The organism is Mesorhizobium sp. ZC-5 (assembly GCF_025753855.1).
GTDB lineage: Bacteria > Pseudomonadota > Alphaproteobacteria > Rhizobiales > Rhizobiaceae > Neomesorhizobium.
Genome location: NZ_JAOWPT010000002.1, coordinates 445673 through 559034, shown reverse-complemented (window position 1 = coordinate 559034; position 113362 = coordinate 445673). Strand labels below are relative to the sequence as shown.

Here is a 113362-nt window from a genome sequence, read left to right as displayed (position 1 = left end):
ACGCAACGCCCGACGGCAAGCTCGCCGGCTTCGACATCGACATCGGCAACGCGCTGTGCGCCGAAATGAAGACCGAATGCGAATTTATCGTGCAGGATTTCGACGGCTCGATCCCGGCGCTGCAGGCCGGCAAGTTCGACGCCATCATCAACATCACCATCACGCCGGAGCGGGCGGAGAAGGTCGACTTCACCCATAAATATTACCAGACGCCGCCGGCCGTCGCGGTGCCGAAGGATTCGACGCTTGCCGGCGCTTCGCCGGAAGACCTGAAAGGCAAGACGCTGGGTGTCCAGACCAGCACTATCCATGCCAACTACGCCGAGGACAAATACAGCAGCTCGGAGGTCAAATCCTATCCGACCGGCGACGACGCCCGCACCGACATGGCCAATGGCCGCCTCGATGCGATGATGGACGGCTCGGTGATCCTGACCGAATGGCTGAAGACCGACGCCGGCGCCTGCTGCAAGCTGCTCGGCACGCTGAAGGCCGATCCGGCCGTTCATGGTCCGGGCGTCGGCATCGCGCTGCAGAAAGGCGACACCGAACTGGCAGCCAAGCTCGACGCGGCAATCGACGCGCTGCGCGCCAACGGCAAGTACAAGAAAATCAACGACAAATATTTCTCATTCGACGTCTACGGCGAATAGCCAAGCCAACGCCGATCCTATCCGGTCCGCTCTCGCCGAGCGGACCTTCACCCGCTTGAAATCCGAGAGGCCAAAAAATGCCGGAACGCAGATCGCCCTTCTATGCCAGCATCGTCGCCACGGGCGCAACGATGGGGCGGGTCGGCGGCGATTTCGTGTCGGCGAAGTTCTACACGGGCGTCGAGGAGGAGCATCTTAACACCCGCAGCCATGTCGGCATGCAGGACCTGAGCACCATGGGCAAGATGGACATCAAGGGTCCGGACGCCGAAGCGCTGGTCAACCATGTCATCGTCAACGACGCCGCGGCGATGCGCACCGGGCAGGTGCGCTATTCGACGGTCTGCCGCGAGGACGGCGGCATCATGGACGACCTCACCGTGTTCCGGCTCGGCGACGAACACTTCCTGATGGTGACCGGCTCGGTCAACCGGCTGAAGATGCGGCCCTGGCTGATGAAGCATGCCGAAGGGCGCAAGGCCTATGTGACGGACATCACCGCGGCGATCGCGTTCCCCACCATCCAGGGACCGCGCTCGCGCCAACTATTGCAATCGATCGTGACCGAGGCAGACCTCGCCGCGCTGAAGCGCTGGTCCTTCACGCATGGCATGATCGGCGAGACGCGGGTGATGATCTCGCGCACCGGCGTGACCGGCGAACTCGGCTTTGAGCTGTTCGTGCCGGCAGACGAGGCGGCGTCCGTGTGGCAGACGATCATGCGGGCCGGCGGCGATTTCGGGCTCAAACCTTATGGCGTGCTGGCGATGTTCACGCTCGGCCTGGAAAAGGCCTATCCGGCGCATGGCGTCGACATGGATGAAAGCCGCACGCCGTTCCATGTCGGGCTCGACCGCTGGATCCGTTTCGACAAGGGCGACTTCATCGGCCGCGAGGCGCTGCTGCGCATCCGCGACGCCGGTATCGACGAGTGCTGGACCGGGCTGGTGGTTGAAGGCGAGACGCCAGCCGCGACCGACGCGCGGGTGATGGCGGATGGCGAGGATGCCGGTTTCGTCACCTACAGCGACCATGGCTATTCGCTCGGCAAGGTGCTGGCGACCGCCCATCTGAAGCTGCCTTACACCGAACTCGGCACCGAGCTGACGATCGACATCGACGGCCAGCCGACTCGCGCGGTGGTGTCGCCGATGCCTTTCCTCGACCCGGAAGGCACGAGGTTGCGCGCCTGAACCGGCTCGTGGCAGGTTTCAGGACAGTTTCGCCAAAAGCTTGAGCATGGTCGCCGCCTCCTTCGAGGACAGCGGCGCCAGCGTTTCGTCGGTGATCGCCCGCGCCTTCGGGATCAGCGAGAGCACCGTATCGCGGCCCTGCGGGGTCAGGCTCACCATCAGGCGGCGCTTGTCGCCTTCATGTTTGGAGAGCGTGACGAGGCCGCGCGCCTTCAGCCGGTCGATGACCCCTTTCACCGTCGCCGCGTCCATGGCGATCGACTGGCCGAGCTGGTTCTGCGAGGTCTCGCCGATGTCGTGCAGCTTGGCGAGCGCGGCGAATTGCGGTGGCGTCAGATCGCCGATATGCGAGGCGAAGATGGACACGTGGCGCTGATGCGCCTTGCGCAACACGAAGCCGACCTGTTCCTGCAGATGATAGTCGCCGGCCTCCGGTGCGTCCTCGGCATCGACCAGCTTCAGCAGGTTTTCCTCGCCGCTCACCGGAGGCCGTCCCACGCCGTGATGCCGTCCGCCGTCAGTCCGCCCATGCGGTCATGGACCCGGCCGCCCACCGCCATGGCGAGCGCAAAGACGATCTCGTCGGGGCGTGGGCCGTCAACGGCGCAGACTGTCATGGCATCGAAATGACTGCGCACATAGGCGGCGTTGGTGTGGCCGAGCGGCACGTCGAGCGACGCGCCGAAGCCGCCGACCTTCATCGCCGACGGCACGATCGCCTTGGCGCCGCCCAGCCGCTCGCGCATCGCATAACCGCCCGGCACATGCCACAGCGCGGCATGCTCGATCTCGCCCGCGATGCCGACGATGGCGCCCTTGCCGTAAGAGTCGATTGCCTTGGGGTCCGCGCCCAATGCCTCGATCAGCCGGTCGGTCAGCAGGAGACCGAGCGGCTTCAGATCCTCCATCGCCGCCTGCAATTCCTCCACATAGTGGCCGGCGAACGGGTTCCTGACGACCGCCACCGCCGCCGCGCGCCGGCGAGGCTGCTTGGCGACAGGCCCGCCCTCGTGGAAAATCTCTTCGGTCAGCAACGCGATCTTGCGGATCGGAAAATCAGGCATGGGCGAGTATCCTCGTCGGTTGTTCTTCAGTTGCTGACGGCGCCAGCGGACCAATGGCGCGGCTTTCCCCTGCCAGGAAAATCGCGGCAGCAGCAATTTTGCCTTCGCGGCGCAGTGCCTCGGCAACGGTGACGCCGCTCTCCAGCGCCCTGGCGATTTCATCAGCCGTCAAGATCCCGACATTGGTCGTCACCAGCCGCTCGCCTAGATCGCTGTCCGGCGCCAGGCTGGAAGCGGACACCCGCGTGATCGCCGGGTGGCCAGGCAGGTCGACGGCGTTGGCGATGATCGTCGCGGCGGCATCCGCCTCGGCAGCAGTCCGCGCCAACACCGTCACCGCATCGGCGATGCCGAGTGAAAAGGAGCGGCCGCGCCAGCCGCTGGTGGCGATGCCGCGCACCGGGTCGGCGGTGCGGATCGTCAGCCGGTCGGCAAAACCATGTCCGGTGCCGGCAACGGCCGCGCTCATGGACTGGCCGTCAGCGAGATGCAGAGCGATGTCGCCACCATTGTTGACATAGGCCTTGTCCAGCACGTGCCCGTCGAGCAGCGCCGAAAGGATTTCGTCGGCGACCGAACCCGCCACCGCTGCCATGGGCGTGATGAAAGCCGGCACATGGAGGGAGACGGCCTTTTCCATGCGGTTGGCGGTCGGGCCGGCGAAGCTGCGCGGCATGCGCGTCGCCGCGCTGCGCAGTTCGGGAAGCTCCGCCACCAGTTCGCTCAGGATGGTCTGGAACCTCTCCACCGCCTGTGCGTAAGCCAGGCGCTTCTCCTCCGCCGCACCGAATGCTTCGACGATCAGATCGATCGGCCCGTGGTTGAGATGCAGCCGGCGGCCATCCGGCAGCCATGAAGCTTGCGGGCCGATCATTGCGATCCGCCTCGCCGCAGCTGCGCCAAAGGCGGCCACGGGTTGCGCGATGCCGCGGTGCTTTCGCGGCGTGCGTTCAGATATTCGCCGCCGCGCGCCAGCACATCCTCGACCGTGCGTATCTCGGCGGCGTGGCCGCCCAGCCGCTCGTAATCGTCACGCCTCAGCGTGAACTCGATCGGCGCGACCAGCGCCGGCGTCGGCACATAACCGAAGGCGTTTTCGGGGACACGCATAACGTCGACCATCAGCGTGATGCCGCCGCCCGGCCAGACATAAACCGGCGCCCCGCCCACCGTCACATAAGTCCTCAAGCCCTGCACCGACCGCGTCAGGTTGACCGGGTTCTCGACCACCCCGGCGCGCAGCGAGCCGCCGGCGCCGCCCATGAACAGCACCGTGCAGAGGGCCGGCTCGCAATTGTCCTCTATCAGCCCGACCGACTTGACGAGCCGTTCGGGGAACGGCTTTTCGACCGGCTTCAGATCGTCATCGAGTTCGTAATAGGCAAACTGCTCGCCGGTGGTGGAGACCATCAGCAGCGACAGGCCGGGGCGTGCGCCCTTCTTGGCATTCCAGTCGCCGAGGATCGACAATGGATCGCTGATCGTGGTGCCGCCCCAGCCGAGGCCTGGTTCGGACACCTTGAAATAGCGGCCTGGCGTCGAGCGGCGGCCGATGATCTTTATGCCTGTGTCTTCCCAGCCCAGCACCTTGCCGGCCTGGTGTTCCGAAACGACGCCGGTGATGTGGTCGTCGACCACCACCACCTCGTCGACCAACCCGCGCCATTGCGTGGCGAACATGCCGATGGTGGCCGAGCCGCAGCCGACCCGCATACGCTCTTCCTGCTTGCCGTCGATGACCGGGGCCTTGCCGGCCTCCACGATCACCGTCGCGCCGCCGTCGATGGAGAGTTCCACCGGCTTGCGGTTGCAAAGCTCGAGCATGGTGTCGCAGGTGACGCGGCCTTCGGATTTCGAACCGCCAGTCAGATGATGGACGCCGCCGAGCGACAGCATCTGCGAGCCGTATTCGGCGGTGGTGACGTGGCCGACCGCTTCGCCCTGCGCCCGCACGGTCGCGGTCTCCGGCCCAAGATGCCGGTCGGTGTCGATCTTCACCTTGACGCCGCAATAGGAGAAGATGCCCTCGGTGACAACGGTGACCAGATCGACGCCCTCGACCTCCTGGCTGACGATGAACGGCGCCGGCTTGTAGTCGGGATAGGTGGTGCCGGCGCCGATGGCTGTGACGAAGCGGCGGCCGGTGTTGACGAGTTCGCCGCTCCATTCCTCGCCGGCGTCGAAGGGCACCACCGCGCCGCCGGCTTCTTCCGCCTGGTGCAGGATGGTCAGCGGGTCCATACGCACAATGCGGCCGTCGACATTGCCGTAGCGGTCGCAGGCGCCGGTGCGGCCATCGGCGATGTAGCACATGACCGGGCAGGCATCGCAGCGGATTTTCTCACCGACCTGCCTGGCGCCAGCCTCATGCGTCTCGAAGCGTTCGGCGATCTCGCTCATGGCATTTTCTCCGCCGCCCTGATCGCCGCCAGCACGCGCGACGGGGTCGCCGGAATTTTCCGCACCAGCACGCCGGTGGCGTGGCGGATGGCGTTGAGGATCGCCGGCGCGGTCGGGATCAACACATGTTCGCCAAGCCCCTTGGCACCGAACGGCCCTTCCGGGTCGGCAACCTCGATCAGGATGGTTTCGATCGGCGGCACGTCGCCGATCGTCGGGATCAGGTAGTCGTGCAGATTCTCGGTGCGGCCCGGCACATATTCTTCCATCAGCGCCATGCCGATGCCTTGCGCGATGCCGCCCTCGATCTGGCCCTCCACCAGCATCGGGTTGATCGCCTTGCCGACGTCGTGGGCGGCGGTGATCTTGACCAGCTTCACGGTGCCCAGCTTCATGTCGACTTCGAGTTCGGCGATCTGCGCGCCATAACCATAGACCGCATAAGGCTTGCCCTGGCCCTTGGCGTCGAGCGGCGTGGTCGGTGGATCGTAGGTTTCCTGCGCGGCAAAGACAAAGCCGTCGCTGTCAGCAGCCATCGCCGCCAGGTCGACACGGCGCACCGCGTCGCCCTCGCGGATCGTCAAGGCGCCGGCTTCCAGTGAAAGCGTCGCCCTATCCGAGACGTTGGCAAAACGAAGAATCTGTTCGCGCAGTGCATGTCCTGCCTTTTCCGCGGCCTTGCCGGAAACGAAGGTCTGCCGCGACGCAGAGGTCTTGCCGGCGTCTGGCGTGATGCCGGTGTCGGCGCCACGCAGCCTGAAGCTTGCCAGCGGCAGGCCGAGCGCCTCGGAAGCGATCTGGCTGATCACGGTGTTCGAGCCCTGGCCGATGTCGACGGCGCCCTGGTGCAGGATCACCGTGGCGTCGGCTGCGATGCCAATCTTGATGGTCGATGGATTGGGCAGCGAGGTGTTGCCACAGCCATACCAGCAGGAGGCAACGCCGATGCCGCGTCGCCGATCTTCATTCGTGGAATTGAAGGCCACTGCGTCGGCCAGTGCCCGATCCCAATGCGGCTTCAGTGCGTCAAGGCAGTCGGCAATGCCGACGCCGCTTTCCAGAAGGTGGCCGGTCACCGTTTCGGAGCCGTTCCGAAGTGAATTCTCCATGCGAAACTCAAGGCGGTCGATGCCGAGGCTTTCGGCCAGTTCGTCATACAGCGTTTCCTGCATGATGGTCGCCTGCGGCACGCCGAAGCCGCGGAAGGCGCCGGAAATCGGCCCGTTGGTGTGGATCGCCCGCCCGGTCGCGCGATAGTTGGGCGTGACATACGGCCCGGAGGCATGCACCGGAACGCGGTTGGCGACGGTCGGTCCCCAACTCGCATAGGCGCCTGTGTTGAAGTCTCCCTCGAACACCATACCGGTGACGCGGCCGTTTGCGTCGGCGCCGATCGTCGCCGTCATCACCGCCGGATGGCGCTTGGTCGTCGACATCATCGATTCACCGCGCGTATAGGCGAGTGCGGCGGGACGGCCGGTCTTCAGCGCGACAAGCCCGATATAGGGCTGCAGCGAGATGTCGAGCTTGGACCCAAACCCCCCGCCGGTCGCGGTCGGCACGATGCGCACCTTTTCCGGCGTCAATCCGAGCAGCACCGCTACGTCGTCGCGATCCATGTATGGCGCCTGGGTGCAGGCGCGGATGACAAGCGTGTCGCCGTCCATCTCCGCCCAGCCTGCCTCCGGCTCAATATAAGCGTGCTCGACATAGACCGTTTCGATCGTACCGGATACGGAATGAGCGGCATGACGCAAGGCCTCTTCCGGATCGCCGCACTCGACGAAACCCTGGGTGAGGATGTTGCCGGGACGGCTGGCGTGGATGAGGTGGGCCGTCTTGGCACGCGCCTCGGCGGCCAACAACGCGTGTGGCAGTTCGGTCCAGGCGATCGGAAAATCCGAAAGGTCGAAGCCGGCGACCACGTCGCGCTCGCCGGCGATCACCGCCACCGCCTCGCCGCGGAAGCGGGCGACGCCTTCCGCCAGTGCCGGCTGGTCGGCGAAAGGCGGGATGACGCCGAAGCAGTTGCGGCCCGGAATGTCCTTGGCGGTGTAGACCGCGACGAGGCCCGGATGCGCGGCGACAAAACCATCTAGGTCGCCGAAGGTGAACGCGGCGTGCCAGTGGGGAGACCGCACCACCAGCACGGCCAAGGCATCGGCAGGAAACGTGTCGGCGCCGAACATGTCGGTGCCGGTAACTTTCGGCACCCCGTCGAGCCGGATAATGCGGGCGCCGACGGTGGGGATGGGGAGCGTGTCCCCCTCCCCCTTGTGGGGAGGGGTTAGGGGTGGGGGTACTAAGGGGCTGTTACCCCCACCCGCGCCTTCGGCGCGACCTCCCCACAAGGGGGAGGTGGAGGCAAATGCATGCGCGCCCATCACCGCCTGTACGATCTTGCGATACCCGGTGCAGCGGCAAAGCACACCGCCCAGCGCATCCTGCACCGCCGCTTCGTCGGGTTGTGGGTCGCGTTCGAGCAGCGCCGTCGCCGCAACCAGCAGGCCGGGGGTGCAGATGCCGCATTGCGCGGCACCATGTTCGAGGAAAGAGGCCTGCAACGCGGACAGGCTGCCATTGGCGAGGCCTTCCACCGTCCGGATCTTCTTGCCGGCGGCCGAGCCCGCCGGAACCAGGCAACCGCACACCGCCTCGCCGTCGATCAGCACCGTGCAGGCGCCGCAGTCGCCGGCGTCGCAGCCGACCTTGGTTCCGGTCAGCCGGAGTTCGTCGCGCAGCACCGAACTCAGCCGCGCCACCGGCGGAACCGAGACCGACACCGGGTTGCCGTTGACCTCGAAGCTGATCGTGGCGGTCGTCATGCCGCCACCGTTGCCGGTTGGCCGGCCGGAACGGCCTTCTCCAGCGCGGCCTCTATCACCCGGACCACGATCTCCCGCGCCGCAGCGCGGCGGTATTCGGTGCTGCCGCGGACATCGTCGATCGGCTGCAACCCACCCAGATGCCGGTCTTCGACGATATCAGGCGCACTTTGCGCCGATCTGCCGCGCAGTGCCGATTCCAGTGCATCGAGGCGTTGCGCCACCTCAGAACATGCACCGACTGAAATCGCGGCATCCTCGATCACGCCGTCGCGCACGACGATCCGCGCCGCGGCCATGGCGATGGAAATGACCAGATACCGGCGCGCACCAAGCTTGAAGAAGGACGACGACCCGGCGGTCGAAACTTTCGGCACGCGGATCGCCGTGACCATCTCGGCTGGCCGCAGCGCAGTGCGACGGTTGCCGAGAATGAATTGCCGCAGCGGCAGATGACGCACGCTGTCATGCGAGCTGACTTCGACCTCGGCGTCGAGGATCATCAGCGCCGGTACGCCGTCGGCAGCCGGCGAGGCGTTGCACAGATTGCCGACGACGGTGCCGGTGTTCTGGATCTGGATGGAACCGACCTCGCGCGCCGCCTCTTTCAACGCATCGAAGGCCGGCGGCAGTTCCCGCGCGACGATGTCGCTCCAGGTGGTGCGGGCGCCGACAATGATGTGAGCCGCGGTTTCCGAAACGTCGCGCAATTCGTCGAGGCCGTTGATGTCGAGCACGTTTTCCCGCAGCGGCCGGTTGCCGAGCGCCGGATAGAAGTCGGTGCCGCCGGCGAGCAAGCGCCACTGCCCCTCGCCGAGAAGGGCGAGCGCTTCGTTCACCGTCGTGGGTTTCGCGTAACGGATCACGCAATGCCTCCGGCAACGACATCCTGCCGAAATCGTTCGTATGCAAATGATATCAGCGCCGCCCGGCTTGTCAAAGCCGTCTTTTCGATTTCCGTGGAACGGAGCTTGCCGAGCGAAAGCTGTTGACGGCACGAGGCTTTTTCGGTGTGCTTTTCCCGGGCGCGACGTGCGCTGGCACCAACGAGGAAGAACCATGTCCGCCAAGGCACTGATCGTCATCGACGTGCAGAACGATTTCTGTCCGGGCGGCGCGCTGGCTGTTACCGGCGGCGACGAGGTGGTGCCGGTCATCAACGCGCTCGAGCAGGATTTCGAGCACGTCGTCCTGACCCAGGACTGGCACCCGCAGCACCATTCCAGCTTCGCATCCAGCCATCCGGGCAAGCAGGCTTTCGAGACGGTGACCATGCCTTACGGCGAGCAGACGCTGTGGCCCGACCATTGCATCCAGGGCTCCGGTGGGGCCGCGTTTCACCCGCATCTCAGCCGCACGAAATGCGAGTTGATCATCCGCAAGGGCTTCCGTCCCGCGATCGACAGCTACTCGGCATTTTTCGAGAATGACCACACGACGCCCACCGGACTTTCCGGCTATCTCGGCGAGCGGGGGATCAAGGAGATCACGCTGGCCGGGCTGGCGACCGATTATTGTGTCGCCTATTCGGCGCTCGATGCAGCGCGGCTCGGCTTCAAGACGACGGTGCGGCTCGATGCCTGCCGCGCCATCGACCTCGGCGGTTCGCTGGAAACGATGCTCGGCAGAATGAAAGAAGCAGGCGTGCGGCTGGTGTGACTATCCCACCCCGACATAGCGCTTCACCAGCCCCGGATCGGCGCGGAGTTTCTCGATATCCACGGTCTCGCGATTGCGGCCGTTCTCGATGAAGGTGACGCGGTCGGCAACCGAAAGCACCGCGTCGACACGCTGCTCGACCAGGATGGTGGAGACGCCGCGCTCGCGCAGTTGGCCGACAGTCTCGCGGATCTTCGCGATCATCGACGGCATCAGGCCTTCGGTGGGTTCGTCGAGAAGCAGTACTTCCGGCTCGAGACAAAGCGCCCGTGCCATGGCGAGCATCTGCTGCTCGCCGCCGGACAGCGTGCCCGACCGCTGCTTCAGCCGTTCGCGCAGAACCGGGAAAAGGTCGAGCACGCTATCGCGGGTCTGCGCGCCCTTGTTGCGCGTCATCAGCCCGATCTCGATGTTCTCGGCGACCGTGAGTTCGGCGAAAAGCCGCCGGCCCTGCGGCACATAGGCGACGCCTGCCTTCGGCACCTCGTGCGCGGGCAGCCTGGTGAGATCGCGATCGCCGAGCATGATCGAGCCCGCGCGCGCCGGGACCAGACCCATGATCGCTTTCAGGAGCGTCGTCTTGCCGGCGCCGTTGCGGCCGAGCAGGCACAGGACCTCGCCGTCGCGAAGCTCAAGCCCGATGCCATGCAGCACCGGAACTTCGCCGTAGGAACAGTCGAGGCCGGCGATGGTGAGCGCGTTACGCATCGGCCGGCGTCCCCAGATAGGCGTGTTGCACGTCGGCATTGGCGCGGATCTCTTCGGGTCCCCCTTCCGCCAGGATGCGGCCGGCATTGAAGACCGTGATGCGGTCGGCAACCGCCATGACCACCTGCATGTTGTGTTCGATCAGCAATATCGTCGTCTCGTCGGCGATGCCGCGCACCAGCGCCACGAAACCGTCGATCTCGCCGTCCGAAAGCCCTTGCGTCGGTTCGTCGAGGATCAGCAGGCGCGGCTTCAGCGCCAGCCCCATGGCAACCTCGAGAAGCCGCTGGTGTCCGTAGGACAGATTACCTGCCAGCACGTTCCGCCGGTCGGCGAGCCCGGTGCGTTCGAGCGCCTCCAGCACGCCGCGATGCAGGGCGGTGGCGCGTTTTTGCGGAGCGCGGTCCTGATGCCGGTCGATCAGCGCGCGCTGGACCGACAGCGCAACATTCTCGTAGGCGGTCAGGTTGGCGAAGATGCTGGTGATCTGGAACGTGTAAGCGATGCCGCGGCGAACGCGCTGAAACGCCGGCAGACCGGTGATGTCGTCGCCGTCGAAGACGATCGCTCCGCCCGATGGCTCGATACGACCGCAGACCAGGCTGACGAAGGTCGTCTTGCCGGCACCGTTGGGGCCGATGATGGCGCGTATTTCGCCAGGCACGACCTGGAAATCGACGTCCCGCACGGCATGCAGGCCGCCGAAACTGCGGCTGAGTTTCGTCGTCGTCAGCAACGGCGTCATGGCAGCCATCCGAGCCAGCGGTCGCGGATCGTGCCCAGCACGCCCTTCGGAAAGAACAGTACCAGCAGGATGAGCGCGAGTCCGACGATGAACAGATAGGCCGAAGTGAACGCGCTGGTGATGTCGACGATATAATACATAAACAGCGTGCCAAGGATAGGCCCGAGCGTGGTGGCGCCGCCGCCAAGCAGCACCCAGAGCAGCGGCAGGATGGAATACTGCACCGAGGCGAAGGTGGAGCCGACATAGCCGAACAAGATGGCGTAGGCAGCTCCCGCGGCGGCGCAGATGATTGCCGAGACGACGACGGCGACGAGCTTGTTGGCGAAGGCGTCGTAGCCGAGCATGCGCGTGCGCTCCTCGTTCTCGCGAATGGCGATCAGCACCCGGCCATGCGCGGAGCGCACGATCAGCAAGGTGACGATCAGCACGATCGAAAACAGCAACCATGCGGCCGTGTAGCGCGTCGCCGGCTGGGTCAGGTCGAAATACAGATTGCCGATGCTGACCTGCCGGAGCGGCTGGGCGATCACAAAACCCTCGTCGCCATGCGTCCAGTCGGCGAAATAGAGCGTGACGAGATAAAACACCTGGGCAAACATCATGGTGACGATCATGAAGGCGACGCCGGTCGTGCGCAGCGCCAAAAGCCCGATGACGAGGCCGAGCAGCGCGCCCACGGCGAGGCCGGCGCCGAAGGCCGGCAGCATGCTCCAGCCGAGATGCTCTATCGCAAGCCCGGCGCCGTATAGCCCGGCGGAAAAGAACATCGCGTGGCCGAGCGACAAAAGCCCGGTGTAGCCGAACAGCAGATTGTAGCCCATGGCGAAGACGGCGAGCACCATGACCCGCGCCAGCACGCCATGATGATATTCCGGCAGCACGAACTGCAGCAGGAATAGCCCGAGGATGACCGCGGCGTGCAGCGCATAGGTCGGCAAGGTGGCGCGGTCCCGGCTCATCGCGCCACTGTTCCGAACAGGCCCTGCGGCCGGAACACCAGCACCAGGGCGACAAGCAGGGTGGCGATCATCTTGGCTAGCGTCGGCGAGAAGAAGACGGAAATGATGCCGTCCGACAAACCGATCAGCACCGCCGCGACCACGGTGCCGCGCAACGACCCCAATCCGCCGATGATGACGACGATGAAGGACAAAAGCAGCGGGTCGAGGCCCATCAGGTAGTGCGCTTGCTGGATCGGCACGACGAGCACGGCGGCGACCGCAGCCAGCATCGCGCCCAGCGCGAACACGCCGGCATAGACGCGGTCGACCGGAATGCCGAAGGCCTGCGCGGTCTCGCGGTCGTATTGCGTGGCGCGCATGACCAGGCCGATCCTGGTCTTAGTCAGCACGAACCAGGCGGCGATCATCAGCAGGATCGAGGCACCTACGATCGACAGCTTGTAGCCGGAATAGCCGAACCACGGCAAAAGGATGCGATAGTTGAACGGCGGCTCCACAGGCCGCGCTTCCGGCCCGTAGAAGGTGAGCGCCGCCTGCTGGAGGATGTACAGCATGCCGATGGTGGCGACGATGGTGGCCTCGGGATTGTAATTGAGCCGGCGCAGCACCAGCCGCTCGGCGACCAGCGCGATGCCGCCGACGATCAGCGGGCTGACCACCAGCGCCAACAGGAAGCCGATTGCGGGATGGCCGCCGAGGGCCGTCGTGACGGCCCAGGCAAGCACAGCGCCAAGCATGAAGAACTCGCCATGCGCGACGTTGACAACGCGCATGACGCCGAACACCAGCGACAAGCCAAGCGCCGTCAGCGCCAGCACCGCCGCAGTGACGAGGCCTTCAAGCGTGGCCAGCAGGAGGTGGGGTCCGAAAGACATTCAGGAGCCGCTCTCGTCGTCGACGGGAGGCCACTGGCGGGAGGTGTGGACGAGCGCGACAATCGAAATTTTCTCGCCTCTAATCTCGTATACCATTCGATAGCTTGGATGGACGGTAAACTCGCGAAAGCCCGCGATCACGCTGGACCTGCCAGAGTAGGGAGATTGCGTCAGCAGCCTCGCCACGGCTCGAAAACGAAGGTCCATCTGGCGTGCAGCTTTGGGATTGTCCAATCCGATGTAACTGACAATGATTTTGCGATCTCGTTTTGCATCATCGGTCCAATCGAGCCTCACTCAGCAGCCTCGCGGCCCTTGGCTTCCAGTTCCGCGAGGAGCTGATCCATCTCGGCCTCGACCTGTTCGTTGGAGGAGACCTGCCCAGCCTCGATTTGCGCACGGGATTTCTCCACCTTCCTGCGCAGCCACTCAACATATTCGCGGTCCTGCTGAACGTAGTCCCGCATGAATTCACGGACGATCTGCGAGGCCGGGCGATCTTCTGCTTTGGCCGCCGCCATGAAGGCATCACGCAACTCAGGCTCGAGTTTCATCGTGAAGACAGCTTCCTTGGACATGGCATCACCCTTGTTGGTAATGACGTGGTATATATCACGTCATTACCTTTCTACCAAGCGACATGCCCTCACAGCGCCATCGTCGTGTAGTCGCCCTCGGGCTCGTAGAGACCGTCTTCGATCTTGGTCTTGTGCACCACCTTCAGCTTGCCGCCTTCCACCTTCGATATGTTCTGGATGCCGAAGCACTGGTGGATTTTGCCATTGAAGGTCTTGGCGCCCTGGGGGTGTTCTGGGCCTTCGGCGAATTCGGTCAGCGCTTCCGTCGCCTCGACCAGCTTGGCGCGGTCCTCCGGCCCCTTATAGCCGGCATCCTCCATCGCCTTCTTGACGACGTAGAGCGTTTCCCAGCAGCCGAACATATGGGCGGCGGTGGAGACGTCCTTCGGGTCGCCGACTGCCGCACCATTCTCGTCAATGCCGACGGCGGCGCGGTAGGCTTTCTGGGCCTCGCTGTCGTCAGCCTGGGCGTAGCGCGGCGAACCTTCCCAGAAATGGCTGCCGTCGAGGAATTCGAGGCCCGGGCTGTTGATGTCGACAGCCTCCAGCGAATCGATGAAGCCAAAAAGCTGCGGCCGGCTGGAGCCGTAGAATTCACCCAGTTCCTTGACGAAGGTCAGCACGGCCGGCCCCACCATCACATGATAGATGACCTCGGTTTCCGCCGGGATCTGCGGAAAATATTTGGTGAACGAGCTTTCCGTCGGCGGAATGGCGATCTGCGCGATCACCTCGGCGCCCTGCGCCTTCAATGCCGGCGGCAGGTAATCGCGATGGTCGTGGCCGAAGGCAAAATCGGGGAAGATCATGGTGACCTTCTTGCCGACATTGCCGGCGACCCACGGCGCCATCGCCTGGATCTGGCTCTTCACGTCGGTGATGCCGGGCTGGAAGACATAACGGTTGAGCTTGGTGGAGGCGACGTGGTGGCCTTCGCTGACGACGTAGTACGGGATTTTCAGCTCGCCGGCTGTCGGCGCCGAGCCGATCACCACATGCGAGAACAGCGTGCCGAAGACAATGTCGGTCTTGTGCTGGGTGGCGAACTTGCCGACCACCTCGGCGCCGCGCTTCGGGTCGGTGCCATCATCCTCGACGACGATCTCGATCGGCCGGCCGGCGATGCCGCCGGCATCGTTGATCGCCTTCACCGCCGCGTTGGTTGTCTTCTCGTACCAGCGGCCATAGGCGGCACCGATGCCGGTGCGGTGCGCCTGGAAGCCGATCTTGATCGGCGCGGAAGACTGCGCCTGCGCGTAACGCACGTAGCCCGGTGCGAGCGCCAGGCCGGTGGCGGCGCCAAGACCCTTGATGGCCGTCCGGCGTGAAATCTTTCCGTTGAGAAAGCCTTTGCTGTCGCGATTTCCAGTCATGCCGGTTCCCCTCTTTTAGCGATCTGACCGAATTTTCTGCGTATGGCGCCTGCTTGGCAGGCGGTCGAAAAATTGCATGTGTACAAACTAAATCATCAATCAAAACCTGTGGCAACAGAAACTCCCGCAACGTCATCCGGCGGTTGGCGTGGACAGCAGCCAGAGGCCGAAAACCGTGTAGATGACCATCAGCAGCGTCAGCGGCGCCTGGCTCAGCGCCGCTTGCCTGGACGACGGATGCAACCGTGCCGCGAGCAGATGCGCGATCAGCACGGCAAGCACGTGTCCGGCGATGATCGCGCCGGCCTGCAGGTTCCACAGCACCCGAGCCGAGCCCGCGCCCGCGACAACGCCGGGCGCCACCGGCATGTAGGCGGTGCCGAACAGGTTCCAGCCGAGGGAGAAAGGATCGGAGAGCGCGACGAGTGCGTATTGCCCGTTGACGACCAGCGCCGTCAGGTAGTGCGAGAAGTGATAGGCGAGTGCGATGGGCACGATCGACCAGACCAGCAGGCCGGCTGACGCCAAAAACTTGCCTCTACCACTCGCCAGCCGCTCGCCCACATAAACCGACAGCAGGAACGCCGCCGACAAGACGACGAAGGTCGAGAGCAACCCCGTCGTGTTGATCCCGATCAGTGCCGACCGGCCGGGAAACTCGAGCGGGTTGATTCCGTTCGTCCCGAGCCAGAAAAACGTCTTCGACAGGCCGTCGAAGGAAACCGAGGCAAGCGCCAGCAGCAGAAACAGCACGCCGCTCAGCGGGAGCGGCGCGGCCTTCTGCAGTTTCGCACCCGGCCAGCAAAGGCTGAGCCGCCGGGATGAGCCTGCGGCCGGTGCCAGTTCGACGATACCGAGACGCGCGATCATGCCGAAAAACACCGACAGGCATTCGCCGCGCCGGCTCCAACTTTCGTAACCGAACACCAGCATGCAAAGGAAGTTGAACAGCCAGTACAGGGCAACCGCCCATGCGAGGCGCGCCGGATCGTCAGGCGCGGGATAGATCAGTTCGAACCAGGCAAAGCCGAAGAACAGAACCCCCGCCGGCCAGTAACCGATGGCTGCCGGCAGTTCTCTGTTTTGTGCTCCAGCAGCTCTCTCGATCAACCACATCGGTCCATGCCACGGGTTGATCCAGGCCCAGAGATTGCCGAACAGGCCCTGCATCAATGTCAGCCCGACCCATAGCAGCGTCCACACCGTCAGCGGCAGCGGGTTGGAAAGCGGGTCGCGGCTGCCTAGAAATCCGGCCGCGACGAGCACGGCGAGAAACAGGAACGACGCCAGACTGACCGCTGCGCGCGCGCCGGTACCAATGCGAAACAGCGGGATGCGTTGCGCCGCCAGGCGGCCGAGCAGGTTGTCCGGTAACACCGCCAGCACCAGGAAACTTACGGCCACCGCGATGGCGCCGCCGGTCAGATAATAGCCCGTCGGCAGCAAAAGCACGTGGCCGCGGTCGGACGCATGGGCCAGCGCCTCGCCGGCCGACACCGCCAACAAGGCGAAGGCGAGGGGCAGCGCCGGGAACTTCATCTGCCGGCTACTTCCTGGCGCGTTCAGACAAGGACGGGCTGCTCGACGCGCGCATCCGCTTCGCCGAAAAGCTTCAGATAGCGCTCGATCTCGCGTTTGTCGCCCGTCGCCTTGGCCGGATTGTCCGAGAGCTTCACGGCCGGACGGCCATTCGCCTCGGTCACCTTGCAGACCAGCGAGATGGCGTTCAGGTCGTCGGTCTCGACCGGCGCGCAATCCTCGAAATCATTGGTCAGGTTGGTGCCCCAGCCGAAGGCCATGCGCACCTTGCCGCGGAAGTGGCGGTAGGTTTCCTCGATGGTGTCAACGTCGAGCCCGTCCGAGAAGATCAGCAGCTTGTCCTTGGGGTTCTTGCCCTTGTCGCGCCACCATTTGATGATGCGTTCGCCACCCTCGATCGGCGGTGCGCTATCCGGCCTGAAGCCGGTCCAGTCGGCCACCCAGTCCGGCGCGTCGCGCAGGAAGGACGCAGTGCCGAAGGCATCGGGCAGCACGATCAGGAGGTTGCCGCCATAATAGCGCTGCCAGTCCTGCAACACCTTGTAGGGCGAGCGCAGCAATTCGTCGTCGGTCTTCGACAACGCGGCCAGCACCATCGGCAGCTCATGCGCGTTGGTGCCAAGCGCTTCGAGGTCGGTGTCCATTGCGAGTTTCACGTTCGAGGTACCCGTGAACGCGTCGCCGATGCCTTCCTTCAGCGCCTCGACGCACCAGCGCTGCCAGAGGAAGGAATGCCGCCGCCTTGTACCGAAATCGGAAATGCGGATATCGGGCAGGGCGCGCAACCTTTCGGTTTTCGCCCACATCTTGGCTTTGGCGCGCGCATAAAGAACGTCGAGGCCGAACGGGCCGAAACTTTTCATCGCGGCGCGCGAGCGCAACTCGTTGATGATTGCCAGCGCCGGGATTTCCCACATGGACGTGTACATCCAAGGGCCGGGAAACTCGAGCTCGTACTGGCCATTGCGCTTGTGCAGCTCGTATTCCGGCAGCCGGAAGTCGGCCAGCCAGGCAAGGAATTCCGGCTCGAAAATCTGCTTGCGGCCGTAGAAGGTGTTGCCGCCCAGCCAGATCATCTCTTTCTTGGAAAAGCGCAGCGTGCGAGCATGATCGAGCTGGTCACGCAGCTCCTGTTCATCGATCTCGTCGGCGAGCCGCACGGAGGTGGCGCGATTAATGAGGGAAAACGTGGCGTCGACCTTGGGGTACATGCCCCAGATCATCTGCAGCATCAAAAGCTTGTAGAAATCCGTGTCGAGCAGGGAGCGCACGATCGGATCGAGCTTCCAGGTGTGGTTGTAGACGCGCCGCGCGATGTCGGTCTTTGCCATGTCGACTTTCCGTCTCCCGAAACCACGTTTGCGGCAGGCGTCACGCCGCCTCCCATTCGGCGTATAGCATCGAAATCGGGATGGCGCTCCCGTTTGCGACGCCTGGCATGACCGATTTTCGACCAGATGACTCACCCCACCGGATCGCGTTCCCGGCAGGACGGTTCACCAGGCCGTTCAATCGATGTCGAACGAGACGCCCTGCGCCAGAGGCAATGCCTTGGAATAGTTCACGGTGTTGGTGGCGCGGCGCATATAGGCCTTCCAGGCGTCCGAACCGCTCTCGCGGCCGCCGCCGGTCTCCTTCTCGCCGCCGAAGGCACCGCCGATCTCAGCCCCGGAGGTGCCTATGTTGACGTTGGCGATACCGCAGTCGGAGCCATCGACCGACAGGAAACGCTCGGCCTCCTGCAGATCGAGCGTGAAGATCGACGACGACAGCCCGGCGCCGACCGCGTTGTGGTCGGCGATGGCCGCATCCAAATCCCTGTATTTCATGACGTAGAGGATCGGCGCGAAGGTCTCCTCACTCACCGGTCCGGCCTGCTTCGGCATCTCGACCAGCGCCGGTTTGACGTAGTAGGCGGCGGGATGGCCGTTTTCCACGCGCTTGCCGCCGGTGACCTTGCCGCCATGCTTCTCGGCTTCGCCGAGTGCCTTCTGCATGCCGTCGAACGCCGCCTTGTCGATCAGCGGGCCGACCAGCGCGGAAGTCTCCAGCGGGCTGCCGACCGAGACGCTCTCGTAAGCCTTCTTCAGGCGTGGCACGATGGTGTCGTAGACGCTCTCATGCACAAACAGCCGGCGCAAGGTCGTGCAGCGCTGGCCGGCGGTGCCCATGGCGCCGAAGGCGATCGCCCGCACAGCCATGTCGAGATCGGCCGATGGCGTGACGATGCCGGCATTGTTGCCGCCGAGTTCGAGGATAGCGCGGGCAAAACGCTTGGCGAGCCGCGGGCCGACATCGCGGCCCATGCGGGTCGAACCGGTGGCCGAAACCAGCGGCACCTTCGGGTGATCGACCAGCACCTCGCCGACGGCGCGGTCGCCGATCAGCACCTTCACCAGCCCGTCCGGCGCGTCGGCTCCAAACCGCTTGGCAGCCTTCTTGAAGATCGCATCGCAGGCAAGCGCGGTCAGCGTGGTCTTCTCCGACGGCTTCCACACAACCGAATTGCCGCAGACCAGCGCCAGCGCCGCATTCCACGACCACACGGCGACCGGGAAGTTGAAGGCCGAGATGACGCCGATGACTCCGAGCGGATGCCAGGTTTCCATCATGCGATGGCCGGGGCGCTCGGTGGCAATGGTCAGGCCGTACAATTGACGCGAAAGGCCGACCGCGAAATCACAGATGTCGATCATCTCCTGCACTTCGCCAAGCCCCTCGGAGGGGATCTTACCGGCCTCGATCGACACCAGGCGGCCGAGATCCGCCTTGTGGGCGCGCAATTCCTCGCCGAGCAGCCGCACCAGTTCGCCGCGCTTCGGCGCCGGCACCAGCCGCCAGGCGCGGAACACCTCGTCGGCTTCCTCGATGGCCTTCGCCGCCCCGGTCGCCGATGTCTCAGCCACCTCGGCGATCTTCTCGCCCGTCACCGGGCTGAAGGCCGCCATGCCGCCCGCCTTGAAAACATTCTCCGCGACCCCGAGCTTGGACAACAGGGAGCGGGTTTCCTTCACAACGTCCACCGGCTTTGCTGCAATGTTCATCGCGTCCATCCTTGCGTTCAGAAATTCAAATGGCCGTTCCAGGGGAGGATTCTTGGCCTCCCGACGGCGAAGAGAGTGCATTTAACCCAAAAGGCGGGCGTTGCAATCTCCATCTGGCCGCAGATTAGCATGCCAGATGGCGTCCATGGCGTGGATTCACCAGGCCGCGCGATAGATGGCGAGCGCATCGGCCTCGGAAACGGTACGCGGATTGTTGACCAGAAGCCGCGTCTGCTTCATCGCGTCGGCCGCCATCTTCGGCAGATGCTCCTCGCCGATTTTCACGTCGCGCAACCGCGTCTGCAGGCCGAGTTTCTTCGACAGGTCGGCAAGTTCCTCGATAAAGGCCGCGCAGCGGCCTTGCGTGCCTTCCTCGCGCGCCAGGGCCGGAAACGCGTCGGCGGCGATTTCGGCATAAAGATGTGCCGCCTCCGGCATGTTGAAGCGCAGCACGTGCTGCAGCACCAGCGCGTTGGAAAGCCCGTGCGGCACATGGAACGTGCCGCCGATCGGATAGGCCAGCGCATGGACGGCGGCGACCGGCGAGTTGGCGAACGCCTGGCCGGCCAGCATCGAGCCGAGCAGCATGGCGCCCCGCGCCTCGATGTTCCTGCCGTCGAAAACGGCGGTCTCGATGTTGGCGCCGAGCAGGCTGAGCGCCTGCTTTGCCAGCATCTTCGATAGCGGATTGTTGTTGGCGCTTTTCGAGGCGTAGGCCTCGATAGCATGCACCATCGCGTCCACGCCGGTCGCCGCGGTGATCGCCGGCGGCAGGCCGAGCGTCAACTCCGGGTCCAGCAGGGCGACGTCCGGCAGGATCACCGCCGAGGAGACGCCGCGCTTTTCCTCCTCGCCGACTGTGATGATCGACACCGGGGTGACCTCGGAGCCGGTACCGGCGGTCGTCGGCACCAGCACCAGCGGCAGGCGCGGCCCCTTCGCATTGGCGACGCCCCATGCGCCTTCGAGATCCTCGCCGGAGCCGAGTAGCAGCGCCGCCAGCTTCGCCACATCGAGCGACGAGCCGCCCCCGAAACCCACCACGCCGGTGGCCCCGGCTGAACGGCCCGTCTCGACGGCTTTCATCAGGGTGGCGAGAGAGGGGTCGGCTTCCACTGTATCGAAGACGGCAACGTCGTGGCCCGCTTCTCCCAGCGAGGCCAGCACGGGATCGCAGAGGCCAAGGCGGCGCAAGCCCGGATCGGTGACGAACAGCACATTCTTGCCGATCTTCCTGCCGGCGATCTCTCCGAGACGGCGCGATGAACCGGGCTCCAACACGATCGAAGCGGTGGTGTTGAAGGTGAAAGGGTTCATCATGGCTCCTGCAATTCCCTGCCTGATCGATCGGCGCGCGGTGGCTGGTCGCCTATGCAAGCCCAGGCACGGTAGCGCGCTTGCGTTTTCGGATACTTTTCTGGCCCGGCAATGGCAAGTCGCTCAGGCCGGCGGTTTCTTCCTTCTCCGCATAGATCCAGTCGATGAAGACCTTGACGATCGGCGCCGACTTCAGGTCGTTGCGGCATGCGACATAGAAGGCATCGACCGCCGGCACCGACAGGTTGAAGGGCGAAACAAGCTGGCCCTTCGCCAGCAAGCCGCTGGCTGTGACCGTATCGCCGAGCGCCACGCCATGGCCGTGAACCGCGGCTTCGACCGACAGCCGGGCGTCGCTCATCAGGTGCTGCGGCCCGCGCGCCAGGTCGAGCGCATCGGCGGCGGTCAGCCATGTATGCCATTCGCGGCCGTCGTCGGCATGCAGCATGACATGATCGGCAAGGTCGCGGACGGTCCGGATCGCCTTGTTGTTGATCAAGGTCGGGCTCGCCACGGGAAACAGTTCCAGCCGCGACCAGAGCTTCAGCCAGCAGTCGCTCCAGTTGCCGTCGCCATAAAGAAGACAGACGTCGACGTCGGCCGAATGGATGTTGCCGGGGTTGTTGGACGCATTGAGCGTCAGCCGGATGCCGGGATATTGCGCGGTGAAGCTGCCCAGCCGCGGTATCAGCCAGAACGACAGCAGCGCCGGCACGCAACTGACGGTCAGCGCACCCGAACTGGTCGGGCGGGTCATGCGTGCCGTCGCAGCCGCGATGCCTTCGAAGGCATTGGAGACGGCCGGCAGCAGCTCCGCGCCTTGCGAGGTGAGTTTCAGCCGCTGCCCGGCGCGCTCGAAAAGCCGCACCTTGAGCGAAGCTTCCAGCGCCTTGATCTGGTGGCTGATGGCGCCGTGGGTCACGTGCAGTTCGGCCGCCGCCTTGGTCAACGAGCCATGGCGGGCCGTCGCCTCAAAGGCGCGCAGCGGGTTCAGCGGTGGAAGGCGCCTCGGCATGGCAGGCTCATGTGAAAAAATCTCACGCCAAACCCTATAACAATATCAATTGTCTTTTCAACGCTGCGCCGCGACAATCAGGAGCAGCGCATCATCAAGGCTTGGCGGAATGTCGGCGGCGTTCGCGAGGAATAATCTCGCGGGTGGATAGCGCGACAATCCGGAAACAGCGGGACCAAAGGTTTCCAGCGCTTCAGGAGGAATTTCGGCATGGCATGGGATCGCAGCAAGCTCGACGCGTTGCAGAAGAAGTACGGCGAGAGCCACGGCGGCGAGCTGTTCAATCCTCAATTCCGGCGCGTCGCCGACAAGATATTCTCCGAAAGCGGTACCCGGCTGGCGCCCTATTCCGGCATTCCGACCTTCCTCACCGCGCCGTACCTCCCCGTCGACAACGACACGCCGGATTTCGGGGACCTGCAGGTGGCGATGGTCGGCGTACCAATGGATCTCGGCGTCACCAACCGGCCGGGCTCGCGTTTCGGCCCGCGCGCATTGCGCACCATCGAGCGCATCGGCCCCTACAACCACGTGCTGGACTGCGCGCCGGTGCAGGACCTGCGGGTCGCCGATATCGGCGACGTATCGTTCCAGAGCCGCTACCGGCTGGAACTCAGCCATGACGACATCGAGCGCCGCATCAACCAGATCGTCGATGCCGGCGTGGTGCCGCTCTCGGTCGGCGGCGACCATTCGATCACCCATCCCATCCTCAAGGCGGTCGGCAAGAACGGCCCGGTCGGCTTGATCCACATCGATGCGCATTGCGACACCGGCGGCGCCTTCGACCAGACCAAGTTCCATCACGGCGGGCCGTTCCGCAACGCTGTGCTCGACGGCGTGCTCGACCCGACGCGCACCATCCAGATCGGCATCCGCGGCTCGGCCGAATATCTGTGGGAGTTCACCTACGAATCCGGCATGACAGTCATCCACGCCGAGGAGGTTCCGGGGCTTGGCATCCCGGCCGTCATCGAGCGGGCGAAGAAGATCGTCGGCGACGGGCCGACCTACCTGTCCTTCGACGTCGACAGCCTCGACCCGGCCTTCGCACCCGGTACCGGCACGCCGGAAGTCGGCGGCCTGACCACGCGGGAAGTGCTCGAAATCATCAGAGGCCTGAAGGGCGTCAACCTGGTCGGCGGCGATGTCGTCGAAGTGGCGCCGCAATACGATTCCACCACCAACACCGCGCATGCCGGCGCACAGGTGCTGTTCGAGATTCTGAGCCTGATGGTTTTCAGCCCCTTCGTCACTGGCCGGAAGGGCTGAGCGGGAATAAAGTCGACAACAAGACGGGAACATGCCGGGAATCCGGCTTCACAAGAGGAGTACTGAGATGAGCAAGTTTCTGGATCGCAATCTGACACGCCGCGCGGTGCTCGGCACCGGTCTCGCTGCCGCCGGCGTGCTGGCAATGCCTGCCGTGCTTCGCGCGCAGGACAAGTCGCTGAAGGTCGGCGTCTATGGCGGCTACTTCAAGGACAGTTTCGACAAGAACATCTTCCCGGAATTCACCAAGGCGAGCGGCATCGCCGTCGAATCCGTCGCCGAGCCGACCGGCGAAGCCTGGCTGGTGCAGCTCGAGCAGGCGGCAAAGGCCGGCCAGGCGCCGGCGGATGTCTCGATGATGTCGCAGACCTCGACGCTGAAGGGCCAATCGACCGAATTGTGGACGCCGATCGATCCGGCCAAGATCAAGAACTACGACAGCCTGCTGCCGCACTTCATCAACAAATACCAGGACGGCCGCGTCGCCGGTATTGGCGCGGTGGCCTGGTACATCACGCTGGTCAGCAACACCGACGTGTTCAAGGAAGCGCCGACCTCGTGGGCGGCGCTCTGGGAACCGGCCAATGCCGACAAGCTTGGGCTGCTGGCGCTCGCCTCGAACTCCTTCCTGCTTGAAGTGACGGCCAAAACCTTCATGGGCGGCACCAATGCGCTCGACACAGACGAGGGGCTGGAGAAGGCGTTTACCAAGCTTGCCGAGGTCAAGCCGAACGTGCGGCTGTGGTACCGCGACGAGGCGCAGTTCGAACAGGCGCTGAAATCCGGTGAAATCCCGATGGGCCAGTATTACCACGACGTCACCGGCCTTGCCGCCGCAGACGGCCATCCGGTTCGCTCGACCTTCCCGAAGGAAGGCGGCATCCAGGATTCGGGCAACTGGGTGCTGTCGCGCGCCTCGAAAAAGGTCGACGAAGCGCATGTGTTCATCGACTACATGAGCCAGCCGGCGATCCAGGGCTTGATGTCGCGCAAGGTCGGCACCGCGCCGACGCTGAAGAAGGACGTGCTCGACCTGACGCCGGAAGAGTTCGCGGCGGTGGCGTCGGAGATCGAGCCGATCATCCCGCGCTACGATCTCTATACGACCAAGGCCGACTGGATCAACCAGAAGTGGACCGAGCTGATCGTCAGCTGATGCTTTTCTTACCTTCTCCCCGGTCGCGGGGAGAAGGTGGCCCGAAGGGCCGGATGAGGGGGAATGTTAACCCCAGGGATTTCGCTGCCCCTCGTCTGCCTCCTGAGCCGGTCGAAGGGCGGCATCTTCTCCCTTTGCTAAGAAAAGACCGAGATGGCAATCGCTTCGCCTTCCCATTACCGTGTTGGATAATCGCAGAGTAGGGCAACACGCATGTCTGGCCTCTCCCTGAACGACATCACCAAGCAGTTCGGCGACTTCACCGCCGTCGACGATGTGCGCCTCGACGTGCCGCATGGCACTTTTGTCTGCCTGCTTGGTCCGTCCGGCTGCGGCAAGACCACGCTGCTCCGGATGATCGCCGGGCTGGAGGAACCGACCGCCGGCGCCGTCGTGCTCGACGGGAAGGACATCACGGCGGTCCCTACCCACAAGCGCGATCTCGGCATGGTGTTCCAGTCGTTGGCGCTGTTCCCGCATCTTTCTGTCGGCGACAACATTTCCTATCCGCTGCGCATTCGCGGCGCTTCGCGCAACGAACAGAACAAGCGCACCGAGGAACTGCTCACCCTCATCCACCTCTCCGGTTATGCCGACCGGCCGGTGGCAAAACTGTCCGGCGGCCAGCGGCAGCGTGTGGCGATTGCCCGCGCTCTCGCCATCTCGCCGAAACTCTTCCTGCTTGACGAGCCGCTGTCGGCGCTCGATGCCAAGCTGCGCGAGGCGATGCAGGTCGAACTCAGGCAACTGCAGCAGAAACTCGGCATCACCACCATCGTCGTCACCCACGACCAGCGCGAGGCAATGACCATGGCCGACCTCGTCGTCGTCATGGGCAATGGCAAGATCCGCCAGGCCGCTCCGCCGATCGAGATCTACCGCAGGCCGGCCGATGCCTTCGTCGCCGATTTCATCGGCTCGACCAACCTGCTCGAGGTCACGGCCGACAGTGCCGGCCGCGCCATCGTGCTCGGACAGGCCATCGCCGGCCTCAAGCTGCCGGGCGGCGTCGGCAAGGCCTCGCTGTCGATCCGCCCCGAGGACGTGCATCTCGACAAACCGGGCAAGGACGCCATCGACGGCACCGTCATCTTCGTGCGCGATCTCGGCGGCACCATCGAAACCTTCGTCGAAGCCGGCGGCGCCAACATTGTCTCGGTGGCGACGCCGCGCGAACGGCCCAACGTCAAGCAGGGCCAGAAAGTCGGCGTCGTGCTGCCGCCCGAAAGCTGCGTGGTGCTTGCCCTATGAGACGGGAGCCGCCGCGGTCGCTCGCCGATTACACGCCGCTGGTATTTCCGGCGCTGATGCTGACCGTGTTCTTCGTCATCCCGTTCTCGACGATGATCATGGTCTCGTTCTTCAGGCGCGATCCGGCCGGCTTCTTCAAGCCGGACTTCGTCGTCGACAATTATGCGCGCTTCCTCTCGCTGTTCTTCGGCAACGTGCTCGGCTTTTCGCTGATGCTCGCCATCATCGTCGCGCTTTGCTGCGTCGCCATCGCCTTTCCGTTCACCTATCTCCTGACCAAGCAGTCGCGGAAGGTGCAGACCGTCTGGCTGGTCTGCCTCCTGTCCGTGCTGTCGTTGTCGGAAGTCATCATCGGCTTCGCCTGGTCGACGCTGTTCTCGCGCACCGCCGGCATCACCAACCTCTTTGTCTGGCTTGGCCTGATGACCGAGCCCCAGGCGCTGCTGCCCGGTTTCGGCGCCGTGCTCACCGGCATGGTCTACCAGGCGCTGCCCTATACCATCCTGGTGCTCTACCCGGCGCTCGTGCGCCTCGATCCGACCTTGCTCGAAGCGGCGCGCACGCTCGGCGCCTCGCCCATCCGCGCCTTCCTCAATGTCGTCGTGCCGGCGCTGCGCAACACCATTGTGGCGACGCTGATCATGGTGTTCGTCTTCGCGCTGGGTTCCTACCTCCTGCCGCAGATCCTCGGGCGACCGCAGCACTGGACGCTATCGGTGCTGATCACCGACCAGGCTATCTACCAGTCGAACATCCCGTTCGCGGCGGCGATGGCGGTGTTCCTGGTGCTGATGTCGCTGGCGCTGGTCGGCCTGACGCTGCTGGTCGGACGCAGGGAGAACGCGGGATGACCGAACGATTGCTGCGCCGTTTCTATTTCTTCCTTGTCGGACTGTTCCTCGCCGCGCCGCTGATCGTGGTGGCCGGCGTCTCGGTCAACGAGAAGCAGGACCTCGCCTTCCCGCCGAAAGGCTTTTCGCTCGACTGGTACGCCGAGATCTTCGTCAATCCGGAATGGCGCAAGGCGCTAGTCGCCTCGATCCTGCTTGCCTTGAGCGCCGCCGCCATCGCCGTGGCGATCGCGCTGCCGCTGGCCTGGTTCCTGTGGCGGCGCATCGCTCCATGGGCCAACATCTTCCAGCTGCTCGGCGTCGCGCCGTTCATCCTGCCGCCGGTCATCACCGCGCTCGGCTTCCTCACCTTCTGGGCCAATGCCGGTTTCTACGGCCAGCCGTGGACGGCGGCGATCAGCCACGCCATCTTCTTCGTCACGCTGCCACTGGTGACGCTGTCGCTCGGCTTCGCTTCCATCGACCGCTCGCTGGTCGAGGCGGCTTCGACCATGGGTGCCGACGACCGCACGGTGCTCAAGACCGTGGTGCTGCCCCTCATCCTGCCCTATCTCGTCTCGGGATATGCCTTCGCCTTCGTTCTGTCGCTCAACGAATATATCGTCGCTTACATGACCGTCGGGTTCACCATGGAAACGCTGCCGATCAAGATATTCAATGCGCTGCGCTACGGCTACACGCCCACCATGGCGTCGGTGTCCGTGTTCTTTGTCGCCATCGCGGCACTGGTGTTCGGACTGATCGCGCGGTTCGGCGACATCAGGCGGCTGCTCGGCGCCATGTCCTCGGATTCCAACTGATGAAGCTCGCTGTTCTCCAGATGCAGGCGATGCCGGGCGATACCGCCGCCAACCTCGCCCGCATCGAGCAGGCCATGCGCGAAGCCGGCAAACAAGATGCCGACCTCTTGGTGACGCCGGAACTGGCGGTCACCGGTTATGGGGCCGGCGACGTCATCAAAGAGCTTGCCGAGAAACCCGACGGCGAGATCGCGACGCGGCTGCACGGCGTTTCGCTGGAAACCGGCGTCGCGGTCATCGCGGGTTTCGCCGAGCGCGATGGCGACACCGTCTACAACAGCGCCATGCTGGTCGACCGGCGCGGCGTGCTGGAAGTCTACCGCAAATCGCATCTCTACGGCCCCTACGAGCGCGACCTCTTCACGCCGGAAAAACCTTCCGCCGGCATCGTCGAATTCCGCGGCATCAAGCTCGGCATGCTGATCTGCTACGATGTCGAGTTCCCGGAAAATGTCCGCCGCCTCGCCCTTGCTGGCGCGCAAGCCGTACTGGTGCCGACAGCGCTGCCGGCGAGTGACCACGCAGCGCTGATCGCCCGCAAGCTCATCGCGGTGCGCGCCTTCGAGAACCAGATCTTCGTCGCCTATGTGAACCACTGCGGCGCCGACAGGCGCTTTGCCTATGCCGGCCTCACCGGCATAGCCGCCCCCGATGGTTCTATGCTTGCAGAAGCCAGCGAAACCGGCGAGGAACTGCTGTTCGCCGACCTCAAGCCGGACGATTTCGCTGCATCGGCGGCGGAGAACACCTACCTGGCCGATTTGCGGGTTTAGTGGGGATTGCGGTGCGTCCTTCGAGGCTCGCCCCTCGAACTTTCGCGCCAAGTTTTCTCACGCCAAGAGGGCTCGCACCTCAGAATGAGGACCGTGGTGCTGGCCGCCAGTTCTGAGACGTCGATGCTTAATCTCCGAGACGCCTACGATTGGCGATACGACGCCAGATGAAGCGCGCCTTCATCTGCGGTTGGCGGTGTTGCGCCAACAGTCCTCATCCTGAGGTGCGAGCCCTCTTCGACAGCCGAAATTGAGGAGCAAAACTTTGTTGGGCGAGCCTCGAAGGACGCGCTGAAACACCCCTACTCAAACCTTCCTGGCGCAAACATCGCCGCGGTCAGCCCCTGCTCGCCGAAATCCGCTGCAAGTGTATTGCCGAGCACCAGATCGGCCGCGAGCCGTCCCATTGCCGGCGCGGTCTGGATGCCGAAGCCACCCTGTCCGGCGAGCCAGAAGAAGCCTTCTTTCTCGCCGGAATAGCCGACCACCGGCACCCGGTCGCTGGCGAAGGTGCGCAGTCCAGCCCAGCGGTGCGCGACATGGCTGACGGCGACCGTCGTCGCCTGTTCGAGGTACCAGGCGGCGTAAGCGATATCGAGTTCTTCCGGCTGCGCGTCGCAGGGCTCGCTCTCGGTAGCGTCGGCGGGTGACACCAGCAGCCGGCCGGCCTCCGGCTTCATGTAAAACACCTCGTCGATCTCGCAGATTTCCGGCAGCGCGCCGACATCGATGCCGGCCGGCAAATCGACGGTGATCGCGGTGCGCCGGTAGGGCACGATGCCAAGCGGCTTCAGGCCAAACAGCGTGGCGGTCCTGTCGGCCCAGGCGCCGGCGGCGTTGACCACCGTTTTCGCCCTGACCTCGCCGGCCGTCGTTTCGAGTATCCAGACGTCCACCTCGCGACGCGCCGCCAGCACTTCCGCCTTGTTGACGATCGTCGCCTCGTTGCCGCGCGCCCCTTTTGCGCAGCCTTGCAACAGGTTCTCCGCCTCGATGTCCCAGCAATCCGGATCGTAGAAGGCGTCGACGACATACGCAGGATTTAGGATTGGTGCCCGTTCGATCGCCTGGTCGACCGTCAGCCGTTCGAGCCCGGGCCCGGCAGCACCTTCCTCGGCGAACACCTGCGCCAACCGTTCCGCCTTTTCGGCATCGGCGATCAACAGATTGCCGCGGCGTTTCAAAAGCTCGGTTTCGGTGAACCCCGCCGGCGGATTGGTGAGAAACGGATAGCTGACCTTCGCCAGTCTGCCGACAATCGCCGAGTGGAAGCGGAATGCAAACTCCGCCGCCGAGCGCCCGCTCGAATGGTAGCCGAGCGCAGTCTCGCGCTCGAGCACGGTGACGGAACGATGCGGGGAGAGGAAATAGGCCAGCGAGATGCCGGCGATGCCACCACCGATGACAGCAACGTCGACCGCTTCAGCCACGCGTACTCCCCCACTTTCCAGGCCGCGAGACTAGCCTTTCGGCGTCCCGGTTTCAAACTCCGCTACGCCAGAATCCGCTTGCCCAGCGCGCTGAGCAGATAGCCATAGGCGGATTCCAGCGCGGCCGGGTCCGGCTCGGCGCCGAGCCCCGCCAGAACGATGGCGCGCAGTTCCTCGCTGGCGGCCACTCGCTCCATCACCGTCGAGCATTCGCGGTAGCTCAATCCAGCCTCGCGCGGATCGGCATCCATGCCGCGAGCCACCGACGCATGCAGCACCAGCGCGAAACCGTCGGTCGTCTCGGTGACGCGCTTGATGGCGCGTCGCGTCGCTTCGCGGATGCCGACCAGATCGACATCCTCCATGGTGAAAGCCACGATGTCGCGCTCGCCGATGATCGCCGCCTGCTCCCTGGTGGCGGTGCGGATGCCAAGCAGAGCGGCAGCCTCCGGCGTGACCACGGCACCGATGTCGCCGGGATCGGAGTCCATCCAGAGCAGCCCGGACTCGACCGCTTCGACATCGGCGGTGGCAATCAATTCGTGGATGCCGTTGCGTCCCGGAATGATCCACAGCGGCAGGTCGGCAGGTTCCGGCGCGCCGTCGCGCTTGATCTCGAAGCCGAGCGCGGTCGCGCCGAGCAGGAACTGGCGCGTCTCCTCCAGGTCATGCACCGAAGCATCGGCGATCAGCCGGATCGCACTCGGCCGCGGCGCGATGTTCTCGCGGCCGGCGAGGTGCTTTTCGATATAGGGCGACAGCATCGCCTGCACCAGCGCGCCGTAATCCATCTCGAAGCGGATCGGGTCGCCGACCGCGAATTTCTTCGCCTCGGTGATGTCGACGATCAGATGGTCGCTGGAGGCGGTGACGATCTCGATGTTGCGATGCCGTGCTTTCAGCCCTTCCGGCCGGATATCGACACGGCCGAGATTGACGATGCCGCGCAATCGGGCGCCGCGGTCCTTGAAGGTCAGTCGATTGCCGAAGGCGTCGGGGCCGGTTTCGCCGTCCGGCAGGGACTGCTTGGTCTTCATCTCGACCAGTTCGGCCTCCAGCGTGAAGGCGCCGTCGTCATAGCCGGGCAACGTGCCTCCGGTGAAGCTGTTCTCGCCGCGCAGGATAGTCGAGCCGATGCGCAGATTGTTGATGCGCGCCGGCATCTTCACGCCTTCGGTTTCCATCAACGCAAGGTTGGCCGAATTGCCGCCGGAGACATAGTCGAGCCTGGTACCGAAACGCTGCTCGACATCGTCGGCGAGCCGCGCCAGCCGCTCGAGCTTCTCTACCGTCGGCAGGACGCCGCTGGCACACATGAAGTTGGCGCCGATGCCGGCAAGGCGCAGCGACGGCTCGGCCATCGCCGTCTGAGCGAGCGGGATCAAATCTTCCGGCGAGACGCCTTCGCGGCGGTCGCCCATTTCGAGCATCAGGATGACGTCGTGGACGACACCCTGCTCCTGCGCGGCCTCCGCCAAGGCGTCGAGCACCGCGGCTTCGGAATTCAGGCTGAGATCGCAGTGCCGCACCACGTCCGGCGCCTCGGTGACGGACGGGATGCGCAGCATCATGATCGGCGCCGAGATGCCCGCATGGCGCAGGCGCCGGACATTGTCGAGCCGCGAATCCGCCAGGCCGAAGACGCCGCCGCGCAGCATGGCGCGCGCCACCAGCGGCGAGCCGCAGGCCGCCTTGGTGACGCCGAACATGCCGATACCCTGCGGCTTCAGCGTGTCGGCCACGCGCCGCGTGTTTTCGGCGATGATATCCAGGTCGATGATGACGGAAGGCGCCGGCATTTTTCAGCTCTTCGCCGGCAGGACGGAGGCCTGCGCGCACAGATGTTCGAGGATCACCGAGGCGCCGAGCAGCGCAGTGATCTCGGTCGGGTCGTAGGGCGGCGACACCTCGACGACATCCATGCCGACGATGTTCGGTTTCGTCAGCGCGCGGATCGTGTCTATCGCCTCGTGCGGCAACAGCCCGTCGACCACCGGTGTGCCGGTGCCCGGTGCAAAGGCAGGATCGATGCTGTCGATGTCGAAGGTGAGGTAGCACGGCATGCCGTCGGTTACCCGCTCGATCTCGGCGACCAGCGCCTTGACGCCGTTGTCGCGAACCCAGGGCCGGTGCAGCACGGTGATCGGGTCGTCGAGGTCGTAATGCGTGCGGATGCCGATCTGGATCGATTTCGCCGGATCGATCAGCCGTTCATTCATAGCGAAGCGGACAAAGGAGCCATGGTCGAGGAAACCCGATTTCGCGGTGTCGCGATGCGCGTCGAACTGGATCAGCGCCAGCGGCCCTTGCACCTCAGCATGCGCCTTCAGAAGCGGGTAGGTCGTCAGGTGGTCGCCGCCGAGTCCGATCAGCCGGCTTCCGGATTTCAGCACATGCAGCGCCTGGTGATAGGCGTTCTCCAGCATCTCCTGCGGCTGGCCGCGCTGGTAGAAGACATCGCCATAATCCACCACCGCCAGCCGGTCGAACGGGTCGAACCCCCAGGGCCAGACTTCGCCCCACGACAGTTGCGTGGTCGCCCGCCGCAGCGCCTCCGGACCCAGGCGCGTGCCGGGGCGCCCCGAGGTCGAGAGATCGTAGGGGATGCCCATGACGGCATAGTCGACACCGGCGAGATCACGCGTCAGCCGCCGCCGCATGAAGCTGCGGGTGCCCGAAAACGGCATCTCCGTCTCGGTTCCCATCAGCGAGTCGTAGTCGAACGCCTGATCGCCCGGATGCACACGCGTCATGTTCCGCCCCTACGGATTTTGTTCGTTCTGCTTCGCACGAAAAGCGTTTGCCGGGAACACCGCGGGGTGCTCCCGGGACACAAATTGCGGCGCTAGAGCCTATCGGTGGTCAATCCGAGCTGGTCGCGGCGCAACCAGCGCACCAGCAGCAGCACCGCCACCACCGCGAGACCGGAGGAAAGGCCAATCCAGATGCCGTTGCCTTCGAAGCCGAAATGGAAGGCGAGCAGCACGCCGAGCGGCAGGCCGACGCCCCAGTAGCCGATCGCAGCCAGGATCATCGGCACCTTGGTGTCGTGCAGCCCGCGCAGCATACCGGCGGCCACCGCCTGCGCGCCGTCGAATATCTGGAACAGCGCGGCGAAGGACAGGAAGGTGACAGCCAGCCCGATCACCACCGTGTTGGCCGGATCGTCGAGGTTGATGAAGGCGCCGATCAGCACGCGCGGCCACAAAAGCATCACCAGCGCCATCAGCGCCATGAAGCCGACCCCGATCGCGTAGGCGGTCCAGCCGGCGCGGCTGATGCCGTCCGGATTCCTCGCGCCGTAGGCCAGGCCGACCCGCACGGTGACCGCCTGGTTGATGCCGAGCGGCACCATGAAGGTGACCGACGCGATCTGGATGGCGATGGCGTGCGCCGCCAGCGACGCCGAATTGATCAGTCCCATCAGGAATGCCGCCGCGTTGAAGATGGTCACCTCAAAGGCCAGAATGCCAGCGATCGGCAGGCCGAGCCTCAGCATTACTGCAAAGCGCGGCCAATCGGAGCGCCAGAAACGCCCGAACAGATGGTAGCGGCGGAACTGCCGCTCGAACGAGACGACCATGGCAAGGCCGCCGAACATGAAGGCGCTGGAGAGGCTTGTCGCCAGACCCGAGCCGGCGATGCCCATCTTGGGAAAGCCCAAATTGCCGAAGATGAGCAGCCAGTTGCCGAGCGCATTGAAGGCGACCGCAATGAACATGATGACCAGCGCCCAGCCCGGCCGCTCCAGTGCCGAGATGAACGAGCGCAGGACGATGTAGCCGTAGAAAGGCAGGATCGCCCATTGCAGCCAGCGCAGGTAGATGCCGGCCTGTTCCGCCAGCGCCGGCTCCTGCCCCATCGCCAGCAGAATGGCTTCGCCATTCCACAGGATGATCCAGATCGGAATGGCGCCGAGGATCGCCAGCCACAGACCCTGCCGGACCGTGCGCCTGATGTCGCGCACCGAATGGCGCCTGCGGCCAAGTTCGGTCGCCATCATCGGCGAGGCGGCATAGACCAGGCCGAGCCCGAGGATCAACGGTGCGAAATAGAGGTTAGAGCCGAGTGCGCCGGCCGCAAGCATGTCGGCGCCCAGCCGCCCGATCATCATGACGTCGGTCGCGGTCATCGCCACCTGGGCGAGATTGGTCAGAACCATAGGCCAGGAGAGCGCAAGCATCGCGCGAATCTCGCCGCGCCAGAGGCTTTCCGGCGCCCTCACGCCGGCTTCTATCGAGGACATTTTCAGGTCTTTCCGGTGGCGGCAGGGCCAATTCGCCAGTTACCGCTGATTCTTTCGCCGAAATCCGCTAATCTCGGCAATACATGGCGAATTTCTGAACGAAACGGCGCGTCATGGCAAGCCGCGGCGGGCGTTTTCGATTGGTGCAGCCTGCGGTGGAAGCCGCGGTTCAGGCGAACGGGTTCTCGACACGCGGCCAGATCGGCCGGTCGAGCTTGGTGTAGTTCGTGGTGCGCGGGTCGCTCGGATAAGAACTAGGCGCATTCACATAGATGATCTCCGCCGCGATCGGCTGGAAGCCGGCGTAGAAATGATTGGTCGACTTGACCAGCAGGATATCTTTCGACAGCGGGTCGATGCCGAGATTGGAGAAGATGTCCGGCTCGAAGGTCTGCGTCCGGTTGGTGTTGAGGATGACGTCGATCTCGGTGCCCTCGATATGGATCAGCGCCGTCGCGCCGAGTGTCACCCGGCTCGGCCCAAAACTCTGCCAGCCTTCCGCGACGGCCTTCAGCACCCGCACTTTCGCATCGACCGGCTCGCCGGCCTGCGGTCCGGCCTTGCCGCCGAAACGCAATTGGATCGTGGCGCCTTCGCCTGCCGCATGACAGAAGGTCACGGCGATCGGGTCCCAGATGGTGGCAACGCCAATTCTGCCGTGGCCGCGTTCGATCAGCTTCTTCAGGACGAAGGTGCCGTCGCCTGGAACGCCGCCGCCCGGATTGTCCCAGACATCGGCGATGACCGCCGGTTTTGCCGGATCGGCCTTGCGCACCGCGAAAGCCCGGTCGATGCCGTCGTCGGCGTTGACCATCGTCATCACGGTCTTTTCGCGCATGGCAAAAAGCTCCATACCGAGCCTTTCGGCCAGCGCATCGCCCTTGGCCCGATCGTTGTCGGTGACGACGATGATCCTCGTACCCATCTCCGGCACGTCGGCCGCCATGAAACCGTGTATGACCGAAACCGAGAGCACGCCGTCCTTGCCTTGCAATGCCTTCAGCCGGTCGACGAACGACCGCATCGGCTCGCGGCTGGTCGGCAGCACGGCGATCATCCGGCAGTCGAAGGTCGAGATCACCGGCCTTATGTCGCCGCGCGCCGCGGCGAGTCCGAGTTCGACCACATGCTCGCCGCGCTCGTAGAAATCGGTATGCGGGAATTCGAGGAACGCGGCCAGGATGTCCGCCGCCGCGACCCGCTTCGCCGTCAAATGGCTGTGCGGGTCGAGTTCCGAGGCGACGACGACATCAGGCCCGACGACTTCCCGGACGCGCGACAGGAGATCGCCTTCGCAATCGTCATAGCCTTGCGCCACCATGGCGCCGTGCAGGCCGAGGATCACCGCGTCGACCGGCAGCGCGGCGGAAAGCTGGCCGAGAATTTCGTCGCGCAGGTCTTCGTAGGCCTTGCGCTGGACGAGGCCACCGGGCTCGGCCCAGGTGGCCGTGCCCTCGATCACCGTCAATCCTTCCGCCGCGCGCCGGCGCAGGGCGACCATTGGCGACGAGCACAGCGTCGGCGTTTCCGGGTGCTTGCCCGGAGTGGCATAGAAGGCCATCTCGAACGAGGCGCGGTCGGTGGGCACCGGCGAGAACGTATTGGTTTCCGTCGCCAGCGAGGCTGTGAAGATGCGCATGATGCGGCGTGGCCTTGGCTTATTTCTGCGGTGCGTAGGCAACCGCCTCGATCTCGACCTTGATGTCGATCATCAGCCGGGATTCCACCGTGGTGCGCGCGGGCGGCTCCTTCGGGAAGTAGGTCGCATAGACCTTGTTCATGCCGCCGAAATCGCGCGCATCCTCGATCCACACCGTGGTCTTGACCACATCCTCCATGGTCGCGCCCGCCAATGCCAGTGCCGCCTTCACATTGTCGAGCACCTGCCTAGTCTGCGGCTCGATCCCGCCGTCCACCACGGAACCATCGCGCACCGGCACCTGGCCGGAAACGTAGACGAAGTCGCCAGCCCGCACCGCCGGCGACAGCGGCACATGGGAGGCTCCGAAGGTTTGCTTGCGCGACATTTACCGATGCTCCGTTGAAATTGGGGTGGTTCCCCCGCGCCGGCTTGAGCGCCCGCACAGGCGATTGTTGCGGCGGCGCATCCGGGAGGAAGATTTGGATGCGCCGCCGGCACGTCATCCGGATCTTTCCGGGGCAAGGACGATCCTCGCTTCTCCAGAGGCCCTTCCGGATGCCGTGATCACTTGATACATCCGCCACAACGTGACTTTCCTACATTATATGCAAAACTGGCCCATACAAGCACCTATTCTGTTGTTTATTTACATTTTTCGGCGTAGCACCGTGGTCAAGGATTTGGCTGTTTGGAGCGGACGGTTGACGCTTGAGGGCGAGTTCAGCGGGAAATCGGTTCTCGTCACCGGCGCCGGCGGCGGGCTCGGCCGGGCGCTGGTGGACATCTTCAGCACGCGTGGTGCGCGTGTCATCGCCTGCGACCAGTCCAGGGACGCGATGGTTGGCCTGCCGGCCGCCTCGACCCACGTCTTCGATCTGCTCGACCGCGCTGTCATGCCGGACGCAGTGAAGGCGATCGTCGAACAGGACGGCCTGCCGGACGTCGTCGTCAACAATGCCGGCTGGACCCGCGCCGAGACCATGGCTGCGCTGTCGCTCGACAGCATCGAGCGCGAGGTCGATCTCAACCTCACCGGCGTCATGGCCTTCACCAATGCGATGCTGGAAGCGATGGGTGCGGACGCCAAGGGCGCCTTCGTGTTCATCTCCTCGGTGAACGCGATTTCGCATTTCGGCAACCCGGCCTACGCCGCCGCCAAGTCAGGCATCAACGCCTACGCAAGGGCCATCGCCGTGGAATATGGCAGGCGCGGCATCAGGGCCAACGTCGTCTGTCCCGGCTCGATCCGCACGCCCGCCTGGGATCACCGCATCGCCAAGGACGCCAGCATTCCCGGCAAGCTGCAGCGGCTCTATCCGCTCGGGCGCATCGTCAACGCGACCGAGGTGGCCGAGGCCGTAGCTTTTCTCGCCTCCAACCGCGCATCGGGCATCACCGGCGCCGTGCTGCCGGTCGATGCCGGGCTCACCGCCGGCTGCCTGCCCTTCATCGACGACATATTGGGCGGCTGAGCCATGCAGCATGTCGCCGACATCATCACGCGCCTGCAGGCGATGACCCGGAAAGGGTCGAAATCCGACCGTCGGCTCGCCGCACTCGTCCTGTCGGACCTCGACTTCGCCTCCAAGGCGGCGATCTCCGACATCGCCGCCCGCGCCTCGGTCAGCGAGCCGACCGTGACCCGCTTCTGCCGCAGCCTCGGCTGCGAAGGCGTGCGCGATTTCAAGTTCTGGCTGGCGCAGGCGCTCGCCGTCGGCGGCGTCTACCTGAATCCTGAACCGCTCAACCGCGACGTCCGCGAACAGCGGGTCGTGTCGGCGGTGACCGAAGCGGCCATCGCGGCCATACAGCGCGCCAGCGCCGGTCTCGATATGAGCACGCTGCTTGAGGTCGGCGAACGGCTTGCTGCCTCGGCGCAGATCCTCTGCATCGGCTCCGGCGGTACCTCCTCCATGCTGGCGACCGAATTGCAGAACCGGCTGTTCCGCCTCGGCCTGTCGGTGACCTCGCAGGTCGACGGCGAGTTGCAGCGCATGTATGCCGCCGTGGCCAGCCCGGAAACCACAGTGATCGCCTTCTCGACGTCGGGCTTTGCGCGCTCGGTCATCGATGCCGTCAACCTGGCGCGACAGTACGGCGCCCACACCGTCGCGATTACCGCGCCGGGCTCGGCGCTCGCTACTGCCGCGGAAACGCTGATCGCTTTCCAGCCGATCGAGGACGGCAATATCTACAAGCCCACCTCGTCGCGTTTCGCGCTGCTGGCGATCCTCGACATGATCGCCACCGCGACCGCGGAAAGCTGCGACACGAAAGTCTTGGAAGGTCTGCGCCGCATCAAGCAGAGCCTGAACACATGGAAGATAGACGATCCCCGCCTGCCGATTGGTGATTGACTTGCCGAACCCCCGCACCATCCACGACATCGAAACGCCGGCCGTGCTGATCGACATCGACCGCGCCACCGCCAACATCGCCCGCGCTCAGGCCAATGCCGACAAGCACAGGCTGAAGCTTCGCCCCCACATCAAGACCCACAAGCTGCCCTATTTCGCCAGGCAGCAGGTGGATGCCGGCGCCGTCGGCATCACCTGCCAGAAGATCGGCGAGGTGGAAGTGATGGCCGAGGCCGGGCTCGCCGATATCTTCCTACCCTACAATATCCTCGGGCGGGTCAAGCTGGAGCGGCTGCACGCCTTGCACGGCAAAATAACGCTCTCCGTCACCACCGACAGCGCGGAGACTCTGGCCGGACTTGCGGCGACCTTCACCGACGCCGGGCACCGGTTGAAGGTGCTGGTCGAATGCGACACCGGCATGGGCCGCTGCGGCGTGCAAACGGCGGCGGAAGCGCTTGAACTGGCCAAGGGGATCGACCGCGCCGCAGGTCTCTCGTTCGGCGGGCTGATGACCTACCCGGCCGCCGGCCGCGCCGCGGAAGCCGACACCTGGCTCTTCGAAGCGCGCGACATGCTGAAAGACGCCGGGCTCGACTGCCAGACGGTTTCGAGCGGCGGCACGCCCGACATCTGGCGTTCCGGCGACACGAAAGTCGTCACCGAATACCGCCCCGGCACCTACATCTATCTCGACCGCTACCAGGTCGCCAAAGGCGTCGGCGGCATCGACGACTGCGCGCTGACCGTGCTGTCGACCGTCGTCAGCCATCCGACCCCGACGCGCGCCATCCTCGACGCCGGTTCGAAGGCGATGTCCAGCGACACGCTGGGCCTGCCGGATTTCGGCGAGCTGGTCAGCATCCCCGGCGCGCTGGTGACCGGCCTCAGCGAAGAGCACGGCACCGTCACGCTTTCTGGCGACGCGAAACTGTCGATCGGCCAACGCGTGCGGGTACTGCCCGACCACGTCTGCGTGGTCACCAACCTCTTCGACACGGTGCATCTGATTTCGGGCGAAACGGTCGTCGACATCCTGCCCGTAGCGGCGCGCGGCCGCCTCACCTGATCCTTGAACCGGAGCCAACCATGAGCCACGCTGAAAATCCGTTCGGCAACGACGCCGACCGCTACGCCATCTGGGACATGCTGGTGACTCGCGACATCGCCGCTTTCGTCACAGCCGACTGGTCGATGGTCGCCGGCGATTTCGACGAGCCGCGCTTTCTCGGCATCCACGCCCACAATTCGCCCAACCCGGACGAATGGAACGCCGCCTTCCCGACACTCGCCGAGTACAAAGCGGAGTGGCTGCGGCAGGCGCATGAAACCGCGGCGGTAAAATTCGCCGAACCGCTGGCTGCCGGCATTCACCGCGCCACCAGCCTCACCGAAATCGACATCACCGGCGACGTCGCACTGGCGCGCAAGAAGTTCGACGGCAGGATCGCCAAGGCCGACGGCAGCTTCGACGTGCTCAACTGGCAGACGCTGTATTTCTGCCGCAAGGTCGACGGTCGCTGGAAAATCAGCGGCTTCGTCGGCTACATGAAGTACCGGTAAGTTCCGGGTCTTCTCAGGCTGGCAGCACCGCCGTCGCCTCGATCTCGACCTTGGCGCGGTCCTCCATCAGCGCCACCACCTGCACCGCGCTCATGGTCGGATAGTGCCGGCCCATGACGCTCTTGTAGGCTTCACCGAGTTCCTTCAGCCGGGCGAGATATTCCTTTTTGCTGGTGACGAACCAGGTCAGCCGCACGATGTGCTCCGGCTTGCCGCCCGCTTCCGCAAGTACGGCCACGATGTTTTTCAGAACCTGGCGCGTCTGCTCGATGAAATCGTCGGTCTCGAAGACCTGGTCGGCGTTCCAGCCGATCTGGCCGCCGAGGAACACGGTGCGACCTTCCGTGACGATGCCGTTGGCGTAACCCTTCGCGGCTTTCCAGTTGGCCGGATGAAGTGCCTGATGGGCGGGCTGCGACATGATTTTCTCCGATCGTGACATAAGTTCAGACGCCGAGGTAGCGGTCCTGCAATTCGGCCGTCAGCTCGCCAGGCAGGCCGCTCCAGACGGTCTGGCCCTTTTCGAGCACGAAGGCGCGGTCGGCGACCGGCAGCAGTTCCGACAGCGTCTTGTCGACCACCAGGATCGACTGGCCGTCGGCCTTCAGCGTGCGGATCGCCGCCCAGATGTCCTGGCGGATCACCGGCGCCAGACCTTCCGTGGCCTCGTCGAGGATCAGCAGCCTGGGGTTGGTCATCAGCGCGCGGCCGATCGCCAGCATCTGCTGCTCGCCGCCGGACAGCGTGTTGGCATACTGGTCGCGCCGCTCGGCAAGGCGCGGAAACAAGGCATTCACCCGGGCAATGGTCCAGTCGCCCTCGCGGGCCGCCGCGATCAGGTTTTCGCGAACGGTCAGGTTGGGGAAGCAGCGGCGGCCTTCCGGCACCAGCCCGATGCCGAGCCGGGCGATGCGGTGGGCGCTCATGCCGGTGATCGTCCTGCCGCCCAGCCGGATCGTACCTGCCCGCCCGCGCAACAGCCCGAGGATCGACGAAATCGTCGTCGTCTTGCCCATGCCGTTGCGGCCCATCAGCGCCACCACCTCGCCCTCGCCAACGGCAAGCTCGACGCCGAACAGTGCCTGCGAGGCGCCGTAGAAGGTTTCCAGGCCGGAGACTTCGAGCAGGGTCATGTGTGCTCTCCCAGATAGGCGCGCCGTACCTCCGGGTCGCGGCGGATCTCGTCGACCGAACCCGTCGCGATGACGCGGCCATAGACCAGCACCGAGATGCGGTCGGCCAGCGCGAACACGGCATCCATGTCGTGCTCGACCAGCAGGATCGGCGCTTCGCGGCGAAGCCCGTCGAGGAAGCCGGTCAGGTCCTTCGCGCCTTCGGGACCCATGCCGGCCATCGGCTCGTCGAACAGGAAAGCCTTTGGCCCCAAGGCGAGGGCAATGGCAATCTCCAGCTTGCGGCGCTCGCCATGCGACAGCTCCGCCGCCGGCAACCGGGCGCGGCCGGCAAGTCCCACCCGCTCCAGCATCGACATGGCCGGGTCGGTCAGCGACCTGTCGCGCATCACCGGGCGAAAGAAGCGGAAGCTCGATCCCTGCGCGGCCTGCTGCGCCAGCATGACGTTGCGCAGTGCCGAAAATTCCGGCGCCAGCGACGAGATCTGGAACGAGCGGCCGAGCCCCTTCCTCGCCCGCGCCGCCATGCCGAGCCCGCCGACATCCTCGCCGAGGAATTCGATCGCGCCGCTGTCCTGCCGGATCGATCCCGATATCTGGTGAATCAGCGTCGTTTTGCCGGCGCCGTTGGGGCCGATCAGCGCGTGGATCTCGCCCGGCTTCAGGTCGAGGCTGACATTGTCGGTCGCCTTTAGCGCACCGAAGTTCTTGCGCAGTTCGCGGATGGAGAGGACCGGTTCAGCCATGGCGCGATTTTCCGGCAACGAGACCGATAAGGCCGCCCCGCGCAAACAGAACGACACCGAGCAGGATCAGCCCGAGGAAGAGCTGCCAGCGCTCGGTCAGGCCGCCGAGCACCGATTCGATCAGCACGAACAGCATGGCGCCGGCGACCGGTCCGAACAGGCGCCCGGTGCCGCCGAGGATGATCAGCACGATCAGTTCGCCCGACATCTGCCACGACAGCATTGACGGGCTGGCGAAGCGGTTGAGGTCGGCATAAAGCGAGCCGGCAAGTGCAGCGACCATCGCCGAGATGACGAAGGCGACAAGCCGCACCGGAAACGGCCCGATGCCGACGGCGGCAAGCCGCGTCTCGTTCTGCCGCGCCGCCTGCAACGCGGCGCCGAAGCGCGAAGCGCGGACGCAGGCAAACAGCAGCAATGCGACCATGAGGACGCCGTAGCAGATGAGGAAAAAGCTCAACGGCACCGCCGTGTTGACGCCCGGGAATGTGCCGCGCATGGCAATCGACAGGCCGTCCTCGCCGCCATAGGCCGGCCAGGAGATGGCGAAATAATAGATCATCTGGGCGAACGCCAGGGTGATCATGATGAAATAGACGCCTGAGGTTCTGAGGCTGATCGCGCCGATGGCGAGCGCTACCGGCCCGGAGACGGCCACCGCGACGAACCAGGCGACCAGCATCTGTTCCGAGCTTTCGATCTCGAAAGGCCAGGTGAGCAGCGGCTGCATGTTCAGCGCATGCGTCGACAGGATGCCCGCTGCATAGCCGCCGATGCCGAAGAAGGCGGCATGGCCGAACGAGACCAGCCCGCCGAGCCCGAGCGCCAGGTTGAGCCCCACCGCCGCCAGCGCCAGGATTGCCATGCGCGTCGCCAGCGTAACGTAGAACGGCTCGTCCATCGCCAGCGCCGCAAACGGCATGGCCAACAGGAGCGCCGCGAGTACGGTATTGATGAGGATTTCGCGCGTGAATTTCATCAGCTGTTCGCCGCGAACAGGCCTTGCGGCCGGAATGCCAGAATCAGCGCCATGACGATGTAGATCAGCATCGAGGCGAGCGCAGCGCCGACGGTGGCGCCTTGCGACGCACCCATTGCCAGCGCAAAAGCCTTCGGCAGCAGGAAGCGGCCGAGCGTGTCGACCAGCCCGACCAGGATCGCGCCGACCAGCGCACCCTTGATCGATCCGATGCCGCCGATGACGATGACGACGAAGGCGAGAATCAGCACCGGCTCGCCCATGCCGACCTGCACCGATTGCAAAGCGCCGACAAGGGCGCCTGCGAGACCGGCCAATGCTGCGCCGAGCGCGAACACCACGGTGTAGAGGGTGCGGATGTCGACGCCGAGCGCGCCGATCATCTCGCGGTCGGACTGGCCGGCGCGGATCTGCATGCCGAGCCTGGTTTTCGAGATCAGCAGGTAGAGGCCGACTGCCACCAGAATGCCGACGCCGATGATCGCCAGCCGGTATAGCTGGTAGCGGGCGCCGCCGGGCAGGTCGACCGCGCCTGAAAGCACGGGCGGAATGTCGAGATAGAGCGGGAACGACCCGAACAGCCAGCGGGTGCCTTCGGAAAAGATCAGGATCAGCGCGAACGTCGCCAGCACCTGGTCGAGATGGTCGCGATCATAGAGGCGCCGGACAACCAGCAGCTCGACGATGGCACCTGCCGCGGCCGCCGCGGCAAGGCTTGCCGCGAGCCCGAGCCAGAACGAGCCGGTCGCCGCCGCAACCGCCGCGCAGGCGAAGGCGCCGACCATGTAGAACGAGCCGTGCGCCAGGTTGATCAGGCCCATGACGCCGAAGATGAGCGTCAGCCCAGCCGCCATCAGGAACAGCATGACGCCGAATTGCAGGCCGTTCAGGATCTGCTCGATGAGAAGGGCGCTAGACATCGGATACGCACGCCTTGTTCGAGCGACTGTGACGGACGCCTCTGCATCCTTTTATCGGCTCGGCGGAACCAAAAGCGCGCAGGGCGATTGCTGGTCGATACAACAACAGGAGAGGAAGCCGACTATGAAAACCCTGGCTGAGCTGTTCGAACACACCCTGCAGGATGTCTATTACGCCGAAAACGCATTGACGAAAGCGCTTCCAAAGGTCGCCAAAGCCGCCGGCGACGCTAAGTTGAAGCAGGCGGTGGAAGATCACCTCAAGCAGACCCGGGGCCATATCCAGACCTTGAAGAAGGTGTTTGCGTCGCTGAACGTGCCGGCCAAGGGCGAGAAGTGCGACGCGATCGAGGGCCTGATCAAGGAAACCGACGGCATCATCAAGGAAGCCTCCGGAAAGGCCCTCAACGCCGGTCTTCTGGCGGCCGCGCAGTCCGTCGAGCACTACGAGATCTCGCGTTACGGCTCTCTGCGGGAATGGGCGAAGGTGCTGGGTCATGACGAAGCGCACAAGCTGCTGAGTAAGATTCTCGACGAGGAGAAGGCCGCGAACAGTAAGCTGACCGACCTGGCTGTCGGCGGAATCAACAAGAAATAGCCGGTTTGTCGATGTCATCGGCCTCGTGCAAGGGAGGCCGATGACATGAAGATCGCTGCTATTGCAATGCGCAGTCCTTCGCATAGGCGTCGGCATGGTCGGTGAAGCTGGTGCCGATGATCTTGTTGGTCAGCACGTCGCCTTCCTTCACCACTTCGCGCACATAGATGTCCTGGATCGGGTGGTTGTTGGTGTTGAACTTGAACTTGCCACGCACCGATTCAAACTCCGCGGCCTTGAGCGCCGCGCGGAAGGCGTCGGCATCCTTGACGCTGGCCTTGCCGGAAGCGGCAATGATCAGGTTGGCGGTGTCGTAAGCCTGCGCCGCATAGATCGAAGGCAGGCGGTTGTACGCCTTCTGGAATTCCTCGACGAACTTCTTGTTGGCGGCATTGTCGAGATCCTTCGACCACGAGGCTGAGTTCTTGGCGCCCACGGCGGCGTCGCCGATGGCGCCAAGCACGTCCTGACTGAACGAGAAGCCCGGTCCCATCAGCGGGATTTCGACGCCCGATTGCGCGTACTGCTTGACGAAGGCGATGCCCATGCCGCCGGGCAGGAAGAAGAACACGGAGTCGGCGCCCGAATCGCGGATCTGCGCGATCTCGGCCGCATAATCGGTCTGGCCGAGTTTGGTGTAGACCTCGCCGGCCAGTTCACCCTTGTAGAAGCGCTTGAAGCCGTTCAGCGAGTCGGTGCCGGCCGGGTAGTTCGGCGCCAGGATGAACATCTTCTTGATGCCCTCCTGCTGCGCATAGTTGCCCATCGCCTCATGGAAATTGTCGTTCTGGTAGGCGACGTTGAAATAGTTCTGGTCGCACTTGGCGCCGGCCAGCGGCGACGGCCCGGCATTGACCGACAGGTAGAACTTGCCCTGCGCGACAGCGTTCGGCACCACCGCCATCGCGAGGTTCGACCAGATGATGCCGGTCAGAACGTCGACCTTGTCGCTCTGGATCATCTTGTCGGCGATCTGCACCGCCAGTTCCGGTTTCATCGCGTCGTCCTCGGTGACGACCTCGATGTCCTTGTTGCCGGAAAGCGTCAGTGCCAGCATGAAGCCGTCGCGCGCGTCGATGCCGAGCCCGGCGCCGCCGCCCGAAAGCGTGGTGATCATGCCGACCTTCACCGGTTCGGCAAAGGCCAGGCCCGATACGCCGAGTGCAAGTCCGAACAGGCCCGCTGCAAGAATGTTCCTCATTTTCTGGTCTCCCTTTTCATTGTCGTTCCCGTTTTTTCACCATGCCGGAACGTCCTCGTTCCGGCATGTCTTCGTCGAGCCGCTTTTTGCGGCCTCAAAGCTCTGTACGCAGTTTCCATAATTCCGGAAACAGCTCCACCTCCAGCATCTTGCGCAAATACGATACGCCGGCGGTGCCGCCGGTGCCGCGCTTCAGCCCGATGATGCGCTCCACCGTTGTGACGTGGTTGAAGCGCCAGCGGCGGAAATAATCCTCGAAGTCGACCAGCTTTTCGGCCAGTTCATAAAGCGCCCAGTGTTCGCCCGGCGCCTGGTAGATCTTTTTCCACGCCGCCATCACCTCGTCGCTGGGTTGCCGGCTCTGGCGCCAATCAGTTCGTTTCGCCTCGGGTCCGATATCGAAACCTTCGCGGGCAAGCAGCAACAGCGCCTCGTCGTACAGGCTTGGTTCGGCGAGGATCTTTTCCAGTTCGGCCACCACCTCCTCGCGATGCGCATGGGGCTTCAGCATCGCTTCGTTGCGATTGCCGGCGAGGAATTCGATCGCCCGGTACTGCCACGACTGGAAGCCTGACGACTGGCCGAGCGAATCGCGGAACTGCGTGTATTCGCTCGGCGTCATCGTGCGCAGCACATCCCACGCATTGTTCAGCTGCTCGAAGATGCGCGCCACCCGGGAGAGCATCTTGAAGGCCGGCTGCAGCTGGTTGTCGCGGATCGCCGCCTTGGCCGAGCGTATCTCGTGGATGGCGAGCTTCATCCACAGTTCCGAGGTCTGGTGCTGGATGATGAACAGAAGCTCGTCATGCGCCGCCGACAGCGGCGCCTGCGCGTCGAGGATCTTTTCCAGGTGCAGATAGTCGCTGTAGGACATCTTTTCCCGGAACGACATCTGCGCGCCTTCGCTGCCTGGATCGTAACCGCTCATGTTACCAGCGCCTTCCTGTGGTATTCGGGCGCATCCCACAGGCGCCGGGTCAGGACATCCTCGATGATGCCGACGGCGGCGCGCACCTCGGCCTCGCCGATATAGAGCGGGGTAAAGCCGAAGCGGATGGAATCGGGCGCGCGGAAATCGCCGATCAAGCCGCGCGCGATCAGCGCCTGCATGACCGCGTAGCCCTGTGGATGGCGAAACGACACCTGGCTGCCGCGCTTCGCGGCGTCGCGCGGCGAATTCAGCACCAGTTCCGGACAGCGCTTTTCGATCTCGTCGATGAACAGGGTTGTGAGCGCGACCGATACCCTGCGCAGATCGGCCATGTCGACGCCGTCCCACGCATCGAGCGCGGCGTCGAGTGCGGCCAGCGCGATGATCGGCGGCGTGCCGACCCGCATGCGATCGATGCCGGCGCCGGGCCGGTAGTCGAGGTCGAAGGCGAAGGGCGCCTCGTGGCCGAGCCAGCCCGACAGGGCCGGGCGCGCGCTGTCCTGGTGCTTCGGCGCGACATAGATGAAGGCCGGCGCTCCGGGTCCGCCGTTCAGATATTTGTAAGTGCAGCCGACCGCGAAGTCGGCTTTTGCACCGGTAAGATCGACGGGGATGGCGCCAGCCGAGTGGGCGAGATCCCAGACCGTCAGCACGCCGGCGGCATGTGCCTTTTCGGTCAGCGCCTTCATGTCGTGCAGGCGGCCGGTGCGGTAGTCGACCTCGGTCAGCATCAGCACGGCGACATGATCGCCGATCGCGGCTTCGACCTCCTCCGGCTCGACGATCTCCAGCGTGTAGCCGCGGTCGAGCGATTTCAGCAGGCCCCGCGCGATGTAGAGGTCGGAGGGAAAATTGCCGTTGTCGGAAAGCACGACGCGGCGCTTCGGTTTGAGTTCCAGCGCCGACGCCAGCGCCTGGTGCACCTTGATCGACAGCGTGTCGCCCATGACGATGGTGCCCTCGGCGGCGCCGATCAGCTTGCCTATGCGGTCGCCGATGCGGCGCGGCTGCATCATCCAACCAGCGGAATTCCAGCCCTTGATGAGCTGGTCGCCCCACTCGGCGGTCAGCATCCCGGCGACCCGCGCCTTCGCCGCCAGCGGCAGCGGCCCCAGCGAATTGCCGTCGAGATAGATCATGCCTTGCGGCATGTGGAAGAGTTTTTTGGTCCGGGAGAAATCGGTCGTCATTCCCCGCCCTCGCGCAACCGGAATCGCTGTATCTTCCCCGTCTGCGTCTTCGGCAGCGCGTCGATGAATTTCACCGAGCGCGGATATTTGTACGGCGCGATCGTCGCCTTCACATGGTCCTGCAGGCGCTTTTTCGTCAGTTCGTCGGGCGCCGCCGTCTCCACCAGCACGACATGCGCCTCGACGATCTGGCCGCGGTTGGCGTCGGAGAGGCCGATGACCGCGCATTCCCTGACGTCGGGATGCGACAGCAGTGCTGCCTCCACCTCCGGCCCGGCGATGTTGTAGCCGGCCGAAATGATCATGTCGTCGGAGCGCGCGGCGAAATGGAAGCGGCCCTCGCCATCCTGGACGAAGGAATCGCCGGTCAGGTTCCAGCCGTCGCGGACATAGTTCTTCTGCCGGTCGTCGGCGAGGTAGCGGCAGCCGGTCGGGCCGCGCACCGCGAGCTTGCCGATCTCGCCGCGCGGCAGTTCGTTCATGTTGTCGTCGACGATGATCGCCTGGTAGCCCGTCACCGGGCGGCCGGTGCTGGCCGGCGCCATATCGTCCAGCCGGTTGGAGATGAAGATATGCAGCATCTCGGTGGCGCCGATGCCGTCGAGGATCGGCTTGCCGGTTTTCCTGGTCCAGTCCTCGAACACCGGCGCCGGCAGCGTTTCGCCGGCCGACACGGCGATGCGCAGCGACGACAGGTCGGCGCCTTCCTCCATCGCCGTCAGCATGGCGCGGTAGGCGGTCGGCGCGGTGAAGCTGATCGTTGCCTTGTAGGTCTCGATGATCTCGATCATGTTCGGCGGCGAGGCGTTTTCAAGCAGCGTCGCGGCAGCACCGAAACGCAGCGGGAAGATTGCCAGCCCGCCCAGCCCGAAAGTGAAGGCGAGCGGCGGCGAGCCGACGAAGATGTCGTCCGGCTGCACGTTCAGCACTTCTTTGGCGTAGCCGTCAGCGATGATCAGCAGATCACGATGGAAGTGCATGGTGGCTTTCGGCACACCGGTCGTTCCGGATGTGAAACCAAGCAGTGCGACGTCGTCGCGGCCGGTTTTCACCGCCTCGAAGCGCACCGGCTTGTTGAGCGCGACGCGGTCCAGTTCGGCATCGTGATTGGCGGTGCCGTCGAAGCCGATCACCTGCTTCAGGAATTTGCTGTCCTTGGCGCAGGCAACCAGTTCGTCCTTAATACGCGTGTCGCACAGCGCCAAGCTTACTTCAGCCTTGTCGACGATCTTGGCAAGCTCTCCGGCGCGCAGCATCGGCATCGTGTTGACCACAACCGCGCCGGCCTTGGTGGCGGCCAGCCAGCAGGCGACCATCGCCGGGTTGTTGGCGGAGCGGATCAGAACCCGGTGTCCCGGCTTGACGCCGTAATTTTCGACCAGCGCATGCGCAAGCCGGTTGGTCCAGTCCGACAGTTCCTTGTAGGTACGCCGCCGCCCGTTGCCGATCAGCGCGGTATTGTCTCCAAAACCCTTTTCCACCAACCGGTCGGTCAGTTCGACGCCGGCGTTCAGATAGTCCGGATAGTCGAAACCCTCGAGCGGCATTTCCGGCCACTCTTCGAAGGGCGGCAGGTTGTCACGCGAAAATGTGTCGACGTGGGCGGAGGGGCCGAGCATGTCAGGCGTTCGCTTCTTCCGGGAGGAAGTCCACATCATGCTCCGCCGACAATTTTATGATTGTCGGGATGTCCGATTTGTCGTGTAGTTGCTCGAAGAGCTCCTTCAGCCGGCCCGCCGGAGACACCCAGAACAGGGCGCGGCACGGCTTGTCGGATTTGTTGAAGTAGCCATGCGGTACGCCGCGCGGCATGCGCACCAGGTCGCCGGCCCTGGCCTTGCTCCACACGCCGTCGAGCTTCAGGTCGAGCTCACCCTCCTGGACAAGGATGAATTCCTCCTGGTCGGGATGGATGTGGACTGGCACGAACTGTCCGGGCGCGCTGTTCGTCTCGAACGCGAAGGTGCTCTCGCACACCGCCTTCGGGAAATAGGTCTGACCGAGAATGTTCCATTCCAAGCCGTCGATGCCGGCGCCGTTCGCGGTAATGCCCTTTGCAAGATCCTTCGCCATTTTCCTGTCCTTCCCCTGTTATGATTGTTTGAACTCAGAGAGTACCTGCCGCGCGATCACCACCTTCTGGACATCGGATGCGCCTTCGTAGATGCGCAGCGCGCGGATCTCGCGGTAAAGGCTTTCGACGATATGGCCACGCCGCACACCGTCGCCGCCATGCAATTGCACCGCCCTGTCGATGACCGCCTGTGCCCGGTCGGTTGCGTAAAGCTTGGCCATCGCCGCCTCCCGCGTCACCCGCGCCGCGCCCATATCCTTGGTCCAGGCGGCACGATAGATCAGAAGCGCCGCCGCATCGACATCCAGCGCCATGTCGGCGATGTGCCCCTGCACCATCTGCAGGTCGGCCATCGGCGCGCCGAACAGTTCGCGCCCCGAGGCGCGCTTGATGCTTTCGTCCAGCGCCCGCCGGGCAAACCCGAGTGCGGCGGCCCCAACCGTCGAGCGGAAGACGTCGAGCACCGACATTGCGATGCGGAAACCGTCGCCGGCCTTGCCGATCAGCGCCGCGGCCGGCACCTCGACATGATCGAATTTCAGCCGCGCGAGCGGATGCGGCGCTATCACCTCCAGCCGTTCGGCGACCGTCAGGCCCGGTGTGTCGGCCGGCACCAGGAATGCCGAAAGGCCCTTGGCGCCGGGCGCCTCACCGGTCCTGGCGAAAACCACGTAGAAATCCGCGATGCCGCCGTTCGATATCCAGGTCTTTTCGCCGGCAAGGACATAGTTGTCGCCGATCCTCCGGGCTTCCATATCCATGTTGGCGACATCGGAGCCGGAGCGCGGTTCCGACAGCGCAAAGGCCGAGATCGCCTTGCCGGCGCGGGTTTTTTCCAACCATTTCTTCTGCGCGGCGTCGCCGAACAGGCTGATTGCGCCGGTGCCGAGCCCCTGCATGGCGAAGGCAAAGTCGGCGAGCCCGTCGTGGCGCGCCAGCGTCTCGCGGGTGATGCACAGCGTGCGCACGTCGAGCGGCTGCGGGTTTGCCGGGTCGACCGCCGTCGGCTTCAGCCAGCCGTCACGGCCGAGCATCGTCACCAGTTCGCGGCATGCGGCGTCGATGTCGTCATGCGCGACCGGCAGATTTTTGGCGCACCATGTCTCCAGCCGCTCCGCCAGGTCGCGATGGCGGTCTTCGAAGAACGGCCAGGCAAGGAAGGAGCGGTCAGGCATCTGCCCCCTCCACCATGCTTGGATCCTCCCCTGCGAAGCGGGGGAGGGGAACCGCCGAAGGCGGTGGAGGGGGCACGAAGCGTTCCATCTCAATTCCCCTCGAACACCGGCTTCTTCTTCTCGACGAAAGCCCTGTACGCCCGCTCGAAATCCCTGGTCTTCATGCAGATCGCCTGCGCCTGTGCTTCCGCCTCGATCGCCTGGTCGAGCCCCATCGACCATTCCTGGTTGAGCTGCGTCTTGGTGATGCCATGGGCGAAGGTCGGGCCCGAAACGATGCGCGCGGCGAGGTCGAGCGCCTCTTCCTCCAGCTTCTCCGCCGGCACCAGCCGGTTGTAGAAACCCCAGCGATCGCCTTCCTCGGCGCTCATGGTGCGGCCGGTATAGAGCAGCTCGGCGGCGCGGCCCTGGCCGATGATGCGCGGCAGGATCGCGCAGGCGCCCATGTCGCAGCCGGCCAGCCCAACGCGGGTGAACAGGAATGCCGTCTTCGCCTCCGGTGTCGCCAGCCTGATGTCGGATGCCATGGTGACGATGGCGCCGGCGCCGACCGCAACGCCGTCTACGGCGGTGATGATCGGCTTGCCGCAGTTCAGCATCGCCTTCACTAGGTCGCCGGTCATGCGGGTGAAGGCGAGCAGGCCTTTCATGTCCATGTCGACCAGCGGGCCGATGATGTCGTGCACGTCGCCGCCCGAGCAGAAATTGCCGCCGTTCGGCAGGAACACCACGGCATCGACATCGTCGGCGTAGACGAGGTCGCGGAAGGTGTCGCGCAGCTCGGCATAGGATTCGAAGGTCAGCGGGTTCTTGCGTTCCGGCCGGTCGAGTTTCACCCGCGCGATGCGGCCCTCGACCGTCCAGAGAAAATGTTTCGGCTTGAAGCCGGCCAGTTTGATGCCCTTCACGCCTCGCCCTCCCAATTGCTGCGGAACGATTTCAGCATGGCCGAAAGCCGCCGCGCGTCATCCTCGCCGACATCGCCCAGAAGTTCGCCGATCCAGCCTTCGTGGATCGCCGCCATCGAGCGGAACTCCTCCTCGCCGCGCGCCGTCAGCCGCACGATCGAGGTGCGGCGGTCGCCCTCGCGCTGGGCGCGCACGACAAAGCCGTCCGAGACCAGCCGGTCGACGATGCCGGTGACGTTGCCGTTGGAAACCAGCAGGAACCGCGACAGGTCGCTCATCAGCATGCCGCCGGGCTCGCGGTAGAGCGCCGCCATCACGTCGAAGCGCGGCAGCGTTGAATTGAACTCGCGCTTCAGCCGCTCGCGCAACTCGCTCTCGACGACGCGCGATGCACGCAAAAGGCGGATCCACAGCCGCAGCCGTTCCTTGGCTCCGTTGCCGATGACGGCCGAGGAGAGCGGCGCGCTCACCATGTCTCGCCTCCCGACACCGAGATCGCCTGTCCGGTGACGGAGGCCGCGCCCTCGCTGCACAGCCAGAGCACGGTGGCGGCAATCTCGTCGGGCTGCACGAAGCGGCCTTGCGGATTGCTGGCCATCAGGCTCGCGCGGGCCTCCTCCACCCTGCGGCCGGTCTTTTCGACGATACGGCCTATCGATTCCTCCAGCATGTCGGTTTCGACGAAGCTCGGGCAGACTGCATTGACCGTGACGCCCGTCTTCACCAGTTCGACGGCCAGCGCCCGCATCAATCCGACAACACCGTGCTTGGCCGCCACATAGGGCGCGACGTAGCCAAAACCCTTCAGCCCGGCCACCGAGGCGATAAAGACGATGCGTCCGCTCTTTCGCGCCGCCATAGCGGCGAGCGCCGGTTTCACCGTCAGGAACGAGCCGGTCAGGTTGACGTCGAGCGTCCGTCGCCAGTCGGCCAGCGTCGTCTTCGCCGCCGGGGCGCTGCCGGCCATGCCGGCATTGGCGACGACGATGCCGAATGGGCCGCGCGCCGCCTCGGCCGTTTCGTAAAGTTTGGTCATCGAAGCTTCGTCGGTCACATCGGCAACGATACCGTGGACCCGCTCGTTCTCAGCGGCCACTGCTGCAAGCTGCGCCTCGCGGCGGCCACAGATCGTCACCTCGACGCCGGCTCCAGCCAACGCCAGCGCGATCGTCCGGCCAACGCCGGAGCCTCCGCCGGTGACGAGGGCGTGGCATGCGGTCATGATTTATCTCCGGAATCGGGGCGCCGCCCCTCACCTGCCTGCCGGCATCCTCTCCCCGCAAGCACGGGGAGAGGAGATCTGGCTCCAACGTCGACGCCCCCCTCTCCCCGTCCTGCACGGGGAGAGGGTAAGGGTGAGGGGCGGCGCTGTGCTGGCAGGCTAACCATGCTCACACCTTTCCCGTCATGACGTCCTGCCGCTCGGCCAGCCGGTAGAGTTGGTCGCGTCCGGGCAGATAGGGATCGGGCCATTTTACATGGCGGTCGCCGAGCTTGGCCGCCGCATGCAGTGTCCAGTAAGGATCGGCGAGATGCGGGCGGGCGAGGCAGACAAGGTCGGCGCGGCCCGCCATCAGGATCGAATTGACGTGGTCGGGCTCATAGATGTTGCCGACCGCCATCGTTGCGATGCCAGTCTCGTTTCGGATGCGGTCCGAAAACGGCGTCTGGAACATGCGGCCATAGACCGGCTTGGCGTGGATAGAGGTCTGGCCCGCCGAGACATCGCAGATGTCGACGCCGGCCGCCTGCAGCAGCCGCGCGATTTCGACGGCTTCCAGCGGGTCGACGCCGTTTTCCTCGACCCAGTCATGCGCCGAGATGCGCATCGAGATCGGCTTTCCCGCCGGCCACACCGCACGCACCGCGTGGAAGACCTCCAGCGGATAGCGCATGCGGTTCTCCAATGAACCGCCGTATTCGTCGGTGCGTCTATTGGTCAGCGGGGTGATGAAGGAGGACAAGAGATAGCCGTGCGCGGCGTGGATTTCCAGGATGTCGAAGCCGCAGCGCTCGGCCATCTCGGCCGCCGCCACGAACTCGTCGCGCACCCGCTCCATGTCGGCTCTGGTCATCGGCCTCGGCGTCTGGTTCTGCGGCGACCAGGCGACGTCGGACGCCGCCATCACCGGCCAGTTGCCTTGCTTGAGCGGCGCGTCGCTGTCTTCCCAGCCCAATTGCGTCGAGCCTTTCGGCCCGGAATGGCCGATCTGCGCACAGATCTTCGCCTCGGTCTCGGCATGCACGAAATCGACCAACCGCTTCCAGGCCGCCTCGTGTTCGGGCGCATAGAAACCGGTGCAGCCCGGCGTGATGCGGCCTTCCGGGCTGACGCAGGTCATCTCGATGTAGACCAGCCCGGCGCCGCCCTTGGCGCGTTCGGCGTAATGCGCGAAATGCCAGTCGGTCGGGCAGCCGTCGACCGCCTTGTACTGCGCCATCGGCGATACCACGACGCGGTTGTTCAGATGCAGGTCGCGCAGCCTGAACGGCGCGAACATCGGCGCCCGCGCGCCGTTTACATTGCTGCCGGCCTGGCGCTGGAACCAGGCTTCGGCGCCGTCCAGCCATTCCTTGTCGCGCAGCCGCAAATTCTCGTGGCTGATGCGCTGCGAGCGGGTGAGCAGCGAATAGTTGAACTGCACCGGGTCGAGATTGAAATAGCGCTCGACATCCTCGAACCATTCCAGCGAATTGCGCGCCGCCGATTGCAGCCGCAGCACCTCGGTGCGCCGCGCGTCCTCGTATTTCCTGAAGGCGGCGTCGAGATCGGCTTCGGAATGCACATATTCGGCCAGCGCCACGGCGCTTTCAAGCGCCAGCTTGGTGCCCGAGCCGATGGAGAAATGCGCGGATGCGGCGGCGTCGCCCATCAGCGCCAGGTTCCTGTAGGACCAGCGCTCGCACAGTACACGCGGAAAGCTGATCCAGGCCGAGCCGCGAACATGCGCGGCGTTCGACATCAGCGCATGGCCGCCGAGATGTTTCCGGAAGATGCGCTCGCAGGTGGCGATCGATTCCTGCTGCGTCATGGCGCCGAAGCCGAATTTTTCCCACGTCGTTTCCGAACATTCGACGATGAAGGTCGCGGTGTCGGGGTCGAACTGGTAGGCATGCGCCCACAGCCAGCCGTGCTCGGTTTCCTCGAAGATGAAGGTGAAGGCGTCGTCGAATTTCTGGTGGGTGCCGAGCCAGACGAACTTGCATTTCCTTATGTCGATGTCCGGCTTGAAAATGTCGGCAAGTGCGGTTCGCGCCTTCGAATTGACGCCGTCGGACGCAACCACCAGGTCGTACGCATCCATGTAGAACTGCGGCTCGCGCGCTTCCGTCTCGAAGGCCAGCTCGACGCCGAGTTCGCGGGCGCGCTTTTGGAGCAGCACCAGCAACTGCTTGCGGCCGATGCCGCAGAAACCGTGGCCGGAGGAGACGGTGCGCACGCCCTTGTGGACGACCGCTATGTCGTCCCAATAGGCGAAATGCTCGCGGATCCAGGCCGCGCTCACCGGGTCGTTGGCGGCGAGATTGTCGAGCGTTTCGTCGGAAAGCACCACGCCCCAGCCGAACGTGTCGTCGGGCTTGTTGCGCTCGATGACGGTGACGTCATGGGCGGCATCGCGCAGCTTCATCGAGATCGCGAAATAGAGACCGGCGGGCCCGCCGCCGAGAACCGCAACCTTCATCGTGCGATCTCCTCCCTGTTCACGAAGCCTCAGGATTGCATTGGCTTTGGAATATTTCAAGTATGAAATTTCAAGGTTGAAATATTTTCAGCAAACCGGCGCCAATGATTGACAGGCTGGTCGATTTCAGGTGGCTTTGCGGGCGCAACCAGACACGGGCACCCATGATCCATCATCACATCACCAACTGGGACGACGCCTACGCCAATGGCGTCAACATTCCGGGCGGCGACCGCTGGCCGGCAGCGTGGGTAGAACCGGCGAAGAATTTTCGCGACGAGCGGCAGGCGGCGGGCAAGGCGAACCTCGACATCGCCTATGGCGAGCGGCCGCGCAACCGCCTCGACCTGTTCATGCCCGACGGCGCGCCGAAGGGTCTTGTGGTGTTCATCCACGGCGGCTTCTGGCGGGCCTTCGACAAGAGCTACTGGTCGCATCTGGCAGCTGGCAGCATCGCCAGCGGCTATGCGGTGGCGATGCCCTCGTACACGCTGTGCCCGGAAGCCCGCATTGCCGATATCACCCGCGAGGTCGGCGCGGCGGTCAGCAAGGCGGCGGCGATGGTCGAGGGTCCGCTCATGCTGACCGGCCACTCGGCGGGCGGCCATCTGGCGACCCGCATGATATCGGCGACCTCGCCCCTGCCCGGCGCGGTCCTTGCACGCATCCGCAACACGGTGTCGATCGCCGGCGTCCACGACCTGCGGCCGATGATGAAGACAGCGATGAACGCCGATCTGCGCATCGACGAGGCGGAAGCGCAAGCCGAAAGCCCGGCGCTGCTGCGACCGGCCGAGGGTGCGCGCGTCACCTGCTGGGCCGGCTCGGCGGAGCGTTCCGAGTTCGTCCGCCAGAACGCGCTGCTTGCCAACATATGGACCGGGCTCGGCGCCCATGTCGCCACGGTCGTCGAACCCGACCGTCATCATTTCAATATCGTCGACGGGCTCGCCGACGCCGCGCACCCGCTGACCAGAACCTTGTTGACAGCCTAGGCCTATGCGCCGAAAGCTTTCGGCAACACGACCGGCCTCGCGATGCTTGTGCCACAATGAAATCCGACGGAAAGATGCGATGAGAGCCGTTTTTGTCCAACTGCAATGCCAGCCCGGATCGACCTACCAGGTCGCCGACGAATTGTTCGAACGCGAGGTGGCGTCCGAGCTCTATTCGACCAGCGGCGAATACGATCTCCTGATGAAGATCTACGTCGAGCCAGACGTCGATATCGGCAAGTTCATCAACGAGAACGTCGCCAACGTGCCGGGCATCGTACGGTCGCTGACCACGCTCACCTTCAAGGCATTCTGAGCAGGCCGCTCCTGCTCAATCCACCACTACCGCCGTCACCGACACGCAGTCGCCCGCCTTCACCAGCCCCGGAAAATGCCGCGCGGCAAGAATGCCGGACATTTTTGTCGCGATCTCGGCTGGAGCCGCGCCGGTCCGGCCGACTGGATAAATCCGTGCCACGACCTGCCCCTCCTTCATGGGCTCGCCGAGATCGACCAGCGGCTCGATCATGCCCTCGTCCTCGGCAAAGCAGAAGCAATCGCCCGACGGCATGTCGAGCCAGCGGGTCGGCTGCTTCTCGACCGCGCCAGCGACGATGCCGGAATGGCGCAGCACATTCAGCACGCCGCGCTTGGCGATGCGCACCGTTTCGGCACGGGATGTTCCTCCTCCGCCAAGCTCGGTCGTGACGAACACCTTGCCCATCTCCTCGGCCGCCGTGTCGTACATGCCGACGGTGTCGATCTCCAGCATCTGCACCGAATAGGGTGCTGCGAACGCCTCGACCGCGTCGAAGGCTTTTTTCTCCTGTTGCTTGTCGGGCAGCACATGCGCCGCGCAGAACGGCACGAAGTCCAGCGTCCGGCCGCCTGAATGGAAGTCGAGAACGATGTCCGCGCGCGGCAGCAACTCACGCTGAAAGTAGTCGGCTATCTTTTCCGTCACCGTGCCGTCCGGCCGCCCCGGAAAGCTGCGGTTCATGTTGCCCTTGTCGATGGGCGAGGTGCGCGTGCCGGCCCTGAATGCTGGGTAATTCATCGCCGGCACGATGATAACGGTGCCGCTGACATTCTTTGCATCGAGCGAGCGGGCGAGGTCGTAGAGCGCAATCGGCCCTTCATACTCGTCGCCATGGTTGCCGCCGGTCAGCAGCGCCGTCGGCCCCGTTCCGTTGCGGACGACGCAGACCGGGATCATCACCGAGCCCCACGCCGAATCGTCACGGCTGTAAGGCAGCCGCAGGAACCCGTGCTGGACGCCATCCTTGTCGAAATCGACGGTAGAGGAGATCGGGGAGGGCCGAAGTGTTTTCATCAGCATGCTCAGCTCTTCACGAAAAGCTTGCGCGGTACGCTGGCGAGGCACTCGACGCCGCTGTCGGTGATCAGAATGCTCTCCGTGATCTCCAGCCCCATCGTCTCCAGCCAAAGGCCGGTCATGAAGTGGAAGGTCATGCCAGGCTTCAGGACGGTGCGGTCGCCTGGGCGCAGGCTCATGGTGCGCTCGCCCCAGTCCGGCGGATAGGAAATCCCGATCGGATAGCCGGTGCGGTTGTCCTTGACGATGCCGTACTTCTTCAGCACCGCGAAGAAGGCCTTGGCGATGTCCTCGCAGGTGTTGCCCGGCTTGGCGGCCTCGAGGCCGGCCTCCATGCCCTCCAGCGTCGCCTTCTCGGCATCGAGGAATTCCTGCGTCGGCTTGCCGAGGAAGACGGTGCGCGACAGCGGCACGTGGTAGCGGTTGTAGCAGCCGGCGATTTCGAAGAACGTGCCCTCGCCGCTTTTCATCGGCTTGTCGTCCCAGGTCAGGTGCGGCGCCGAGGCGTCGGCGCCCGACGGCAGCAGCGGCACGATCGCCGGATAGTCGCCGCCGATGCCGTCGACGCCGCGCGTACCGGCGTCATAGATTTCGGCGACGAGGTCGCATTTGCGCATGCCCACCTCGACCTTGTCGACGATGCGCTGGTGCATCGCCTCGACGATGCGCGCGGCATTGCGCATGTAGTCGAGTTCCCGCGGGCTCTTCACCGCGCGCTGCCAGTTGACCAGTGCGGTCGCGTCGCTGAATTTCGCGTTGGGCAGGTGCTTCTGCAGCGAGGCGAAGGCGGCGGCGGAGAACCAGTAATTGTCCATCTCGACGCCGATCCGCTTCGATCCCCAGCCGCGTTCGGCGATCACCTGGGAAAGGAAGTCCATCGGGTGGCGTTCGGTCGATTGCACGTAGTGGTCGGCGTAACCAACGATGTTGTCATGCTTCAAATAGGCGGTGCGCTTGGCCCCGTTGGCGTCCTGGCCACGGCCGTACCAGACGGGCTCGCCGTCAGGCGGCACGATCACCGCCTGGTGCACATAGAACGACCAGCCGTCGTAGCCGGTCAGCCATGCCATGTTCGACGGGTCGCTGACGATCAGAACGTCGACGCCCTTCGCCTCCATCGCTTTGCGCGTCTTCGCCAGGCGTTCCGCATATTCGCCACGCGAGAATTTCAGGTTGGGCTCAGTCATCTAAAACGTTTCCTCGTTTGTTGGCCTTTTTGGACCATGATCTGGGATCATGCTTTGGGCCGGCATCAGCTTTCGAAAATCGCCCCGGCGCTGGCGGTCCGCGCCCTGTCTCGCGCGAGCGTGGCGATCGCCGTGTCCTGCACGCCGGTGCCGGTAAGGTCGGCGATGGTGATCTGTTCGGCTCCCGCACGTCCGGGCTTCAGCCCGGCGATCACCTGGCCAAGTTCGGCGAAATCCGCATCCGCCGCGACCAGCCCGGCCGCAATGGCGTGGTGCAGTTCGCCAAGCCGCCGCGTCTGCTTCAAGCTGTCGGCGACGTAGAGGCCGGCCGTTCCGATCGCGGCCGGGTCGAGCTCGTTCTTGTGCTCCGCGTCCGAACCCATGGCGGTCACATGCTGCCCCGCCCGCAGCCATCCGGCCTTGACGATCGGCGTCTCCGACGGCGTCGTGGCGACGATGACATCGGCGCCGGCAACCGCTTTTTCTCCGTCCGCCTCGGCGCGCACGGTGATGCCGAGCTTTTCGCGCAGCTGCTTCGCCGCCGCTTCCGCCTTGACGGCATCGCGCGCCCATATCCGCGCCTCGCGGATCGGCCGCACCAGCATCAGCGCCTCGAGCTGCAACTGTGCCTGTACGCCGGCGCCGAAGATCGTCGCGACCGCCGAATCCGGACGCGACAGGTGTTTTGCCGCCACCGCGCCCGCCGCCGCGGTGCGCACGTCGGTCAGGTAGCCATTGTCGAGCAGCAGCGCCTCGACCAGGCCGGTCCTGGCCGACAGCAGCACCATCATGCCGTTGACCGAGGGCAGGCCGAGCTTCGGATTGTCGAAGAAGCCGGGGCTGATCTTTATGGCGAAACCGTCAATGCCCGGCACATAGGCGGTCTTCACGTCGACCTCGCCGCGATGTTCCGGAATGTCGAGACGCAGGATCGGCGGCATCGCAACCGGCTTGGTTGCCAGCGCATGAAAAGCGTTCTCGACGCAGGCGACGGCATCGAGATCGAGCCGGACGATCTTGCGCAGCTCGGCCTCGGTGAGGATGGTCATTTTCGGCATTGCGTCCTCCCCGGAAGCGCGGTGCCGTCGGGGGTACGACAGCGCGAAGGAACGCGGCTCAAGAGGTGTTCGCTCACGCCGCCGCCTCCTGCCCGTCGCGCCAGGTGCCGCACACGATGTTGCGATGCAGCCCCATGTCGATGTTCCGGCCGGAGAGCAGCAGCAGCAGCGGCCCGCTCGTCTCGATCTTGCCGGCAAGTACAGCCGCCATCCCCACCGCGCCGGCACCCTCGACGATCTCGCGCTCCGTCTCGTAGGCGTGATTTATGCCGGCGGCGATTTCGTCTTCGGAAAGCAGCACGATGTCGTCGAGCAGGTCGCGGCAGATCGCGAATGTCAGCCGGTTGTCGAGGCCGATGCCGCCGCCAAGCGAATCCGCCAGCGTCGGCAGTTCCTCCACCGCAACGGGCCGGCCGGCATCGAAGCTCGCCCTCATGGCGGCGCCACGCGCCATGGAGATACCGATGACCTTGATGGATGGCTTGAGCGCCTTGACGGCTGTGGCGATGCCGGCTGCGAGCCCCCCGCCCGATACCGGCACCGCCACTGTCGCGGTTTCCGGTACTTCTTCGAGCATTTCCAGCCCGATGGTCCCCTGGCCCGCGATAACCGCCATATGATCAAAAGGCGGCAACATTAGCAATCCCTCATGAGCGACGAGGCGTTCAACTTCTTGTTGAGCATCGTCCTGGCTCTTGCCGACGATGTGCACTTCGGCGCCAAGCCTGCGGATTTCCGAAACCTTGTTCTCCGGCACCAGCTTCGACATACAGATCACCGCGCGGATACCCTCGAGTTTCGCTGCATGCGCGAGCGCACGGCCATGATTGCCGGTCGAGGCGGCGACCACTCCTCGGCGCTTCTCCTCGGGAGACAGCGAAGCGACGGCATTGGACGCGCCGCGCAACTTGAAGCTGCCGGTGGTCTGACGGTGTTCGAGCTTCAGGTGCACCGGCACGCCGGCCAGCTCGGACAGCAACCGCGACGGGACGACCGGCGTTCGCACCACCTTGCCGGCTATACGGTCGCGCGCGGCTTCGATGTCTGCGAGGGTGACGGACGAACGCGACGGCATCACGCCACCTCCTTGCCGCTCACCGGCAACTCCACCGTCATCAGCCGCCCAAGCTCAGGCCGCGCAATGTCGTCGCCGCAAAGCCGCAGGCATTGCCATGCCGAGGCGAGATTGCTCGATACCAGCGGGCGGCCGGTCCTTGTCTCAACCCTGGCGGCGATCTCAGCCGCGCGCACCGCAGTGCAGGAGACGAACAGGGCTTCCGCGTCGGGCGCGATGCTTTCCGCGGCGAGGTCGATCAGCGCCTCGTGCGAAATGCGCGCCATCTCGCGGTCGTCTTCCAGCCCAAGACAAGAGAAGCTGGCGATATCGAAGCCATGTCGGGCAAAATATTCGGCCATCGGACGGCTGGTCTCGACGGTGTAGGGCGTGAGCACGCTGATGCGGCGAGCGCCAAGCGCCTTCAGCCCCAGAACGCCGGCCAGCGGCGGCGTCACCACGGGCACTCCCGGCTTGGCCGTGCGGATTGCCGCGGTGATCTCGTCGTCGCCGATGACCACCGAGGCCGAGGTGCAGGAATAGCAGATCGCGTCGAGTTCTTCGTCCGGCAGGATCAGCTTTGCCGCCTCGGTCAGCGACGGCTGCATGGCGCGCAGATTGTCAGGCGTCACCGGGTTGGCGAACGGGATCCGCGCGACATAGACGCCGATATCCGGGCCTGCCACCATGCGCTGGTAGTCCGGCTCGGTCGTGTGGTCGGTCGCCAGGATGATCAGCCCGACGCACTTTTTCAGCGGGCGGTCATCAAGCTCCGGACGCTCAGCGCGAAGGCGGATATCAATGGGAATGCTCACAGGCCGATCCTCGCCTTGCCTCGAATATATTTCAGGCACTGACATCGGAACCACTACTGCTCGATGCGGCCGTAGCGGCGTTCCAACCAGCGCAGCAGGACAACGGAGAACAGGCTGATGACGAGGAAGAAGGCGCCGACAAGCGTCATCGGCTCGATGTAGCGATAGCTCGAATTCGCCACGCTCTTGGCCTGGTTCATCAACTCCAGCACGGTGATCGCCGACAGCAGCGGCGTTTCCTTGAACATGGCGATGAAGTAGTTGGCGAGCGCCGGGATCATCGGCGGCAATGCCTGCGGCAGGATGATGTGCGTCCAGGTCTGGCGCGGATTGAGGTTGCAGGCCTTCGCCGCCTCCCACTGGCCGCGCGCCACATTGTCGATGCCGGCGCGGTAGACCTCGGCCGTGTAGGTGCCGTAGTGCAGGCCAAGCCCGATAACGCCCGCCACCAGCGGCGGCAAAAGGATGCCGATGTCGGGCAGCACGTAGAAGATGAAATAGAGCTGCACCAGAAGCGGCGTGCCGCGGATGAACTCGGCGATAAAGCCGGTCGTGCGCGAAATCCACCGGCTCGGCGAGCGCCTGAGCAGCGCTATGCCGAGACCAACCACCGCCGCCAGCACCGAGCCGAGTATGGTGGCGAGAATGGTGATCTTGACGCCCTGCAGCAGCGTCGGAAAGATCTGGCGGACGAATTCCCAATCCCATTCCATCAGGCGGTCCTCACGCCGTCGAGCCCGCGCGCCATGCGGCGCTCCAGGGCGCGCATGCCGTAGGAGATCGCCAGCGCCATGATGAAATAAAGGAATAGGATGGTGGAGAACGGCACCAGCGTGTTGCCGGTCTGGGCCCGCACCACCTGCGCCTGGAAGGTCATGTCGGTGAGCGATATCAGCGACACCACGGCGGTCGCCTTCAGTAGTTCGATGGCGTTGTTGCCGAAGGTCGGCAGCATCACCAGCAGCGCCTGCGGCAGGACGATGTGGCGCATCGTCTGCCAGCGGCCGAGGTTGAGCGCCACACAGGCTTCATACTGTTCCTTGCCGACCGACTTGATCGCGCCGCGCACCACTTCGGCGCCGTAGGCGCCGACATTGAGGCCGAGCGCCAGCACGCCCGCCTGCAGCGGCGTCAGCGAAACGCCGAAGAAGGGCAGCACGAAATAGGCCCAGAAAAGCTGGACGAAGATTGAGGTGCCGCGGAAGAATTCGATGTAGGCCGTTGCCAGCGCGCGCACCGCGAAGAACCGTGACAGCCTCCCCATGCCTGCCAGGAAGGCCATGACCAGCGCCAGCGCCGACCCCAGTATGGTGAGCTCGATGGTCACCAGGGCGCCCTGCAGGATCAGACCTATGTAGCCGGACCAGTCGGTCATGGAGTTGGATGTTCCCGGTTAACTTGTGCTCCGGTCCTGTCGGCCACCTTCTCCCCTTGTGGGAGAAGATGGCCGACCCTGAGCTTGTCGAAGGGGAGGTCGGATGAGGGGTGTCCAGCTTGATGAATACCCCTCATCCGTCGCCTGCGGCGACACCTTCTCCCACAAGGGGAGAAGGCAATCGCGCTGATTACTGCGCCGCGCAGAGCTTTTCGCGCGTCGTCGACATCGCTGCCTGCGCCGAGAAGCCGTACGGCTCGATGATCTTGGCGAACTCGCCGCTTTCCTTCAGCTTGGCGAGTTCCACGTCGAACGCGTCACGCAGCGCCTCGTCGCCCTTCTTGAAGGCGGCGCCGTCGCAATAGACCGGCGCGCCTTCAACCGGCGCCACCACTTCCATGTTCGGGTCGTTGGCCTTCTTGGCGAGGTCGTTGATCGACAGGACCGGCAGCGAATAGACGTCGATGCGGCCGTCCTGCACCATCTTCAGGCCGCTCTGGCCGTCCGGCACCACGATGACACGTTCGCGCGGCACGCCGGCTTCCAGCGCCAGCTTCTCCTCGGTGCCGCCGCCCGGCGCGCCGATGGTGCCCGACGGATCCTTGGCGATGTCGGCGTAGCTCTTGAAGCCCTTCGGGTTGCCCTTCTTGAGCAGGAAGGCCTCGGCGTCGCACAGCACCGGCTCGGAATAGGCGACCGCCGCGCAGCGCTCCGGCTTCATGAACAGGCCGGCGGTGACGGCGTCGTGACGTCCCGCCTGCAGGCCTGGAATCATGGCGCCGTATTCGGAGATCGAGGCGACGACATCGGCGACGCCCAGACGCTTGAACACTTCGCGCGCCACGTCGGGGGCCGCGCCCGAGACCTTGCCGTCTGCGCCGACCGCGGTGAACGGCGGCTCGTTGGCAATGGCGATGCGGGCAAAGCCCTGCGCCTTCAGTTCTTCAAGCTTGTCCTGCGCCGCGGCAGGCACCGCCGCCACGAATGCCGCAATAACGGCTGCGCCGGCGACGCCGGCTAGAATTTTTTCCATTGTTTTCACAGTTCCCAACTCCTCTGGTTTTCTTCTATGTCGTCTAGCGGCACGTGGGCCGCGCCATGGCGGTCAGACCCGGTGCCCGGCCGCGATGATCTTCTTCAGGAACGTCTGCGTGCGCTCCTGCTTCGGATGGCGGAAAATCTCGTCCGGCTTGCCTTCCTCGACGATCCTGCCGCGGTCGAAGAACAGCACCCGGTCGGCGAAATCGTGCGCGAAGCCCATCTCGTGGGTGACCAGCAGCATCGTCATGTCGGTTTCGGCGGCGAGTTTGCGCATGACGTTCAGCACTTCCTCGACCAGTTCCGGGTCGAGAGCGGAGGTCACCTCGTCGAACAGCATGATCCTGGGCGACAGCGCCAGCGCGCGAGCGATCGCCACCCGCTGCTTCTGGCCGCCGGAAAGCTGCGCCGGCATGTTTTTGGCCTTGTCGGCCATGCCGACCATGTCGAGCAGTTCCATCGCCCGCTTCTCGGCGGCGGCCTTCGGCGTGCCCTTGGTCAGCATCGGCGCCAGCGTCACATTGTCGATGACGCATTTGTGCGGGAACAGGTTGAACAGCTGGAACACCATGCCGATCTTCTGCCGCATCCTGGCCAGGTGCTTTTCGTCGGCGGCCATCAGCTGGCCGTTGCGCTCCATGTGGTAGAGGTGCTCGCCTTCGATCTGGATATGACCGCCGTCGATGCGCTCCAGCGTCATCAGGATGCGCAGGATCGTCGTCTTGCCGGAGCCGGACGGACCGATCAGCGCCAGCTTCTCGCCGGGCATCACCGTCATCGACAGGCCGTCCAGCACCTTGAAGGAGCCGAAACTCTTGGTGATCCCGTCGACCTTGATGATGGGTTCTGGCATGCATGTCTCTCCCTGTTGAGACAGCTTTATGCCCTGACGATGCGGAACTTGCTAAATCATGTCAATTCATAAAATAAAATCATGACAATTTTTCAGCTTTGACGGGATTTGTCCGGACCATCGGGCAACCGCCGCAAGGTACAATTTGCCTGCAGCCTGCATGCAAACTAGGGCGACAGTACCTGCCGACAACCACAAACCCGCATGCAGCCTGCATGTTTGCGCCAAGGCCGCCTCCCGCACACAGGCTTTTGGGAACCGGCAAAAACGCCGCTAGTGCGCGCCACCACACAACGATCGATGAGACTGATTTCCCACCTGGGGGAGATGACCCGGCAGCTACTAAAGGGCATTGGCAAGCGGCGGCGTCCAACCATCTGCAACACCGGCTCAAGAGGCTATGATAACTTTTGGTTTCAATCTTAGCCGCAACCTAACAAATTGATATAAAAGGTTCTTTTTGATCGACTCCCGACTTTTCGGGATGCGTTTTCCCGCTGGCTCACTCCGCATATTAACCAGTTGTTAACCATTTCCTCGATACACCGAAGCAACGGAAAATTTACAAAGATAACTGATGTGTTAACCCAACCCCGGCCCATCCGCCTCAAGGGGCGATCCTTCCTTGCGCTCGCGCTTACCCCGGAACTGCCCTTCGAAGACTGGTTGGCGCGGCTCGACGATCTTGCTGCCCGTTCGGCTGGATTCTTCCTGCGCCGGCCGGTGGTGCTCGATGTCGAAGGCCTCGACATCGACCGGCCGCAGCTTCGCGAGCTCGTCGATCAGCTCGGGACGCGCAACGTGCGGATCATGGGCATCGAAGGCGCGCGCGCCTCTTTGCTGGCTTCGGACCTGCCTCCCGCGATGACCGACGGGCGGCCGGCCTCAGACCTCGAGGTGCCCGTTGCGGAGGACATGGAAGAAGCCGACGGCACCGAAGCCGCAGTTCCACCCGAGTCGTTGCCGGCCAAGGCCACACCTTCGATCGTCATTACCCAGCCGGTGCGGTCGGGACAGTCACTCTTCTTTCCCGAAGGCGATGTGACCGTCGTCGGGTCGGTCGCGTCGGGCGCGGAGATCGTCGCCGGCGGATCGATCCACATTTACGGCACGCTGCGGGGACGCGCGATGGCGGGGACGACGGGAAACGCTTCCGCGCGCATCTTCTGCCGCAAGCTCGAAGCGGAACTGATCGCCATCGACGGCTTCTACAAGACGGCCGAGGACATGGAGCCAAACCTGCGCGGAAAGGCCGTCCAGATCTGGCTCGAAGGCGAAGCGATCAACACCGGAATACTCGGCTGAACCGAAGGCGCGTCCACAAAAACAGGAGTGGTCAATGGGCAAGGTAATCGTAGTCACATCTGGCAAGGGCGGTGTCGGCAAGACGACCTCTTCCGCCGCACTGGGCGCCGCACTTGCGCAAAACGGCGACAAGGTCGTTGTCGTCGATTTCGACGTCGGCCTGCGCAATCTCGACCTCGTCATGGGCGCCGAGAGGCGGGTCGTCTATGATCTGGTCAATGTCATCCAGGGCGAAGCCAAGCTCACCCAGGCGCTGATCCGCGACAAGCGGCTGGAGACGCTGTACCTGCTGCCCGCCTCGCAAACCCGCGACAAGGACAATCTCACCTCGGAGGGCGTCGAGAAGGTTATCGCCGCGCTGAAGAAAACCTTCGACTGGGTCATCTGCGACAGCCCCGCCGGCATCGAGCGCGGCGCGACGCTCGCCATGCGCCATGCCGATATCGCCATCGTGGTGACCAATCCGGAAGTTTCCTCGGTACGCGATTCCGACCGCATAATCGGGCTGCTCGATTCCAAGACCCTCAGGGCGGAGAACGGCGAGCGGATGGAGAAACATTTGCTCCTTACCCGCTACGATCCGGTACGCGCCCAGCGTGGCGACATGCTGAAGGTGGACGACGTGCTGGAAATCCTGTCGATTCCGCTGCTTGGCATCATACCCGAGAGCATGGACGTGCTGCGCGCCTCCAATCTCGGCTCGCCGGTCACACTGGCGGACGGCAAATGCGCGCCGGCGATGGCCTATTTCGACGCCGCGCGCCGGCTCAACGGCGAAACGCTGCCGGTCAACGTCCCGGGCGAAAGGCGCGGCTTCTTCGGCAAGATCTTCGGGAGGAAAGCGGCATGAATCTTCTCCGTTTCTTTTCCCGGCCCCCTTCGGCTCCCGCTGCCCGCGAGCGGTTGCAGGTGCTGCTCGCCCATGAGCGGGCAACCGTCGGCGACTCGGATCTGGTCACCAAGCTTCGTGACGAAATCCTGGCGGTCATCGCCAGGCACGTTCAGATCGACAACGACAAGGTCAGCGTCAAGATGGAACGCGGCGCAAAGGTCTCGACCCTTGCCGTCGACATCGAGATCCCGCTGGATGCCGCCAGGAAGGCAACCCGGAAGAAGGCTGCCTGACGGCGGCTCACCATCGGATCGCGCCGCTCACGAAGCAACGGTCCGACGCCTTGAAAGAGCATCGAAAACCTTCGGCTCCGGTCGAAGCCCAAATCGCCCCCAACAGCACAGGAGGGATATCATGACCCGGTTAGCGCTTCTGGAAAGACTCAAGGAAGTCCAGCAAATGCCCAGATATCAGGGACGAGACATCACAACGATCAGCGCGGTCCTGTCCAACCAGGCGCTGGCGAAACATCTGGAACTCTGCGAGGAAGCCGCGGGCGCCACGCCGCAGTTCGCAGGAAAGGCGGCCGGCGGCAAGGCGGAGCAGGCGCACGTCGGCAGGGCCTGAGGAAACGGTACGGCGCGCGTCTCGAACAGGGCATTCCACGCTGTCGACATCGGTTTGGGACCGCGCGCATGGCAGCGCCAGAGCGCCGAAACTTGTCGAAGGTCGTCAGCATCGGTTGCTTTGAAGGTCGGCTTTCGCGCAGCGAATGAGCCTGTGAAGAGGGGCTTCGGATCAAAACCAGCCCTCTTCCCACTCCCCCTAAATCGCCAGCAACAAATGCTCCGGATCGCCGAGCAGCAGCCGTGCGACGATGCCCAGCCCGGTGCGCAATTCCTGCTCGGTCGTCGAACCCAGCGAAATGCGTACCGCCGGCTGCCACTCGGCCTCGGAGGTGCGGAAGGAGGCGCCGGGCGCGATCGCCACGCCCTGCAGGCGCGCCTGCGCGACAAAACCGTCCTCGGTGCGGCCGCCGGTCAGCGGCATCCACACATGCAGGCTCTGCGGGTGCGAGCGATAGGATAGCCCGCCGAGCACCTCAGCGGCGATCTCGTGGCGGCGCTGGAGCGCGGCGCGCTGCCACTCGACCAGTTCCATCGCGGTGCCGTCGGCCACCCAGCGTGAGGCGATCTCGGCCACCATCGGGGTGGCCATCCAGTTGGAGACGAGGTGCCGGTTGGCCACCGCCGCGACATAGCGGTCGGGCGCGACGAGGTAGCCGATGCGCAGGCCCGGCACCACGATCTTGGTGAAGCTGGTGACGTAGAGCGTGCGTTCGGGCGCAAAGGCGGCGACCGGCGGCGCGCGGTCTTTGACCAGCGGGCCGAGCACGTCGTTCTCGATGATGGCGATGTCGTGCTTCCGGGCCACCGCGGCAATCGCCTCGCGACGCTGTAAACCCATCAGGCTGGCGGTCGGGTTGATCACCGAGGGCTGTACGAACACCGCGCGGATCGCCTGCTCGCGGCAGGCGGCGTCGAGCGCGTCGGGCAAAATACCGTCGTCGTCGATCGGCAGGCCTTCCAGCGAAAAGCCGAGATAGGTGGCGAGCGGCACCAGCGTGTGGTGGCCGATCGCCTCGGTGGCGACGGTGGAGCCGGGGGGTGCTGCGGTCATCAGCGCCACCGTCATGCCGGCTGTGGCGCCGTTGGTCAGGCTGATGTTCTGCGGTGCGACGTCGAGGCCGCAGTGTTTCAGCCATTCGACGCCGATGGCCCGGTGGCGCGGGAATACCACGTTGGGGCGGAACGACAGCGCCGAACTCGACGGCAGGTTTTCGGCGAGCCAGCCCAGCGCCTCTCGCATCTTCTCCAGATGCATCGGCTCGCAGGCGGGCTTGAGGATCGACAGGTCGATCAGTTCGCCAAGGCGCTCGGGCAAATAGGGCGGGTCCGGCTCGCGCCGCTGCACCTGCACGAAGCTGCCGCGGCCGATCTCGCCCGAGATCAGCCCGCGGCGGATCAGCTCCTCATAGGCGCGGCTCACCGTCTGCACCGACAGTCCCAGGTCGTCGGCCAATTTCCGATGCGTCGGCAAACGACGACCAGCCTCCAGGCTGCCGTCATGAATCGCCCGATCGATCTGGTCGGCGAGCGAGAGATAGGCAGGCCGCTTCAGCAGCGCCGGATCGGGGCTCCACAATGTCATGACTCATAAGAGATCAAAATCAGTGCAATTGACAATCGGAAAAATGAAAGGGCATGGTTCGGCGCGATACAATTCACAGCCCGGCCATGACAGCAGCCAGACTCGACGCCATCGATATCAGGATCCTGGACGCCATTCAGCGCGATGGCCGCATCACCAAGCTGGCGCTGGCGGAGGCGGTCGGCCTGTCGCCGACCCCATGCTGGATGCGGCTCAGGAAGCTGGAGAAGGCGGGCATCGTCAGCGGTTACCATGCCAAGGTGGCGATCCGCTCGATCGCGCCGGTGGCAACCGTGATGATGGAGGTGACGTTGGCCAATCACCGCCAAGCGGATTTCGACCGCTTCGAAAAGGCGATCCGCGACATCCCGGAAATCATCGCCTGCTGGTCGCTGGGCGGCGGGGTCGACTACATCCTGAAGGTGATGACGCGCGACATCGACGCCTACCAGCGGCTGGTCGACAGCCTGCTCGAGCGCGAAATCGGTATCGACCGCTACTTCACCTACATCGTCACCAAGACGGTCAAGGACGACATCGTGCTGCCGATAGGCGCGCTCGTGCAGCCTATCTGAGCCATAGACAATCTCTCTATCCAACTGCCAGGATTTAGGCAGTCTCTCCGCCGAAGCCACGCGAAACAGCCCCTCTCTCCACCGGGTTTGAATAGGCTCTCGTATGAACAATGCGGAGGCCTGCCATGTCAGTACATTTCGCCCGACCCCAACGCGACGACGGCCTGTCCAGGCTCGCCGATCGCCGGTTGCTGCGTGAACTTGCCTATGTCGACGGGCATTGGACGGCCGGCGACGAAGGCCGCACATTCGAGGTGCGGGACCCGGCCAATGGCGAGACGGTCGCCTGGGTGGCATCGCTCGACGCGGCGCAGACGACAACCGCCATCGACGCCGCATCCCGCGCACTGCCGCAATGGAAAGCCCTGCTGCCGCAGGAGCGTGGAAAAATCCTGCGAAAATGGTTCGACCTGATCGTGGCGGCCAAGCAGGACCTGGCGTTGCTGATGACGCTGGAGCAAGGCAAGCCGCTGGCGGAATCGCGAGGAGAAATCGACTACGCGGCGTCCTTCGTCGAGTGGTACGCCGAGGAAGCCAGACGGCTGAACGCCGAAAGCGTGACCAGTCACCTGCCGGAAACCGAGATGATCGTGCGGCGCGAGGCGCTCGGCGTGGTCGGCGTGGTGACGCCGTGGAATTTTCCGTCGGCGATGCTGACCCGCAAGGCCGCGGCGGCGCTCGCCGCAGGCTGCACGATCGTGGCGCATCCTTCCTCCGAAACACCGCTTTCGGCGCTGGCCCTGGCCGAACTCGGCGAACGCGCCGGCCTGCCCGCCGGTGTCTTCAACATCGTTACCGGCAATGCTTCGACGATCGTCGGCCGCATGTGCGAGGACAACCGCGTCCGCGCCATGAGCTTCACCGGATCGACCGAGGTCGGCCAGCTGATCGCCGCGCAATGCGCCCCGACGATGAAGCGGCTGGTCATGGAGCTCGGTGGTCATGCACCGCTGATCGTCTTTGACGATGCCCATCTCGATAAAGCCGTGGCCGTCGCGATCGACGCGAAGTTCGCCACATCCGGTCAGGACTGCCTCGCGGCGAACCGCATCTATGTGCAGCGCGGCATCTACGACGCGTTCTGCGATGCCTACGCCAAAAAGATCGCCACGCTCAAGGTTGGCGCCGGCCTGAACGAAGACATCGATATCGGTCCGCTCATGCATGACCGGGCCATCGCCAAGGTCGAGGAACACGTCACCGATGCAACGAAGCGGGGCGCCCGCTGCCTGACCGGCGGCAAGCTGCACCCGGCCGGCAAGCTGTTCTACGAGCCGACGCTGCTTGTCGATGTTCCCGCCGATGCCCTGATCATGCGCGAAGAGACTTTCGGGCCGGTAGCCGCAGTCACGCCGTTCGACACGGAAGAGGAAGTCGTGACGCGGGCTAACGACACCGAATACGGTCTCGTTGCCTATGTGGTCACCGAAGGCGGCTCCCGCCAGTTGCGCATGGGTCGCGCACTCGAATACGGAATGGTGGCGATCAACCGCGTGAAGATCACCGGCGCACCAATCCCGTTCGGTGGCGTGAAGCAGTCCGGCATCGGGCGCGAAGGATCGCGCCACGGCCTCGAAGCCTTCACCGACCTCAAATATCTCTGCCTCGACGCAGCCTGACCAGTTCAAATCCGGAGTAGAATGATGCTCGACCGCTCGAACGAACTTACCGCCTGGGACCGTGACCACTTTTTCCATCCGTCGACCCATATGGGCACGCATGCACGCGGCGAATCACCGACGCGGGTCATCGCGGGCGGCGAGGGCGTGTACATCACCGATACCAGCGGTCGTCGCAGCCTGGACGCCTTTGCCGGGCTTTATTGCGTCAATGTCGGTTACGGCCGTCAGAAGATTGCCGATGCAATCGCTGAACAGGCGAAGGAACTCGCCTATTACCACGCCTATGTCGGCCATGGCACGGAAGCGTCGATCACGCTCGCCAAGATGATCATTGACCGCGCGCCTGAGGACATGTCCAGAGTCTATTTCGGCCTGTCCGGATCGGACGCCAACGAAACCAACATCAAGCTGATCTGGTACTACAACAACGTGCTTGGCCGGCCGGAGAAGAAGAAGATCATCTCGCGCTGGCGCGGCTATCACGGCTCGGGCGTCATGACCGGTTCGCTGACCGGGCTCGAGCTTTTCCACAACGCCTTCGACCTGCCGCGGGCGCCGATCCTGCATACGGAAGCGCCTTATTATTTCCGCCGCGCCGACCGCTCGATGAGCGAAGAACAGTTCTCGCAGCATTGCGCCGACAAGCTTGAGGAAATGATCCTGGCCGAAGGTCCGGAAACCGTCGCCGCCTTCATCGGCGAGCCGATCCTCGGCACAGGCGGCATCGTGCCGCCGCCGGCAGGCTACTGGGAAAAGATCCAGGCGGTGCTGAAAAAATACGACGTGCTGCTGGTCGCCGACGAGGTTGTGACCGGCTTCGGCCGGCTCGGCACCATGTTCGGCTCCGACCACTACGGCATGAAACCCGACCTCATCACCATCGCCAAGGGCCTGACCTCGGCCTACGCGCCACTCTCCGGCGTCATCGTCTCCGATGGCATGTGGAAGGTGCTGGTCGAAGGGTCCGACAAGCTGGGCTCGCTCGGACATGGCTGGACCTATTCGGCGCATCCGATCTGCGCCGCGGCCGGTATCGCCAACCTGGAACTGATCGACGAACTCGATCTGGTGACGAATGCCGGCGAGACCGGCGCCTATTTCCGCGCCGAACTGGCCAAGGCTGTCGGTGGCCATAAAAACGTCGGCGACGTGCGTGGCGACGGCATGCTGGCTGCGGTGGAATTCGTCGCGGACAAGGATGAACGCGCGTTCTTCGACGCATCGGAAAAGATCGGCCCGCAAGTGGCAACGGCACTAGCGGCAAGCGGCGTGATCGGGCGCGCGATGCCGCAGGGCGATATCCTCGGCTTCGCACCGCCGCTCTGCCTGACGAGGGAAGAGGCGGACATCATCGTTTCGAAGACCGCCGACGCGGTGAACAGCGTCTTCGCCAATATCTGAGAGTTGCCTATGAACGCGATGACCAAAACCGTTCCCCAGAAAATGCGCGCCGTACTCCTCACCGGCCATGGCGGGCTTGAAAAACTCGTCTACCGTCAGGACGTTCCGGTGCCGGCTCCGGCAGCAGGCGAGGTGCTGGTCGAGGTCACCGCCTGCGGCATGAACAACACCGATGTATGGGTGCGCCAAGGCGCCTACGGCACGGAGGAAGATGCCGCTGCCGTCTCGACCTGGCGCCGTCAGGGCAACACGCTGACCTTCCCGCGCATCCAGGGAACGGACACGGTCGGCCATATCGTGGCCGTCGGCGAGGGCGTTTCGGAGAGCCGAATCGGCGAGCGCGTGATGGTCGATTTTTCGATCTACAATCGCGACGACGATTCCCTCGCCGACATCGATTACATGGGTCATGGCCGCGACGGCGGCTATGCCGAATACCAAGCGCTGCCGGCTGAAAACGCCCATGTCGTCGACACCAGTCTCACCGACATCGAGCTGGCTACCTTCTGCTGCGCTTACCTCACCGGCGAACAGATGCTGGAACGGGCCGGCCTGAAAGAAGGTGAGCGCGTGCTGGTCACCGGTGCGTCAGGCGGCGTCGGTTCCGGCATCGTGCAACTTGCCCGCGCCCGTGGCGCCATTCCCTACGCGGTGGTCGGTCCCGGCAAGGAGCAGGCATTGCTCGATCTCGGCGCTGAAGCGGTCATCACTCGGGGCGTATCCGACCTGATCGCCGCCGTCGACGAGGCGACCGGAGGCCAGCCGATCGACGTCGTCGCAGACCTTGTCGGCGGCAAGATCTTCAACGATCTGCTGCGTATCCTCAGGCCTGAAGGCCGCTACACGACCGCTGGCGCCATCGCCGGACCGGTGGTTCAGCTCGATCTCCGGACCATGTATCTGAAACAGTTGCAACTGCACGGCTCCAGCCAGGGCACCCGCGCCGATTTCCGTCGCATCGTCCGCTATATCGAGCAGGGCAAGATCAAGCCGCTGGTCGGCGGCGTCTACAAGCTCTCAGAGTTCCACCGGGCGCAGACAGACTTCATGGCGAAGGATTTCGTCGGCAAACTGGTGGTGGTGCCAGACCCCAAGGCCGATTAGGGGGCGCGCGAGCGGGCTGGTACGGGAAGCCGTTCGAAATAATCCTGGTGCTCGCGGGCGACGCGCGCAGCCTCCTCGGCATCACCGCTGCGAATGGCATCGACGATCGGCTGATGACTGTCGGCGATCTCCACCAGATCCAGCCCTTCTACCAACATGGTGATGGTGGTGCGGGTCTCGATCTGCAGCGACTGCCAGATGTTGAGAAGCAACCGGTTCTTCGCCGCTTCCATGATCGAACGGTGAAAGGTGACCGAATGTTCGATCACGCCGTGGATATCGCCGGCCACCGCTGACTGGTGCATCAGATCGACCTCGCGCTGCAGGAGGTCGAGATCGCAGGCGCGCTGCTTCGTGGCAATGCGCGTCGCCTGTTCCTCGAGCGCGCCGCGCACCGTATATATTTCGCGCAGACCTTCACCCATGACTTCCGAAACATAGGTGCCACGGCGCGGTATATTGGTGACGAGACCGGTTGCCTCGAGTTCCCGCAACGCTTCGCGCACCGGACCCTGGCTGGTGCCGAACTCTTCCGCTATACGCAACTCGACCAGACGCTCGCCGGCATCGTAGCGCCCGCTCAGGATACGCCTCAGCAGGGCTTCCTTGATTTTCTGGCGAAGCGGCGCATTGGCGAAGTCTGCCCGCGCTTCTTCCGTCATATTAGTTTGGACATAGCGTGTTTCGTTCATCTGCTTTTCGCTGATTTTGCGGGCTTAAGTATTTGGCACCGCAGCATCTTATTTGCCCGGACCGCGGTTGACAAAACGATTCTCATTTATCGATAATAGATAATCAAGAGGTCGAAAAGACCCGGGACGCACAATCTCTGGGAGGAGACGATGCTTCAAGCGATTGCCACACCCGGCTCATTGGCCGAGGCTCATGCCGCACTCTCCAGGCTGCCCGACGCGAGGCTCCTCGCCGGCGGGACCGCCCTGGTCCCGGTGCTGAACTACGGCACCGACGATTTCACCAGCCTCGTCAGCCTGCGCCATGTCGGCCTGACCGGGGTAAATGTGAAGGACGGCGTGGTCACGATCGGTGCGGCAACGACGCTTGCCGAACTCGAGGACGAGCGCGCACTGGCTTTCCTGCGCGCCGCGCTCGACGCCATCGCCTCGCCGACCATCCGCAACATGGCGACCGTCGGCGGCAATCTGTTCGTCAAGCAGCCTTATGGCGACTTCGCCGCCTGCCTCATTGCACTTGGTGCGAGTGCCATGGTGTCGAACGGCACGACGGCCCGCGTCGAAGCGATCGAGACTGTCGTTTCGTCGGGCCTGAAGCAGGGCGAAATCGTCACCCATGTCTCGTTCCCGCTGCCGGAAGCCGGCAGCTTCAAGTTTGCCAAGGCAGGACGCAAGGCGCTCAACGCCGCGGCGATCGTCACAGTCGCGGCCGTCGTCGAGACTGCCGCCGGCAGGGTGACCCGCGTCAGCATCGGGCTGGGTGGCGTGGCGAAAAGCGCTGTCCGCGCGGCTTCGGTTGAAAAGGCGCTGAGCGGCAACTCCTTCGACCGCGTCAGCGTCGAGCGGGCGGCCAAAGAGGCGACCCGCGACATCGATCCATCCGACGACGCCTATGCCAGTGCCTGGTACAGGGCGCGGGTGGCGCCGGTCCACATCAGGCGCGCGCTGATCGGGGAGTAGGCGTGGCCGGACGTGGCCCAGCGCAAGAAAATCAGAGCCACCGGGAGGGTAGCCATGAAACATTCCGTCGTCTCGCTCACCATCAACGGCACTGAGCGCCAGATGCTCGTCGCGCCCGGCACGACGCTGGTCGAGGTGCTGCGCGAGAATCAGGGCCTCGCCGGGACGCGGCGCGGCTGCGACCAGGGGGCCTGCGGCACCTGCACCGTGCTGGTCGACGGTAAGGCGATGATGTCCTGCCTGCTGCCGGTGGAAACCATCGAGGGCGCAAGGGTCGAGACCATCGAGGGGCTGACGCCGATGCAGGGCCTGCACCCGATCCAGGAAGCATTCCTCGAAGGCTTCGCCACCCAATGCGGCTTCTGCACCTCGGGCATGATCATGGCGACCGCCGGCCTGCTGGCCAGGAATCCCAATCCATCGCGCGACGATGCTGTCCGCGCCATCTCCGGCAACATCTGCCGCTGCACCGGCTACGAAGCGATCATCGACGCGGTGCTGGACGCCGCCAAGCGGATGCAGGCAGCGCAACGCTCGGAAGCGGCTTGAGGGCAAGACAATGGAAAAGATCGACACCAGCTTTTTCACCAAGGAACGCGAGGCCGAACTCTCGGTCGTCGGTGAAAGCGTGCAGCGCGCCGACGCGCGCGGTCATGTCACCGGACAGACGCAGTTCTACGAGGACGTGACGTTTCCCAACACGCTGCATTTGAAGATGGTCCGGTCGACGCGCCATCACGCACTGATCAAGGACATCAACACAGACGCGGCCATGAACGTGCCGGGCGTGGTTCGCGTGCTCACCCACAAGGACGTGCCCAACAACTGGTACACCATCCTAAAGCTGATCGGTGTCGGTCCCGACGACGAGCCGGTGTTGCCGGAGGACCGCGTGCTGTTCATGGGCGAGCAGATCTGCGCGGTGCTGGCGGAGACGCCGCAGGCGGCCCTTGAAGGCGCCCGCCGCGTGGTCGTCGACTACGAGGACCTGCCACCCATCTTCGATGTCGAGGAGGCGATGACCTCGACGCCGTTCAAGCAGCACGGCACCAACTATTTCGTCTATGAGGGCCACAACTGTCGGCGCATCCGTTTCGGCGATGTCGACAAGGGTTTTGCGGCAGCCGACCACATCATCGAGCATCGTTACGAATCCGCGCCGATCGAACACGCGCCGACCGAGACAACCGGCTGCACGGCGAAGCCCGAAGGCAACGGCCGCGTCACAGTGTACTCCAACACGCAGGCGCTCTATTTCACGCTCGACAACATGGCGCTGATCCTCGGCGTGCCGTTCAACAAGCTGCGGCTGGTCGGAGGCACTGTCGGCGGCGGGTTCGGCGGCAAGGTGGACGTCATCGTCGAGCCGATCGCGGCACTGGGTGCGATGCTGACCAACCGGCCGGTGAAGTATGCCTACTCGCGCGCCGAGGAGATGCAGGTTTCGTCGCCGCGCGCATCCGAACGCCTCTACATCAAGGACGGCGTGATGAACGACGGGCGCATCGTTGCGCGGAAAATAACGCTCTACGTCGACGCGGGCGCCTATTGCCGCCACTCGACCTACGGCACCACCAAGGCGGCGGCGCACATGCCGGGGCCGTATTCCATCCCCAACGTCCATGTCGATGCCTACTGCGTCTACACCAACCGCACGCCGTCATCGGCGATGCGCGGCTTCGGCGTGACGATCGGCGATTTCGCGCTGGAATCGCAGATGGACCAGGTGGCGCGCTACCTCAACATGGATCCCATGGAGCTTCGCCTGATCAACGCCTACCGCGACGGCGACATGAAGGCGCATCGCAAGAAGGTCGAAGGTGCCGCCCTTGTCGAAGTCATCCAGGCGGCTGCCCACCAGACCGGCACGACGTTGGCGCCGCGTTTCGCAAAGATGTCTTCTTTCGAGCGGGAGGCGTGAGATGGCGTGGCTGAAAGGACGCGGCGTCGCCGCTGTGAATTATCCGACGGGCATGAACCTTGGCGGCGACCCCAGCCAAGCGCTGATCCACGCCACCACGACGGGCGGGTTCGTTATCACGCTCTCCTCGGTCGATCTTGGCCAGGGCATCAAGACCGTCGGCGCGCAGATTGCCGCCGAGACGCTCGGCGTGCCGTACGAGAATGTGGTGATCGACACCGCCGATACCGACACCGGGCCGCACTGCATGGGCACTTTCGCAAGCCGAGGCACCCACCGCATTGGCAACGCCATCATGATGGCGGCGCGGGAAGCCCGCGAGGTGATGATGAGCGTGGCGGCGACCGAACTGGAAGTCGATCCGGGCGATCTCGTCACCGACGGCAAGGGCCGCATCCATGTCAACGGCGCGCCCGACAAGGGCATGTCGGTCGTCGACGTGGCTCTCGCCGCTCATTTCAAGCTCGGCAAGACCATTTCCGGGCGAGGCATGTACATGAAGCCGAAGAGCGAGGTGGTCCCTGAAACCGGCGAGATGGACCCGGATTCCTGCCAGGCGCATGCCTGCACCGTGGCAGATGTCGAGGTCGACGACGAGACCGGCGAGGTGCGCGTTCTCAAGATGACCAACGCCTACGAAATCGGCCGCGCCATGAATCCGGCGCTGGCGCACCAGCAGATCGTGGGCGGTGCGTGGATGGGCATCAGCCATGCGCTCTACGAGACGACCGAGCCTTATTATCCGGACCGCGCACACGGCCCGACCGATTTTTCGCAATATCTGATGCCCGGCCCGGGCGACATCGCCGAGATGGACTCGGTGATCATAGAGCGGCCGTCTTCGAATGGCCCCTATGGCGCCAAGGGCATCGGCGAGATGACGGCGAATTCGCCGATCCCGGCGATCGCCAACGCGATCTTCGATGCCTGCGGTGTGCGGGTGACATCGATGCCGTTCACCCCGGAAAAGATCCTGCGCGGGCTCGACGCCTTGCGCGGAATCGCGAACTGACCGCTTCCTCCCCATCGTTGAAAGGATAAAAAATGATCAAGGTCATGGCTCTGATGAAGCGCCGCGCGGACATGAGCTTCGGCGATTTCAAGCAATGGATCATGGTCGACCACGTCGCCTTCGCCAAGAACCTGCCCGGCCTTAAGAAATACACATCGAACGTCCTTCTGAGCGAAAATCCCGACGCACCCTTCGACGGCGTTTCCGAAATGTATTTCGACGACGAGGCCGCCATGGCCGCAGCCTTCGCTACCGATGCCGGCAAGGCGGCCGGCGGTGACGCCGCCGCGCACTGCTCCAACCGCTTCCGGATGGTCTGCGAGGAGAAGCAGCAGTTCTAGGGCTCGATCTGATGCCGTCGCCATTGACACAGGACCAACTCGACGCATCGCTCGCCGCGGCGGGCTATCTGGCTGACGAGACGCTGGTGACGGCGCTGTATCTCGCACTTGAGCTGGGCAAGCCGCTGCTGCTCGAAGGGGTGCCGGGCGTCGGCAAGACCGAGGTCGCCAACAAGCTGGCGGCCATGCTCGGCCGGCAGTGCATCCGGCTTCAATGCTACGAGGGCATCGATGCCACGAAGGCCCTCTACGACTGGGATCATGCGCGCCAGCTGCTTCAGGTGCGCGTCGCCGAGCGCGGCGGCGGTGTCGAAATGTCCGAGCTCTACGCGGAAAAATTCCTGATCGAGATGCCGTTGTTGAAGGCGCTCCGCAAAGCGGAAACGAGCATCCTGTTGATCGACGAGATCGACCGCGCCGACGACGCTTTCGAAGCTTTCCTGCTTGAGTTCCTGTCGGACTTCCAGATCTCCATACCGGAGATCGGAACCGTGAGGGCCAGCCAGCCGGTCATCACGATCCTGACCTCAAACCGGACCCGCGAACTGCACGACGCGCTGCGGCGGCGCTGCCTCTATCACTGGATCGATTATCCGGAGCGTGCCCGGGAGCGCGCCATCATCGAACTGCACGCGCCTGGCATCGCCGCTGAAGCCGCCGAGCATCTGGTCGAGGCAGTCGCGGTGGTGCGCCGGCTGCCGCTGATCAAGCGTCCAGGCATCGCTGAATCCATCGATTGGGCGCGCGCCGCGGGCGTGCTCCACCGCGACGGAGCGTCGTGGCCGGAAGCGTTGAAACGGTCGCTCGGATTGCTGGTCAAGGACCAGGAGGACTTCGCGGTGATAGAGGAAGCAGCGGTCCTGTGACGGCGAACATCAAGGAATCCGTTTCCATTGCGGCCGACCTCCTGACCGGTTTTCCCGCCGCGCTGCGGGCGGCCGGGCTGATGGTGGATCCGGGGCGGGCCAAGGCTTTTCTGAGGGCCGTGACCATATGCAGGCTGAGTGGTCCCGCCGACCTCTCTCGCATAGGACGGGTGACATTGACCGGGTCGCCAGAGGATTTCCCGGTCTTCGATGCGGTGTTCGAGAATTTCTTCGGCGAAGCGACGGTCTCCGGAAGGGTGAACGATCCCGAAGACGACCGGGCGCCGCGGCCCGCACACCCTCGGGGCGAGCAGGCCTTGACCCGAATTCTCGATGGCGAGGCCGCCGGACAGGACGCATCCGAGGACGAGTTGCGCAACCGCAAGATCTTTTCGCGCTTGGCCAGTGACGACCGCGAGGCATTGGCCCGGCTCGGCCGCCGGCTGGACGACATGCCCAAGGTCTTGCGGCGGAACTGGACCGCCTCGTCGCGCGGCACGCGGATAAACCTCGCCGGCACGACGCGCGCGGCGCGGCGGACGTTTGGCGAGACGCTGTGCCTGACGCGAGAAGACAGGCCGGAAAAACCACGGCGTCTGCTCTTTCTCATCGACGTGTCCGGTTCGATGAAAATCCAATCGGAACTCACCTTGCGGTTCGCCCAACTGGCGACCCGGCGCCTGCCAAAAGTCGAGACCTTCTGCTTCGGAACAAGGCTCTCGCGCGTGACTTCGATCCTGAAGCATCGCAGTGCGGACGTGGCGTTGGAGCGCCTGTCGGACATCGTGTCCGACTTCGACGGCGGCACGCTGATCGGAACGTCCCTGGATGCGTTTCTGTCGGTGTCGCGGCATGCTGCGCTGGTGCGCGGCGCGGTGACGGTCATCTTCTCGGACGGACTCGAACGCGGCGATCCCGCCTTGATGATCCATTCGGTCGGCCGGCTGGCCCGCCTCAGCCATCGGCTGATCTGGGCAACGCCGCTTGCAGCCGATCCGCGCTACCGGCCGGCGACGCGCGGCATGGCCGGCGTTCTGCCGCTGCTCGACGCGCTGTGCGACGGCAGCAGCCTGGCGGCGCTCGACCGCATGATCGTGGGGCTCGAAACCACCGAAAGGATGGGACGCGGCCAGGCCGGCCACCGGTTCCAAAATGGAAGGATCGCAGCATGACCGGAATTGTCGATGCCCATCATCACATCTGGCGGCAGGCCGACCTGCCGTGGCTGCAGGGGCCGATGGTGCCGCGCATCTTCGGTCCCTACGATGCGATACGCCGCGATTATCCGATCGAAGAATTCCTGGCCGATATCGCCGGTTCAGGCGTCGAGAAATCCGTCTATGTGCAGACCAACTGGGCGAAAACCGGCGCCGTCGACGAGGTGGCTTGGGTGCAGAGCGTTGCGGACGGGCATGGCTGGCCGCACGCCATTGTAGGTTATGCCGACCTTCTTGACGGAAACGCCGGCGAGACGCTGAAAAAGCAGGCGGCCTTCCCGCTGATGCGCGGTATCCGCATGCAGCTCCACTGGCACGAAAACGAAATGTATCGTTTCGCCGCCAGCCCGGATATTTTCGACGAGACGCGCTTCCGCGACAACCTCCGCCTGGTTGCGGATCATGGCTGGTCTTTCGACCTGCAGGTCTTCACGTCGCAAATGGCGGGAGCGGCGAAACTCGCTTCGGACAATCCCGACATCACCTTCATCCTGCTGCACGCGGGCATGCTCGAAGATCTCTCCGAACCGGGCCGGGCGGCATGGCGGGACGGCATGAAGCGACTGGCGGAGCAGCCGAACATCGTCTCCAAGCTTTCCGGGCTCGGCACCTTCATCCATCGCAACGATGCCGCGCATATCGCCGACGTGGTGCACGAAACGATCGCGATTTTTGGCGACAAGCGCTGCCTCTTCGGCAGCAACTTTCCCATCGAAAAGCTGTGGACCGGTTACGCCGATCTTGTCGCCGCATACCAGGATGCCCTGTCGTCCTATCCGGAGGCAACGCAAAGGGCGATCCTCGCGGACAACGCCACCACGGTTTACAGGCTGTAGCTGAGCGCTACCTTCAGCCTAAGGTAGCGCCTGCTCCGCATGGCCTCCCGCTGTCCCATGCGGGTTAGACTAATCCCTTGCTCCACCGTAGTTGTATATAAAGAACCGGTCAGATAGGGATCGCGGATGAACACTGCTTCCCTCAATTCCGCCGCTGCTATCGATGATCGTGCGTGGCTCAAAATCCTCTCTGGTTACCGGCAACCGCATCGAGGGCGCAGCGCATTCGAGTTGGCGATAACGGTCATTCCGCTCGTCGTCCTCTGGGCTCTTTCCTATGCGGCGGTCCACTACGGTTTCTGGTGGGGTCTGCTCCTGACCATCCCGGCGGCGGGCTTCCTGCTCAGGCTGTTCATGATCCAGCACGATTGCGGCCACGGGGCTTTCTTCGCACACCGCCATGCCGACGACTGGACGGGCCGCGTGCTGGGCGTCCTGACGCTCACACCCTACGACTACTGGCGCCGCGCGCACGCCACGCATCACGCTTCGGCCGGCAACCTGGACGAACGCGGCGTGGGCGACATAACGACGCTGACGGTCGCGGAATATCGTGCCATGTCCCGCTGGGGCCGGCTCCAATATCGTCTCTACCGCAACCCAATCGTCATGTTCGGGATCGGTCCGGCGTGGCTTTTCGTTTTCAAGCACCGGCTGCCTTTCGGCATGATGCAGTCAGGCGCGCAGCCGTGGATTTCCACCATGGCGACCAACCTCGGCATCATAGTGCTGGTCACGGGCCTGATATGGCTCACCGGCCTCGGAACTTTCCTGCTGGTGCACATGCCGATCGTCGTCCTGGCAAGCACCGCCGGGGTCTGGCTGTTTTACGTGCAGCATCAATTCGAGGATACCCACTGGTCGCAGCCGCCCGAATGGCAGTTCCAGCAGGCAGCCTTGCATGGTTCGTCGCACTACGATCTGCCACGGATGCTGCAATGGCTGTCCGGCAACATCGGCATCCATCACGTTCACCACCTGTCGAGCAGGATCCCGTACTACCGCCTTCCGGAGGTGTTGACTGATTATCCGGAGCTGCAGGGAATTGGCCGCATCACCATCATGGAAAGCTTCCGCTGTGTGAAGCTCGTGCTCTGGGACGAGCAGGGCCAACGTCTCGTCTCGTTTCGTGAGGCACGCGCCCTGGCTTGACGTCGCCCTACCGCGGATAACAGCTGCGTTCGATAGCGAGGCGTCGCGCCAGCACCAGGTCGATGGCGGGTGCCGGCTTGACCCCGCAAGTCGGCCGAGTTCTTGCACCCCGTCACCAGAGCATCGATTTCCTGACGGCTCAGCCGCCCCGGGTGAGCGCGTCCCTCGCAGGAGATGGCAATCGCCAGCGCGTCATCGGCGCCGGCGACGATCCGTTCGACGACCGGCGGCCGTTCAGACAACACGGACCTCAATGTCACCTACCCCGTCGACATGGCCCTTGAGTACATCGCCGCGGTTGACGGCGGCGACGCCCGATGGCGTGCCTGACATGATGATGTCGCCGGGCATCAGCGTGAACAGCCCAGACAGGTAGCTGATCATTTCAGGCACCTTCCAGATCATCTGGTTGAGGTCGCCCGTCTGCCTGCGCGTGCCGTTGACGTCGAGCCAGATCTCGCCCTGGATGGGATGGCCGATCGTGCTCGCTGGAACAAGCGCGGTGCATGGGCCCGAGGCTTCGAACGCCTTGCCGACTTCCCAGGGGCGGCCCATGTCCTTGGCTTTCCCCTGCAGGTCGCGGCGCGTCATATCGAGGCCGACGCCGTAGCCGTAGACGCAGTCCAGCGCCTTCTCGACAGGAATGTCGGTGCCGCCGCTCTTCAGCGCGACCACCATCTCGATCTCGTGATGGACGTCGCTCGAAGCGGATGGATAGGGAAACGCGCCGCTTGTATCCAGATTGTCGGGATTCTTCTGGAAGAAGAATGGCGGTTCCTTGTTCGGGTCATGCCCCATTTCGACGGCATGCGCGGCATAGTTCCGGCCGACGCAATACACCCGATGCACCGGAAACAGCTTGTCGGTCCCCACCACCGGTATCGCCGGGATGGAGAGCGGTTCGATCACATAGTTTGAGGCCGTTCCATGCATGTTCACTGTCTAGCTCCTGCGTAATATTCGACTTTGGCTTCTGCCCGTTCGATCAGCTCGGCGATCACCAGAGCGAATGCGAAAAGGATGATGGTGAGGGCCCAGAACTCGGCCATGCGGAAATTCCGTGAGAAGGTTTCGAAAAGCGCGCCGTAACCGACGATGGCGACGAGCAGCTGACCGATGACCACGCCCTTTACGCCGCGAATGAGGCCAAGCCGGATTCCGGCTAGGATTTCCGGGAGTGCGGCCCAAAGGATGATCTTGGCATAAAGGACGCGGCGCGAAGCTCCGTAGGAGCGCGCCATCTCGATCAGCGACGGCGAGATGTGGCGCACGCCGGCTCGGGTATCGAGCACGATGATCCAGATCGCAAACAGGAACACCGCCGCCACGATCGTCTTCTCGCCGAAGCCGAACAGGATCATCAGCACCGGCACGATCGCGGAGAGCGGCGCGCTGGAAAAGATGTTGACCCACATGCCGAGCAGATCGTCGGCAATCTTCGAACGTCCCATCAAGATGCCGAGAGGTATGCCGACGGCGATCGCCAGGACCATGCCGGTGACGAAGGCGCGAAGGGTGGTAACCGTCGCGCCCTGCCAGGACGGTGTCTGCACGAGTTCGAAGGCGGCAGCTAGCACGTCGCTGAAAGGCGGCAGCATCAGCATCAGGTCGAGCCGCCCGACGATCTCCCAGACGATGCACCACACGAGCAACGATGCCATCATCGGCACGCGATAACCGAAAATCTTCATGACCGAGCCTCAGTCGACATATTGCTTCAGCCCCTGCCATATCTCGTCGACCGTATCGAGATAGTGCTTGTCGCGGTGTATGCGTTCGGGATCGCCGGAGCGGTCAACTTCCGGCTCGATGATGCGGGAAACCCGGCCCGGCCTCGGCGACAGAAGCACGATGCGGTCGGAGATGTAGACCGCCTCCTCAATGGAGTGCGTCACAAAGATGAACGTCTTGTTCTGGGTGGTGCGCAACCGGATCAGGTCTTCCTGGAATTTGCGTCGGTTCTGTTCGTCGACGGCCGAAAACGGTTCGTCGAGGAGCAGCACGTCGGCATCCACCGACAGCGCCCGTGCCAGGCCGACCCGCTGACGCATGCCGCCCGAGAGTTCGTGAGGATATTTGTTTTCGAAACCGGCGAGGCCGACCTCGGCGATGTAGTGACGCGCCTTGTCCTCCCGTTCAGCCTTGCCGATACCGCGCAGTTCGAGGCCGAACGCCACGTTGCGCATTACCGTTGCCCACGGCATCAGGGCGAAATCCTGGAAGACGAAGGCGCGTTCCGGTCCGGGCGCGCTGACCTGCTTCCCGTCCACCGTGATCGTCCCGGCATCGGCGCTTATGAGGCCGGCTATGATCTTGAGAAGGGTTGTCTTCCCGCAGCCGCTTGGCCCGAGCAGGCTGGTCAGCTTGCCCCTGGGAAAGTCGAGGTCGATGCCGCGCAGGGCCTCGACATCCCCGTAGGTTTTTGAAATCCCTCGTACCTCCACGATCGAATCGACCGCTGCGGGTATCGGCTTCAGTCCGTTTCGCAAAACCGCGTCGCGCATCTCAGGTCCCTCTCTTTTCGGGCCTGAAAACACGAACCTCGATCCATTGCAGAAATACCAGCGTCAGGGTCGAAAGGGCGATTATCGAGCCAATCGTTGCATACATCTCGGCGTAATCGGCGCGCGAGCGGTGGAAAGTTATGAGGTCGCCGATGCCTGTCGGCGTGATCAGCAGCTCGGCCAGCACGACGCCGACAAAACCCGCCGCAACGCCGAGGCGCAATCCGGCGAAGATGACCGGGCTGGCGTCGGGAAGTATGATCTTGGCAACCGTCTGCCAGCGCGTCCCGAGAAAGGAACGGCACATGACGAGCAGCGACTCGTTGACGTTGCGCACCGCCTTGTAGGTGTTGAGCACGATCACTGGCAGCGCCAGGATCATCACGGCGAGCGTCTTGGCGGTCATGCCGATGCCGTAGATGAAGGTCACCATGGGAATGAAGGCCGCGACGGGTGCCGCCTGAAGCACGATGAACACCGGGATCAACAACCACTCTCCGGTGCGCCAAAGGCCGCACAGCGTACCGAGGCCGACGCCGAGAAAGGTCGACAGGACAACGCCGAGCACAAGCGGCTGCAAGGTCGACAGATAGGCGCTTGGCATGCTTCCGTCGGCGATCAGTCCGAAAAATGCGATCATCGTGTCGGAAAAGGTCGGGAATGCAAAGCTGACGGGAATGCGTCCCGCGATTTCCCATGCGCCGGCAAAAAGGGCGATCGACAGCAGGCGAAGCAGGACCGGCTTGTCTTGCCAGCCCGTCGCCTCGCCGCGCCTCGCGAGGGGAGCGAGGCCGGCGGCCTCGCTCTCGGTTCTGATACCTGTCGTCATCTGGCAGCCGGCTACTTCTTGCCGAGCTTGGCAACAGCGCGATCGATCGCGCCGACATCCCAGAAATCCTCGACCTTCAGGCTCGCAGGATCACCTTCGATCTGGCCCGCCGCGCTAAAAAAGGCGAAGTCGCCGGCTGCAGCCTCGGCGCCACCGCCGTTCAGCGCGAGCGCGCCGGCTTCAGCCGTCTCCTTGTAGTATTCGGTGATTTCCGTGTCGGCTTCCGCGCCGAGATCCGGCAACAGCTTGTACTTGTTGCGGAACTCCACTGCCGCAGCGGGGTTTTCGGTGATCTCGCGTCCGGTCTTGATCAGTTCCTCGACGAGGATATCGACATCGGCGGCATTGTTCTTGAGATAGTCGGCGGTGGCGAACACCGTCTCGTCCGACGCGCTGACATTCTCGACCGGGAGCACGACGAACTTGCCGGGTGCTTCGGCTTCAAGCGCGCGGCGGTTGGCGGCATCGACGATCGAAGCTTTCAGCGTTCCCTGAATCAACGCGTTGCGGCGCACCTCGGAGCCGGGAACATAGCTGACGGTGCCGAGTGTGATGCCGTTGTTCTTGGCCATCAGCAGCATGACGGCTTCCGTGCCCGAGCCGCGCGCCTGGACGGCGACGTCCTGTCCGTCGAGATCCTTCCAGGTCTTGTAGAACTCACTGTTGACGACGGGGAAGAAACGCTGCGTCGAAATCTGCGCGAAGATGCGGATAGGCACACCGACTTTCTGGATCAGCGTGTAGGGCGCGCCGATGCCGACATCGGCCTGGCCGCCGACAATCGCCTGGGTCGCCAGGTCTTCGTCGTTAAGGATGATCAATTCGACGTTCACGCCGCGCTCCTTGGCGCGTTCGATCGCGGTGAGCGTCTGGATGGATTCGATTCCCGGCAGATCGCCGAATGCAATGCGCATGTCCCCGGCACTGGCGGCCGAAAGCGGCATCGCGCTCCCCAAGAGGGCAGCGAAAACCGCTGCCAGGACGTTACGTCTGGAAAGGCTGGTCATTTGTTTTTCCTCCCGTTCTTATAACCAATATCCTAATTGGTTAGATAGAAACCGCTGATTGGTCAAGGCCAAACTAGGGCATAAATGACCGGTTGACGCCGAAACCCAACAGTTGACGGCTCCCGTCAATCACTTTAACACCGGAATCTGAAATCAATATACGAATTGGTCAAAAATGATCGATGATGGCGGGAATGGCGGCCACGCCGCCCTGGTACAACTTCAGGCCTATCTCGCGCAGATGGACCTTTCCGGCGAAAGCCGGCTGCCGGCCGAGCGCGAATTGTGCGAGAGCCTGGGGGTGTCGCGCGGCGACCTGCGCAAGGCACTGGCCGTACTCGAGAAGGATGGACGCATCTGGCGCCACGTCGGCAAGGGCACGTTCGTCGGCAGCGGCCCGGTCGAGGAGACCATAGGGATTTCCGAGATCGCCGGGCGAACCAATCCCGCCGATGTCATGCGGGCACGCTTGATCATAGAACCGGAGATCGCCCGCGAGGCGGCGCTGCACGCGACGCTCTCCGATATCGCCGCCATGCGGCAATCGCTGGTGCAGACAAAGGAAGCCGCAACCTGGCGGCAATATGAGAACGTCGACAATTTGCTGCACCGGCAGATCGCGCAGGCCAGCCGCAACAATGTGCTTCTCGGCCTGTTCGACGTGCTGAACGCGGTGCGCCGCACCGTGGTGTGGGGGCGCCTCCGTTCAGACGGCGCGAGACCGCCGTCCGACCATCACAGCTTTGCCGACCACGACCGGATTGTAGAAGCTATTGCCGAACGCGACCTCGGCGGCGCCGCCGCGGCCATGCGGCTGCATCTGCAGCAGGTCGAACGACGGCTGATCCCGATCCGCGAAGCTGCCGAATAGCTACGACTATTCTGTCCGGCCCGGCAGCTTGTCAAAATCGGCGGCGTCATGACGCTCATGCAGCTGGCCTGACGGCTCGCCAGAGGTGCGGTTGACCATGCGTCCGCGCTTCACGGCAGGGCGGGCGTCGATCGCATCGGCCCAGCGCAGGACATTCTTGTAATCCTGGACCTGCAGGAACTCCGCCGCGTCATAGGCCCGGCCCTTCACCAGCCCGCCATACCAAGGCCAGACGGCCATATCCGCGATCGTGTAGTCGCTGCCTGCCAGATATTCGGTTTCCGCCAGGCGTCGGTCGAGCACGTCGAGCTGGCGCTTCGTCTCCATGGCGAAACGGTCGATTGCATATTCGATCTTGGTCGGCGCGTAAGCATAGAAATGGCCGAAGCCTCCGCCCAGGTAAGGCGCGCTTCCCATCTGCCAGAACAGCCATGACAGGCATTCGGCGCGCGCAGCGGCCTCGGTCGGCAGGAAAGCCCCGAACTTCTCGGCCAGATACATCAGGATCGCGCCGGACTCGAAAACCCGGATCGGCTTTGGGCCGCTTCGATCCATGAGCGCTGGGATCTTGGAGTTGGGGTTCACCGCCACGAAGCCGCTTCCAAACTGGTCGCCGTCGCCGATCTTGATCAGCCAGGCGTCGTATTCGGCGCCGGAATGCCCCAGCGCCAACAACTCTTCCAGCATCACGGTGACCTTGACGCCATTCGGCGTTCCCAACGAATAGAGCTGCAAGGGATGCTTGCCGACCGGCAACTCCTTTTCATGCGTGGCGCCTGAAACAGGGCGATTGATGTTGGCAAAGGCACCGCCGTTCGCTTTGTCCCAGGTCCAGACTTTCGGCGGCGTGTATTCGGACGAACCAGTCATTTTAAGCTCCTCGTGACCTGCACCAGTTGGAGAGTAGGTTTCCGGAATTCAAGCGGACTTTCCGCTTGGCCCTCCGTATTAGGCGCGGTGGACCCTGGTGTCTCGCGAGACACAATGGCGTTTGCGCCTTCCAATTCGGCCGGGGCCTTGTCCCCATCCATGCGGTTCATACCTATAGGGAATGCATAATCCTCAAAAGACATACGATCTTCCCAGGACGAGAGCATGAACATCGATCCAATCTTAAAGTCCATCGTGGGCGTGCGCAGCCTCGTTCCGGAAGACGCCTTCACGGCAACGACATTGGGTACACATAGGGAAGGCAGCGGTGTCGTCATTCGCGACGATGGGCTGGTGCTCACCATCGGTTATCTTATCACCGAGGCGGAAGAAGTCTGGCTGACCAGCCATGACGGCCGGGTGGTTCCCGCGCATGCGCTTGCCTACGACCAGGAAACGGGATTCGGCCTGGTGCAGGCGCTTGCGCCGCTCGGCCTTGCCGCGGTGGAATTCGGTGATGCGGCTCAGGCCAGGGCCGGCGATGCCGTCGTGCTTGCCGACGGCATCGGCCAATCCGTTCAAGCCAACATCGTCACCAAGCAGGAATTCGCGGGCTATTGGGAATATCTGCTGGACGAGGCGATATTCATCACGCCTGCCCACTCCTCGTGGGGCGGTGCGGCGCTCATTGGCGAGGACGGCAAGCTCCTGGGCATCGGTTCGCTGCGCCTGCAAATGAGCCAGGATGGGCAGACCGCGGACATCAACATGGTCGTGCCAATCAACCTGTTGCCGCCGATCCTCGAGGACCTGCTTACTCTTGGCCAGGTCAACAAGCCGCCACGGCCCTGGCTCGGCGCGTTCTCGGCCGAGAGCAACGGCCGGGTCGTGGTCATGAGCGTGGCCGAGGGAGGCCCCGCGGCTCAAGCGGGGTTGCGTCGCGGCGACATCATTTCGGATGTGCGTGACGAGGAGGTCGACAGTCTGGCGGACTTCTACCGCAAGCTCTGGAGCAGCGGTCCCGCGGGCACCTCGGTTCCCATGCGGATCGTGCGCGATGGCCGCGAGACGTGGCTGCGCCTCAAGTCGGCTGACCGCGGCAGCTTTCTCAAAAAGCCGCAACTGCAATAGGAAACGGCCGATCCTTCCGCGCACCCGCGACGATGCAATCGGCAAGGTCGATTTGAGAGATTTTTCTCCACGCTGAAATCGCGGTTCTCAGCGGGCACTTTGCTAATTGGAAGGCGGGGTGCCTGGCCGAACGCATCTCGGATTCGACCATTCCTGGCATGGCGACAACTGATCGCCGGTACCACCGGATTGGTCCACGAGTGCAGCGAATCCATAGGCGAACGCAGCGAGTAGCGCCGCGACTAAGATCATTCGGATGGCCATGCAGTTTTCGTAGCAGAACCTGAATCGACAGTGAAACCTACGGCGGGCCGGTTATTTCCTTGGGCGACAGCCTCCTGATCGGCCAAAACCTCTGGACCTCCGCCGTGCGGGCAGCCGAGCCCGCGATATTGGTGGCGGACGCGGCAGCTGCTGCCTGAAACCGCCGCATCGGATGTTGCCGAAACGGTTCGCCACCGCGCCCATGGTTGAGACTATGGCGAGTCGGATCGGAGCAGTAATGACGATTTGTGTCTTCGACACGGGCGAAGTGTTCAAACACCTGCCTGCGTCGATCAGGCATGTTTCCTGTGCATTGGTCGTTATTCGCGGTTGTCACAACTTGACGTTGCGTTAGGCTGAGGATGCGGCGGACCTGAGGGGGATTCGCCTGGCCGGTGCCGATAAGGCTCCTCCCTGCCTTGCGGCGCCGGCCTTATCATTGTTGCGCGGCGCCGATGATTTCACTCACTACGATTGTGGAGGTGACGGCTCTTGCGTACGAGGGGCTGTACCATTTGATTTTTGGCGCACCCGACAGGATTCGAACCTGTGACCTCTGCCTTCGGAGGGCAGCGCTCTATCCAGCTGAGCTACGGGTGCCAGCCTGAACCGATTGCTCGTTTCAGGCGAATGCCGATCCGGAACAGGCCCGGACCTCGGGCTTCATATCCGAAGCCGTGCCGGGCTTCAACCGGCAAGTGCCTGCCTCGGTGGCGATGCCTAGGACATCAGTTGCGAGCGAAGAGGCCACCACCACCGCCGCCGCCGCGCCGTGAAGCCGCCGGAAGATAGCGGGCGATCAGCTCCTCGACATGGGCGTTGCGGGCCTTGGCGCTTTGGCCGCCCATCACCACGACGACCAGCCCGCGGCCGTCGGCCTGAACGGAGGTCACGATATTGTAGCCGGAAGCCCGGATATAGCCGGTCTTGATGCCGTCGACGCCGCGCACCCGGCCCAGCATGTCGTTGTGGCCCTTCACCAGCTTGCCACGGAAGGCGAATTCCCGCGCCGAAAAATTCGCATACTGGTTGGGGAAGCGGTTGCGCAGCGCGATGCCGAGCACCGCCATGTCGCGCGCCGTCGTGCGCTGACCGTCGTCGGGCAGGCCCGAAGCGTTGCGGAAAACCGTGCCGCTCATGCCGAGCTGGCGTGCCTTTGCCGTCATCTGGGCGGCGAACTGATCCTCGGTGCCACCCAGATATTCGGCGACCGCCGCTGCGACGTCGTTGGCCGACTTGGTACACAGCGCCTGGATCGCCGACTGCACCGAAATCGTCTCGCCCGCCCTGAACCCCAGCTTTGAAGGCGGGCGCGCGGCGGCATAGGCCGATACCGGGATCAGCGTCGCGTTCGAGACCCGGCCCTGCTCCATCGCCTCGAACAGCATGTAGAGCGTCATCATCTTGGTGAGCGATGCGGGGTAACGCGGCGCCGTGGCGCTCGACTGGAACAGCGTGTTGCCGTTGTTGGCGTCAACGACGATCGCGGCATATTTCGACGTCGGCGCGAAACTTACCGTCGGCGCGGGCGGCCGCAACGTCTCGGTGGTCGAGCAGCCGGCAAGGAAAACGATCAGAAGCACTGCCGCGACCGGATGGAGGCCCGACCGGATGTTTCGAATGATGCTGCCCAAGAAATACCTGCCCGAAAGACGATGATGATACGTGACGGCGGCAGAGAGCGCCCAAGACCCGCCGCAATCTAACGCAACACAGATTGCCAGTCTATTTACGCGCTGACATAGCAACTGCATGGCGAAGGTCAACCGGGTAGCACGCCCGCTTCCCTAGCAGTTGGCGCCACGCTACGATAGCGCCGGTTGTATTTGGGGGAATGCAATGTCCGACATAACTGACGCAGCCGCGGCGGGATCTTCCTTGTTGCGAGCCTCGCTTGCCCGCAGCGGCAAATGGGCGAGCGGCATCGCCTTCCTGGGCGGCTGGTACCCGCGGTGGCCGAACTGCAGCAAACGATGGGCGTCGTCGCGGCCAAGGTGGACAGGATCGAGCAGACGGTGACGGCAACGCAGAAAACTGTGGAGGACGTCCAGCAGCAGACCACCAGGATCGTCGCCGGTCAGGAGCAGCAGCGGAAGCAGGCCGACGAATTGCAGAAAGCGACGGAAACCGTGGGGACGCAGACGCAGAAGATTGCCGAGAACCAGGAAAAACAGCAGCAGCAGGCGGACAGACTGCAAGCCACGACCGAGGAGATCGCGCAATCCATCGAAAAGATGGCGGACGGCTTCGCCGCGCTCGCGGTGCAAGGCGGCGTCATCGCCAATCCCAAGCGCCCGGACGAGTTCTACCACAATGCCCGGCTGCACGAGCTGTCCGGCGACATGCTGAATGCGCGGCGCAGCTACCTTGCCTTTGCCGGCTTCGATGTCGATGCCATCGATCCCTACATCCGCTTCGCCACGCTGCTGCGTGTGCAGGACGGCAAGGCGGGCGCCCGCGAGGTGTTCGGTGCGCTCGCGGCCAAGAACAAGACGCTGGCGTTGCAGCTCGTTCACGCACTGCAGTTCGAGGACCAGCAGCGGCTCGACAAGCTTAGCGCCTTCATTGCCGCCAACCCCGGCTATGCACCGGCCTATTTCCTGCTCTCGGAAGAGTTTTCGGAAGACCGTCTCGGCCAGCAGGCGCTGTCCGACAAGCGCGGCGAGGCGGAGGCCCTGACCAAATTCCTTGCGCAGGAGAAGGATGGCGGACTGGTTAAATATTTCGTCGATCACGCCGTGCTGGCGGATTGGCTGGACCGTGCGCGCAACCGGCTGGCGGCCATCGGCGACGTGCTCGATCCGTCCCGCTTCATGCCGACACTCAGCCCGACCCGGTCGAATTCGGAGTGGATGATGGCGATTTCACTGCCAGAAGCGGCAACCGGCATTTCGTGGCGGCTCGGCAAGGAAGGTCCGTTTACCGACACCGGCCTGCTTGCCACGAACGACCAGCGCACCGGCAAGCCGATGCCCAATCCGAGCTTCATGCTGCCCGCCGACACGCCTGCCGGCACGATCGCGCTCAAATATCTCGATCTGCGCGCCCGCGAGGTGGGACCGTTCGAGATACCCTTCAATCCGGACACCGCGCTTTCCGACGGCAACAAGCAGATCCTCGACCAGTTCTGGACCTCGTGGATCGCCTTCGATGCCGGCGGCAACCAGGGGCTCGTCTATTTCACCCACATCCTGTCTTACCGTTGCGCGATCAAGGATGTCCGTTACGGGCTCAACGATGGCCCACTGGACAAGGCCATCGAGATGCCGGCCTGCGACGCGCAAAATCCCTATTCGATCCCGGACAACTACATGCCGTATTTCAAGGTCGGCGACGACATCACGTCGATGTCGATGCAGATCACCTATTCGGACGGCACCCAGTCGCCGGTGCGCTCGTTCAAACGCTGAGCCCCGTCCGCTGGGCGACCGTTCCGGCGGACAGGCCCTAAATTAATTCAAATGCAATTTTCATCGCCTACGATCCATCCTGGAAACGACTGCCATGTGCCGCAGTGCCGCGGCGGTCGAAGGAAAGACGATGGGGCGAGCCGAACAGATCGAGTCGATATCAGCCGGCGGTCTTAACGACCTGGCCACGGCGATCCGCCACATGGGCGCCTATGTCGATACGCTGCGCGAGCGCATCCGCCTCCTGGAAGCCGTCATCGAGAATTTCCCCGGCGGCCTTTCTCTGTTCGACAACAATCTGGAAATGGTGCTCTGCAACGAGCAGCAGAAGGCGATGCTGGAATATCCGGCCGAGCTCTTCGCCAACGGCAACCCGACCCTGGAGGACCTGTTCCGCTTCAACGCGGCGCGTGGCGAATACGGTCCGGGCAATCCCGACGACCATGTGGCGCGGCGCATCGCGCTGGTGAAGAAACGCCACCCCCACGTCTATGAGCGCACCCGGCCGAACGGCATGATCGTCGAGATCCGTGGCGCGCCGCTGGAAGGGGGCGGGTTTGTCACCACCTATCTCGACGTCACCGAGCAGCGCCGCAACCAGGCGATGATCGCCCACATGGCGCATCATGACGGCCTGACCGACCTGCCCAACCGGGTGCTCTTCACTGACCGGTTGCGAACCGCGATCGCGCTCGCCAAGCGCGGCGGGTTGATGGCGGTGCACTGCCTCGACGTCGACAACTTCAAGCCGGTCAATGACACGCTCGGCCACAAGGGCGGCGATGAACTGCTGGTCGCCATAGCGGAAAGACTGAAGGAATCGGTTCGCGAAAACGATACCGTGGCGCGGCTCGGCGGCGACGAATTCGCCATCGTCCAGACCGGCATCCGCGAGCAGGCCGATGCGGCCGTGCTTGCCCGTCGGGTAATGTCGAAGTTCGCGGCGCCGTTCAGCGTTGGCGGCAGCCAGGTCAAGATCGGCATGAGCATCGGCATCGCCCTCGCGCCGAAGGATGGAACGACAACCGACGACATCCTGGTCAAGGCCGACACCGCTCTCTATCGCAGCAAGTCGGGCGGCCGCAGCCGTTTCAGCTTTTTCGAAGCGGAGTAGTGCCCCCAGCGCAACCGCCTTGCGCCCGTTTTACTTGTCGACGCCGCCCCAGATCGCCTCGGCGGTCCGGACGACGAGATCGAGTTTCCGCTTCTGGTCGTCTTCGGTAATCTTATTGCCTTCCTCGGTCGAGGCGAAGCCGCACTGCGGCGCGATGCCGAGCTGGCCGATGTCGGCGAATTTCGATGCGGCGTCGAACTTGCGCTTCAGGTCGTCCAGTCTTTCCAGGTCGCCGGTCTTGGTGGTGATGAAGCCCGGCAGGACGCGTTTCGCGCCCTTCGGCAACAGCCGCAGCGGCTCCAGTCCGCCGGCACGGTCGGAATCGTATTCCATGAAATAGATGTCGACGCCGGTCTGGTTGAACACGGCATCTGCGGCCGGGTCGTAGGCGCCCTCGGCCACCCAGGTCGACTGGAAGTTGCCGCGGCACATATGCATGCCGATCAGCATGTCGTCGGGCCTGGCGGCGATCGCGTCATGCATCATCCCGGCGTATTGTTCGATAAGCCAGTCGGGATCGAGGCCGTCAGCGGCCTTCTGGGCACGGATCTTCGGATCGCACAGGTAAGCGAAGAAGATATCGTCCATCTGCAGGTAACGGCAGCCCGCGTCGTAGAATGCCTTGACCGCCTTGGCGTAGGTTCTGGCAAGATCGGCGAAAAGGAACTCGAGATCCTGATACTCCTTGGGATGGATGTCCTCCTTCGCCGTGCGGAAATGACAGCAACTCGGCCCGGGAATCGAGATTTTCGGCGTCACCCCGGTCACCGACGCCAGATAGCGGTAATGCTCCAGCATCGGGTGGTCGTCCGGAAAATCGAGCTTTTCCTTGATGGTCGGAAAGATCGGCCGCAGGGTTGCGCCGTGGAACTGGACGCCGTCCGTCCGTTCCTCCATTTCGAAGCCGGTCAGTCCGCCCATGAAATCGTAGTGCCAGAAGGAGCGGCGATATTCGCCGTCGGTCACCGCCATCAGGCCGGCGTTTTCCTGCATCCTCACCGCGTCGCGGATCGCCGCATCCTCGATTTCGCGCAGCTCTTCCCTGTCGATCACCTTGTCTTCGAAGTAGCGCTTGCGGGCTTCCTTGACCGCTGCCGGACGCAGCAGGCTGCCGACGTGGTCGGCGCGGTAAGGCGGCTTTGAAGTGGTGGCGGTCGGCATCTGATACTCCTCCATCTGACCTCTGTACGGGCCATCGTGTGCTGTCGCCACCGTAGCGAAGCCGGTGCTGTTCTGCAAAATCGTCCTGCAGTATAACGAAAGGAAAACAAACGACGAAAAGCAACGGGAGGAACACATGAACAGACTGGCATTCATAATTTCCGCCATGCTCGCATTCGCCGCCATGACGGTCGCAACCCTGGCACAGGAAGTGACGCTCAGGCTCCACCAGATGCTGCCGGCGCAAGCGACGATACCGGCCAAGGCACTGACGCCTTGGGCCGAGAAAGTGATGGCCGACTCCGGCGGCCGCATCAAGGTCGAGCTCTACCCGGCAATGCAACTCGGCGGCAAACCGCCGGAGCTCTACGATCAGGTCAAGGACGGCGTCGTCGACCTTACCTGGACCGTCATCGGCTACACGCCAGGCCGATTCCCGACTACCGAGGCGTTCGAATTGCCGTTCATGGTGACCACCGGAGAGGCGACATCGAAAGCCTTCCACGAATATTGCGAGAAACACTGCGCCAAGGAATTCGAGGGGGTGAAGGTCATCGCTTGGCACACCCATGGTCCCGGCCTGATCCATTCGAGAAATGCCGTCAACAAGCTGGAAGACCTCAACGGCATGAAGCTGCGCGGCGCGTCGCGGGTGATCAACCAGATGCTGGAGAAGCTCGGCGCGGCGCCGATCGGCATGCCGGTTCCGGCCGTGCCGGAATCGCTCTCGAAGGGCGTCATCGACGGAGCGACCATTCCTTGGGAGGTGACGCCTTCCCTCAAGGTCGCGGAACTGGTGACCAATCACACAGGCTTTTCCGGAGAGCACGGCCTCTACACGGCCACTTTCGTGTTCGCGATGAACCCGGGCTCATACGAAAAACTGCCTGACGATCTGAAGAAGGTCATCGACGCGAATTCCGGTGTGGCCGCCGCCGCCATGATGGGCAGGGCGATGGACGAGGGCGACAAGGTCGGCCTCGAGATCGCGCAGAAGGCGGGCAATAACATCATCGTACTCGACGATGCGGAAACGAAGCGCTGGCAGGACACGGCCACACCGCTCATCGAGGCCTGGGAGGCGGAAATGACCGCCAAGGGGATGGATGGCAAGGCGCTCGTCGAGGAAGCCCGCCTGCTGATCGAGAAACACGCGAACGGCATGTAAGCCGTTTGTCGGCACGAGGCTCAAGCGTCTCCGTGCGGCGGAACTGGAGGTTCGCCGGTTCCGCCCATGCCGGCCGGGAGCTTGCATTTTCGGACTTGAACTTCCCGGCGATGCCTACAAGGATGCCGCCCGACCAGCGAGCTTTGTCCATGTCCGAAATCGCCACCCTCGCCGCCACCATCTTCAAGCGCGCCGCCGGAACGAAGCGCTTCATTGTCGCCATCGCCGGACCGCCCGGCGCCGGCAAGTCGACCATCGCGGAAGAGCTGCGCGCACTGCTGCCGCAGGATTCGGCGGTCGTGGTGCCGATGGACGGCTTCCACTACGACAATGCTATCCTGGACCAGCGCGGCCTGCGCAGCCGCAAGGGCGCCCCCGAAACTTTCGACCTCGCCGGTTTCGGACATCTCTTGAAACGCATCCGCGACGCCGAACCGGATATCGCGATTCCCGTCTTCGACCGCAGCATCGAACTTGCGCGCGCCGGCGCGGCGATCATCGGCGGCGACATCAAGTTCATCCTTGCGGAAGGCAACTACCTGTTGCTCGACGAGCAGCCGTGGTCGGCTCTCGCGCCGCTCTTCGACCTTGCGGTCTTTCTCGACGTTCCGCGCGACGAACTCGAGCGGCGGCTGCTGCGCCGCTGGCACGAGCACGGCCGCTCCGATGACGATGCCCGCGCCTGGGTCGCCTCCAACGACATGCCTAATGTCGACCGGGTGCTGGAGAAGCGCCGGCAGCCGGACCTGGTCATCCGATCCCAGCGTGCATGATTTCGCAACCAGGCGAGCACCGGCCCCGCGCCGGCTGGCCGCTCACGGTTGACGCGGCGCGAATGCCCGGTCAAACATCCCGCTCCCACGCCAAGCGACAGCTCCGGCCAACAACCGCCACGGACAGAACACGATGGAAAAAGCAGATATCGGCCTTATCGGCCTCGGGGTCATGGGCTCGAACCTGGCGCTCAACATCGCCGAGAAGGGCCACCGCATCGCCGTCTTCAACCGGACGGCAGCGCGCACCACGGCATTCGCGGAATCGGCCGGCGCGTTGCGCGACCGCATCGTGCCCTGCGAAACGATCGAAGCTCTCGCCGCCGCCATCCGACCGCCCCGGCCTGTTATCGTCATGGTGCAGGCCGGCAAGGCCGTCGACGAACAGATCGCGCTGCTGCGCGGCGTCTTTTCCACTGGCGACATCATCATCGATGCCGGCAACGCCAATTTCCGCGACACCGTGCGGCGCTTTTCGGAACTCGAAGGCAGCGGCCTCACCTTCATCGGCATGGGTGTGTCCGGTGGTGAGGAAGGCGCGCGCCACGGCCCCTCGATCATGGTCGGCGGCACCGAGGAATCCTGGCGGCGCGTCGAACCCGTCCTGACCGCGATCTCGGCGAAATACGAAAGCGAACCGTGTGCCGCATGGCTCGGCACCGGTGGAGCCGGGCATTTCGTCAAGACCATTCACAACGGCATCGAGTATGCCGACATGCAGATGATCGCCGAGATCTATGGCGTCCTGCGCGACGGGCTCGGCATGCAGCCCAAGGAAATCGGCAAGGTGTTCGGCGCTTGGAATCGCGGCCGGCTGAACTCCTATCTCATCGAGATCACCGAAACGGTGCTTGCCGCCGACGACCCGAAAACCGGACGCCCCGTTGTCGACATCATCCTGGACCGGGCCGGCCAGAAGGGCACCGGCAAGTGGTCGGTGATCGAGGCCCAGACGCTCGGCATTCCCGCCACGGCAATTGAAGCGGCGGTCGCTGCCCGCGTGCTGTCGTCGATGAAAACCGAGCGCGAAGCTGCCGAGGCTGCCTATGGCAAGCTGCCGGCGGCATCGTTCGGCGATGACAAGGCGGCGGTCCTTGCCGATCTCGAACTGGCGCTTTTCGCCGGCAAGATCGCCGCCTATGCGCAAGGCTTCGCGGTTATGAAAGCCGCGTCGAAGGAATTCGAATGGGGCTTGCCGCTACCGACGATCGCCAAGATCTGGCGGGCCGGCTGCATCATCCGCTCGCAGTTCCTCGGCACCATCGCTGACGCTTTCGAAGACGGCGGCACGATCGACAATCTCCTGATGGCGCCGGCTTTCATCGGCATGATGAAGGAAGCACATCCTTCGCTGCGGCGCATCGTGGCGCGGGCGTCGGAAGCCGGCCTGCCAGTGCCGGCTCTCGCCTCGGCGCTCGCCTATTTCGACAGCTACAGGCAGGCGCGCGGCACGTCCAACCTGATTCAGGCGCAGCGCGATTTCTTCGGCGCACACGGCTTCGAACGCATCGATGCCGAAGGCGCGCACCACGGTCCATGGGCGACGGCGTAAGCTTCGGTCAGGCTATGCCACGGCCCGCGTGCTTGAGCGGACGACAAGCCTGGCGTCCAGCAATCTGGTGAAACCGGTTCCGGTTGGCTTCCGGTCCGGATTGCGGATCAGATCGATCAGCGCGTTTGCGGCGGTCTCGCCGATTTCCATGCGCGGCTGGCTTATCGTGGTCAGCGCCGGGATGAACCGTTCGGCGATGTCGATGTCGTCGAAGCCGACAACCGAAACGTCTTCCGGTACCTTGACGCCGTTGCGATAGAGTTCCGACATGAAGCCGCACGCCATTTCGTCGCTCGAGGCGGTGACGGCGGTCGGCCGTTCCGGCAATTCGAGCCAACGCAAGGCAGCATTGGCGCCTGTGGCCAGCGTGAAATCGCCATCGAAATACCAGTCCGGCCGCATCGGCAGCCCACGCGCTTTCAAGGCATTGTCGAAGCCGCGCCGGCGCTCGCGGGTCAGCACATTGTCGAGCGGTCCCAGGATGTGGCCGATACTTTTGTGACCAAGATCTGCCAGGTGCTCGACCGCGAGTGCCGCGCCACCGGCATTGTCGAAGCGGATCGACGGAAGCCTGGTGCCCTCGCTCCATTCGCAGGCGTAGACGATCGGCGGATGCGAACGGTTACCGGCCGAGAAGAAACGGTCCGGCAGCGAACCGTCCAGCACCAGGATGCCGTCGGCGCGGTTGTTGTGCAGATATTCGCTGAGCGGACCCTCATGCGCACGCGGCTGCCTTGTGTCGGCGATCAGCACGTTGAGGCCCGCTTTCGACGCCGTCGCCTCGATACCGGCAAGGATGCGCGAGAAAAAGGGATTGCCGATATTCGGCACCAGAACGACGATGGCGCCGGCCTGCTTGCGGCGGAGGTTGCGTGCCGTCTGGTTGACCCGGTAGCCGCTGCGCTCGACCGCCTCGATCACGAGGCGGCGTGTTTCCTCGGCAACGCTGGCCGGCGCCGACAATGCGCGGCTGACCGTCGCTGTCGACACGTTCGCCATCCGCGCGACGTCCTGGATGGTCGGCGACGCCTTGTTCACGATCCCTCCGCGCCTCCCCGGCACTTGCCCGGCCTCCGAATGCAGCCTCTTTCTGTCGAGCAGCGATGATCGGAGCAGGTGTAATCGATTGCAAGCCGACCCTAGGTGGTCTGCAAAGCGATTACAATTGCGGAAAGGGCACGCCGGCCTGCTGCGGTACCGGCTTATTGCAGCTCTGCCGGCGACGGTGCCGAAAGGCTCTGCAGGTTCTTGACGTTCTCGCTTTCGATAGCGCCCAGAATCGAACGGGCGAGTTCCCGGCCGGCCAGCCTGACGCTCTCGTTGACGACATAGATCGGCCGCCTGAGCAGATGCAGCAGTCGCGCCGACTGCTTCGAGACGATGTCGATATCCTCGCCGACCAGAAGCCCGGCATCCTCGACGGCCGCCACCAGGGCGAAGGTCGCCTGGCCGCTGCCCGAGACGATGCCGTCCGGCCGGCTCGGCCGCCGCAGCAGTTCGACAGTACGCGCCCTGATCTCGTCGATCGAGTGGTCGATGGTCGCGCCGGTAAAGGGGATTTCCGCCAGCCCGGTATCGCCGAGCGCCTCGAGGAAGCCATTGCGCATGTGGTGGTGGTACGCGAGGTTGGGCGGCGGCGCGAGCAATGCCAGCCGTTTACGGCCGAGCGCCGCGAGCTTGCCCACAGCCTCCACCGCGTAGGCATGATTGTCGAAATCGTGGAAAGGATGCTCGATGCCCATGTCGGTGCGGCCATGGGTGGCGAAGGGAAAGCCGCGCTCGGTCATGTAGCGCACCCGCGCGTCTTTCGGCTCGGTGCGCGAGATGATTATGCCGTCCGCCGACCCTGTGTCGACGACATAGCGCACCGGCTCGAGCGGGTCGTTGGTCCGCGAATAGGGCGTCACGATCAAGTGGTAGGGCGTCTGCGCCAGATGCTCGGAAATGCCGTAGATCAGGTCGGAAACGAAGCCGCCCACCTGCTCCTCGGTGTTGAGCACGAGGCTGATCACGTTGGTCTTGCCGGTGCGCAGGCGCACGCCGGCGCGGTTCGGCCGGTAGCCGACCTGCCGTGCCACCAGCTGGACGCGTTTCTTTGTTTCCTCGCCGATTTCCGGGGCGTCCTTCAGGGCACGCGACACGGTGGTCACGCCGAGCCCGGTCATGAAAGCGATGGTCTTCAGCGTCGGGCGCGCGGCACCTTCCACTCGATCGATGGCATCGTCATTGTCGCCCCTCATGTCCATGCAACTCGCCTTATCAGGCTCCCCAGCCAGACGGCAATTCCCGCGATATGAAGGAGTTGCCGCTGGAGGCTTCATAATCTGAAACGTTACAGGTTTCAACGAGGCTGGCGAAATGTGTCGTTGGTACGGGGCTCGCGGCTGAAACGCTGGGCTGCTTCAGGGCGATTGTTGACGCGGCGCAGCATGAAATGCCGCATCGCAACCTGCTCTGGGTTCGCGAAATAATTCGAATGTCGAAAAAATACCGAGGCTCGGGTTGCGCCATGCCGATAAATCCAATATGCAAAATCTGTAACGTTTCAGTTCTGGGAGGAATATCGATGCGTTTTGGATTTTCTCGTGCCGTGCTTGCCGCGAGTGTTGCCTTTTGTGTCACAGCTCCGGCCTCGGCCACCGATCTCGAAGTAACCCATTGGTGGACATCCGGCGGCGAAGCGGCTGCTGTCGGTGAATTCGCCAAGGCATTCGACGCCACCGGCAACAAATGGGTGGACGGCGCCATCGCTGGCTCGGGCGGTACCGCCCGACCCATCATGATCAGCCGCATCACCGGCGGCGACCCGATGGGCGCCACGCAATTCAACCACGGCCGCCAGGCCGAGGAACTCGTCGAGGCCGGCCTGATGCGCGACCTCACCGACCTCGCCACCAAGGAAGGCTGGAAGGACATCATCAAGCCCGCGAGCCTGCTCGATTCCTGCACGCTGGACGGCAAGATCTACTGCGTGCCGGTCAATATCCATTCGTGGCAGTGGCTGTGGCTCTCCAACGCGGCGTTCGAAAAGGCCGGCGTCGCCGTTCCGAAGAACTGGGATGAATTCGTCGCGGCCGGTCCCGCGCTCGAAAAAGCCGGCATCGTTCCGCTGGCCGTCGGCGGCCAGCCCTGGCAATCGGCGGGCGCCTTCGATGTGCTGATGGTCGCGATTGCCGGCAAGGATGTCTTCATGAAGGTGTTCGGCGACAAGGACGAAACTGTCGCCGCCGGGCCCGAAATCGCCAAGGTGTTCAAGGCGGCGGACGACGCCCGCAAGATGTCGAAGAACACCAATGTGCAGGACTGGAACCAGGCGACCAACTTGGTCATCACCGGCAAGGCCGCCGGCCAGATCATGGGTGATTGGGCGCAAGGCGAGTTCCAGGTTGCCGGCCAGGTGGCGGGCAAGGATTACACTTGCCTGCCCGGGCTCGGCGTCAACGAGATCATCTCAACCGGCGGCGATGCTTTCTACTTCCCGCTGCTGAAGGATGAGGAAAAGGCGAAAGCTCAGGAAGCGCTCGCCTCGACACTGCTCGATCCGAAGACCCAGGTCGCCTTCAACCTGAAGAAGGGCTCGCTGCCGGTGCGCGGCGATGTCGATCTCAATGCAGCCAACGACTGCATGAAAAAAGGTCTCGATATCCTGGCGAAGGGCAATGTGATTCCCGGCACCGATCAGCTGATGTCGCAGGACACCCAGAAGCAGAAGGAAGACCTGTTCTCGGAGTTCTTCTCCAACCAGGGCTTGACCCCGGAAGACGCGCAGAAGCGCTTCGCAGAGATCATCGCTTCGGCTGACTAAAACTCTCCTCCAAAGACACGGATCGGCCGTCCCCGGCCGGTCCGCTCCTTTGCTGCATCCGAAAAGGATCGCCGTGAGCGAAACCGACACAAAGCGCCCCAGCCAGCTGTTCCGGAACCTGAGCGCCAAGATCGCCTCGGTGCCGATGATCCTGACGGCGGTGTTCGTCTTCGTCGGCGGCACGGCCTGGACGATCTTCTATTCCTTCACCAATTCGAAGCTCCTGCCGCGCCTCAACTTCGTCGGCATTGATCAGTACGAGCGCCTGTGGGCAGCACCCCGCTGGCAGGTAGCGATCGAGAACCTCGCCATCTACGGCGTGTTCTCTCTGGTCTTCTCGCTGGTCATCGGCTTCCTGCTGGCTGCCATGCTCGACCAGAAGATCCGCTTCGAGGACACCTTCCGCACCATCTTCCTCTACCCGTTCGCGCTTTCCTTCATCGTCACAGGCCTGGTCTGGCAGTGGCTGCTCAATCCCGATTTCGGCGTTCAGGCCGTCGTGCGCAGCCTCGGCTGGACGGGCTTCGACTTCAACCCGCTCTACAACGCCCAGATCGTCATCTACGGCATCCTGATCGCCGCGCTCTGGCAAGGCACGGGGCTCATCATGTGCCTGATGCTGGCCGGCCTTCGCGGCATCGACGAGGACATCTGGAAGGCGGCGCGCGTCGACGGCATCCCGACCTGGAAGACCTATCTTTTCATTATCATCCCGATGATGCGGCCGGTCTTCATCACAACGCTGGTCATCATCGCCGCCGGTATCGTCAAGGTCTACGACCTGGTCGTCGCGCAGACCAGCGGCGGGCCTGGCATCGCCTCCGAAGTGCCGGCCAAATACGTCTACGACTACATGTTCCACGCCCAGAATCTCGGCCAGGGTTTTGCCGCGTCGACAATGATGCTGGTCACCGTGATCATCGTGGTGGTGCCGTGGGCCTATCTCGAATTCGGGAGGCGGCAGCGTGGCTGACACGACACTCGACCCTTCCGCCATTGCTGCGTCGGAGCCCTACGGGCCGCGGCCGCGGGCTGTCTTTTCGCCGCGCAACATCTTTCTCTACGGCACGCTGATCGTCGTCGCCGTCTATTACCTGCTGCCGCTCTACGTGATGGTGGTCACCTCGCTGAAGGGCATGCCGGAAATCCGCTTGGGCAACATCTTCTCGCCGCCGATGGAGATCACCTTCGAGCCGTGGGTGAAGGCCTGGGCCACCGCCTGTACCGGCCTCAATTGCGACGGCCTCAGCCGCGGCTTCTGGAACTCCGTGCGCATCACGGTGCCGTCGGTCATCTTGTCGATCGCCATCGCCTCGGTGAACGGCTACGCGCTCGCGAACTGGCGCTTCAAGGGCGCCGACATCTTCTTCACTATCCTCATCGTCGGGGCGTTCATCCCCTATCAGGTGATGATCTATCCGATCGTCATCATGCTGCGCGAGATCGGTCTCTACGGAAATCTGTGGGGGCTGGTGATCGTGCATTCGATCTTTGGCATGCCGATCCTGACGCTGCTTTTCCGCAACTATTTCACCTCGGTACCGGAAGAGCTGTTCAAGGCGGCGCGTGTCGATGGCGCCGGCTTCTGGGCCATCTATCTCAAGATCATGCTGCCGATGTCGCTGCCCATCTTCGTCGTCGCCATCATCCTGCAGGTCACCGGCATCTGGAACGACTTCCTGTTCGGCGTCGTCTACACGCGCCCGGATACCTATCCGATGACCGTGCAGCTCAACAACATCGTCAACTCGGTGCAAGGCGTGAAGGAGTACAATGTCAACATGGCCGCGACCATTCTCACCGGCCTCGTCCCGCTCATCGTCTATTTCGTTTCCGGCAAGCTTTTCGTGCGTGGCATCGCCGCGGGCGCGGTGAAGGGTTGACCCGATGACCAGTGTTCTCGTGCGTGACGTATCGCTGAACTTCGGTTCGGTTGAGGTGCTCAAATCGCTCAACCTGGATGTGCCCGAAGGCGAATTCCTGGTCCTGCTCGGTCCGTCCGGCTGCGGCAAGTCGACTTTGCTCAACTGCGTGGCGGGCCTGCTCGACGTCAGCGCCGGACAGATCTTCATCAAGGGCAAGAACGTCACCTGGGAGGAGCCCAAGGACCGCGGCATCGGCATGGTGTTCCAGTCCTACGCGCTCTATCCGCAGATGACCGTGAAGGGCAATCTCTCCTTCGGCCTGAAGAACGCCGGCGTGCCGAAAGACGAGATCGAGAAGCGCATCGCACGCACCGCCGAGATCCTGCAGATCGGGCCGCTGCTCGAACGCAAGCCTTCCCAGCTTTCCGGCGGCCAGCGGCAGCGCGTCGCCATCGGCCGTGCGCTGGTGCGCGATGTCGATGTATTCCTGTTCGACGAGCCGCTGTCGAACCTGGACGCCAAGCTGCGTTCCGAACTGCGCGTCGAGATCAAGCGGCTGCACCAGCGGCTCGCCAACACGATGATCTATGTCACCCACGACCAGATCGAGGCAATGACGCTGGCCGACCGCATCGCGGTGATGAAGGGCGGGGTGATCCAGCAGCTCGACGCGCCGCAGGCGATCTACAACCGCCCGGTCAACCGCTTCGTCGCCGGGTTCCTCGGCTCGCCCGCGATGAATTTCATTGACGGCGAAGTCGGCACCGGTCCGGCCTTCAAGACAGGATCGATTTCGGTGCCGCTAGACCGCTACACATTCGACGGCGCCGACAGCCACACCGGGCCGGCGGTCCTCGGCATCCGGCCCGAGCACATCAGCTTCGGCGACGCGGCCAAGAGCGCACCCTTCTCGCAGCAGGTCCAGGTCGAGCTGGTCGAGCCGATGGGCTCGGACACGCTGGTGTGGACAAAATTCGGCGGCCACAACCTGTCTTTCCGGGTCGAGGCCGAAAAGCCTCTGAATGTCGGAGATCAGGTGCTGATCGGTTTCGATCCCGCACGCGCCTCGATCTTCGACACGGCGGCGGGCAACCGCATCTGACTTCACCCCCAAGACGACGGAATGGATGGACGATACGATGAATTGGTCATTTCAACTTTACAGCGCACGCAACTTCCAGCCCTGGGACAAGGTGCTCAAGATGCTCGGCGAGCAGGGTTACAAGCAGGTCGAAGGGTTTGGCGGCGTCTATGACGATCCGGCGGCTCTGCGCGCCGAGCTCGACAAGAACGGGCTCACCATGCCGACCGGCCATTTCTCGCTCGACATGCTCGAGAATGATTTCGGCGGCGCGCAGAAGATCGCCGAAACGCTCGGCATGAAGATCGTCATCTGCCCGCACATCGCCGCCGACCTGCGTCCCGCCGATGCCGCCGGCTGGCGTGGTTTCGGCGAACGCCTTGCCAAGGTCGGCGAAACCGCCAAGGCGGCGGGTTACGAATTCGCCTGGCACAACCATGATTTCGAGTTCCAGCCGCTCGCCGACGGCTCGGTGCCGCAGGACCATATCCTGTCCGCCGCGCCCGACGTCGGCTGGGAGATGGACGTCGCCTGGGTCATCCGCGGCGGCGCCGATCCGATGCCATGGATCGACCGGCACGGCCGGCGCATCGTCGCCGTTCATGTCAAGGACATCGCCAAGCCGGGCGAAGGCCTCGACGAGGACGGCTGGTCCGACGTCGGCCATGGCACGGTCGACTGGGCCGGGCTGATGAAGGCGTTCGGAACCAAGACCGCCGCCCGCTACTACGTGATGGAACAGGACAATCCGAACGACATCGAGCGTTTCGCACGCCGGTCGCTTGCTTCGGCACAGGCTCTTTGAGGACAATCATGGCTAAGAAACTTGGCGTAGGCATCATCGGCTGCGGCAATATCTCGACGACCTATTTCGGACTTGCACCGCTGTTCAAGGGCATCGAGGTGCGAGCCGGCGCCGACATCAACATGGACGCGGCGAAGGCACGCGCCAAGGAATACGGCGTGCGCGCCGAGACGGTGGACGACCTGCTGAAATCCGACGACATCGACATCGTCGTCAACCTGACGGTGCCGGCGGTCCACTACGAGGTGTCGAAGCAGGCGCTCGACGCCGGCAAGCACGTCTACTCCGAAAAGCCGTTCGTGCTGTCGGTCAAGGAAGGTCTCGACCTGAAAAAGCGCGCCGAGAAAAAGGGCCTGCGGGTCGGCTCGGCGCCCGACACCTTCCTCGGCGGCGCCCACCAGCTTGCCCGCAATCTCATCGACAGCGGCAAGCTTGGCCGCATCACCAGCGGCACCTGCCATGTGATGAGCCACGGAATGGAACACTGGCATCCCAACCCCGACTTCTTCTTCCAGCCGGGCGGCGGGCCGATCCTTGACCTCGGGCCGTATTACATCTCGAACCTGATCCAGCTCATCGGGCCCGTGAAGCGTGTGGCGGCGCTTGCCACCATCCCGGCCAAGGAACGCACCATCACCTCGAAGCCGCGTTTCGGTGAGAAGGTGCCGGTGAACACGCCGACGACCATCCTGGCGCTACTCGAATTCGAAAGCGGTGCTGCCGTCACCTTCAACGCCAGCTGGGACGTCTGGGACCACGGCCACGCGCCGATGGAACTGTACGGCGAGGCCGGCACGATCCACGTTCCCGATCCGAATTTTTTCGGCGGCACCGTGCGTTATTCGAAGACCGGCAAGCCGGTGAAGAAGGCGCCGAAATGGGACCACCCGTTCGGCATTCCGAACCAGAAGCACAAGCAGGGAGCGATGGCCAACTACCGCACGGCCGGCCTCGCCGACATGGCGATCGCGATTGCCGAAGGCCGGCCGCATCGTTGCTCGCTGGAGGCGGCACTGCATGCCATCGACGTGATGACCGGCATCCTGAAGTCGGGAGAGACCGGCAAGTTCGTCGACATGCAGACCACCTGCGAGCGGCCGGCCGCCCTCGGCATCAAGGACGCAAAGGCTCTTCTGGCCAGGAAGAAATAGCGCTAAAGGAGGCGAGGCGCTTTCCCGCGCTTCGCTCTCCCGACTCCTTCCAAGGAATTCGAACATGCCCTGGCAGCCCGCCGACAATCGCTATCAAACCATGACCTACAACCGCTGCGGCAATTCCGGCCTGAAGCTGCCGGCGATTTCGCTCGGCCTGTGGCACAATTTCGGCGAAGACACGCCGCATGAGCGGAAGCGGGCGATCTGCCAGAAAGCCTTCGACCTCGGCATCACGCATTTCGATCTTGCCAACAATTACGGTCCGCCGCCCGGCTCGGCCGAAACCGCCTTCGGCGAAATCCTGCGCACCGACTTCGCCGGATATCGCGACGAACTGATCATTTCCAGCAAGGCGGGCTACCTGATGTGGCCGGGGCCTTACGGCGAATGGGGCAGCCGCAAATATGTGCTGGCCAGCCTCGACCAGAGCTTGAAGCGCATGGGTCTCGACTACGTCGACATCTTCTACTCGCATCGCTTCGATCCCGAGACGCCGCTCGAAGAAACCATGATGGCGCTCGACCATGCGGTGCGTTCCGGCAAGGCGCTCTATGCCGGCATCTCGTCCTACAATTCGCAGCGCACCCGCGAGGCGGCGGCGATCCTGCGCCAGCTCGGCACGCCCTGCGTGATCCATCAGCCGAGCTATTCGATGATCAACCGCTGGGTCGAGGATGACGGCCTGCTCGACACGCTGGAAGGCGAGGGAATAGGCTCGATCGTCTTTTCGCCGCTGGCACAGGGCATGCTGACGTCGAAATACCTGAAGGGCATTCCCGACGACAGCCGCGCCAGCCAGGGCAAGTCGCTGCGGCAATCCTTCATCAACGAAACCACGGTCAAGAACATCAAGGCGCTCAACAAGATCGCCGGCAAGCGCGGCCAGACGCTGGCGCAGATGGCGCTGGCCTGGGTGCTGCGCCGCGGCCGCGTCACCTCCGCGCTGATCGGCGCAAGCCGGCCCGAACAGGTCGAGGATTGCGTTGGCGCCCTGAACAACCGCGACTTCAGCGACGCGGAACTGGCCGAGATCGACCAGTACGCCCGCGAGGCCGACATCAACCTCTGGGCCGCGTCGGCGGAGCGCAAGGGTCCGGCGCGCAAGAAGTAGAAAGTGCCTGCCCCAGCAATGCCAATGGTCCGCAATCCGATCCTGCCCGGCTTCAATCCCGATCCGTCGATCTGCCGGGTGGGGCTGGACTATTACATCGCCACGTCCACCTTCGAGTGGTATCCGGGTGTGCAAATTCATCACTCAACCGACCTGGTGAATTGGCGACTGGTCAAGCGGCCGCTCGACCGCGCCAGCCAACTCGACATGCGCGGCAATCCGGATTCCGGCGGCGTCTGGGCGCCGTGCCTGTCCTATGCCGACGGCAAGTTCTGGCTGGTCTACACCGACGTCAAACGGATCGACGGCAACTTCAAGGACGCGCATAACTATATCGTCACCGCGCCTGCCATCGAAGGCCCGTGGTCTGAGCCGACCTATGTCAATTCGTCGGGTTTCGATCCCTCGCTCTTCCATGACGACGACGGGAAAAAATGGTTCCTCAACATGCTGTGGAACCATGTCTCGCATGGCGTCGGCGGCAGTCCGAAACACCCGTCCTTCGCCGGCATCCTGCTACAGGAATACGACGCCGAGGCCGGCAAGCTCATCGGTCCGGTGAAGAACATCTTTGCCGGCAGCGACCACGGGCTCGTCGAGGGTCCGCATCTCCTCAAGAGGAACGACTGGTATTATCTCACCACCGCCGAAGGCGGTACCGGCTACGACCATGCCGTCACCATGGCGCGGTCGAAAACGATCGACGGGCCGTACGAGTTGCATCCCGACATCCACCTCATCACGTCCAAGGACGCGCCCGACGCACCATTGCAGCGCGCCGGGCACGGCCAGATCGTCGAGACGCCGGACGGCGAGGTTTACCACACGCATCTCTGCTCGCGGCCGCTGCCCGGCGTGCGGCGCTCGCCGCTCGGCCGCGAGACGGCCATCCAGAAATGCGAATGGGGCGCCGATGGCTGGCTGCGGCTTTCCGGCAACGCACCTGTGCCGCGCCTCACCGTACCCGCGCCCTCGGGCATCCCGGAAATCACGACGGAAAAGCCTGGGGAGATTCGCGACGACTTCGACGACCCTGTCCTGCCGCTGGGCTTCCAGTGGCTGCGCACGCCATACCCGGAGCGCCTGTTTTCGCTTACCGAAAAGCCAGGCGCGCTTCGGCTGTTCGGGCGGGAATCGATTGGCAGCTGGTATGACCAATCGCTTGTCGCGCGCCGGCAGGAGCATTTTTCCTTTCGCGCCGAAACCGAACTCAGTTTCAACCCCTCGACCTTCCAGCAGGCCGCGGGACTGGTGCACTATTACAACCGCCACAAATTCCACTTCCTTGCCGTAACCCACGATTCTGAAAAGGGCCGCGTGCTGACTATTCTGAGCTGTCCGGGAGACTGGCCGAACGGCAAGCTTTCGTTTCCCCTGAGCGAGCCGTTGCCCCTTACCGGTGATGGTCCCGTTCGCCTGGCGCTTGATGTTGACGGCGCAGCGCTGAAATTCTTCGTTTGGGACGCCGAAAGATGGAATCTGGTAGGACCAGTTCTTGACGCCAGCGTGATCTCGGACGAAGGTGGCCGCGGCGAGCACGGTTCCTTTACCGGCGCTTTCGTCGGCATGGCCGCCTTCGATACGAGCGGCGCGGCATGTCCGGCGGATTTCGACTATTTCAGCTATGCAGGCCGCGACGGCTGACCGCCGGCCAGGAAAAATCGGGGAGGAACAAGGATGGCGACGACGATCAAGGGGCCGGCAATTTTCCTGGCGCAGTTCGCAGGCGATGCGGCGCCGTTCAATTCGCTGAAGAGCATCGCTGCCTGGGCCGCTGGGCTCGGCTACAAGGGCGTGCAGATACCCACCTGGGACAGCCGCCTGTTCGACCTCAAGAAGGCTGCGTCGTCCAAAGCCTATTGCGACGAAGTGAAGGGCATCTGCGCCGATGCCGGCGTCGAGATCACCGAGCTTTCGACCCATCTGCAAGGTCAACTCGTCGCCGTGCATCCGGCCTATGACAGCCAGTTCGACGGCTTCGCGCCGCCATCCGTCCACAACAATCCCAAGGCGCGGCAGAAGTGGGCGGTCGAGCAGATGAAGTTCGGCGCCAAGGCATCGCGCAATCTCGGCCTCGACGCCTCCGTCACCTTCTCCGGCGCGCTCGCTTTCCCCTATCTATATCCGTGGCCGCAGCGTCCGGCCGGCCTGATCGAGGAAGCCTTCGCCGAACTCGGCAAGCGCTGGAAGCCGATCCTCGACGTCTACGAGGACAACGGCGTCGATGTCGGCTACGAGATCCATCCCGGCGAGGATGTCTTCGACGGCGCCACATTCGAAATGTTCCTCGACGCGGTCGGCGGCCACAAACGCTGCAACATCAACTACGACCCGTCGCACTTCCTGCTGCAGCAGCTCGACTACCTCGAGTTCATCGACATCTATCACGAGCGCATCAAGGCGTTTCACGTCAAGGACGCCGAGTTCAACCCAACCGGCCGCCAGGGTGTCTATTCCGGCTATCAGGGCTGGACCAACCGCGCCGGCCGCTTCCGCTCGCTCGGCGACGGCCAGGTCGATTTCGGCGGCATCTTTTCCAAGCTCACGCAATATGGCTATGACAGCTGGGCAGTGCTCGAATGGGAATGCTGCCTGAAGCACCCGGAAGACGGCGCGGCGGAGGGTGCTCCCTTCATCCAGCACCACATCATCCGGGTCACGGAAAAGGCATTCGACGATTTCGCCGGCGGCACGACTGACAGGAAGCTGCTCAGGGCGATGATGGGAATCTGATCGCCGCAAGCGGCATCAACACAAGACGACGGAGAGAGCGATGGTCGGGGCAACGAAAGTGGAATCAGGCAGCGGACCGATCCGCTACGGCATGGTCGGCGGCGGCCAGGGCGCCTTCATCGGCGCGGTGCATCGCATCGCGGCACGCATGGATGGCGAGTTCCAGCTGGTGGCCGGAGCCCTGTCTTCCGACCCGGCGCGCGCCAGGGCATCGGCCGCCGAGATCGGGCTCGACCCGGAGCGCAGCTACGCCTCCTACGCCGAGATGGCCAAGGCGGAAGCCAAACGCCCCGACGGCATCGAAGCGGTCGCCATCGTCACGCCGAACAACGTCCACTTCCCGGCCGCCAAGGCATTCCTGGAAGCCGGCATCCATGTCATCTGCGACAAGCCGCTGACGGCGACGCTCGCCGAGGCGAAGAAGCTCGCAGCACTCGTCGAGAAAACCGGCAAGGTCTTCGTGCTCACCCACAACTACACCGCCTATCCGATGATCCGGCAGGCCCGCGAGATGGTCCAGAAGGGGCAGCTCGGCGATATCCGCATCGTCCAGGCCGAGTACCCGCAGGACTGGCTGACCGAAGATCTTGCCGCCACCGGCCAGAAGCAGGCCTCGTGGCGTTCCGATCCGAAACAATCGGGCGCTGGCGGCGCCACCGGCGACATCGGCACCCATGCCTACAATCTCGCCCGCTTCGTTTCCGGACTGGAGCTCGACAGCCTTTCCGCCGATCTCGATGCCTTCGTGCCTGGCCGCAAGCTCGACGACAACGCCAATGTCATGCTGCGTTTCAAGGGCGGCGCCAAGGGCATGATCTGGGCAAGCCAGGTGGCGCCAGGTCACGAGAACGGCCTGAAGCTGCGCGTCTACGGCACCAAGGGCGGCATCGAATGGGTGCAGGCCGATCCGAACTATCTGTGGTTCACGCCATTCGGTCAGCCAAAGCAGTTGCTCACCCGCGCCGGTGCCGGCGCCGGGCCCGCGGCAGCCCGCGTCAGCCGCGTGCCGTCGGGCCACCCCGAGGGCTATCTGGAAGGTTTCGCCAACATCTACGCCGAAGCAGCGCGCGCCATCCGCGCCGCCCGCAAGAAAAACGGCAAACCGGCGAAGGATGTCATCTTCCCGACCGTCGCCGACGGCGTCGAAGGCGTTGCCTTTGTCGAAGCCTGCGTGCGCTCGTCCAGGAAGAACGCGGCCTGGACGAAACTCTGATTTCTGGGAGAATGAAAACGGCGGGAATTTTTCCACGCCGTTTTCATTCTGCAGCGCGCCTTGCTTACTGAATGGCAGGACGCGACCCCGGCGAGCATAGAGACGCCACGCATGTTGGCGCCACCATCGCTGGGCGTCCCGATCGATGTATCTGGAATGGATAAACAGCCCCCAATGAGGCTGAACTTCCGGCGTTAAGCCGAGATCAACGAAAGCCGACTGCTCGAGAACGAGCAGCCGGTCTTCTGATTCGAAGCCTGGCGCTACTTCGACTTGGCCGGCTTCTTGGCCGACGACTTCTTGTCGGACGTCAGTGCTTTTGCGGCGATCGAAACAGCTCCGAGCGCGCTC

General features: G+C 63.9%; 110 protein-coding genes, 1 tRNA gene and 1 pseudogene (2 of these 112 cut by a window edge). 50 read left to right on the top strand and 62 right to left on the bottom strand.

Annotated features, from left to right (window positions below; genetic code table 11):
- Together OHD58_RS05955 and OHD58_RS05950 are read left to right on the top strand one after the other, a co-directional pair.
- Positions 1-653 carry the 3' portion of an ABC transporter substrate-binding protein gene (locus OHD58_RS05955; protein ID WP_263802142.1) on the top strand. Its footprint begins 130 nt before the window's first position, so 653 of the gene's 783 nt are visible here — the last part of the coding sequence; its start codon lies off the left edge, out of view; its stop codon occupies positions 651-653.
- Between the two features lie 77 nt (positions 654-730).
- Positions 731-1846, top strand: a complete 1116-nt coding sequence (locus tag OHD58_RS05950; RefSeq protein WP_263802141.1) for an aminomethyltransferase family protein — start codon at positions 731-733, stop codon at positions 1844-1846.
- An 18-nt stretch (positions 1847-1864) separates the two neighbouring features.
- Here OHD58_RS05950 and OHD58_RS05945 read toward each other — a convergent pair whose 3' ends face one another.
- The 6 genes from OHD58_RS05945 to OHD58_RS05920 are packed head-to-tail and all read right to left on the bottom strand — an operon-like array spanning position 1865 to position 9001.
- Positions 1865-2329 carry a MarR family winged helix-turn-helix transcriptional regulator gene (locus OHD58_RS05945; RefSeq protein ID WP_263802140.1) on the bottom strand — a complete coding sequence of 155 codons (465 nt, stop codon included), beginning with the start codon at positions 2327-2329 and terminating at the stop codon, positions 1865-1867.
- Positions 2326-2910 carry an amino acid synthesis family protein gene (locus tag OHD58_RS05940; RefSeq protein WP_263802139.1) on the bottom strand — a complete coding sequence of 195 codons (585 nt, stop codon included), beginning with the start codon at positions 2908-2910 and terminating at the stop codon, positions 2326-2328. Before OHD58_RS05940 ends, OHD58_RS05945 begins: the two co-directional genes overlap by 4 nt.
- On the bottom strand, positions 2903-3784 hold the full coding sequence (locus OHD58_RS05935; protein WP_263802138.1) for a UPF0280 family protein: 882 nt from the start codon (positions 3782-3784) through the stop codon (positions 2903-2905). Before OHD58_RS05935 ends, OHD58_RS05940 begins: the two co-directional genes overlap by 8 nt.
- Positions 3781-5310: a 6-hydroxynicotinate reductase gene (locus OHD58_RS05930; RefSeq protein ID WP_263802136.1), complete on the bottom strand. Its 1530-nt coding sequence runs from the start codon at positions 5308-5310 to the stop codon at positions 3781-3783. Before OHD58_RS05930 ends, OHD58_RS05935 begins: the two co-directional genes overlap by 4 nt.
- The gene (locus tag OHD58_RS05925; RefSeq protein WP_263802135.1) at positions 5307-8135 is read right to left on the bottom strand and encodes a molybdopterin-dependent oxidoreductase; all 2829 of its coding nucleotides are present in this window, start codon (positions 8133-8135) and stop codon (positions 5307-5309) included. Before OHD58_RS05925 ends, OHD58_RS05930 begins: the two co-directional genes overlap by 4 nt.
- Positions 8132-9001: an FAD binding domain-containing protein gene (locus OHD58_RS05920; RefSeq protein ID WP_263802134.1), complete on the bottom strand. Its 870-nt coding sequence runs from the start codon at positions 8999-9001 to the stop codon at positions 8132-8134. The genes OHD58_RS05925 and OHD58_RS05920 overlap by 4 nt, the downstream gene beginning before the upstream one ends.
- Positions 9002-9194: 193 nt before the next feature.
- Between OHD58_RS05920 and pncA the strand changes: the two genes are divergently transcribed.
- The gene (gene pncA / locus OHD58_RS05915) at positions 9195-9794 is read left to right on the top strand and encodes a bifunctional nicotinamidase/pyrazinamidase (protein WP_263802133.1); all 600 of its coding nucleotides are present in this window, start codon (positions 9195-9197) and stop codon (positions 9792-9794) included.
- Here pncA and OHD58_RS05910 read toward each other — a convergent pair whose 3' ends face one another.
- The 12 genes from OHD58_RS05910 to gcvA all read right to left on the bottom strand — a co-directional run bounded on the left by OHD58_RS05910 (position 9795) and on the right by gcvA (position 21953).
- On the bottom strand, positions 9795-10502 hold the full coding sequence (locus OHD58_RS05910; protein WP_263802132.1) for an ABC transporter ATP-binding protein: 708 nt from the start codon (positions 10500-10502) through the stop codon (positions 9795-9797).
- Entirely contained in the window at positions 10495-11247 is a 753-nt protein-coding gene (locus tag OHD58_RS05905; protein WP_263802131.1) for an ABC transporter ATP-binding protein, read from the bottom strand. Before OHD58_RS05905 ends, OHD58_RS05910 begins: the two co-directional genes overlap by 8 nt.
- A complete protein-coding gene (locus OHD58_RS05900) occupies positions 11244-12209 on the bottom strand; it encodes a branched-chain amino acid ABC transporter permease (RefSeq protein ID WP_263802130.1) in 966 nt (321 codons plus the stop codon). Before OHD58_RS05900 ends, OHD58_RS05905 begins: the two co-directional genes overlap by 4 nt.
- Positions 12206-13087, bottom strand: a complete 882-nt coding sequence (locus OHD58_RS05895) for a branched-chain amino acid ABC transporter permease (RefSeq protein ID WP_263802129.1) — start codon at positions 13085-13087, stop codon at positions 12206-12208. The genes OHD58_RS05900 and OHD58_RS05895 overlap by 4 nt, the downstream gene beginning before the upstream one ends.
- Positions 13088-13384 carry a type II toxin-antitoxin system RelE/ParE family toxin gene (locus OHD58_RS30690; protein WP_412177164.1) on the bottom strand — a complete coding sequence of 99 codons (297 nt, stop codon included), beginning with the start codon at positions 13382-13384 and terminating at the stop codon, positions 13088-13090.
- Positions 13381-13665 (bottom strand): antitoxin of toxin-antitoxin stability system, encoded by a 285-nt coding sequence (locus tag OHD58_RS05890; protein WP_263802128.1) that lies wholly within the window; start codon positions 13663-13665, stop codon positions 13381-13383. Before OHD58_RS05890 ends, OHD58_RS30690 begins: the two co-directional genes overlap by 4 nt.
- A 68-nt stretch (positions 13666-13733) precedes the next feature.
- Positions 13734-15038, bottom strand: a complete 1305-nt coding sequence (locus tag OHD58_RS05885; protein ID WP_263802127.1) for an ABC transporter substrate-binding protein — start codon at positions 15036-15038, stop codon at positions 13734-13736.
- 132 nt (positions 15039-15170) lie between these two features.
- Entirely contained in the window at positions 15171-16577 is a 1407-nt protein-coding gene (locus OHD58_RS05880) for a hypothetical protein (protein ID WP_263802126.1), read from the bottom strand.
- A gap of 23 nt (positions 16578-16600) precedes the next feature.
- Positions 16601-17908 carry a nicotinate phosphoribosyltransferase gene (pncB, locus tag OHD58_RS05875; RefSeq protein WP_263802125.1) on the bottom strand — a complete coding sequence of 436 codons (1308 nt, stop codon included), beginning with the start codon at positions 17906-17908 and terminating at the stop codon, positions 16601-16603.
- 177 nt (positions 17909-18085) lie between these two features.
- Positions 18086-19621, bottom strand: coding sequence for an aldehyde dehydrogenase family protein (locus OHD58_RS05870; RefSeq protein WP_263802124.1), 1536 nt, complete (start codon positions 19619-19621; stop codon positions 18086-18088).
- 156 nt (positions 19622-19777) lie between these two features.
- Positions 19778-20938 (bottom strand): iron-containing alcohol dehydrogenase, encoded by a 1161-nt coding sequence (locus OHD58_RS05865; protein ID WP_263802123.1) that lies wholly within the window; start codon positions 20936-20938, stop codon positions 19778-19780.
- A gap of 52 nt (positions 20939-20990) precedes the next feature.
- Entirely contained in the window at positions 20991-21953 is a 963-nt protein-coding gene (gene gcvA / locus OHD58_RS05860; protein ID WP_263802122.1) for a transcriptional regulator GcvA, read from the bottom strand.
- Between the two features lie 210 nt (positions 21954-22163).
- Here gcvA and speB (OHD58_RS05855) point away from each other — a divergent pair, with 210 nt between their 5' ends.
- The 6 genes from speB (OHD58_RS05855) to OHD58_RS05830 all read left to right on the top strand — a co-directional run bounded on the left by speB (OHD58_RS05855) (position 22164) and on the right by OHD58_RS05830 (position 28056).
- Positions 22164-23225 carry an agmatinase gene (gene speB, locus OHD58_RS05855; RefSeq protein ID WP_263802121.1) on the top strand — a complete coding sequence of 354 codons (1062 nt, stop codon included), beginning with the start codon at positions 22164-22166 and terminating at the stop codon, positions 23223-23225.
- Positions 23226-23292: 67 nt separating this feature from the next.
- Positions 23293-24381 carry an ABC transporter substrate-binding protein gene (locus tag OHD58_RS05850; protein ID WP_263802119.1) on the top strand — a complete coding sequence of 363 codons (1089 nt, stop codon included), beginning with the start codon at positions 23293-23295 and terminating at the stop codon, positions 24379-24381.
- Positions 24382-24594: 213 nt separating this feature from the next.
- A complete protein-coding gene (locus OHD58_RS05845) occupies positions 24595-25632 on the top strand; it encodes an ABC transporter ATP-binding protein (protein WP_263802118.1) in 1038 nt (345 codons plus the stop codon).
- On the top strand, positions 25629-26483 hold the full coding sequence (locus OHD58_RS05840) for an ABC transporter permease (protein ID WP_263802117.1): 855 nt from the start codon (positions 25629-25631) through the stop codon (positions 26481-26483). Before OHD58_RS05845 ends, OHD58_RS05840 begins: the two co-directional genes overlap by 4 nt.
- Complete coding sequence (locus tag OHD58_RS05835) at positions 26480-27283, top strand: ABC transporter permease (protein WP_263802116.1); 804 nt, start codon at positions 26480-26482, stop codon at positions 27281-27283. Before OHD58_RS05840 ends, OHD58_RS05835 begins: the two co-directional genes overlap by 4 nt.
- Complete coding sequence (locus OHD58_RS05830) at positions 27283-28056, top strand: carbon-nitrogen hydrolase family protein (RefSeq protein ID WP_263802115.1); 774 nt, start codon at positions 27283-27285, stop codon at positions 28054-28056. The genes OHD58_RS05835 and OHD58_RS05830 overlap by 1 nt, the downstream gene beginning before the upstream one ends.
- Positions 28057-28358: 302 nt before the next feature.
- Here OHD58_RS05830 and OHD58_RS05825 read toward each other — a convergent pair whose 3' ends face one another.
- The 6 genes from OHD58_RS05825 to OHD58_RS05800 all read right to left on the bottom strand — a co-directional run bounded on the left by OHD58_RS05825 (position 28359) and on the right by OHD58_RS05800 (position 35759).
- Complete coding sequence (locus OHD58_RS05825) at positions 28359-29486, bottom strand: NAD(P)/FAD-dependent oxidoreductase (RefSeq protein WP_263802114.1); 1128 nt, start codon at positions 29484-29486, stop codon at positions 28359-28361.
- 62 nt (positions 29487-29548) lie between these two features.
- Positions 29549-31285 (bottom strand): alanine racemase, encoded by a 1737-nt coding sequence (locus tag OHD58_RS05820; protein ID WP_263802113.1) that lies wholly within the window; start codon positions 31283-31285, stop codon positions 29549-29551.
- Positions 31286-31288: 3 nt separating this feature from the next.
- Positions 31289-32239 carry an agmatinase gene (speB, locus tag OHD58_RS05815; RefSeq protein ID WP_263802112.1) on the bottom strand — a complete coding sequence of 317 codons (951 nt, stop codon included), beginning with the start codon at positions 32237-32239 and terminating at the stop codon, positions 31289-31291.
- A 92-nt stretch (positions 32240-32331) separates the two neighbouring features.
- Positions 32332-33732, bottom strand: coding sequence for an MATE family efflux transporter (locus OHD58_RS05810; RefSeq protein WP_263802111.1), 1401 nt, complete (start codon positions 33730-33732; stop codon positions 32332-32334).
- 169 nt (positions 33733-33901) lie between these two features.
- On the bottom strand, positions 33902-35371 hold the full coding sequence (locus OHD58_RS05805) for a M81 family metallopeptidase (RefSeq protein WP_263802110.1): 1470 nt from the start codon (positions 35369-35371) through the stop codon (positions 33902-33904).
- A gap of 19 nt (positions 35372-35390) precedes the next feature.
- The gene (locus OHD58_RS05800) at positions 35391-35759 is read right to left on the bottom strand and encodes a RidA family protein (protein WP_263802109.1); all 369 of its coding nucleotides are present in this window, start codon (positions 35757-35759) and stop codon (positions 35391-35393) included.
- A gap of 316 nt (positions 35760-36075) precedes the next feature.
- Here OHD58_RS05800 and OHD58_RS05795 point away from each other — a divergent pair, with 316 nt between their 5' ends.
- The 4 genes from OHD58_RS05795 to OHD58_RS05780 are packed head-to-tail and all read left to right on the top strand — an operon-like array spanning position 36076 to position 39294.
- Positions 36076-36846, top strand: a complete 771-nt coding sequence (locus tag OHD58_RS05795) for an SDR family oxidoreductase (protein WP_263802108.1) — start codon at positions 36076-36078, stop codon at positions 36844-36846.
- 3 nt (positions 36847-36849) lie between these two features.
- Positions 36850-37731 carry a MurR/RpiR family transcriptional regulator gene (locus OHD58_RS05790; RefSeq protein WP_263802107.1) on the top strand — a complete coding sequence of 294 codons (882 nt, stop codon included), beginning with the start codon at positions 36850-36852 and terminating at the stop codon, positions 37729-37731.
- A 1-nt stretch (position 37732) separates the two neighbouring features.
- Positions 37733-38800 carry a D-TA family PLP-dependent enzyme gene (locus OHD58_RS05785; protein ID WP_263802106.1) on the top strand — a complete coding sequence of 356 codons (1068 nt, stop codon included), beginning with the start codon at positions 37733-37735 and terminating at the stop codon, positions 38798-38800.
- A gap of 20 nt (positions 38801-38820) precedes the next feature.
- Positions 38821-39294 (top strand): hypothetical protein, encoded by a 474-nt coding sequence (locus OHD58_RS05780; protein ID WP_263802105.1) that lies wholly within the window; start codon positions 38821-38823, stop codon positions 39292-39294.
- A 13-nt stretch (positions 39295-39307) separates the two neighbouring features.
- On the opposite strand, the gene OHD58_RS05775 is transcribed toward OHD58_RS05780, so the two are convergent.
- From OHD58_RS05775 to OHD58_RS05755, 5 genes are read right to left on the bottom strand one after another with little or no spacing between them, the layout of a single operon-like run.
- On the bottom strand, positions 39308-39715 hold the full coding sequence (locus OHD58_RS05775; RefSeq protein WP_263802104.1) for a RidA family protein: 408 nt from the start codon (positions 39713-39715) through the stop codon (positions 39308-39310).
- Between the two features lie 25 nt (positions 39716-39740).
- Positions 39741-40427, bottom strand: coding sequence for an ABC transporter ATP-binding protein (locus tag OHD58_RS05770; RefSeq protein WP_263802103.1), 687 nt, complete (start codon positions 40425-40427; stop codon positions 39741-39743).
- The gene (locus OHD58_RS05765) at positions 40424-41173 is read right to left on the bottom strand and encodes an ABC transporter ATP-binding protein (protein ID WP_263802101.1); all 750 of its coding nucleotides are present in this window, start codon (positions 41171-41173) and stop codon (positions 40424-40426) included. The genes OHD58_RS05770 and OHD58_RS05765 overlap by 4 nt, the downstream gene beginning before the upstream one ends.
- Positions 41166-42152 carry a branched-chain amino acid ABC transporter permease gene (locus OHD58_RS05760; RefSeq protein ID WP_263802100.1) on the bottom strand — a complete coding sequence of 329 codons (987 nt, stop codon included), beginning with the start codon at positions 42150-42152 and terminating at the stop codon, positions 41166-41168. The genes OHD58_RS05765 and OHD58_RS05760 overlap by 8 nt, the downstream gene beginning before the upstream one ends.
- Complete coding sequence (locus OHD58_RS05755) at positions 42152-43072, bottom strand: branched-chain amino acid ABC transporter permease (protein ID WP_263802099.1); 921 nt, start codon at positions 43070-43072, stop codon at positions 42152-42154. The genes OHD58_RS05760 and OHD58_RS05755 overlap by 1 nt, the downstream gene beginning before the upstream one ends.
- A 124-nt stretch (positions 43073-43196) precedes the next feature.
- Here OHD58_RS05755 and OHD58_RS05750 point away from each other — a divergent pair, with 124 nt between their 5' ends.
- Positions 43197-43670 (top strand): ferritin-like domain-containing protein, encoded by a 474-nt coding sequence (locus OHD58_RS05750; RefSeq protein WP_263802717.1) that lies wholly within the window; start codon positions 43197-43199, stop codon positions 43668-43670.
- Between the two features lie 58 nt (positions 43671-43728).
- On the opposite strand, the gene OHD58_RS05745 is transcribed toward OHD58_RS05750, so the two are convergent.
- From OHD58_RS05745 to OHD58_RS05700, 10 genes are all read right to left on the bottom strand, one after another.
- Positions 43729-44871, bottom strand: coding sequence for an ABC transporter substrate-binding protein (locus tag OHD58_RS05745; protein WP_263802098.1), 1143 nt, complete (start codon positions 44869-44871; stop codon positions 43729-43731).
- Positions 44872-44965: 94 nt separating this feature from the next.
- Positions 44966-45799 carry a tryptophan 2,3-dioxygenase gene (gene kynA / locus OHD58_RS05740; RefSeq protein WP_263802097.1) on the bottom strand — a complete coding sequence of 278 codons (834 nt, stop codon included), beginning with the start codon at positions 45797-45799 and terminating at the stop codon, positions 44966-44968.
- A complete protein-coding gene (kynU, locus tag OHD58_RS05735; protein ID WP_263802096.1) occupies positions 45796-46992 on the bottom strand; it encodes a kynureninase in 1197 nt (398 codons plus the stop codon). The genes kynA and kynU overlap by 4 nt, the downstream gene beginning before the upstream one ends.
- A complete protein-coding gene (locus OHD58_RS05730) occupies positions 46989-48611 on the bottom strand; it encodes an AMP-binding protein (RefSeq protein ID WP_263802095.1) in 1623 nt (540 codons plus the stop codon). The genes kynU and OHD58_RS05730 overlap by 4 nt, the downstream gene beginning before the upstream one ends.
- A gap of 1 nt (position 48612) precedes the next feature.
- Positions 48613-49065, bottom strand: coding sequence for a cupin domain-containing protein (locus OHD58_RS05725; RefSeq protein WP_263802092.1), 453 nt, complete (start codon positions 49063-49065; stop codon positions 48613-48615).
- 18 nt (positions 49066-49083) lie between these two features.
- A complete protein-coding gene (locus tag OHD58_RS05720; RefSeq protein WP_263802091.1) occupies positions 49084-50241 on the bottom strand; it encodes an acyl-CoA dehydrogenase family protein in 1158 nt (385 codons plus the stop codon).
- Between the two features lie 89 nt (positions 50242-50330).
- Positions 50331-51134: an enoyl-CoA hydratase family protein gene (locus OHD58_RS05715; protein ID WP_263802716.1), complete on the bottom strand. Its 804-nt coding sequence runs from the start codon at positions 51132-51134 to the stop codon at positions 50331-50333.
- An 11-nt stretch (positions 51135-51145) separates the two neighbouring features.
- A complete protein-coding gene (locus OHD58_RS05710) occupies positions 51146-51622 on the bottom strand; it encodes a MarR family winged helix-turn-helix transcriptional regulator (RefSeq protein ID WP_263802090.1) in 477 nt (158 codons plus the stop codon).
- Positions 51616-52371, bottom strand: coding sequence for an SDR family NAD(P)-dependent oxidoreductase (locus OHD58_RS05705; protein ID WP_263802089.1), 756 nt, complete (start codon positions 52369-52371; stop codon positions 51616-51618). Before OHD58_RS05705 ends, OHD58_RS05710 begins: the two co-directional genes overlap by 7 nt.
- Before the next feature lie 169 nt (positions 52372-52540).
- The gene (locus tag OHD58_RS05700; protein ID WP_263802088.1) at positions 52541-54832 is read right to left on the bottom strand and encodes a bifunctional salicylyl-CoA 5-hydroxylase/oxidoreductase; all 2292 of its coding nucleotides are present in this window, start codon (positions 54830-54832) and stop codon (positions 52541-52543) included.
- A gap of 164 nt (positions 54833-54996) precedes the next feature.
- Here OHD58_RS05700 and OHD58_RS05695 point away from each other — a divergent pair, with 164 nt between their 5' ends.
- Both OHD58_RS05695 and OHD58_RS05690 read left to right on the top strand, forming a co-directional pair.
- The gene (locus OHD58_RS05695) at positions 54997-55827 is read left to right on the top strand and encodes an alpha/beta hydrolase (protein WP_263802715.1); all 831 of its coding nucleotides are present in this window, start codon (positions 54997-54999) and stop codon (positions 55825-55827) included.
- A gap of 79 nt (positions 55828-55906) precedes the next feature.
- Complete coding sequence (locus tag OHD58_RS05690) at positions 55907-56143, top strand: Lrp/AsnC ligand binding domain-containing protein (RefSeq protein ID WP_263802087.1); 237 nt, start codon at positions 55907-55909, stop codon at positions 56141-56143.
- Positions 56144-56158: 15 nt separating this feature from the next.
- Here the strand turns inward: OHD58_RS05690 and doeB are convergent, their stop codons facing one another.
- The 9 genes from doeB to ehuA form a co-directional block, all read right to left on the bottom strand.
- Entirely contained in the window at positions 56159-57160 is a 1002-nt protein-coding gene (gene doeB, locus OHD58_RS05685) for a N(2)-acetyl-L-2,4-diaminobutanoate deacetylase DoeB (RefSeq protein ID WP_263802086.1), read from the bottom strand.
- Positions 57161-57168: 8 nt separating this feature from the next.
- On the bottom strand, positions 57169-58350 hold the full coding sequence (gene doeA / locus OHD58_RS05680; RefSeq protein WP_263802085.1) for an ectoine hydrolase DoeA: 1182 nt from the start codon (positions 58348-58350) through the stop codon (positions 57169-57171).
- 65 nt (positions 58351-58415) lie between these two features.
- Complete coding sequence (gene eutC / locus OHD58_RS05675; RefSeq protein ID WP_263802084.1) at positions 58416-59408, bottom strand: ectoine utilization protein EutC; 993 nt, start codon at positions 59406-59408, stop codon at positions 58416-58418.
- 73 nt (positions 59409-59481) lie between these two features.
- Positions 59482-60483: a hydroxyectoine utilization dehydratase EutB gene (gene eutB, locus OHD58_RS05670; RefSeq protein ID WP_263802083.1), complete on the bottom strand. Its 1002-nt coding sequence runs from the start codon at positions 60481-60483 to the stop codon at positions 59482-59484.
- On the bottom strand, positions 60483-61277 hold the full coding sequence (eutA, locus tag OHD58_RS05665; protein WP_263802082.1) for an ectoine utilization protein EutA: 795 nt from the start codon (positions 61275-61277) through the stop codon (positions 60483-60485). The genes eutB and eutA overlap by 1 nt, the downstream gene beginning before the upstream one ends.
- Positions 61278-61330: 53 nt before the next feature.
- Positions 61331-61990: an ectoine/hydroxyectoine ABC transporter permease subunit EhuD gene (ehuD, locus tag OHD58_RS05660; RefSeq protein ID WP_263802081.1), complete on the bottom strand. Its 660-nt coding sequence runs from the start codon at positions 61988-61990 to the stop codon at positions 61331-61333.
- A complete protein-coding gene (gene ehuC, locus OHD58_RS05655; RefSeq protein ID WP_263802080.1) occupies positions 61990-62652 on the bottom strand; it encodes an ectoine/hydroxyectoine ABC transporter permease subunit EhuC in 663 nt (220 codons plus the stop codon). Before ehuC ends, ehuD begins: the two co-directional genes overlap by 1 nt.
- Positions 62653-62842: 190 nt before the next feature.
- Positions 62843-63685, bottom strand: a complete 843-nt coding sequence (gene ehuB, locus OHD58_RS05650; RefSeq protein ID WP_263802078.1) for an ectoine/hydroxyectoine ABC transporter substrate-binding protein EhuB — start codon at positions 63683-63685, stop codon at positions 62843-62845.
- 72 nt (positions 63686-63757) lie between these two features.
- Positions 63758-64543, bottom strand: a complete 786-nt coding sequence (gene ehuA / locus OHD58_RS05645) for an ectoine/hydroxyectoine ABC transporter ATP-binding protein EhuA (protein WP_263802077.1) — start codon at positions 64541-64543, stop codon at positions 63758-63760.
- A 570-nt stretch (positions 64544-65113) separates the two neighbouring features.
- Between ehuA and minC the strand changes: the two genes are divergently transcribed.
- The 4 genes from minC (at position 65114) to OHD58_RS05625 (ending at position 67307) form a co-directional block, all read left to right on the top strand.
- Positions 65114-65848, top strand: coding sequence for a septum site-determining protein MinC (minC, locus tag OHD58_RS05640; RefSeq protein ID WP_263802714.1), 735 nt, complete (start codon positions 65114-65116; stop codon positions 65846-65848).
- Positions 65849-65882: 34 nt separating this feature from the next.
- Entirely contained in the window at positions 65883-66698 is an 816-nt protein-coding gene (gene minD / locus OHD58_RS05635; protein WP_263802076.1) for a septum site-determining protein MinD, read from the top strand.
- Positions 66695-66973, top strand: coding sequence for a cell division topological specificity factor MinE (gene minE, locus OHD58_RS05630; RefSeq protein ID WP_263802075.1), 279 nt, complete (start codon positions 66695-66697; stop codon positions 66971-66973). Before minD ends, minE begins: the two co-directional genes overlap by 4 nt.
- A 121-nt stretch (positions 66974-67094) precedes the next feature.
- Positions 67095-67307: a hypothetical protein gene (locus OHD58_RS05625; protein WP_263802074.1), complete on the top strand. Its 213-nt coding sequence runs from the start codon at positions 67095-67097 to the stop codon at positions 67305-67307.
- A gap of 198 nt (positions 67308-67505) precedes the next feature.
- Here OHD58_RS05625 and OHD58_RS05620 read toward each other — a convergent pair whose 3' ends face one another.
- Positions 67506-68891 (bottom strand): PLP-dependent aminotransferase family protein, encoded by a 1386-nt coding sequence (locus OHD58_RS05620; RefSeq protein WP_263802073.1) that lies wholly within the window; start codon positions 68889-68891, stop codon positions 67506-67508.
- Positions 68892-68977: 86 nt separating this feature from the next.
- Between OHD58_RS05620 and OHD58_RS05615 the strand changes: the two genes are divergently transcribed.
- From OHD58_RS05615 to OHD58_RS05600, 4 genes are all read left to right on the top strand, one after another.
- Complete coding sequence (locus OHD58_RS05615; protein WP_263802072.1) at positions 68978-69466, top strand: Lrp/AsnC family transcriptional regulator; 489 nt, start codon at positions 68978-68980, stop codon at positions 69464-69466.
- Between the two features lie 125 nt (positions 69467-69591).
- Positions 69592-71085 (top strand): NAD-dependent succinate-semialdehyde dehydrogenase, encoded by a 1494-nt coding sequence (locus tag OHD58_RS05610; RefSeq protein WP_263802071.1) that lies wholly within the window; start codon positions 69592-69594, stop codon positions 71083-71085.
- 24 nt (positions 71086-71109) lie between these two features.
- Positions 71110-72489 (top strand): aspartate aminotransferase family protein, encoded by a 1380-nt coding sequence (locus tag OHD58_RS05605; protein ID WP_263802070.1) that lies wholly within the window; start codon positions 71110-71112, stop codon positions 72487-72489.
- 9 nt (positions 72490-72498) lie between these two features.
- Positions 72499-73593 (top strand): alcohol dehydrogenase family protein, encoded by a 1095-nt coding sequence (locus OHD58_RS05600; protein ID WP_263802069.1) that lies wholly within the window; start codon positions 72499-72501, stop codon positions 73591-73593.
- On the opposite strand, the gene OHD58_RS05595 is transcribed toward OHD58_RS05600, so the two are convergent.
- Positions 73590-74285, bottom strand: a complete 696-nt coding sequence (locus tag OHD58_RS05595) for a GntR family transcriptional regulator (RefSeq protein WP_263802068.1) — start codon at positions 74283-74285, stop codon at positions 73590-73592. The genes OHD58_RS05600 and OHD58_RS05595 overlap by 4 nt on opposite strands.
- 150 nt (positions 74286-74435) lie before the next feature.
- Here OHD58_RS05595 and OHD58_RS05590 point away from each other — a divergent pair, with 150 nt between their 5' ends.
- The 9 genes and pseudogenes from OHD58_RS05590 to OHD58_RS05550 all read left to right on the top strand — a co-directional run bounded on the left by OHD58_RS05590 (position 74436) and on the right by OHD58_RS05550 (position 82590).
- Positions 74436-75245 (top strand): FAD binding domain-containing protein, encoded by an 810-nt coding sequence (locus OHD58_RS05590; protein ID WP_263802066.1) that lies wholly within the window; start codon positions 74436-74438, stop codon positions 75243-75245.
- Between the two features lie 54 nt (positions 75246-75299).
- The gene (locus OHD58_RS05585; protein ID WP_263802065.1) at positions 75300-75794 is read left to right on the top strand and encodes a (2Fe-2S)-binding protein; all 495 of its coding nucleotides are present in this window, start codon (positions 75300-75302) and stop codon (positions 75792-75794) included.
- Between the two features lie 10 nt (positions 75795-75804).
- Complete coding sequence (locus OHD58_RS05580) at positions 75805-77166, top strand: xanthine dehydrogenase family protein molybdopterin-binding subunit (RefSeq protein WP_263802064.1); 1362 nt, start codon at positions 75805-75807, stop codon at positions 77164-77166.
- Position 77167: 1 nt separating this feature from the next.
- Complete coding sequence (locus OHD58_RS05575) at positions 77168-78178, top strand: xanthine dehydrogenase family protein molybdopterin-binding subunit (RefSeq protein WP_263802063.1); 1011 nt, start codon at positions 77168-77170, stop codon at positions 78176-78178.
- Positions 78179-78210: 32 nt separating this feature from the next.
- A complete protein-coding gene (locus tag OHD58_RS05570) occupies positions 78211-78519 on the top strand; it encodes an EthD family reductase (protein ID WP_263802062.1) in 309 nt (102 codons plus the stop codon).
- 22 nt (positions 78520-78541) lie between these two features.
- Positions 78542-79385: pseudogene (locus OHD58_RS05565) on the top strand (AAA family ATPase).
- Positions 79382-80557: a vWA domain-containing protein gene (locus tag OHD58_RS05560; protein WP_263802060.1), complete on the top strand. Its 1176-nt coding sequence runs from the start codon at positions 79382-79384 to the stop codon at positions 80555-80557. The pseudogene OHD58_RS05565 and the gene OHD58_RS05560 overlap by 4 nt, the downstream one beginning before the upstream one ends.
- Complete coding sequence (locus OHD58_RS05555) at positions 80554-81438, top strand: amidohydrolase family protein (RefSeq protein WP_263802058.1); 885 nt, start codon at positions 80554-80556, stop codon at positions 81436-81438. The genes OHD58_RS05560 and OHD58_RS05555 overlap by 4 nt, the downstream gene beginning before the upstream one ends.
- Positions 81439-81564: 126 nt before the next feature.
- Complete coding sequence (locus OHD58_RS05550; RefSeq protein ID WP_263802057.1) at positions 81565-82590, top strand: fatty acid desaturase; 1026 nt, start codon at positions 81565-81567, stop codon at positions 82588-82590.
- 234 nt (positions 82591-82824) lie between these two features.
- Here the strand turns inward: OHD58_RS05550 and OHD58_RS05545 are convergent, their stop codons facing one another.
- From OHD58_RS05545 to OHD58_RS05525, 5 genes are read right to left on the bottom strand one after another with little or no spacing between them, the layout of a single operon-like run.
- On the bottom strand, positions 82825-83523 hold the full coding sequence (locus OHD58_RS05545; RefSeq protein ID WP_263802712.1) for a fumarylacetoacetate hydrolase family protein: 699 nt from the start codon (positions 83521-83523) through the stop codon (positions 82825-82827).
- Positions 83524-83525: 2 nt separating this feature from the next.
- Positions 83526-84281 carry an ABC transporter permease gene (locus OHD58_RS05540; RefSeq protein ID WP_263802056.1) on the bottom strand — a complete coding sequence of 252 codons (756 nt, stop codon included), beginning with the start codon at positions 84279-84281 and terminating at the stop codon, positions 83526-83528.
- Between the two features lie 9 nt (positions 84282-84290).
- Positions 84291-85094, bottom strand: coding sequence for an ABC transporter ATP-binding protein (locus tag OHD58_RS05535; RefSeq protein ID WP_263802055.1), 804 nt, complete (start codon positions 85092-85094; stop codon positions 84291-84293).
- Position 85095: 1 nt separating this feature from the next.
- The gene (locus OHD58_RS05530; RefSeq protein ID WP_263802054.1) at positions 85096-85923 is read right to left on the bottom strand and encodes an ABC transporter permease; all 828 of its coding nucleotides are present in this window, start codon (positions 85921-85923) and stop codon (positions 85096-85098) included.
- Positions 85924-85934: 11 nt separating this feature from the next.
- Positions 85935-86930 (bottom strand): ABC transporter substrate-binding protein, encoded by a 996-nt coding sequence (locus OHD58_RS05525; RefSeq protein ID WP_263802053.1) that lies wholly within the window; start codon positions 86928-86930, stop codon positions 85935-85937.
- Between the two features lie 178 nt (positions 86931-87108).
- On the opposite strand from OHD58_RS05525, the gene OHD58_RS05520 reads away from it, so the two are divergent.
- Positions 87109-87801: a FadR/GntR family transcriptional regulator gene (locus OHD58_RS05520; protein WP_263802710.1), complete on the top strand. Its 693-nt coding sequence runs from the start codon at positions 87109-87111 to the stop codon at positions 87799-87801.
- 6 nt (positions 87802-87807) lie between these two features.
- Here OHD58_RS05520 and yghU read toward each other — a convergent pair whose 3' ends face one another.
- A complete protein-coding gene (gene yghU / locus OHD58_RS05515; RefSeq protein WP_263802052.1) occupies positions 87808-88671 on the bottom strand; it encodes a glutathione-dependent disulfide-bond oxidoreductase in 864 nt (287 codons plus the stop codon).
- Between the two features lie 225 nt (positions 88672-88896).
- Here yghU and OHD58_RS05510 point away from each other — a divergent pair, with 225 nt between their 5' ends.
- Complete coding sequence (locus OHD58_RS05510) at positions 88897-89802, top strand: S1C family serine protease (RefSeq protein WP_263802051.1); 906 nt, start codon at positions 88897-88899, stop codon at positions 89800-89802.
- A gap of 787 nt (positions 89803-90589) precedes the next feature.
- Here the strand turns inward: OHD58_RS05510 and OHD58_RS05505 are convergent.
- Both OHD58_RS05505 and OHD58_RS05500 read right to left on the bottom strand, forming a co-directional pair.
- Positions 90590-90666 (bottom strand) — tRNA-Arg (locus OHD58_RS05505).
- A gap of 128 nt (positions 90667-90794) precedes the next feature.
- Entirely contained in the window at positions 90795-91691 is an 897-nt protein-coding gene (locus OHD58_RS05500) for a D-alanyl-D-alanine carboxypeptidase family protein (RefSeq protein ID WP_412177180.1), read from the bottom strand.
- Positions 91692-91976: 285 nt separating this feature from the next.
- Between OHD58_RS05500 and OHD58_RS05495 the strand changes: the two genes are divergently transcribed.
- The gene (locus tag OHD58_RS05495) at positions 91977-93476 is read left to right on the top strand and encodes a methyl-accepting chemotaxis protein (protein ID WP_263802048.1); all 1500 of its coding nucleotides are present in this window, start codon (positions 91977-91979) and stop codon (positions 93474-93476) included.
- 94 nt (positions 93477-93570) lie between these two features.
- Complete coding sequence (locus tag OHD58_RS05490) at positions 93571-94590, top strand: diguanylate cyclase domain-containing protein (protein ID WP_263802047.1); 1020 nt, start codon at positions 93571-93573, stop codon at positions 94588-94590.
- A 30-nt stretch (positions 94591-94620) separates the two neighbouring features.
- Here OHD58_RS05490 and OHD58_RS05485 read toward each other — a convergent pair whose 3' ends face one another.
- Entirely contained in the window at positions 94621-95751 is a 1131-nt protein-coding gene (locus OHD58_RS05485; protein WP_263802046.1) for a 5-methyltetrahydropteroyltriglutamate--homocysteine S-methyltransferase, read from the bottom strand.
- Positions 95752-95887: 136 nt separating this feature from the next.
- On the opposite strand from OHD58_RS05485, the gene OHD58_RS05480 reads away from it, so the two are divergent.
- The 3 genes from OHD58_RS05480 to gndA all read left to right on the top strand — a co-directional run bounded on the left by OHD58_RS05480 (position 95888) and on the right by gndA (position 99244).
- The gene (locus tag OHD58_RS05480) at positions 95888-96919 is read left to right on the top strand and encodes a TRAP transporter substrate-binding protein (protein WP_263802044.1); all 1032 of its coding nucleotides are present in this window, start codon (positions 95888-95890) and stop codon (positions 96917-96919) included.
- Positions 96920-97068: 149 nt separating this feature from the next.
- Positions 97069-97692: a nucleoside triphosphate hydrolase gene (locus tag OHD58_RS05475; protein ID WP_263802043.1), complete on the top strand. Its 624-nt coding sequence runs from the start codon at positions 97069-97071 to the stop codon at positions 97690-97692.
- A gap of 133 nt (positions 97693-97825) precedes the next feature.
- Positions 97826-99244, top strand: coding sequence for an NADP-dependent phosphogluconate dehydrogenase (gene gndA / locus OHD58_RS05470; RefSeq protein ID WP_263802042.1), 1419 nt, complete (start codon positions 97826-97828; stop codon positions 99242-99244).
- Between the two features lie 12 nt (positions 99245-99256).
- Here the strand turns inward: gndA and OHD58_RS05465 are convergent, their stop codons facing one another.
- Positions 99257-100282 carry a LacI family DNA-binding transcriptional regulator gene (locus OHD58_RS05465; RefSeq protein WP_263802041.1) on the bottom strand — a complete coding sequence of 342 codons (1026 nt, stop codon included), beginning with the start codon at positions 100280-100282 and terminating at the stop codon, positions 99257-99259.
- Between the two features lie 164 nt (positions 100283-100446).
- Positions 100447-101490: a LacI family transcriptional regulator gene (locus OHD58_RS05460; RefSeq protein ID WP_412177163.1), complete on the bottom strand. Its 1044-nt coding sequence runs from the start codon at positions 101488-101490 to the stop codon at positions 100447-100449.
- 320 nt (positions 101491-101810) lie between these two features.
- Here OHD58_RS05460 and OHD58_RS05455 point away from each other — a divergent pair, with 320 nt between their 5' ends.
- From OHD58_RS05455 to OHD58_RS05410, 10 genes are all read left to right on the top strand, one after another.
- Entirely contained in the window at positions 101811-103049 is a 1239-nt protein-coding gene (locus tag OHD58_RS05455; protein WP_263802040.1) for an ABC transporter substrate-binding protein, read from the top strand.
- Between the two features lie 73 nt (positions 103050-103122).
- Complete coding sequence (locus OHD58_RS05450; RefSeq protein ID WP_263802039.1) at positions 103123-104022, top strand: carbohydrate ABC transporter permease; 900 nt, start codon at positions 103123-103125, stop codon at positions 104020-104022.
- On the top strand, positions 104015-104932 hold the full coding sequence (locus tag OHD58_RS05445; RefSeq protein ID WP_412177162.1) for a carbohydrate ABC transporter permease: 918 nt from the start codon (positions 104015-104017) through the stop codon (positions 104930-104932). Before OHD58_RS05450 ends, OHD58_RS05445 begins: the two co-directional genes overlap by 8 nt.
- Positions 104933-104936: 4 nt before the next feature.
- On the top strand, positions 104937-106016 hold the full coding sequence (locus tag OHD58_RS05440; protein WP_263802038.1) for an ABC transporter ATP-binding protein: 1080 nt from the start codon (positions 104937-104939) through the stop codon (positions 106014-106016).
- 37 nt (positions 106017-106053) lie between these two features.
- Positions 106054-106800, top strand: coding sequence for a sugar phosphate isomerase/epimerase family protein (locus tag OHD58_RS05435; protein ID WP_263802037.1), 747 nt, complete (start codon positions 106054-106056; stop codon positions 106798-106800).
- An 8-nt stretch (positions 106801-106808) separates the two neighbouring features.
- On the top strand, positions 106809-107951 hold the full coding sequence (locus OHD58_RS05430; RefSeq protein WP_263802036.1) for a Gfo/Idh/MocA family protein: 1143 nt from the start codon (positions 106809-106811) through the stop codon (positions 107949-107951).
- A gap of 64 nt (positions 107952-108015) precedes the next feature.
- Positions 108016-109065 (top strand): L-glyceraldehyde 3-phosphate reductase, encoded by a 1050-nt coding sequence (gene mgrA / locus OHD58_RS05425; RefSeq protein WP_263802035.1) that lies wholly within the window; start codon positions 108016-108018, stop codon positions 109063-109065.
- Positions 109066-109089: 24 nt separating this feature from the next.
- The gene (locus OHD58_RS05420; protein WP_263802707.1) at positions 109090-110709 is read left to right on the top strand and encodes a glycoside hydrolase family 43 protein; all 1620 of its coding nucleotides are present in this window, start codon (positions 109090-109092) and stop codon (positions 110707-110709) included.
- A gap of 33 nt (positions 110710-110742) precedes the next feature.
- Positions 110743-111798, top strand: a complete 1056-nt coding sequence (locus OHD58_RS05415; RefSeq protein WP_263802034.1) for a sugar phosphate isomerase/epimerase family protein — start codon at positions 110743-110745, stop codon at positions 111796-111798.
- 40 nt (positions 111799-111838) lie between these two features.
- Positions 111839-113011 (top strand): Gfo/Idh/MocA family protein, encoded by a 1173-nt coding sequence (locus tag OHD58_RS05410; protein ID WP_263802033.1) that lies wholly within the window; start codon positions 111839-111841, stop codon positions 113009-113011.
- A 263-nt stretch (positions 113012-113274) separates the two neighbouring features.
- On the opposite strand, the gene OHD58_RS05405 is transcribed toward OHD58_RS05410, so the two are convergent.
- Positions 113275-113362: the 3' end of a hypothetical protein gene (locus tag OHD58_RS05405; RefSeq protein ID WP_263802032.1), read on the bottom strand. 530 nt of this gene lie beyond the right edge of the window; only the last 88 of its 618 coding nucleotides appear in the window; its start codon lies off the right edge, out of view; its stop codon occupies positions 113275-113277.

Bases quoted from the DNA above. Each gene is read 5' to 3' on its own strand.
- OHD58_RS05935 (WP_263802138.1), bottom strand. From the start codon at position 3,784: ATGATCGGCCCGCAAGCTTCATGGCTGCCGGATGGCCGCCGGCTGCAT.
- OHD58_RS05880 (WP_263802126.1), bottom strand. From the start codon at position 16,577: ATGAAGTTCCCGGCGCTGCCCCTCGCCTTCGCCTTGTTGGCGGTGTCG.
- OHD58_RS05830 (WP_263802115.1), top strand. From the start codon at position 27,283: ATGAAGCTCGCTGTTCTCCAGATGCAGGCGATGCCGGGCGATACCGCC.
- OHD58_RS05840 (WP_263802117.1), top strand. From the start codon at position 25,629: ATGAGACGGGAGCCGCCGCGGTCGCTCGCCGATTACACGCCGCTGGTA.
- OHD58_RS05865 (WP_263802123.1), bottom strand. From the start codon at position 20,938: ATGAACCCTTTCACCTTCAACACCACCGCTTCGATCGTGTTGGAGCCC.
- OHD58_RS05550 (WP_263802057.1), top strand. From the start codon at position 81,565: ATGAACACTGCTTCCCTCAATTCCGCCGCTGCTATCGATGATCGTGCG.
- OHD58_RS05745 (WP_263802098.1), bottom strand. From the start codon at position 44,871: ATGAGGAACATTCTTGCAGCGGGCCTGTTCGGACTTGCACTCGGCGTA.
- OHD58_RS05705 (WP_263802089.1), bottom strand. From the start codon at position 52,371: ATGACCGCATGCCACGCCCTCGTCACCGGCGGAGGCTCCGGCGTTGGC.
- OHD58_RS05490 (WP_263802047.1), top strand. From the start codon at position 93,571: ATGTGCCGCAGTGCCGCGGCGGTCGAAGGAAAGACGATGGGGCGAGCC.
- OHD58_RS05485 (WP_263802046.1), bottom strand. From the start codon at position 95,751: ATGCCGACCGCCACCACTTCAAAGCCGCCTTACCGCGCCGACCACGTC.
- OHD58_RS05615 (WP_263802072.1), top strand. From the start codon at position 68,978: ATGACAGCAGCCAGACTCGACGCCATCGATATCAGGATCCTGGACGCC.
- minD (WP_263802076.1), top strand. From the start codon at position 65,883: ATGGGCAAGGTAATCGTAGTCACATCTGGCAAGGGCGGTGTCGGCAAG.
- kynA (WP_263802097.1), bottom strand. From the start codon at position 45,799: ATGAGCGGTTACGATCCAGGCAGCGAAGGCGCGCAGATGTCGTTCCGG.
- OHD58_RS05530 (WP_263802054.1), bottom strand. From the start codon at position 85,923: ATGACGACAGGTATCAGAACCGAGAGCGAGGCCGCCGGCCTCGCTCCC.
- OHD58_RS05950 (WP_263802141.1), top strand. From the start codon at position 731: ATGCCGGAACGCAGATCGCCCTTCTATGCCAGCATCGTCGCCACGGGC.
- OHD58_RS05580 (WP_263802064.1), top strand. From the start codon at position 75,805: ATGGAAAAGATCGACACCAGCTTTTTCACCAAGGAACGCGAGGCCGAA.
- ehuA (WP_263802077.1), bottom strand. From the start codon at position 64,543: ATGCCAGAACCCATCATCAAGGTCGACGGGATCACCAAGAGTTTCGGC.
- OHD58_RS05725 (WP_263802092.1), bottom strand. From the start codon at position 49,065: ATGGCGAAGGATCTTGCAAAGGGCATTACCGCGAACGGCGCCGGCATC.
- OHD58_RS05805 (WP_263802110.1), bottom strand. From the start codon at position 35,371: ATGCGCATCTTCACAGCCTCGCTGGCGACGGAAACCAATACGTTCTCG.
- OHD58_RS05540 (WP_263802056.1), bottom strand. From the start codon at position 84,281: ATGAAGATTTTCGGTTATCGCGTGCCGATGATGGCATCGTTGCTCGTG.
- OHD58_RS05775 (WP_263802104.1), bottom strand. From the start codon at position 39,715: ATGTCGCAGCCCGCCCATCAGGCACTTCATCCGGCCAACTGGAAAGCC.
- OHD58_RS05555 (WP_263802058.1), top strand. From the start codon at position 80,554: ATGACCGGAATTGTCGATGCCCATCATCACATCTGGCGGCAGGCCGAC.
- OHD58_RS05620 (WP_263802073.1), bottom strand. From the start codon at position 68,891: ATGACATTGTGGAGCCCCGATCCGGCGCTGCTGAAGCGGCCTGCCTAT.
- OHD58_RS05845 (WP_263802118.1), top strand. From the start codon at position 24,595: ATGTCTGGCCTCTCCCTGAACGACATCACCAAGCAGTTCGGCGACTTC.
- OHD58_RS05870 (WP_263802124.1), bottom strand. From the start codon at position 19,621: ATGAACATTGCAGCAAAGCCGGTGGACGTTGTGAAGGAAACCCGCTCC.
- OHD58_RS05770 (WP_263802103.1), bottom strand. From the start codon at position 40,427: ATGACCCTGCTCGAAGTCTCCGGCCTGGAAACCTTCTACGGCGCCTCG.
- gcvA (WP_263802122.1), bottom strand. From the start codon at position 21,953: ATGCCGAGGCGCCTTCCACCGCTGAACCCGCTGCGCGCCTTTGAGGCG.
- OHD58_RS05610 (WP_263802071.1), top strand. From the start codon at position 69,592: ATGTCAGTACATTTCGCCCGACCCCAACGCGACGACGGCCTGTCCAGG.
- OHD58_RS05900 (WP_263802130.1), bottom strand. From the start codon at position 12,209: ATGAGCCGGGACCGCGCCACCTTGCCGACCTATGCGCTGCACGCCGCG.
- OHD58_RS05930 (WP_263802136.1), bottom strand. From the start codon at position 5,310: ATGAGCGAGATCGCCGAACGCTTCGAGACGCATGAGGCTGGCGCCAGG.
- OHD58_RS05810 (WP_263802111.1), bottom strand. From the start codon at position 33,732: ATGTCCTCGATAGAAGCCGGCGTGAGGGCGCCGGAAAGCCTCTGGCGC.
- OHD58_RS05590 (WP_263802066.1), top strand. From the start codon at position 74,436: ATGCTTCAAGCGATTGCCACACCCGGCTCATTGGCCGAGGCTCATGCC.
- minE (WP_263802075.1), top strand. From the start codon at position 66,695: ATGAATCTTCTCCGTTTCTTTTCCCGGCCCCCTTCGGCTCCCGCTGCC.
- OHD58_RS05575 (WP_263802063.1), top strand. From the start codon at position 77,168: ATGGCGTGGCTGAAAGGACGCGGCGTCGCCGCTGTGAATTATCCGACG.
- OHD58_RS05790 (WP_263802107.1), top strand. From the start codon at position 36,850: ATGCAGCATGTCGCCGACATCATCACGCGCCTGCAGGCGATGACCCGG.
- OHD58_RS05820 (WP_263802113.1), bottom strand. From the start codon at position 31,285: ATGCCGGCGCCTTCCGTCATCATCGACCTGGATATCATCGCCGAAAAC.
- pncB (WP_263802125.1), bottom strand. From the start codon at position 17,908: ATGGCAAAGACCGACATCGCGCGGCGCGTCTACAACCACACCTGGAAG.
- OHD58_RS05535 (WP_263802055.1), bottom strand. From the start codon at position 85,094: ATGCGCGACGCGGTTTTGCGAAACGGACTGAAGCCGATACCCGCAGCG.
- OHD58_RS05695 (WP_263802715.1), top strand. From the start codon at position 54,997: ATGATCCATCATCACATCACCAACTGGGACGACGCCTACGCCAATGGC.
- OHD58_RS05890 (WP_263802128.1), bottom strand. From the start codon at position 13,665: ATGTCCAAGGAAGCTGTCTTCACGATGAAACTCGAGCCTGAGTTGCGT.
- OHD58_RS05625 (WP_263802074.1), top strand. From the start codon at position 67,095: ATGACCCGGTTAGCGCTTCTGGAAAGACTCAAGGAAGTCCAGCAAATG.
- OHD58_RS05835 (WP_263802116.1), top strand. From the start codon at position 26,480: ATGACCGAACGATTGCTGCGCCGTTTCTATTTCTTCCTTGTCGGACTG.
- OHD58_RS05690 (WP_263802087.1), top strand. From the start codon at position 55,907: ATGAGAGCCGTTTTTGTCCAACTGCAATGCCAGCCCGGATCGACCTAC.
- OHD58_RS05765 (WP_263802101.1), bottom strand. From the start codon at position 41,173: ATGGCTGAACCGGTCCTCTCCATCCGCGAACTGCGCAAGAACTTCGGT.
- OHD58_RS05800 (WP_263802109.1), bottom strand. From the start codon at position 35,759: ATGTCGCGCAAGCAAACCTTCGGAGCCTCCCATGTGCCGCTGTCGCCG.
- OHD58_RS05430 (WP_263802036.1), top strand. From the start codon at position 106,809: ATGGCTAAGAAACTTGGCGTAGGCATCATCGGCTGCGGCAATATCTCG.
- OHD58_RS05410 (WP_263802033.1), top strand. From the start codon at position 111,839: ATGGTCGGGGCAACGAAAGTGGAATCAGGCAGCGGACCGATCCGCTAC.
- speB (WP_263802112.1), bottom strand. From the start codon at position 32,239: ATGACGCGTGTGCATCCGGGCGATCAGGCGTTCGACTACGACTCGCTG.
- OHD58_RS05545 (WP_263802712.1), bottom strand. From the start codon at position 83,523: ATGCATGGAACGGCCTCAAACTATGTGATCGAACCGCTCTCCATCCCG.
- kynU (WP_263802096.1), bottom strand. From the start codon at position 46,992: ATGACGACCGATTTCTCCCGGACCAAAAAACTCTTCCACATGCCGCAA.
- OHD58_RS05885 (WP_263802127.1), bottom strand. From the start codon at position 15,038: ATGACTGGAAATCGCGACAGCAAAGGCTTTCTCAACGGAAAGATTTCA.
- OHD58_RS05600 (WP_263802069.1), top strand. From the start codon at position 72,499: ATGAACGCGATGACCAAAACCGTTCCCCAGAAAATGCGCGCCGTACTC.
- OHD58_RS05710 (WP_263802090.1), bottom strand. From the start codon at position 51,622: ATGGTGAGCGCGCCGCTCTCCTCGGCCGTCATCGGCAACGGAGCCAAG.
- OHD58_RS05495 (WP_263802048.1), top strand. From the start codon at position 91,977: ATGGGCGAGCGGCATCGCCTTCCTGGGCGGCTGGTACCCGCGGTGGCC.
- ehuB (WP_263802078.1), bottom strand. From the start codon at position 63,685: ATGGAAAAAATTCTAGCCGGCGTCGCCGGCGCAGCCGTTATTGCGGCA.
- yghU (WP_263802052.1), bottom strand. From the start codon at position 88,671: ATGACTGGTTCGTCCGAATACACGCCGCCGAAAGTCTGGACCTGGGAC.
- OHD58_RS05700 (WP_263802088.1), bottom strand. From the start codon at position 54,832: ATGAAGGTTGCGGTTCTCGGCGGCGGGCCCGCCGGTCTCTATTTCGCG.
- OHD58_RS05460 (WP_412177163.1), bottom strand. From the start codon at position 101,490: ATGGACATGAGGGGCGACAATGACGATGCCATCGATCGAGTGGAAGGT.
- ehuC (WP_263802080.1), bottom strand. From the start codon at position 62,652: ATGACCGACTGGTCCGGCTACATAGGTCTGATCCTGCAGGGCGCCCTG.
- OHD58_RS05415 (WP_263802034.1), top strand. From the start codon at position 110,743: ATGGCGACGACGATCAAGGGGCCGGCAATTTTCCTGGCGCAGTTCGCA.
- OHD58_RS05760 (WP_263802100.1), bottom strand. From the start codon at position 42,152: ATGAAATTCACGCGCGAAATCCTCATCAATACCGTACTCGCGGCGCTC.
- mgrA (WP_263802035.1), top strand. From the start codon at position 108,016: ATGCCCTGGCAGCCCGCCGACAATCGCTATCAAACCATGACCTACAAC.
- OHD58_RS05440 (WP_263802038.1), top strand. From the start codon at position 104,937: ATGACCAGTGTTCTCGTGCGTGACGTATCGCTGAACTTCGGTTCGGTT.
- OHD58_RS05895 (WP_263802129.1), bottom strand. From the start codon at position 13,087: ATGTCTTTCGGACCCCACCTCCTGCTGGCCACGCTTGAAGGCCTCGTC.
- OHD58_RS05480 (WP_263802044.1), top strand. From the start codon at position 95,888: ATGAACAGACTGGCATTCATAATTTCCGCCATGCTCGCATTCGCCGCC.
- OHD58_RS05720 (WP_263802091.1), bottom strand. From the start codon at position 50,241: ATGCCTGACCGCTCCTTCCTTGCCTGGCCGTTCTTCGAAGACCGCCAT.
- OHD58_RS05595 (WP_263802068.1), bottom strand. From the start codon at position 74,285: ATGAACGAAACACGCTATGTCCAAACTAATATGACGGAAGAAGCGCGG.
- OHD58_RS05455 (WP_263802040.1), top strand. From the start codon at position 101,811: ATGCGTTTTGGATTTTCTCGTGCCGTGCTTGCCGCGAGTGTTGCCTTT.
- OHD58_RS05780 (WP_263802105.1), top strand. From the start codon at position 38,821: ATGAGCCACGCTGAAAATCCGTTCGGCAACGACGCCGACCGCTACGCC.
- eutB (WP_263802083.1), bottom strand. From the start codon at position 60,483: ATGCCGTCGCGTTCGTCCGTCACCCTCGCAGACATCGAAGCCGCGCGC.
- OHD58_RS05940 (WP_263802139.1), bottom strand. From the start codon at position 2,910: ATGCCTGATTTTCCGATCCGCAAGATCGCGTTGCTGACCGAAGAGATT.
- OHD58_RS05420 (WP_263802707.1), top strand. From the start codon at position 109,090: ATGGTCCGCAATCCGATCCTGCCCGGCTTCAATCCCGATCCGTCGATC.
- OHD58_RS05910 (WP_263802132.1), bottom strand. From the start codon at position 10,502: ATGCGTAACGCGCTCACCATCGCCGGCCTCGACTGTTCCTACGGCGAA.
- OHD58_RS05435 (WP_263802037.1), top strand. From the start codon at position 106,054: ATGAATTGGTCATTTCAACTTTACAGCGCACGCAACTTCCAGCCCTGG.
- OHD58_RS05475 (WP_263802043.1), top strand. From the start codon at position 97,069: ATGTCCGAAATCGCCACCCTCGCCGCCACCATCTTCAAGCGCGCCGCC.
- doeB (WP_263802086.1), bottom strand. From the start codon at position 57,160: ATGAAAACACTTCGGCCCTCCCCGATCTCCTCTACCGTCGATTTCGAC.
- OHD58_RS05510 (WP_263802051.1), top strand. From the start codon at position 88,897: ATGAACATCGATCCAATCTTAAAGTCCATCGTGGGCGTGCGCAGCCTC.
- ehuD (WP_263802081.1), bottom strand. From the start codon at position 61,990: ATGGAATGGGATTGGGAATTCGTCCGCCAGATCTTTCCGACGCTGCTG.
- OHD58_RS05585 (WP_263802065.1), top strand. From the start codon at position 75,300: ATGAAACATTCCGTCGTCTCGCTCACCATCAACGGCACTGAGCGCCAG.
- OHD58_RS05905 (WP_263802131.1), bottom strand. From the start codon at position 11,247: ATGACGCCGTTGCTGACGACGACGAAACTCAGCCGCAGTTTCGGCGGC.
- OHD58_RS05755 (WP_263802099.1), bottom strand. From the start codon at position 43,072: ATGTCTAGCGCCCTTCTCATCGAGCAGATCCTGAACGGCCTGCAATTC.
- OHD58_RS05925 (WP_263802135.1), bottom strand. From the start codon at position 8,135: ATGACGACCGCCACGATCAGCTTCGAGGTCAACGGCAACCCGGTGTCG.
- OHD58_RS05850 (WP_263802119.1), top strand. From the start codon at position 23,293: ATGAGCAAGTTTCTGGATCGCAATCTGACACGCCGCGCGGTGCTCGGC.
- eutC (WP_263802084.1), bottom strand. From the start codon at position 59,408: ATGCCGAAAATGACCATCCTCACCGAGGCCGAGCTGCGCAAGATCGTC.
- OHD58_RS05750 (WP_263802717.1), top strand. From the start codon at position 43,197: ATGAAAACCCTGGCTGAGCTGTTCGAACACACCCTGCAGGATGTCTAT.
- OHD58_RS05730 (WP_263802095.1), bottom strand. From the start codon at position 48,611: ATGCTCGGCCCCTCCGCCCACGTCGACACATTTTCGCGTGACAACCTG.
- doeA (WP_263802085.1), bottom strand. From the start codon at position 58,350: ATGACTGAGCCCAACCTGAAATTCTCGCGTGGCGAATATGCGGAACGC.
- gndA (WP_263802042.1), top strand. From the start codon at position 97,826: ATGGAAAAAGCAGATATCGGCCTTATCGGCCTCGGGGTCATGGGCTCG.
- OHD58_RS05570 (WP_263802062.1), top strand. From the start codon at position 78,211: ATGATCAAGGTCATGGCTCTGATGAAGCGCCGCGCGGACATGAGCTTC.
- pncA (WP_263802133.1), top strand. From the start codon at position 9,195: ATGTCCGCCAAGGCACTGATCGTCATCGACGTGCAGAACGATTTCTGT.
- OHD58_RS05605 (WP_263802070.1), top strand. From the start codon at position 71,110: ATGCTCGACCGCTCGAACGAACTTACCGCCTGGGACCGTGACCACTTT.
- speB (WP_263802121.1), top strand. From the start codon at position 22,164: ATGGCATGGGATCGCAGCAAGCTCGACGCGTTGCAGAAGAAGTACGGC.
- OHD58_RS05525 (WP_263802053.1), bottom strand. From the start codon at position 86,930: ATGACCAGCCTTTCCAGACGTAACGTCCTGGCAGCGGTTTTCGCTGCC.